Consider the following 115,343-nt stretch of genomic DNA (forward strand, 5'->3'; position numbering starts at 1 on the left):
TCTTGGAGGTCTCCAGCACCTCGGTGGCCAGCTTCTGCCGCTCGGTGACGATCTCCTCGACCGTCATGGAGCCGATGATGGACCGCAGGTGGCCGGAGAAGATGCGGCCCGTCAGCACCGACATCTGCTCCTGTTCGGAGAGGAAGCGCTGTCCTGCGTTGACGATGGACTCGTTGTCGTTGCCGACCTTGAACGCGATGACGGCGCGGACGGTCAGCACGATGCCCTGCTTGGTCACGCACGTCTCGGCGACCTCGGACTCGCTCATCGCCAGCGTGAGGAACCGCACCTTGCGGAAGACCGGCAGGACGAACGTGCCGTGGCCGGTGACGACGCGGAACGGTGCCCCCTTGAGGCCGCGTCGGCCACCCGAGATCAGCATGGCCTCGTCCGGCGAGGGGACGCGGTATCCGAACATGTTTCATCCTCTCCTCGACCGCGCCGGGGCGCGGGGCGGTTCATGGCTCCAGTGGGTCGCGCCACGCGCTGACGTCGACCTGGCGGGTGCCGCGCGACTCGATCACCAGGACGGTCGTGCCGGTGGGCAGCGGCTCGGGCGACCAGGCCAGGAACGTCTCGGACCCGCCCCTGACGCTCACCAGCACCTCGCCGGGGCCCGCCGCGCCCCTGGTGCCGATGACGAGCACGCCGAAGCAGCCGATGACGGCCTCGTCGGACTGCACCGATTCCCCCTTCGGGCCCGCGGGGGCCACCCGTCCTTCGGGCCCGCGGGGGCCACCAGTCCCTCGGGCCCGGCGGGCCCACCAGTCCTTCGGGTCAGTCGGGCTCGGGAGCCTGCGCGGCGTCCGAGGACTGGCTGCGGCCGCGCTCCAGGATGCGCGCGTAGGCGTAGTTGGAGCCGTCGAGGGCGGCCTGCTGGGCCTCCTTGTCGCCGGCGCCCGACGCCTTCCCGTTGGTGCGTCCTGCGATGGTGAAGTAGGCGTAGCGGCCCAGGGAGTTGGCCGTGGTGCGGCAGGTGACGGTACGGCAGAAGTCGGGAACGCCGCCGCCGGGCAGCGCCACGAGGTTGGGCTGGTAGTCCTTCTTGACCTGCGCGGCCGTTTTGGTGTCCGCGAAGACCGCGATGCCGACCGTGACGGCGAGCCCGTCGTGGGTGTAGGTGGCCCGGTAGAGGGTGTCGCACTTGTTGCGGGTCAGCACGGGGCCCAGGCCCGAGTGCGCCGCGTCGGCGCAGTTCTCGCTGGTGGAGGTCTTGGCCAGCTCGTAGGGGTGGCCGTTGACGGTCACCTTCTTGTTCGGGTAGAGCGTGTCGGCGGACAGCGGCGCCTTGTCCCGCTTGGCGTCGGAGATGAAGTCCTTGGGCGGCGGTGGGGGCGGCGGCTCGTTCTTGAAGGTGGGCTCGGGCTCCTTGTCGTCGCTCGGGATGCTCGACGAGGGGGGCAGTGAGTCCGACGGCTTGTCGGAGGCGCCCTGCGAGCCGCCTTCGTTGACGACGGCCACCGCGACGATGCCCGCGACGGCGGCGGTCGCCAGCGCGCCGCCGCCCGCCAGCAGCCAGCGGCGTCGCCGGGTGCGCCGGCGTTCTGCCTCGTCGGCGAGTTCCGCCCAGTCGGGTGTCGGTGTGGAGCCGCCGGCGTTCCAGCCGGGGCCGCCGGGACCGCCGGGTCCGCCCCCCTGGGACCCCCACTGGGGTCCCCCCTGCCCAAAGCTCATGTCCGCATCTTATGGCGCCGCGCCTGTTGCCCGATATTCGCTTGGTGTGGGCGTCGTCAGACCGTGACAATCGCCGCATGGGACATGTCGAGGCCGCGCACCTTGCCTTCTATCTGCCCGACGGCAGGGCGTTGTTCGACGACGCGTCGCTGCGCGTGGGTGAGGGTGCCTCGGTGGCGCTGGTGGGGGCGAACGGGGCGGGTAAGACGACGCTGTTGCGGCTGATCGCGGGCGAGCTGAAGCCGGACGCGGGGACGGTCACCGTCAGCGGCGGGCTCGGCGTGATGCCGCAGTTCGTGGGGAGCGTGCGGGATGAGTCGAGTGTCCGGGACCTGCTCGTCTCGGTGGCGCATCCGCGGATCCGTACGGCGGCCAAGGCGGTGGACGAGGCGGAGTACGCGGTGATGACCGTCGACGACGAGGCGGCGCAGCTGCGGTACGCGCAGGCCCTCGCCGACTGGGCCGAGGTGCGCGGCTACGAGGCCGAGACGCTGTGGGACATGTGCACCGTCGCCGCGCTGGGCGTGCCGTACGAGAAGGCGCAGTGGCGCCAGGTGCGCACACTCTCGGGCGGTGAGCAGAAGAGGCTGGTGCTGGAGTCGCTGCTGCGCGGCACGGATGAGGTGCTGCTGCTGGACGAGCCGGACAACTATCTCGACGTCCCCGGCAAGCGCTGGCTGGAGGAGCGGCTGCGCGAGACGAAGAAGACGGTGCTGTTCATCTCCCATGACCGGGAGCTGCTGGCGCGCGCCGCCGACCGTGTGGTGGCGGTCGAGCCGGGTGCGGCGGGCAGCGACGTGTGGGTGCACGGCGGTGGCTTCGCGACGTTCCACGCGGCGCGCAAGGAGCGGTTCGCGCGGTTCGAGGAGCTGCGGCGGCGCTGGGACGAGGAGCACGCCAAGCTCAGGCGGCTGGTCACCATGTACAAGCAGAAGGCCGCCTTCAACTCGGACATGGCCTCCAGGTTGCAGGCGGCCCGCACGCGGTTGCAGAAGTTCGAGGAGGCGGGGCCGCCGCTGGAGCCGCCGCGCGAGCAGGACATCCGCATGCGGCTGCGCGGCGGCAGGACGGGCGTGCGGGCGATCACCTGTGCGGGCCTGGAGCTGACGGGGCTGATGCGCCCCTTCGACCTGGAGGTCTTCTACGGGGAGCGGGTCGGCGTGCTCGGCTCGAACGGCTCGGGCAAGTCGCACTTCCTGCGGCTGCTGGCGGGCGGGGAGGTCGGCCACACGGGCAACTGGAAGCTGGGCGCCCGTGTCGTCCCGGGCCACTTCGCCCAGACCCACTCCCATCCGGAACTGGCGGACCGCACCCTCCTGGACATTCTGTGGAAGGAGCACGCCCACGACCGCGGCGCGGCGATGTCCGCGCTGCGCCGCTACGAGCTGACCCGGCAGGCGGAGCTGACCTTCGGGCGCCTCTCCGGCGGCCAGCAGGCCCGCTTCCAGATCCTGCTGCTGGAGCTGGCCGGCGCCACGGCGCTGCTTTTGGACGAGCCGACGGACAACCTGGACCTGGAGTCCGCCGAGGCACTCCAGGAGGGGCTGGAAACGTTCGAGGGTACCGTCCTGGCGGTCACCCACGACCGCTGGTTCGCCCGCTCCTTCGACCGCTTCCTGATCTTCGGCGCGGACGGCCGGGTGCGGGAGACGCCGGATCCCGTGTGGGACGAGGGCAGGGTGGCGCGGGCGCGGTGAGGGGGGTGCCGGCAGGTGGTCGAACCGGGGTGGTTTTGACCCGTACAGGGGAGGGTCGGTATTCTGCTGGATCGTTGTGTGTATTGGCTTGCCTGTTCTCACGTGGGGGGTCTTTACACCCGGCCTACCGGTCGATGACCAGCGATCACCTGCGGATGCGTCACCGTGCGTGGTCTCGCCTGTCGTGATCTGCCTGGTTGGCCCGCTGTCAGGACCCAATCATTGAGAGAAGCGAAGGCTACGACCGTGCGTACGTACAGCCCCAAGCCCGGCGACATCCAGCGCCAGTGGCACGTGATCGACGCCCAGGACGTCGTCCTCGGCCGTCTGGCCTCCCAGGCCGCCACTCTCCTGCGCGGTAAGCACAAGCCCACCTACGCGCCCCACGTCGACACCGGTGACTTCGTCGTCATCGTCAACGCCGACAAGGTGCACCTGTCGGGCAACAAGCGGACCCAGAAGATGGCCTACCGGCACTCCGGTTACCCGGGTGGTCTGCGCTCCGTCCGCTACGACGAGCTGCTGGACAAGAACCCGGAGAAGGCGGTGGAGAAGGCCGTCAAGGGCATGCTCCCCAAGAACGCTCTGGGCCGTCAGATGCTCTCGAAGCTGAAGGTCTACGCGGGCGAGCAGCACCCCCACGGTGCGCAGCAGCCCGTGCCGTTCGAGATCAGCCAGGTCGCGCAGTAAGTCCGGCCACCCCCTAAGACTGAAGAAAAGCTGAGGAGAATCGTGGCCGAGACCACCGCCGAGACCCCCGTCGAGGGCGTCGAGGAGTACACGACCGAGACCCCTGAGGCCCCGCAGGAGTACACCTCCGAGTCCATGGCCTCCCGGTTCGGCGACCCGCAGCCGGCCGCCGGCACCGGCCGCCGGAAGAACGCCATCGCCCGTGTCCGCATCATCCCGGGCTCGGGCCAGTGGAAGATCAACGGTCGCACCCTGGAGGGGTACTTCCCCAACAAGGTGCACCAGCAGGAAGTCAACGAGCCCTTCAAGGTTCTGGAGCTCGACGACCGCTACGACGTCGTCGCCCGCATCTCCGGCGGCGGCATCTCGGGTCAGGCCGGCGCCCTGCGCCTGGGCGTGGCCCGCGCGCTGAACGAGGCGGACGCGGACAACAACCGCGGCCCGCTGAAGAAGGCCGGGTTCCTCACGCGTGACGCCCGTGCGGTCGAGCGCAAGAAGGCCGGTCTCAAGAAGGCCCGCAAGGGCACGCAGTACAGCAAGCGCTGAGGCAGCGCTCGCTGGAGCTGGAGCGTTTCCGGATGCCCCGTCGGCACCCCACACCGGTGCCGACGGGGCATCCGTCGTATCGGGTGCCATCAGGGCATCCGTTCTCTCGCCGGGGTCGGGACCGGCATCCCCTCATCGGGGGCGTGCGGGCGCACGGACGGGCGTGTGCGCGTTCGGGCATCCGGGCCGCCCTGCGGGCCCCCGTGGCGGTGCCCGCGCCGTCACGCTGACAACGGGGCGTATATCTGGTGTGCCGGGCTTCCCACGCCCGCCCGGTGAACGCCCGGAGAACTCGGAGGAACGACAGTGGCACGACTCTTCGGAACCGACGGTGTACGCGGTGTCGCGAACGCGGGGCTGACGGCCGAGCTGGCGCTCGGGCTGTCCGTCGCGGCGGCCCACGTGCTGACCGAGGCGAAGGCGGGGGCGAGCGCCGAGGCGGCGCGGGACACCACCCGTCCGGTGGCCGTCGTCGGACGGGATCCGCGTGCCTCGGGCGAGTTCCTGGAGGCCGCCGTCGTGGCCGGGCTGGCCAGCGCGGGGGTGGACGTGCTGCGCGTCGGCGTGCTGCCCACCCCGGCCGTCGCCTATCTGACCGGTTCCCTCGGCGCCGACCTGGGCGTGATGCTCTCGGCCAGCCACAATCCGATGCCCGACAACGGCATCAAGTTCTTCGCCCGCGGCGGCCACAAGCTGGCCGACGAGCTGGAGGACCGCATCGAGGCCCTCTACCGCGAGCACGCGGGCGGCCAGGCGTGGGAGCGTCCTCTCGGTGCGGGCGTCGGCCGGGTCAGGGACTACGACGAGGGTTTCGACAACTACGTCGCCCACCTCGTCGGTGTGCTGCCCAACCGGCTGGACGGGCTGAAGGTCGTCATCGACGGGGCGCACGGCGCCGCGGCGCGGGTGTCCCCCGAGGCGTTCGCGCGGGCCGGAGCCGACGTGGTGACCATCGGCACCGACCCCGACGGGCTCAACATCAACGACGATTGCGGCTCCACCCACCTCGACGGGCTGCGCGACGCGGTCGTGCGCAGCGGCGCCGACCTCGGGGTGGCGCACGACGGCGACGCGGACCGCTGTCTGGCCGTCGACGCCGAGGGGCACGAGGTGGACGGGGACCAGATCCTCGCGGTGCTGGCTTTGGCCATGAAGGAGGCCGGGCAGCTGCGCAAGGACACCGTCGTGGCCACGGTGATGTCCAACCTCGGCTTCAAGCTGGCCATGGAGCGCGAGGGCATCGAGCTGGCCCGCACGGCGGTGGGCGACCGCTACGTGCTGGAGGAGATGAAGCACGGCGGGTTCTCGCTGGGCGGCGAGCAGTCCGGGCACGTGATCGTCCTCGACCACGCGACCACGGGTGACGGCACGCTCACCGGGCTCATGCTGGCCGCCCGCGTGGCGGCGACGGGCCGCTCGCTCGCCGAGCTGGCCGGGGTCATGGAGCGGCTGCCGCAGGTGCTGGTGAACGTGTCCGACGTGGACAAGTCGCGGGTCGAGTCCGCCTCCGAGCTGGTGTCCTCCGTCGCCGAGGCGGAGCGGGAGCTGGGGGAGACCGGGCGGGTGCTGCTGCGCCCCTCGGGGACCGAACCGCTGGTGCGGGTGATGGTGGAGGCCGCCGACATCGAGCACGCGCGGGCGGTGGCCGGGCGGCTCGCCGACGTGGTCAAGCGCGCGCTGGGCTGAGGCCCCGGGGAAGACCGCGGGGCGCGGCCCTCACAGCTTGCGCAGGGACAGCCTCTCCACCGTGTGGTCGGGGCCCTTGTGCAGCTGGAGGGTCGCTCGGCCGCGGGTGGGGGCTATGTTCTCGCGGAGGTTGGGTTCGTTGACGGTGCGCCAGGTGGTGCGGGCGTAGTCGAGGGCCTCTTCCTCGCTGACGCCGGTGTAGGTGTGGAAGTACGAGCGCGGGTTCTGGAAGGCCGTCTGGCGCAGCTCGCGGAAGCGGTGCAGGTACCACCGCTCGATGTCCGCGGTGCGCGCGTCCACGTACACGGAGAAGTCGAAGTAGTCGGCGACGGCCACCCGGGTGCGGTGGTCCTTGCCGGGCAGCGCGGGTTGGAGGACGTTGAGGCCCTCGACGATCAGGATGTCGGGGCGGCGCACGGTCAGGTGCTCGCCGGGGACGATGTCGTAGACCAGGTGGGAGTAGACGGGGGCCGTCACCTCGGGTTTGCCGGCCTTGACGTCGGCCACGAAGCGGGTGAGGGCGCGGCGGTCGTAGGACTCGGGGAAGCCCTTGCGGGACATCAGGCCGCGTCGTTCCAGTTCGGCCTTGGGCAGCAGGAAGCCGTCCGTGGTCACGCGTTCGACGCGCGGCGCTTCCGGTCGCGGGTGCCCCTCGGCCTCGGGCTGGGGGCGGGCGAGCAGCGCTTGCAGGAGCCGCGAGACGGTGGACTTGCCGACGGCGACGCTGCCGGCGACCCCGATGACGAAGGGGGTGCCGCGCTGCGGCGGGCTGCCGGGGGAGCGGGGGTCGGTGAGGAAGGTGTTGAGCGCTTCGCGCAGCCCGTGCGTGGCCTCGACGTACAGGTGCAGCAGCCGGGCCAGCGGCAGGTAGATGTCCCGCACCTCGTCGAGGTCGATGACGTCGCCGAGTCCGCGCAGGGCCTCGACCTCGGCGGCGGTCAGCGGGAGGGGGGTGCGCTCGCGCAGGGCGCTCCAGTCCGCGCGGCTGAGGTCGACGTACGGCTTCGTGGACACGTCCGCCATTCTGCGGGGTCGCCGCCGGGTGCTCACCCGCGGGGCGGCCCGGCCGAAGACGGCGGCCGCGCGCGTGCCTGACCTGCCCGGATGGCAGCGCGATCGGATGAGAGGCCCGCAGAAGGTGTACGTGGGGTGGAATTGCCGCTATGTTCCGCTCATGTCACGCCCCCTGAGTCGCATACGTCGCCCCCGCATCCGGCGCGCCGCCCGCACCGACCAGCTGTCCGGCTTCGCCGGGCACGTCTACAGCGACCTCGCCGACGGCCTGCCCGACGAGGACCTGACGGAGGACCTGACCGACTCGCTGGAGCTGTACGTGATGGGCAGCAAACCGCGCTGCGAGGAGTCGGAGTATCTGGAGCTGATGGAGGACGCCATAGAGCGCATGGCCCGCGCCCAGTGACCGCGTCCCGCGCGGGGGCCTGAGCCGCGGGTGGGTGCCGCGGCGTCCGGGCGCGCTGCGCGTACCCTCGCCCCGACGGCGGTGTGCCGTGGCACGGGCCTCCTGAACGAGGCGACGAGGCGACGAGGCGACGAGGCGCGGGAGTGAGGCAGCGGTGATCATCGGGGTGGGAATCGACGTCGCGGAGATCGACCGCTTCGCCGCCGCGCTGGAGCGCACCCCCACCATGGCGGACCGGCTCTTCGTCGGGCGCGAGCTGTGGCTGCCCAGCGGTCAGCGGCGCGGTACGGCCTCGCTGGCCGCCAGGTTCGCCGCCAAGGAGGCGTTGGCCAAGGCGCTGGGGGCGCCCGGCGGATTGCGGTGGACGGACGCCGAAGTGTGCGCCGCCGCGACGGGGCAGCCGTATCTGCGGGTGTGCGGAACGGTCGCCGAGCGCGCCGCCGAGCTGGGCGTCAGCAGCTGGCACGTGTCCCTCTCGCACGACGCGGGGGTCGCCTCGGCCGTCGTCGTCGCCGAGGGCGACCCGGCCGCGGCCCGTCCTCGGCGCGACCAGGGCCCTGGGAACGCGGCCGGTTGAGGCAGAGGTCACACTGGGGGCATGAGGACTGGTTACGGCGTGGAGACCGTGCGCGCCGCCGAGCGGGAGCTGATGGCGGCGCTGCCCGACGGGGCGCTGATGCGGCGGGCCGCGGCCGGTCTCGCCGCGGCGTGCGCGGGGCTGCTGGGGCGGGTCTACGGCGCACGCGTGGTGCTCCTGGTGGGCAGCGGCGACAACGGCGGTGACGCCCTGTACGCGGGCGCCAGGCTGGCGCGGCGGGGCGCCGGAGTGACTGCCGTACTGCTGTCGCCCGAGCGCGCGCACGAGGGTGGGCTGGCGGCGTTGCGGGCCGCCTCGGGGCGCACGGTGGTGGCACCGGGCGCGGTGGTCGAGGGCACCGCCGCACCGCTCGTCGCCCTCCTCGCCCGGGCCGACCTGGTGGTCGACGGCATCGTCGGCATCGGCGGCAGGGGAGGACTGCGGCCCGCGGCCGTGGAGCTGGCCGACGCGGTACGGGAGGCCGGGGTGCCCCTCGTCGCGGTCGACCTGCCCAGCGGGGTGGACGCCGACACCGGCGAGGTCGCCGGCGCGGCCGTGGACGCCGCCGCCACGGTCACCTTCGGCGCGTACAAGCCGGGACTGCTCGTCGACCCGGCGCGGGAGCGCGCCGGTGCCGTCCGGCTGATCGACATCGGCCTCGGCCCCCACCTGCCTCCCGTCGCGGACGTCGAGGCGCTCCAGCACGCGGACGTGGCCGCGCTGCTGCCGCACCCCACGGCGGAGACCGACAAGTACCGGCGCGGCGTCGTGGGTGTCGTCGCCGGCTCGGCGCGCTACCCGGGCGCCGCCGTACTGGCCGTCGCGGGCGCCCTGCGCAGCGGCGCCGGAGCCGTGCGCTACGTGGGGCCCGGCCAGGACGCGGTCCTCGCGCGCTTCCCCGAGACGCTGGTCTCCGAGGGGCCGCCGCAGCACGCGGGCCGCGTCCAGGCGTGGGCGATCGGCCCGGGCCTGGGCGACGAACCGGCCTCGCGGCGCGCCGTCGAAGAGGTGCTCGCCCACGACGTGCCCGTCCTCGTGGACGCGGACGGGCTGCGGCTGATGGACGTGGAGACCGTCCGCGCCCGCACGGCGCCCACGCTGCTGACCCCGCACGCGGGCGAGGCCTCCGCGCTGCTGGGCGTCGCACGCGAGCAGGTCGAGGCCGGACGGCTGGCAGCCGCGCGGGACCTGGCGGCGCACACGGGCGCGACCGTGCTGCTCAAGGGCTCCACGACGCTGATCGCCGCGCCCCCCGACGGCTCCACGGGCCAGGCGCCCCCCGTCCGGGTGAACGCCACGGGGACGAGCCGGCTGGCCACCGCGGGCAGCGGCGACGTGCTGACCGGCCTCGCGGGGGGCCTGCTGGCCACCGGGCTGACCGCCCGCGACGCGGCGTCCGTCGCCGCCTACGTGCACGGCCTCGCCGGCCGCCTCGCCCCCGACCCGCCCTCCGCCACGGACGTCGCCGACGCGCTGCCGCCCGCGTGGCAGGACGTCCTGCGGGCGGGATAGCGCCGGCCCGCGCCCCCGGCTGCGCCGGCCTACTCGGGTGAGGCCGCCTGCTCGGGTATGTGTCCGAGCTTGCGCCGCAGCGGCTTGCCGAACCAGTGGTCGGCGTACGGGGAGTCGTTGAACGGCTCGATCTCCTCGTACCCCAGCCGCGCGTACAGCCGCCTGGCCTCCGTGAGGTCGCGCCGGGTGTCCAGCCGTACCGCCCGTGCGCCCATGCCGAGCGCCGCGTTCTCGGCGGCGGCGACCAGCAGGGCGCCCAGGCCGCCGCGGCGGGTGTGCGGGGCCACCCAGAAGCGGCGTATCTCCGCGGTGTGCTCCGAGACCAGGGCCACGGCTATGCACCCGGCGACGGTGCCGTCCTTGTCCGCGCGGGCCAGCAGGAACCGTCCGCGCGGCGGAACCAGGTCGTCGACGGGGTGCTCCGCGACGGCCGAGTCGACCTCAGGACCGGTCGCGGGGCGCCCGTAGTAGCGGCTCGCCATCTCGGTGGTGTAGGTCACGAGCGCTTCGACGGCGTCCGGACTGGTAACGGATTCGGGTCCGATCGTCCATGTCACGCCCACCATTGTCGGCGGGCGGTCAACGGCTCCGGCGTCCTGTGGCCGGGGGAGCCGGCGGGACGGGAACGGCGGGCGGACCTGCGACACTGAAGCGGTGAACGACGTCCGACAGGCCCACGAGCACGCGCGCGCCTCCGCTCCCTCCGGCGCGGGTGCCGCCGTCGCGGCCGGGACGCCGCACGTCGCCTCCGCGCGGGGCACGACCTGGCAGGAGGAGCCCGGGGACGCGCAGGAGGGGGCCCGGGTGCGGGCGCGGGCCGAGATCGACCTGGCGGCTGTCCGGGACAACGTGCGCACGCTGCGCGGGTACGCGCCGCACGCCGAGCTGATGGCGGTCGTCAAAGCGGACGGGTACGGGCACGGTGCGCAGGCCTGCGCGCGGGCCGCGCGCCAGGCGGGAGCCACCTGGATCGGCACCGCCACCCCCCAGGAGGCCTTCGCGCTGCGGGACGCCGGTGACCGTGGCCGCCTCATGTGCTGGCTGTGGACCCCCGGCGGGCCCTGGCAGGAGGCCCTCAGCCGGGACATCGACGTCTCCGCGAGCGGCACCTGGGCGCTCACCGAGATCGTCGCCGCCGCCCGCGCGAGCGGACGCACGGCCCGCGTGCACCTGAAAGCCGACACCGGCCTGGGGCGCGGCGGCTGCCAGCCCGCCGACTGGCCCCAACTGGTGGCGGCGGCCCGGGCGGCCGAGGCGGAGGGCGCCGTGAAGGTGACGGGCATCTGGTCGCACTTCGCCTGTGCCGACGAACCGGGTCACCCCGCCAACGCCGCGCAGCTCGCCGCCTTCCACACGGCGCTGTCCGTCGCGGAGCGGGCCGGGCTCGACCCTGAGGTGCGCCACCACGCGAACTCGCCGGCGACGCTCACGCTCCCCTCCTCGCACTTCGACCTGGTGCGCCCCGGTGTCTCCGTCTACGGCCTCTCGCCGTCCCCCGAGGTCGGCACCGCCGAGTCCCTCGGTCTGCGTCCGGCCATGACGCTCAGCGCCTCGCTCGCGCTCGTCAAGCGGGTGCCGGGCGGACACGGCATCAGTTACGGGCACACCTACACCACAGCGGGCGAGACGACGCTGGGCCTCGTCCCGCTCGGTTACGGCGACGGCCTTCCCCGGCACGCCTCCGGCGGCGGACCCGTACTGGTGGCGGGCGCGTGGCGCACGGTGACCGGGCGCCTCGCCATGGACCAGTTCGTCGTCGACCTGGGCGGTGACTCCGCCTCGGCGGGCGACCGCGCCGTCCTCTTCGGCCCCGGCGACCAGGGCGAGCCGACGGCGGAGGACTGGGCGCGCGCTGCGGGCACCATCTCCTACGAGATCGTCACCCGGATCAGCGCCCGCGTGCCGCGGGTATACGCCAACCAGGACGTGTGAGCAGGGCGGGTCACCACCCTGGGTGACCGGGGCGTACGCGCACGGACGAGAGACGGGGCGGTCATGGGCGAGGACGGCGGGGCGCGGTCGGCGGTGCACGCGGCCGACGCGACGGGGGCCGTGGCCGCGGCCCGGCAGGCGTGGCGCACGGCGGAAGCCGCCGCGTCGGGTGCGCGCCCGCACCCCGGCGCGCCGCCCGTACCACCGGCAACAGGGGGCACGGGCCGGCCGCGCGGGGTGGGGCTGGCCGGCGCCGCCCTCGGGATCGCGGCCGCCGGTGTCGCCCTCGAACGCCTCACCGTGCACCGCGCCGTCCGCCGCAGGGCACGGCTCGCGCTCGACGCCGCCGCCCCCTACGGCTCGCTGCGCGGCACCCCGGGCAGCGTCAGCGCCGAGGACGGCACGGAGCTGTACTACGAGACGGACGAGCCGGATGCTTCTCCGCAGGACCAGGACCAGGACCAGGACCAGGACCAGGACCAGGACCAGGACCAGGACCCGCCGCCCGGGCCCTCGCCGGATCCGCCGCCGGTGACCGTGGTCTTCTCGCACGGCTACTGCCTGGGCCAGGACGTGTGGCACTTCCAGCGGGCCGCGCTGCGCGGGAAGGTGCGGTGCGTCTACTGGGACCAGCGCAGCCACGGGCGTTCGGCGCGCGCGCCGGTGGGGGAGCGGGTCTCCATCGATCTGCTGGGGCGCGACCTGAAGGCCGTCCTCGACGCCGCCGCGCCGGAGGGGCCCCTGGTGCTGGTCGGGCACTCGATGGGCGGGATGACGTTGATGGCGCTCGCCGAGCAGTACCCGCGCTTCGTCGCCGAGCGGGTCGCGGGCGTCGCGCTCCTGGGCACCAGCGCCGGCGGCCTCGCCGAGGTGACCTACGGGCTCCCCGCGGCCGGAGCGCGCGCGGTCAGACGGGTGGTGCCCGGGGTGCTGCGGGCGCTGGCGGCGCGTTCCGAGCTGGTGGAGCGGGGGCGCCGGGCGAGCGCGGACCTGTTCGCCGGGCTGGTGAAGCGGTACTCCTTCGGCAGCCCCAGGGAGGTCGACGCGGGCGTGGCCAGGTTCGCGGAGCGGCTGATCGAGTCGGTGCCGGTGGACGTGGTCGCGGACTTCTACCCCGCCTTCGCCGAGCACGAGAAGACGGCGGCGCTGGCGGCCTTCGGCACGGCGTCGGGCCCGCAGACGCTGGTGATGGCCGGGGACCGCGATCTGATGACCCCGAGTGAGCACAGCGAACGCATCGCGGCGGCTCTGCCGCGCGCCGCTTTCGTGCTCCTGGAGGCGACGGGGCACCTGCTCATGCTGGAGCGCCCCGAGGAGGTCAACGGCCACCTGGCCCGGTTGCTGGCGCGTACCATCCGGACGCATGGAAGCACCGCACCACCAGCATCCCGCCCCGGCCCCGCAGGCCCCGCACGGCGACGACCGCGCCCCTGAGACCCCCGCGCACGGCGGTACGCGGCAGGAGGTCACCGTCACCGTGCCGACCGCGGAGGGCATGCGCGCCCTCGGCGTACGTCTCGCGGGGCTGCTGCGCGCCGGCGACCTCGTCATGCTCACGGGTGAACTCGGCGCGGGCAAGACGACGTTGACCCGGGGCTTGGGCGAGGGCCTGGGGGTGCGCGGCGCCGTGACGTCGCCCACGTTCGTCATCGCCCGCGTCCACCCGTCGCTGACGGACGGGCCGCCCCTCGTCCACGTCGACGCCTACCGGCTCGGCGGCGGGCTGGAGGAGATGGAGGACCTGGACCTCGACGTCTCGCTGCCCGAGTCGGTGGTCGTCGTCGAGTGGGGCGAGGGCAAGGTCGAGGAGCTGACCGAGGACCGGCTGCGGGTCCTCATCTCCCGCACGATCGGAGCTGAGGCAGGGGCCGCCGAGGACGCGAGGGCGGCTGCCGGGGACGAGGCAGGGGCCGCCGAGGACGTGCGGACCGTCACGCTCGTCGGGGTGGGGGAGCGCTGGGCCGGGGAGGACCTGGCGTCCTCGGTCTGAGCGGGCCGCCTATCCCGACAGGGTGTCGGCAAGATGTTGCGCGGTCGGTACAGGGCATGGTCCCATGGGAGGTGAGAGCACGGTTAGGTATGCCTAAGTGCCACCGTGCTGATGCCCCTGGAGGAGCCATGACCGCACAGAATCCCGGGCACCAGCCGGAGCGGGACGACGCGGTGCCCGCCGAAGCGACCGCGCCGGTGCCCGGCACTCCGCCCATGAGCGAGCTGCTCGCGTCCTGCGCCGCGGCGGCCGCCGTCTCCAGCCCCCCGCCGCAGGCCGCTTCCGGCGGCGAAGCCGAGGCGGCCGCCCCGCACCGGAGCTGACGCCCGGAGCTGTCACCTGGAGCTGCCACCGGGCCCGGAGGGCGTCGGCACGTCGGCTCGGGTCAGCGCACCACGACGGTCAGCGCACCGCGACGGTCAGCTCACCACGACGACGGTCAGCTCACCACGACGACGCGGGTGCCGATGGGCGCGTGCAGCCACAGCGCCTCGCCGTCCGCGCGCTTCTCGCGGATGCCGCCCGTCTTGCGCGAGGTGTCAGGGTCGGGGGTGGAACCGTCGAGCGCGGCGCTGAAGCCGATGGTGACGCCGTCGACACTGGCGAACCTGACGACGTTCTCCACGGGCACCCCGTCGGAGCCCTTCACATGCGAGGAACGCGAGGTCACCTCGTAGGTGCCCGGCCGCGGGCTGACCGAGCTGGGCGCCACCTCGAAGGTGCGGGTGGCCTTGCCGTCCTTGCCGACCAGCCACACCCGCTGCCGTTCCAGCGCGTAGACGACGCGCAGACCCTCGCCGGAACGGGGCGGCAGCGCCGTCTCCTTCTTGGAGGGGGCGTGGCCCTTCGCGTCGTCGCCGCCGTCGTCACCGGGGGACGGCTTGGCCGTCTTCGCGGCGGACGGCCTCTCGGCGCGGTCCTGGGCGGCCGAGGCCTGGTAGGCGAAGAACCCGATCACGGCCAGGGCCGCTGCGGTCAGCCCGGCCACGACCACTCCCGCGCTGCCGCCGCTGCTGCGTGCCACCGTGTGCCGCCACCTCTCCTGTCGGCTCCCCGGGGAGCCGTCCGCCGTCTCCGCTCGACGGTAGCAGCAGGCGCGGCACGCCCCGCTGGTCGCGCGGCTGGTGACCACGAGGGTGGCCACGAGGTGGCCCGGGCGGGAACTTTGAGTAACGGCCGCGCCTGTGTTCGCATGTGCCGATGACCCCCCACGGTTCATCGGCACACTCCACAACCCCCATACCGAAAATCCCCGATCCGCTCGGGGACCCCGCGGCCGCCGCACGCCCGGCCAACCCGTACGAGGAACTCGCCGCCCTCGCGGACGACCCGCCCCCCGGCGCCCCCGGCCCGTCCCACGACGGCGCCTACGGCCGCCCCCACGACGCGCCGTACGACCGCGACGTACCCTACGGTCGCGACGCGCCGTACGGCCGCGCGGACGAGGGCGGGCTGAGCGGACTCGGCTTCGGCGTGCGCTCGGATTACGACGAGCCCGCCGAGCCCGCCTACGAGGACCGGATGCCGCACCTGCGCGCGGTGCGGCGGCGCCGCCGCTCCCGGCTGACGCGGACCGTGAAGGTCGTCATCGCCTGCTGCACGCTGCTGGCCTTCCTGGCGGTCGGCGACCGCTGGGCCGCGCTCTACGCCGAGGGCAAGGCGGCGGAGAAGGTGCAGGACTCGCTGCACCTGCACGCGAGGCCCGAGGTCCACATCAACGGCTTCCCCTTCCTGACCCAGGTGGCGCGCGGCCGCCTCGACCACGTCGAAGCCGCGATCCCCGACGTTCCCGCGGGCCGGGTCTCCGTCGCCCAGGTCAGCGGCGACGTGCGGGACGTGAAGATCGTCGGCGACGCCCCGTCGTCCGTCCGCGGCGCGGTCCTGGGCCGGATGAAGGGCGACGTGCTGCTCGACTTCGACGACCTCGACCGCGAACTGGGCACCTCGCAGGTGGCGTTCACCGCGGGCGGCGCGCACACCGTGCGGGCCGCGGGCGAGCTGCCCGTCGCCGGAGCCGTGGTCAAGGTCCGCGCCCGCGCCCAGCTCCAGCGCACCGGCGACCACGGGGTGGGCACCACCGTGGACGAGATGCGGCTGGTCGTCCCCGGCCTGTTCAGCTTCACGCCGGGCACCGGAAAGGACGCGGGCCTGCGGCTGTCCCGTCCGCTGGCCGAACGCATCCAGCACGACGCCGCCAAGGCGCGCGCGCTGTTCGGCGTGCGCTCGATCGCGCAGCGGTTCGGGCTCACCCCCGAGCGGGCCGAGCGGGTCCGGCACAGCGAGCGCGAGCTGCACCGGGTGACGGGGGCGCCCAGGTTCGTGGACAAGGTGATGCGGCTCAACATGCTCGACGTCGTCGTCGCGCACCCCCAGCTGCTGAGGAAGGTCGGTATCGATCCGGCGCTGGTGGAGGCGCTCAAGAAGATCGAGGAACCGAAGCTCGCGGACAAGCTGGCGCTGCACCTCACTCTGCCCGACCTGCCGGGGGACGTGCGGCTGCGCGGCGTCTCCGTCGTCAAGGAGGGCATCCGCGCCGAGCTGACGGGCTCCGACATCCCCTTCGGCAAGACGGCCGCCGGGCGGTAGCCGGCGGCCTGGGACAGGCCCTGAGACCTGTCCCGCGCCCCCTCCGGAGCGCCCGGAACGGGTGAGAAAGGGGGGAACAGGCCGGGGGTGGGGCGCGGGCGCCGTAGGCTGGTCGGGTGTTGATGCTCGCGCTGGATACCGCCACACCCGCCGTGACCGTCGCCCTCCACGACGCCGACGGCGACCGCACGCTCGCCGCCGCCCACCGGGTCGACGCCCGCCGCCACGGCGAACTGCTGCTGCCCTGCGTCGAGCGGGTGCTCCAGGAGGCGGGGCGGAAGCTGGCCGAGGTCACCGACCTCGTCGTCGGCGTGGGCCCCGGGCCCTACACCGGGCTGCGGGTCGGTCTGGTGACGGCCGAGGCGTTCGCGGCCGCGCTCGGCCAGCGGGTGCACGGCGTGTGCACGCTGGACGGCCTCGCGTACGCCTCGGGGCTGGACGAGCCCTTCGTCGTCGCGACGGACGCGCGGCGCAAGGAGGTCTACTGGGCGCGGTACGACGACGCCCGCACCCGAGTGGACGGGCCGGCGGTGGACCGCCCCGCCGAGATCGAGGAGCAGGTCGCCGAGGTGCCGTCCGTCGGGGCGGGCGCCGTGCTCTACGACTCCGTCTTCCGCGGTGTGCGCCGCGACCTGCCCACCGAGCAGTCGGCCGCGGCGCTGGCCAGGCTCGCCGCCGAGCGGCTGGCCGGCGGCGCGGAGCTGCTGCCGCCGCGCCCGCTGTACCTGCGGCGCCCCGACGCGCAGGTGCCCGCGGGCTACAAGGTGGTCACTCCGCGGTGAGCCGCGCGCAGACGGTCAGGGGCGGTGCGGTCACCGGTATCGCCCTGCGCGAGATGCGGTGGTGGGACATCGACCCCGTGCTGGCGCTGGAGCGCGAGCTCTTTCCCGAGGACGCCTGGTCGGCGGGGATGTTCTGGTCGGAGCTGGCCTCCGCGCGCGGCCCGGGCGCCACCCGGCGGTATCTGGTCGCCGAGGCGCCGGACGGCTCCCTGGTGGGTTACGGCGGCCTGGCCGCGGTGGCGGGCACCGGCGACATCCAGACCATCGGCATCCTCGCGGCCCACCGGGGCACGGGACTCGGGTCCCGGCTGCTGCGCGCCCTGCTGCGGGCCGCCACCGACTTCGCGTGCGCGGAGGTGCTGCTGGAGGTGCGCGTCGACAACGCGCCCGCGCAGCGCCTCTACGAGCGTTTCGGCTTCGCCCCCCTCGGTATCCGGCGCGGGTACTACCAGCCGGCGAACGTCGACGCGCTGGTGATGCGGCTCGCGGACCCGGAGCCGTACGCCGCCCCGCCGGAATCCGGACCGGGGGCCGCGCCGGAAACCGCACCGGGTGCTCCGGCCGACGCGCCCTCGAACCCGTCCCCGCCCCCGCCCTCGTCTCCCCACTCGCCCCCGACCACGCACCAAGGAACGAACACCCATGGCTGACGAACCGCTCGTTCTCGGCATCGAGACCTCCTGCGACGAGACAGGCGTCGGAATCGTGCGCGGCCACACGCTGCTGGCCGACGCGGTCGCCTCCAGCGTGGACACGCACGCGCGCTTCGGCGGCGTCGTCCCTGAGATCGCCAGCCGGGCGCACCTGGAGGCGATGGTTCCGACCATCCAGCGTGCGCTCGACCAGGCCGGCATCGCGGCGAGCGACCTCGACGGCGTCGCCGTCACCGCGGGCCCGGGCCTCGCGGGCGCCCTGCTGGTCGGGGTCTCGGCGGCCAAGGCGTACGCGTACGCGCTGGGCAAGCCCCTCTACGGCGTCAACCACCTGGCCTCGCACATCTGCGTCGACCAGCTCGAACACGGGGCCCTGCCCGAGCCCACGATGGCCCTGCTGGTGAGCGGCGGTCACTCCTCGCTGCTGCTCGCGCCCGACATCACCGCCGACGTGCGGCCGCTCGGCTCCACCATCGACGACGCGGCGGGCGAGGCCTTCGACAAGGTCGCCCGCGTGCTCAACCTGGGCTTCCCCGGCGGGCCCGTCATCGACAAGTACGCCAAGGAGGGCGACCCCGAGGCCATCGCCTTCCCGCGCGGTCTGACCGGGCCGCGCGACGCGCCCTACGACTTCTCCTTCTCCGGGCTCAAGACCGCCGTGGCGCGCTGGATCGAGGCCCGGCGCAACGCGGGTGAGGAGGTGCCCGTCGCCGACGTCTCCGCCTCCTTCCAGGAAGCGGTCACCGACGTGCTGACCCGCAAGGCCCTCCGCGCCTGCCGCGACGAGGGCGTCGACCACCTGATGATTGGCGGCGGCGTCGCCGCCAACTCGCGGCTGCGCGCCATGGCCGAGGAGCGCTGTGCCGCCGCCGGTATCACGCTGCGCGTGCCCCGCCCCAAGCTGTGCACCGACAACGGCGCCATGGTCGCCGCGCTCGGGGCCGAGATGGTCGCGCGCAACCGCGCCGCCTCCGCCTGGGACCTGCCCGCCGACTCCTCCCTCCCGGTGACCGAGCCGCACGTGCCCGCCCCGTCCCCGAGCCACGCGCACGACCACGACCACGACCACGTGCACGAGACGAGCAGGAAGAACCTCTACGCCTGATGCCGACGGTAGCTCTCATGTGGGAGGCCAGGGCCGCGCACGGCCACGCCCCCGCGCTGTTGGAGTGGGCCCGCTCCGCCGAGTTGGCACCGGCGCCCTCCCGCCGTGAGCACTACACGGCGCCGGGCGACCGCGTCCTCGTCCTCACCTGGTGGGAAGGCCCCTACGACGCCGACGTCCCCGAACTCCCCGATCCGCCCGGCGATCTCCTCGCCCGCCCGGTGCACCGGTGGAGGTTCGCGCAGGTGTGAACCGGGGGCCCGAGTGCGCCGGCAGCGGTGCGGCGCGCCAGTATGGAGCCGCCGACGGGAGCCGGACGGCACCGGGAGACACCGGGAAGCACCGGAAGACAGCGGGGAAGCGGGGGCGCGCATGCGGGGGCGGTGGGGCGCGCGAGCGGGCGCGGTGGTGTGGTGCGCACTCGTGGGCCTCGGAGGGCTCGGGGGGCTCGCGGGCGCGGGCGGTGCCCACGCGGCCGAGCGGCACGAGACGCCCGCCGCCTACCTGGCCGAGCAGCTGAAGAAGTCCCCCGTCTTCCTCTCCGACCAGATGCCGCGCTCCACACCGCGCTCGGCCAAGCCCGCCTTCGTGAAGGAGGCCGGGCGGACCGGGGTGCCGACCTATGTGGCGGTGGTGCCGGCGTCGGCGAGGTTCGGGGACGAGGGTCTGCTGGAGGCGGTGCACGACCGGGTGGGCCGGCGGGGTCTGTACGTGCTGCTCAGCGGAGACGGCGGCAGCCCCCGCGCGGCCGCCTTCGGCGTGGACGTGCAGGCCCGCGAGGCGGCCATGGCCACCACGTTCGAACTGCCCTACGACGCGGGGGCGCTGGACGCCTTCCGCCACTTCGTCGACGTCATACGCTCCGGCGACGCCGCCGCGCGCGCCGACAGCGGCGCTTCGCAGAGCCGGGCGGGCGAGGAGCCGGGCTCCCGCTACACCAGCCCCTCGGACCGCGACAACCAGAGCTTCCTGACCGGCCTGCTGCTGGTCGGCGTGCCGGTGGTCTGGGTCGGCGCCGGCTGGTACGTACGCCGGTGGCGCCAGGGAAAGGGCGCGAGACCGCCGCTGGTGGGGGCGGTGCTCCCCGCGGTGGTGAGCGCCGTCGTCATCGGCGTCGGAGCGCCGCTCCTGTGGGACGACACCCGCACGGACGGGGATCCGCTGCCCACCGCCGCCGACATGGCGGCCAGGACCGACAGAGTCGCCGAAGCGCTGCGCGACGACCCCGTCTACGTCGACCCCTTCGCGAGCGGGCTGCTGACCCGCGGGCAGCGCGCCGGGCTGGAAGCGCACGCCCAGCGCCTTGAGCGCCGGGGCGTGCCCGTGCGCGTGGTGGTCGTCCCCCTTAGCCCCGAGGACGAGTCGGCGGGCGACGGCGAGGTGTTCGCGCGCCGCCTCCACCAGCGGCTGGGCACGGCGGGCGACGGCGTGTACGTTGTCGCGCCCCCGTCCGAGACGGGCGGTCTCGACCTCGTCAACTACGGCGCGAAGGTCGCGAGCAGACAGCTCCACGTCAGCACGGAGCAACTGCGCTACGGGGAGGACACCGCGGCCGGGGACGGGCTGTACGGGCGGCTGTACGCGGCACTGCGCGCCGTCGGCCGCGCCCCCTCGGGCTCGTCCGAAGGCCCCTACCTCGAGCCGCCGGCCGCCCCCGACCCCGTCGAGGAGGACGCGCTGCCCGGCCTCTACTCGGGCGACTTTTCCGGTGGTGCCGTGCTGGGCGCCGTCGCGGGCCCGCTGGCCCTCGGGCTGACCGCGGGCGGGCTGGGCCTCGCGCGCCGCACGGGGCTCGGCTGGGCGGCGCCCGTCACCGGCGGCCGGGGAGCGGGGCGCACCGGCACGGCGAACCGCTCGGGCCCCGGCGGCCCCGGCACGCGCGCGCCCGGCGGCGGGCCGCCGCCGGGCGAGGTGCCGCACGCCCCGGCCCGGCCGTCGACGGGCTGGCTGCGGCGTACCGCCCGGCGGGAACTCGACGCGCTGAGCGCCGAGTTCGAGCGGCTGTCAGAACAGCTGGACGACCGGGTCCGCACCCGCGCCTGGGGGTGTCTGGACGCGGCGACGCTCCTCCTCGACCAGCAGGGCGACAGCCGCGTCGACGCCGACGCCGACGCGCCCACCCTCGCCGCCGGGCTGGCCCTGGTGCGGGCGGGGCACGCCGCCGTGCGCGACCGCGAGCTGCCCTTCCCCGCCGAACTGCGGCTCTGCCTCCTCAACCCGCTGCACGGTCCCGCGTCCGCCACCCGGAGGCTGGAGCTGCCGGGAGAGGGTTCGGCGCGGGCCCGCCCGGTGTGCTCCGCCTGCGCTGCCGCGCTCGCCGCGCGCGACTCCGCCTCCGAGGTGCAGTCCGCCGTCCACATCGCCCAGACCGTCGGGGCGCGGCTGCTGTGCCTGCGCACCTCAGGCTCCGGGCGCCTGGCGGCACGCGAGCCGTACCACCGCGTGCCGGGGCCGCTCGGGGCCCGGGGCGGCACGGGGAGGGGCGCGAGCCTGACCGCCGACCAGATCGTCCGCCGCGTACGGGAGCAGCTGGGTGTCCACTGAAACGTTCACGGAAGCGTCCTCGGGATCGTCGGCCGGAACGGGCCGCGCCCGGGGCGGGCCCGGCCGTCTCTTCCGCCTCCCGCGCGCCGCCGTGCCCGGTGGCCTGGGCGCCGCCGTTGCCGCCGTCGCGGCGGCGCTGCTGCTGGTGTGGGGGGCCGTCGCACCGGCCCGGGCCGCCGGGAGCCCCGGCGAGCGGATAGCCGAAGCGCTGCGCACCTCACCTGTCTACGTCGACCCCGCCTACGAACAGGCGTTTCCCACCGGGGAGCAGCACAAGCTGGAGCGGCGGATCGAGGCGTCAGGACTGCCGGTGCGGGTCATCGTCGTCCCCTTCGTCACCGGCGACGCCTGGGACGCGGACCCGCGCAAGATGATCGACGTCGTCCGCGACCGGCTGGGGGAGAGCCCGCGCAAGGAAGCCGTCTACATGACCCTCAGCGGCACCGACGGGTTCCTGGAGGGGCGCGAGTACCCGCGCGACGGAACCCACCAGGCGAACTGGGGCGTGGCCGCCGTCGGACACCAGGAGGACATGGACGGCAAGAGCCTCTACGCGAAGTTCTCCCGGGCCCTGGAGATCGTCGAGGCGGGCAACGGCGACGAGGTGTACGAGAAGGCCACGGCTGACCTGTCCGAAGGGCCGGCCGCCGACGGGGCCGGGGGCGGTACCTCCTGGCTGCTGCCGACGCTTCTGGCGGCGGGCGCCCTGGCCGTGCTTGCCGCCGCGGTCCTGGCCGTGCGCGCCGTGCGCCGCGGCGGCGCCGCCCGTGGTGCCTTCACCTCCCCGCGCTCCGTCTTCGCCAGCGCGCGCAAGGCCGGCGTGGGCGACCTGCGGCGGCGGGCACAGCGCGAACTGCTCGCCTACAACGGGGAACTTCTCGCCCGCGACCTCGGCGAGGAGGGGGCCGACGGCGCACTGCTGCAACTCGCCCTCGACGCCTACGACGCGGCCGGCGCCGTCCTGGACGCCGCACGCGACATACCCGACCTCGCGGGCGTCCTCGCGCTCGTCCACGAGGGGCGCGGCGCGCTGCGCAGGTCGGCGCCCGAGCGGGGAAGGGGCCGCAAGAGCCGCAAGCCCGGCGGCGGCGCCGCACTGCCGCTGTGCTTCTTCCACCCGCTGCACGGCCCCGCCACGGGCCGCATCCGCTGGCGTCCGCTGGGGCGCAGGGAAGCGCTGCACGTCGCCGCCTGCGGCACCTGCGCGGCGGCCGTGGCCGCCCACCGCACCCCCGAGGTGCTGACCCAGACCCACGAGGGCCGCACCGTCCCCTACTTCGAGGTACCGGCCGAGGAGAGCCTGTGGGCCGGGACGGGATACGGCTCCCTCGGCGAGACCACCCTGACCGCACGGGTGCAGCGCGGCGACTTCTCCCGTACCCGGGGCTGAGGCGTCGCGGTCAGCGCGGCTCGCGCGGCAGCGGATGCCCCAGCAGCATGCTCGGGGCGCCCGCGACGCGGGTGAGGAAGACGGTGCACGACCCCCTCGCCGCCTTCGTGTCGAGCTTCAGCTTCCTGCGCAGCTCCTCGGGCTCGACGGCCGAGCCCCGCTTCTTCACGGTGACCGTGCCGACGCCGCGCTCGCGCAGCAGCGCCCGCAGCTTCTTGACGTGGAACGGCAGCACGTCGGTGATCTCGTAGCCGGTCGCGTACGGGATCGCTCGCGGCGGGGCGTCCGTCGTCACGTAGGCGATCGTCGGGTCGATCAACCGCCCCTCCAGCAGCGCCGCCACATCGGCGACCAGGTGGGCGCGGACGACGGCGCCGTCCGGCTCGTAGAGGTAGCGGCCCACAGGACCCGCGGGGGGATCGGGCAGGCCCCGGCCTGCCAGGGTCTGCCCCGAGGGCAGCAGCGTGGCCAGGGGCGCGGCGGCCGTGCCGCTGCCCGGGGTGAACCACAGGACGGCCTCCTTGACGTCGCCCGAGTGGGAGACCCACTCGGCCTGCGCCTGTGCCGGTACCGCCTCGTGCGGGATGCCGGGCGCCACCTTGAGCGCGGCCAGCGGTGCGGCGAGGGCCGCCTCCACGGCCCAGCTCAGGGGCGGGGAGTAGGCCTCGGGGTCGAAGATCCGGCCGCGGCCGCCACGGCGGGCCGGGTCGGCGAAGAGCGCGTCGTAGCCCGCCGTCGAGACGTCCGCGACGTCGGCGCAGCGCACCTCGACGCGGTCGGCCAGGCCCAGCACGTGCGCGTTGGCCCGGGCGACGGCGCAGGTCAGCGGGTCACGGTCGACGGCCAGCACCTCGATGCCCGCCCGGGCGAGGGCCAGCGCGTCCGCGCCGACGCCGCAGCACAGGTCGGCGGCGCTGCCGGCGCCGAGCGCGGCGAAACGGCGGGCCCGGTGGTCGGCCACCGAGGTGCGCGTGGCCTGTTCCAGACCGTCCGCGGTGAAGTACAGGGCCGCCGCCTCGGTGGCGCCGAACTTGGCCACGGCGCGGGTGCGCAGGCGGTTCTGCGTCAGCGCGGCCGCCACCAGCGCGGGGGCGTACCGCTGCCGCAGCCGCGTGGCGAGGGCCAATTCCTCCGCGGGCGTGACCCCGCGCACCTCCCGCAGCAGCGACTGGCCCGCGGGGGAGAGCAACTCGGCGAACACCTCGACATCCACCCCGCCATTCTCCCGTGCCTGCCGGGAGCGGACGGGAACGGGTGCGTTGTACGGTCGTACCCGTGAAGTGAGGACCCGATGAGCGCCGCCGCCGCGCGGCGCCCGCGCGCGCAGCGCCGTGCGAGCCCCGTCCGGGCTCCGGCGCCGGTTTCGCGCGCCCGCATCGCCCTCCTCCACTTCGACGATCGGAACCCCCATGCACTCCAGGCACCCCATGCCCGAGGAACCGATGAACGGCACCTCGATGTCCGAGGCCCGTATGCCCGACGCCCCGATGAACGACGCCCCGATGAACGACGCCCCGATGTCCGACGCGGCATTCCTCGACCACGTCGCCGACCGGCTGGCCGCGCTGCCCGCCGTGCACGCCGTCACCCTGGGCGGATCCCGCGCACAGGGTGCCCACCACCCGGACAGTGACTGGGACTTCGCCGTCTACTACCGGGGCGCCTTCGACCCCGCCGCCCTGCGCGCCGTCGGCTGGGAAGGCCAGGTGTCCGAGATCGGCGAGTGGGGAGGGGGTGTCTTCAACGGCGGAGCATGGCTGACCATCGACGGGCGCCACGTCGACGTCCACTACCGGGACCTGGACGTGGTCGAGCACCAGAGGGCCGAGGCGCGCGCCGGGCGGTTTCACTGGGAGCCGCTGATGTTCCACCTCGCCGGTATCCCCAGCTACCTGGTGGTCGCCGAACTCGCCACGGGCCGGGTGCTCCGCGGCGACCTGCCGCGTCCCGCCTACCCGGAAGCGCTGCGGGCCGCGGCGCCGCCGGTGTGGCGGGACAAGGCGGCGCTCACCCTCCGGTACGCGCTCGGCGCCTACGTGCCGCGCGGCCAGGCCACCGAGGTCGCGGGCGCGCTCGCCACGGCCGCCGCGCAGACCGCCCACGCGGTGCTCGCCGCCCGTGGCGAGTGGGTCACCAACGAGAAGCGGCTGCTCACGCGGGCGGGCCTGCGGGAGGTGGACACGCTCCTGGCCGGGCTCAGGACCGATGACAAGGCGCTCAAGCGCGCCGTGAACGAGGCGGCAGCCCTCTTTCGGAGCGCTTCTTGAGCGCGACGCGCCCTCGCCCGACAGGCCTCGTTCGGGGGCCCGCACGGCGAGCGCCTAGCACTCCGCTTGACCGAGTGCTAGCGGAGCAATAATCTCAACCCTGGCACTCTCCCCGTGGGAGTGCCAGTAGTACGCGACGGGCAGATCCGGCACCCGCGACGGCGGATCCACCTGGTCGCCACCCCAGACACAAGACCCCATTGAGATCTCCGAAGGGGGAGGTCGGATCGTGACGACCGCCAGCTCCAAGGTTGCCATCAAGCCGCTCGAGGACCGCATCGTGGTCCAGCCGCTCGACGCCGAGGAGACCACGGCCTCTGGCCTGGTCATCCCGGACACCGCCAAGGAGAAGCCGCAGGAGGGCACCGTCCTGGCCGTCGGCCCGGGCCGCTTCGAGGACGGCAACCGGCTCCCGCTCGACGTCAAGGTCGGCGACATCGTGCTGTACAGCAAGTACGGCGGCACCGAGGTGAAGTACAGCGGCGAGGAGTACCTCGTTCTCTCGGCCCGCGACGTGCTCGCGATCGTCGAGAAGTAAGACAGCCGCAGCTGCCGCGGCTCACGCGGCAGCTCGCAGCAAACCGCGCCCTGGTGCCCGCTCCCGAGAGGTAGCAGGGTCCAGGGCGCGGTTCGTGCGAGACGTGTCTCGAAACGTGTGAGAGGACACAACAGCTTCCATGGCGAAGATCCTGAAGTTCGACGAGGACGCCCGTCGCGCCCTTGAGCGCGGTGTCAACAACCTCGCCGACACCGTGAAGGTGACGATCGGCCCCAAGGGCCGCAACGTCGTCATCGACAAGAAGTTCGGCGCCCCGACCATCACCAACGACGGTGTCACCATCGCCCGCGAGGTCGAGGTCGAGGACCCGTACGAGAACCTGGGCGCCCAGCTCCTCAAGGAGGTGGCGACCAAGACCAACGACATCGCGGGTGACGGCACCACCACCGCCACGGTGCTGGCCCAGGCCCTGGTCCGCGAGGGCCTGCGCAACGTCGCCGCCGGCGCCTCCCCGGCCGCCCTCAAGAAGGGCATCGACGCGGCCGTCTCCGCCGTCTCCGACGAGCTGGTGAAGACCGCGCGTCCGATCGACTCCAAGGAGGACATCGCCTCCGTCGCCGCGCTGTCGGCGCAGGACAAGCAGGTCGGCGAGCTGATCGCCGAGGCGATGGACAAGGTCGGCAAGGACGGTGTCATCACCGTCGAGGAGTCCCAGACCTTCGGTCTCGAGCTGGACTTCACCGAGGGCATGGCCTTCGACAAGGGCTACCTCTCGCCCTACTTCGTCACCGACCAGGAGCGTATGGAGGCCGTCCTCGACGACCCGTACATCCTGATCCACCAGGGCAAGATCAGCTCCATCCAGGACATGCTGCCGCTGCTGGAGAAGGTCATGCAGGCCGGCGGCTCCAAGCCGCTGCTGATCATCGCCGAGGACGTGGAGGGCGAGGCCCTGTCCACCCTCGTCGTCAACAAGATCCGCGGCACCTTCAACGCCGTCGCCGTCAAGGCCCCCGGCTTCGGTGACCGCCGCAAGGCCATGCTCGGCGACATGGCGACGCTGACCGGCGCCACCGTCATCGCCGAGGAGGTCGGCCTCAAGCTCGACCAGGCAGGTCTCGACGTGCTCGGCACCGCCCGCCGCGTGACCGTCACCAAGGACGACACCACCCTCGTCGACGGTGCGGGCAAGAGCGAGGACGTGGCCGGCCGCGTCGCCCAGATCAAGGGCGAGATCGAGGCCACCGACTCCGACTGGGACCGCGAGAAGCTCCAGGAGCGCCTCGCCAAGCTGGCCGGCGGCGTCTGCGTCATCCGCGTCGGCGCGGCCACCGAGGTCGAGCTCAAGGAGAAGAAGCACCGCCTGGAGGACGCGATCTCCGCGACCCGCGCGGCCGTCGAGGAGGGCATCGTCTCCGGCGGTGGCTCCGCGCTCGTCCACGCCGTCAAGGTCCTGGAGGGCAACCTCGGCAAGAGCGACGACGAGGCCACCGGTGTCGCCACCGTGCGCCGCGCCGCCGTCGAGCCGCTGCGCTGGATCGCCGAGAACGCGGGCCTCGAGGGCTACGTCATCACCTCCAAGGTCGCCGAGATGGAGGCCGGTCAGGGCTTCAACGCCGCCACCGGTGAGTACGGCGACCTGGTGAAGGCCGGCGTCATCGACCCGGTGAAGGTGACGCGCTCCGCGCTGGAGAACGCCGCCTCCATCGCCTCGCTGCTGCTGACGACCGAGACCCTGGTCGTCGAGAAGCCGGCGGAGGAGGAAGAGGCCGCCGCGGGCCACGGCCACGGCCACGCCCACTGAGGCGACCCGCGAGCACGAGAAGGGCGCACCCCCGCGGGTGCGCCCTTTTCGCGCGCCGGGCGCCTGGTGCGGGGCCCCGTGCGCGGGTTTCTACTGCGGGCCGAACTTCCGTCCCGTCGTCGAGGAGACCCGGCCCAGCATCCCCTGAGGGACGAGGCGGGAGGCGCCCAGCAGGGCCTTGTAGCGGGGATCGGGGATGGACAGCGACCGGCCCCGCGCCAGATCGCGCAGAGCGGCCTCCACCACCTTGTCGGCGTCCAGCCACATCCAGCGGGGGATGTTTCCGGTGCCCATACCGGCCCGCTCGTGGAATTCGGTGCGGACGAATCCCGGGCACAGCGCCAGCAGCCGTACGCCCTGCCCCGCCAGGTCCTTGGCGGCCCCCTGGGTGAACTGGGTGACCCACGCCTTGGAGGCGCCGTACGTCCCACGGGGGAAGAACGCGGCGACGGAGGCGACGTTGATGACGCCGCCCCTGCCCCGCTCGCGCATCGACGCGGTGGCGGCGCTGGTCAGCCGCAGCACCGCCTCGCAGTGCACCTTGAGCATCGCCAACTCGTCGGCGAGCCCCACCTCCAGGTAGCGGCCCTTGTTGCCGAAGCCGGCGTTGTTGACCAGCAGGTCGACCGGGTGCGCGGTGTCGCGCAGCCGCTCCTCGACGGCCCCGATACCGTCGTCGGTCGCCAGGTCGGCCGTGATGACGTCCGCCTCCACGCCGTGCCGGTCGTGCAGCTCGGTCGCCTCGCGCCACAGGCGCTCGGTGTCGCGTGCGGCGAGCACGAGGTGGTAGCCGCGGGAGGCGAGGCGGCGCGCGAAGGCGGCGCCGATCCCCGCGGTGGCTCCCGTAATCAGTGCAGTCGTCATACGGCAACGCTATCGGCCCGGTCGTGCGGGGTCCGGGCCGCGGCGCCCGCGTCCTGACCGGGCGTCAGGCCCGGGTGCGCCGCAGCGCCCTGTCCCGCGCCTCGTGGTCCAGCGGCTCGCCCGCCGCCAGGATGCGGGGCAGCAGCTCCGGTTCGCCCGTCAGCGACCGGAAGAGGAAGCTGACCGTGACCTCGTGGTCGGGGCGGTGCACGACGGTGACCGCGTCCCCCACCCGCAGGCGGCCCGGGTCGAGCACCCGCAGGTAGGCGCCGGGGCGCCGGCGCGCGGTGAAGCGGTGCAGCCACCGCTCCTCGGCCATCCACCCCGCGAAGGTGCGGCAGGGGATCCGCATGGAGCACACCTCCAGCAGCGGCCCCGTACCGGGAACGCCGATCTGCCAGCGCTCGCCGATGAGCGCCGCGTCGACGTCGATGCCCTCGGTGGTGAGGTTCTCCCCGAAGGAACCGTTGGCCAGTGTGCGGCCCAACTCGCGCTCCCAGTAGTCGAGTTCCTCCCGGGAATAGGCGTAGACGGCCTGCTCGTCGCCGCCGTGGTGCCGCTTGTTGCCGATGGTGTCCCCGGCCAGCGCGCTGCCGCCGGTGCCGCGGGGCCCCGGTGCGGAGACGGCGACCGGATCGCTGGTGGGCTGCTTGTCGATGCCGGTCCGTTTGTCCGCGGCGTCGCTGTACTCGGACCGGTGCGGTTTGGCCAGGTTCACGGAGAGCAGCTGCATGGCCCGAGGCTAGCCGCGCCCGCCTCAAGCCGCGAACGCGTTTCCCGGCCGGCTCCCCAAGGTGTCCTTATGGGTGGACGTATGCTCGAAGCATGATCGAGGCACGACATCTGCGGGTGCTGCGCACGGTCGCCACCACCGGGTCCTTCTCCGCCGCCGCGCGAGAACTGGGCTGCACCCAGCCCGCCGTCAGCCAGCAGATGAAGGCGCTGGAGGCCGCCGCGGGGACCCCGCTGCTGATCAGGGCCGGACGTGAGATGCGGCTCACCGAGGCGGGCGAGGCGCTGGTGCGGCACGCGGCGGGAATCCTGGCGGGGCTGGCCGCCGCGGAGGAGGAGGTCGCGGCGCTGGCCGGGCTGCGCGCGGGACGGGTGCGGCTGGTCTCCTTTCCCAGCGGCAGCTCGACCCTGGTGCCGACGGCCGTGGCGGCCATGCGCGCCGACCACCCGGGAACCAGGGTCTCCCTGGTCGAGGCGGAGCCGCCGCGCTCGGTGGACATGCTGCGTGCCGGAGACTGCGAGATCGCGCTGGCCTTCCGCTACGACGCCGCCCCCGAGTGGGCGGACTTGGTGGCCAGGCCGCTGCTCACGGACCGGCTGGTCGGTCTGGTGCCGGAGGAACACCCGTTCGCCGACGCGGACGAGGTCGGCATCGGCACACTCGCCGAGGAACCGTGGATCGCGGGCTGCCCCCGCTGCCGCCGGCACCTCGTCGAGGTGTGCGAGGCGGCGGGTTTCACCCCGCGCATCGACTTCGCCACCGACGACTACCCGGCGGTGGTCGGCCTGGTCGGCGCCGGACTCGGCGTCGCCGTCCTCCCCGAACTGGCCGTGGAGTCTGTACGCCCCAGGGGCACCCGCGCGGTACGGGTCACCCCGGCGGTGCAGCGCGAGGTGGTGGCCCTCACCCTGCCCGACCTCGCCCAGGTACCGGCCGTCGCCGCCATGCTGGACCGACTGGAGACAGCGGCCCGCCGCTGACGGGCGCACCCCCGCGCCCGGCCGCCACCCGTCGGACTCCCGCCACCCGTCGGACTCCCGCCACCCGGCCCGCCGTCGCCGAGACCCGCCCTCTCCCGACGCCGGGTCGCGGCCGGAACCCGGGCCGCCCGTCTCCCGGGGGGACGTCCTGGCCGGGGGCCGCCCGTCTCCCGGGGGGTGGGCGTCCCGGACGCGGGCCGCCGTCCCTGACGGGTGGGGCTTTTCGGCCCGGGGGCTGCCGTCTCCCGGCGGGTGCCTGGCCGGGGGTCGCTGTCCTCTGACGGGAGGGGTGTCCCGGACGCGGGTCGCCCGTCTCCTGACGGGTGGGGTGTCCTGGCGGGAACGCCCGTCTCCCGGGGGTGGAACGTCCTGGCCGGCGGCGCTGTCTTCTGGTGGGTGGGCGTCTCGCCCCGGGGGCTGCCGTCTCCCGGCGGGTGCCTGGCCGGGGGTCGCTGTCCTCTGACGGGGCGGGGCGTCCCGGACACGGGCCGCCGTCTCCGGACGGGAGGGGTGTCCCGGACGCGGGCCGCCGTCCCTGACCGGAGGGGGCCCGGACACGGCCCGCCCTGTCTTCCGACGGTCGGCTCGCGTCGACTGCGGGCTGTACCGCGGTCCCGCTGACCGGCTCGCGTAGACCGCGGGCCGCTGTGTCCCGCCGCGCGGGCACCCATGGCTGCCAGCCGTGCAGGCTGCCGACCGACCGGCCCATCCCCGCCGCAGGCCGCTTGTCCCCGGCCGGGCCTCGGCTGGTCGGCCCGCCCCGACAGAGGCCCGCTGACCCGCCCGGCGAGGGACCCGCCGACCCATCCGAGGGATTCGCCAGCCTGCCCGGCGAGGGGGCCCGTTCCGGCGGGCCCGACCGCAGGCCGCGCTGTGCATCGATGCCCGGCCCGGCCCGGCCCTGCCGGGCCGGGGCCGCAGGCCGCTATCTCTCGCCGACCGGTTCGGTCCGCCCGTACCGGTCGGCGGCGTCGAACCGTTCGCTGTGCTCGAAGCGCTCCAGCTCGTCGAACGGCTGGTCCCCGTCGGGGGACTCGGCGTCGTCGAACCGTTCGGCGGCGCTCATGGCCTCGACGTCGTCGAAGCGCTCGTCCGCGTCGGGCGCCGGGGCGGGCTCGTCGCGTGGTGCGCTTCCGCCGGTCCGTCCGTGGGCGCCGAACGGGTTGGTCGGCTTGGGGCGGGGGCGGGGGCCGCGCCGTCCGGCCCGGGGGCGGTCTCGGCGCGCCGGTCGTGGGACGTCGTCACCAGGCGGCTGCGCGCCCGGCCCAGCAGTTCCTCGCGCTCGTCCTCGGTGAGTCCGCCCCACACGCCGTAGGGCTCGCGTACCTGGAGGGCGTGCGCCGCGCACTCCGCGCGCACGGGGCAGCGCATGCACACCTCCTTGGCGGACGCCTCCCGCGCACTGCGGGCCGCGCCGCGCTCCCCCTCGGGGTGGAAGAACAGCGAGCTGTCCACCCCCCGGCAGGCGGCGAGTAGCTGCCAGTCCCACAGATCCGCGTTGGGTCCAGGAAGGCGGGAGAAGTCTGCCATCGCGTCTCTCCTGAGTGCTGCTGGAGGTGATCTGTCACTCGTGCGTAAATATGACTCTTTCGCGAATCTAGCGACCGATCCCGCAAAACGGAAGAAATGCAGCTAAATAGGGCATCGCAGGAAAGAAGGAGCGAGCGCCGTTTCAATGAGGGGATGTTGCTGCTCTGTGTACGGTTGCTCACGTAGAGTGCTGAGAGCGGTACCGGGAAGCCGTAACTCTTTCGGGTGACCGTCGTTGAGAGAGCGAAAGCGATTGACTCGGAACCGGCCGGGGGCACACGTGTCCGAGGCCGTCAATCGCGAGGTGACGATTCTTCCCAAGCAGCCTGGAGGCTCAAGGTGATGCGCATCAGCAGCGGAGGGCGGTCATGACATCCGTCCTCGTATGCGACGACTCCCCGCTCGCCCGAGAGGCCCTGCGCCGCGCGGTCGCGACCGTGCCCGGCGTCGAGCGTGTGACGACGGCGGCCAACGGCGAGGAAGTCCTCCGCCGCTGGGGCGCCGACCGGTCCGACCTGATCCTGATGGACGTCCGGATGCCCGGCCTGGGCGGAGTGGAGACCGTGCGCCGGCTGCTCTCCGCGGACCCCGGCGCCCGCATCATCATGCTGACGGTCGCCGAGGACCTCGACGGCGTGGCGCTGGCCGTCGCCGCGGGCGCGCGCGGCTACCTGCACAAGGACGCCTCCCGCGCGGAGCTGCGCGCGACCGTCACCCAGGCGCTGGCCGACCCCACCTGGCGGCTCGCCCCCCGGCGGCTGCGCTCGGCCGAGATGGGCGCCGCTCCCACCCTCACCGCGCGGGAGATCCAGGTGCTGGAGGGCATGAGCCACGGCCGTTCGAACGCGGAGATCGGGCGGGAGCTGTTCCTGTCGGAGGACACCGTCAAGACCCACGCCAGGCGGCTCTTCAAGAAGCTCGGCGCCTCCGACCGCGCGCACGCGGTGGCCCTCGGCTTCCGCTGGGGCCTCGTCCGCTAGCGCACCGCTTCCCCTCGGCGTGCGGCCGGGAGGTGCCCAGGCGGCGGGCAGGTGTTCCCGCCCCCGTGGACGCCCCTGGCCGACTGCCGGTCAGCCGTCGGCGGGCGGCTCCGGGCCCGGCGCCCCGGACGTACACGCCGACCGGCCCGGCGGCTTGGTCCCAGCTCCGTGCCGGCTCTGTCCCGGCTCCGTGCCGGGGCGGCGATCCCACGGGCGCTGCCGCGGCATCCTGAAAATCTCGCGCGTGTCGCATGCTTGTTGTATGGAGTTCCTCGGGGACCGTTCGGTCAGGCGTGAGGGGAGGGCATGGACATGAGGGCCAGTGCGCCTGCTCATAACGCTTCGGCTCACATCCACGGACGCGGTGCGGCGAACGGCGCGGCGTCGGTGCACCATGGACCGATGCGCGACGACGAGAACGGGCCGCCGCCCGGGCCCGTAAACGGCCAGGGGCCGGTCGTCGCGAGCGCGGAAACCGCCACCGGTGCCGGCGCGGCCGCGGGTGCCGAGAGCGGTGCGGACGCCGCGGGCGCCGCGGAGGCGGCCAGGGTCGCGAAGGTCAGCCGGCTCGTCCAGCGCGCCGTCGAGGGGGACCGCCAGGCCACCCACGACCTGCTCGCCCACGTGCATCCGCTCGCCGTGCGGTACTGCCGCACCCGGCTGACGCGGCTGCCCGGTGACGCGCGTCACTTCGTCGACGACCTCGCGCAGGAGGTCTGCATCGCGGTGCTCTGCGCGCTGCCGCGCTACCGGGACACCGGAAAACCCTTCGAGGCGTTCGTCGTCGCCATCGCCCAGCACAAGGTCGCCGACCTCCAGCGCGCGGCCATGCGCGGCCCCGGCTCCACGGCGGTGCCGTCGGACGAGATGCCCGAGCGCCCCGACGACTCCCTCGGCCCCGAGGAGCGGGCGCTGCTGAGCAGCGACGCGGAGTGGGCCAAGAAGCTCCTCGCCAATCTGCCCGAACACCAGCGCGAGCTGGTGCTGCTGCGGGTCGCCGTCGGGCTGACGGCCGAGGAGACCGGACAGATGCTGGGCATGTCACCCGGAGCCGTACGCGTCGCCCAGCACAGGGCGCTCAGCAGGCTGCGGGCGCTGGCCGAGCAGTAGGGACCTGCGGCCCGCGGGACGACGACTTGCGGTCCGCGGGACCACGGCAGGCGGCCCGCGGGACCACGACAGGTGGTCCGGCGGGGACGCCGACCGTGCCGTCGCGCCGGGGTTTTCCACAGGCGGTCCGGTCACCCTCACCGGGCCGATAGCATGGAGATCCGGCCGGGGCAAGCAGTGGTTCCCCGCGCAAGCGGGGGTGGACCGCATGGGAAAGGTGTCATGACTGAAAACGTCGACGGAGTGCCCGCCAAATTCGCCACTCTGGGCCTGACATACGACGACGTCCTGCTGCTGCCGGGCGAGTCGGACATGGCCCCCCAGGACATCGACACCGCGTCGTACGTCTCGCGGAACGTGCGGGTCAACGTGCCGCTGCTGTCCGCCGCCATGGACAAGGTCACCGAGGCCCGGATGGCCATCGCGATGGCCCGCCAGGGCGGCGTGGGCGTCCTGCACCGCAACCTGTCGATCGAGGGCCAGGCCAACCAGGTCGACCAGGTCAAGAGGTCCGAGTCCGGCATGGTGGCCGACCCCATCACCATCCGGCCCGACGCGACGCTGGAAGAGGCGGACGCGCTGTGCGGCCGGTTCCGGATCAGCGGCGTCCCGGTCACCGACGGCGCGGGCAAGCTGCTGGGCATCGTCACCAACCGCGACATGGCCTTCGAGCTGGACCGCAGCCGCCAGGTGCGCGATGTGATGACGCCGATGCCGCTGGTCACCGGGCAGGTCGGCATCTCCCGCGAGGACGCGATGGAGCTGCTGCGCCGCCACAAGATCGAGAAGCTGCCGCTGGTGGACGGCGCGGGCACCCTCAAGGGCCTCATCACCGTCAAGGACTTCGTCAAGGCCGAGCAGTACCCCAACGCGGCCAAGGACGGCGAGGGCCGCCTCGTCGTCGGTGCCGCCGTCGGCGTGGCCGGTGACGCGTACGACCGCGCGCAGGCCCTCATCGAGGCGGGCGTCGACTTCGTCGTCGTCGACACCGCGCACGGCCACTCCCGGCTGGTCGGCGACATGGTCGCCAAGATCAAGTCCAATCATCCGGGCGTCGACGTCGTCGGCGGCAACATCGCCACCCGCGACGGCGCCAAGTCGCTCATCGACGCGGGCGTGGACGGCGTCAAGGTCGGCGTGGGCCCCGGCTCCATCTGCACCACCCGCGTCGTCGCCGGGATCGGCGTCCCGCAGGTCACCGCCATCCACGAGGCGTCGCTCGCCGCCCACGAGGCCGGCGTCCCCGTCATCGGCGACGGCGGCCTGCAGTACAGCGGCGACATCGCCAAGGCCATCGTCGCCGGCGCCGACACCGTCATGCTGGGCAGCCTCCTGGCGGGCTGCGAGGAGTCCCCCGGCGAGCTGCTGTTCATCAACGGCAAGCAGTTCAAGTCCTACCGCGGCATGGGCTCCCTCGGCGCGATGCAGACCCGCGGCGACAGCAAGTCCTACTCCAAGGACCGCTACTTCCAAGAGGGCGTCAGCGGGGACGACAAGCTGATCCCCGAGGGCGTCGAGGGCCAGGTCGCCTACCGCGGTCCGCTCTCCGCCGTCGTCCACCAGCTCACCGGCGGCCTCAAGCAGTCGATGTTCTACGTCGGCGGCCGCACCGTGCCCGAGATGAAGGCCCGCGGCCGCTTCGTCCGCATCACCGCCGCGGGCCTCAAGGAGAGCCACCCCCACGACATCCAGATGACGACCGAGGCCCCGAACTACTCGCGGCGCTGACGCGTGGGACCGAGGGGGGTGCCGGGCCGTACCCCGCCGCGGGCGGCGGGGATACTGGGGCGCGGCACACCAGAGTGAGAGGCAGTAGTAGACGTGACTGAGATCGAGATCGGGCGCGGCAAGCGCGGGCGCCGGGCGTACGCCTTCGACGACATCGCCGTGGTGCCCAGCAGGCGCACCCGCGACCCGAAGGAGGTCTCGATCGCCTGGCAGATCGACGCCTACCGCTTCGAGCTGCCGTTCCTCGCCGCGCCCATGGACTCCGTCGTCTCGCCGCACACCGCCATCCGCATCGGCGAACTCGGCGGCCTCGGCGTCCTCAACCTCGAGGGCCTGTGGACGCGGTACGAGGACCCCGAGCCGCTGCTGGCCGAGATCGCCGAACTCGACGAGGCCACGGCCAACCGCCGCATGCGGGAGCTGTACGCCGCGCCCATCAAGGAAGAGCTGATCGGGCAGCGCATCAAGGAGGTGCGCGACTCCGGCGTCGTCACGGCCGCCGCCCTCTCCCCGGGGCGCACCGCCCAGTTCTCCAAGGCGGTCGTCGACGCGGGCGTGGACCTGTTCGTGATCCGCGGCACGACTGTCTCCGCCGAGCACGTCTCCAGCGCGGCCGAGCCGCTGAACCTCAAGCAGTTCATCTACGAGCTGGACGTGCCGGTCATCGTGGGCGGTTGCGCCACCTACACCGCCGCCCTCCACCTCATGCGCACCGGCGCCGCGGGTGTTCTCGTCGGCTTCGGCGGGGGCGCCGCGCACACCACGCGGAACGTGCTGGGCATCCAGGTGCCGATGGCGACCGCCGTCGCCGACGTCGCCGCGGCCCGCCGGGACTACATGGACGAGTCCGGCGGCCGCTACGTCCACGTCATCGCCGACGGCGGCGTCGGCTGGTCCGGCGACCTGCCCAAGGCGATCGCCTGCGGCGCCGACGCGGTGATGATGGGCTCGCCGCTCGCCCGTGCGACGGATGCGCCCGGCAAGGGGCACCACTGGGGTATGGAGGCGGTGCACGCGGATGTGCCGCGTGGCCGTCGTGTGGACCTCGGTGCGGTCGGCACGGTGGAAGAGGTTCTTCTCGGTCCCTCCCACACGCCTGATGGGTCCATGAACTTCTTCGGTGCGTTGCGCCGGGCGATGGCCACCACGGGGTACTCCGACCTGAAGGAGTTCCAACGAGTAGAGATCACCGTCGCCCGCTAACCCCCTGCGGGGCGCACCTCCCCCACGCCCCTCACCTATGTGGAGCGGGCCCCCCATACCTCCCCCTTTACCAGTGGGGCCAGCCCACCCCCGAAGGGCTGCTCTCTCCCTGAGGGGCTCCGCCCCCCAGACCCCCGGCCCCTCGCCGGGGAGGCTTTGGGGCGGCGCTGCCCCCCAAAGGCCCCCCGCTACGGGGGCTCCGCCCCCCTAGGAACCCCCGCCAAGGGGCTCCGCCCCCTGGACCCCCACACAAGAGAGCACCGCAGAACGCATGCGCTGAGTCGTCTCACTCATGAGGGGAACTGGCTCTCCTCCAGGGGGCTCCTAGGGGGGACGGAGTCCCCCGTAGCGGGGGGCCGTTGGGGGGCGGAGCCGCCCCAACGCCCGGCCGGCGAGGCCCCGGGGGTTTGGGGGCGGAGCCCCCGACCACGGCCGAGGGCACCTCAGCGAAAGAAGGGGAAGACCACAGGGGGCAGGGGGCGCAGCCCCGAAAAGAGGAAAGGTCACAGCCGGTGCGCAGCACCAGTGGGGCTCACGCCCCGAGTGTCCAGCAGCAACTGCGCCTTCGCCGCAATCCCCTGCAAATCGTAAACCCGATGATTCTGCAACAGCAGAGTGAGATCCGCCGCGGCAGCGGCCTCGTAGAGGGAGTCGGCGCGGGGCACGGGCTGCCCCGCGACCCGCCACTGCGGTACGTACGGATCGTGGTAGCTCAGCTGGGCGCCGAGCTCTTTGAGGCGTGAGGCGACCTCCCGCGCGGGGCCGCCTTCCTGGCTGGCGAGGTCGGGTTTGTAGGTGACTCCGAGCAGGAGGACGCGCGCTCCGCGCGCGGATTTGCCGTGCTCGTTGAGCAGGGCGGCGGCCCGCTGGGAGACGTAGCGGGGCATCCGTTCGTTGACTTCCTGGGCGAGTTCGACCATCCGCAGGGGGTAGCCCAGAGAACGGCTGTGGTAGGCGAGGTAGTTGGGGTCGACGGGGACTCCGGGGCCGCCTACCCCGGGTCCTGGCCGGAAGGACTGGAAGCCGAACGGCTTGGTCTCGGCGCACCGCACGACGTCCCACAGGTCGATGCCCAGGTCGTGGCAGAAGACGGCCATCTCGTTCATGAGGGCGATGTTGATGTGCCGGTAGTTGGTCTCCAGGAGTTTGCTGGTTTCCGCCTCGCGGGGCCCGCGGGCGCGCACGACCTTGTCGGTGAGCCGCCCGTAGAACGCGGCGGCCGCCTCGGTGCAGGCGGGGGTGAGCCCGCCGATGACCTTGGGGATGGTGGCGTAGCCGTACCCGCGGTTGCCGGGGTCGACGCGGCTGGGTGAGCAGGCGAGGTGGAAGTCGCGCCCCGCGCGCAGCCCGGAGCCGTCCTCCAGCAGGGGCCGGACGACGTCTTCCGTGCAGCCGGGGTAGACGCTCGATTCGACGATGACGGTGGTGCGGGGCCGCAGCCGTGCGGCGAGGGTGCGGGCGGCTGTGCCTACGGCGCTCATGTCGGGTGCGCGGTTGGCGCCCAGCCCCGTGGGCGCGCAGATGACCGCGGTGCGTACCCGGCCGAGTACGGCCGGGTCGGTGGAGGCGCGGAACCCTCCGGCGAGCATGCGCCGTACCTCCGCGGCGCTGAGCGGGGCGTCCTGCGGGGGGCGGCCCGCGCCGAGGTCGGCGACGGTGGCGTCGTCGGGGTCGTAGCCGAGGGTGCCGATTCCGTTCGCCGTGGCGGCCTGGGCGAGCGGCAGCCCCGAATGGGTGAGTCCCAGCACGGCGAGATCTGCGGGCATGGCAGCGGTCTTCCCTTCCCCTTGTCGGCCCGGTCCCGTCCCCGGGCAGCACCGGGAGTGGCGAGCGGCGCTCATTAAGGTTAAGAGCCCATATGACAGACAAGTCGGATTGCGCGCTCAGCAGGGCCGACGCTCAGTCAAACTCGCGGGAATGGGGGACCATCGTCAGGGGGACCACAGGGTCCAAGGGGTCCGCTGGGCCCACGGGGGCGGTATACGGCGGTATACGAGGTCAGCACCCGCAGGGAAAAGGCACACCAGACGCAGGGAACGGACACAGCGGTAACCCACAGCGAAAGCGCGCAGCGAGACGCGCACAGCGGACGCGTACCAGGGAGGCAGCAGTGAGGACAGCGGCACTGGGACCGGAGCAGCGCGCCGGGGCACTGGCGAGGATGGCGGAGGCCGAGCTCGACGTGCTGGTGGTCGGCGGCGGCATCGTCGGCGCGGGCACGGCGTTGGACGCGGTCACCCGCGGCCTGTCCACGGGGATCGTCGAGGCGCGTGACTGGGCCTCGGGGACGTCGAGCCGTTCGAGCAAGCTGATCCATGGCGGGCTGCGGTATCTGGAGATGCTGGATTTCGCACTGGTGCGCGAAGCGCTCAAGGAGCGCGGGTTGCTGCTGGAGCGCCTCGCGCCGCATCTGGTCAAGCCGGTGCCCTTCCTCTATCCCCTCCAGCACCGGGCCTGGGAACGCCTGTACGCGGGATCGGGTGTGGCGATGTACGACGTCATGTCCGTCTCGTCGGGCCACGGGCGCGGTCTGCCCACGCACCGTCACCTCTCGCGCCGTCACGCCCTGCGGGTGGCTCCCGCGTTGCGCAAGGACGCGCTGGTGGGCGCTTTGCAGTACTACGACGCGCAGGTGGACGACGCCCGCTTCGTCGCCACGCTGGTGCGGACCGCCGCCGAGTACGGGGCGCACGCGGCCAACCGCGCGCGGGTGGTCGGCTTCCTGCGCGAGGGCGAGAGGGTTGTCGGCGCGCGCATCGAGGACCTGGAGCAGGGGGGCGTGTTCGAGGTGCGGGCCCGTCAGGTCGTCAACGCGACGGGCGTGTGGACGGACGACACGCAGGGGCTGATCGCCGAGCGCGGCCAGTTCCACGTCCGCGCCTCCAAGGGCATCCACCTGGTGGTGCCCAAGGACCGCATCAACTCCTCGACGGGGCTGATCCTGCGCACCGAGAAGAGCGTGCTGTTCGTCATCCCGTGGGGCCGGCACTGGATCGTCGGCACCACCGACACCGGCTGGGATCTGGACAAGGCGCATCCGGCGGCGTCGAGTGCCGACATCGACTACCTGCTCGACCACGTCAACGCGGTGCTGGCGGTGCCGCTCACGCGGGACGACGTGGAGGGGGTCTACGCGGGGCTGCGGCCGCTGCTGGCCGGTGAGTCGGAGGCGACGAGCAAGCTGTCGCGCGAACACACCGTCGCCCACCCGGTGCCGGGGCTCGTGGTCATCGCGGGCGGCAAGTACACGACCTACCGGGTGATGGCCAAGGACGCGGTCGACGAGGCCGTGCACGGGCTCGACCACCGGGTCGCCGACTGCGTCACGGAGGAGGTGCGGCTGGCGGGTGCCGAGGGCTACCACGCGCTGTGGAACGGCCGGGCGCGGCTGGCCCAGCGTGCCGGGCTGCACGTGGCCAGGGTGGAGCATCTGCTGGGCCGCTACGGCTCGATGACCGAGGAGGTGCTCGACCTGGTCGCCGGGGATCCGAAGCTCGGTGAACCGCTGCCCGCGGCCGACGACTACCTCAAGGCGGAGGTCGTCTACGCGTGCACGCACGAGGGCGCCCGCCACCTGGACGACGTTCTGACGCGCCGTACGCGCATCTCCATCGAGACGTTCGACCGCGGGACGCGCAGCGCGCGCGAGTGTGCCGAGTTGATGGCGCCGGTGCTCGGCTGGGACACCGACCAGGTCGACCGTGAGGTCGAACACTACGAGAAGCGGGTGGAGGCGGAGCGCGAGTCCCAGTTGCAGCCTGACGATCAGACGGCTGACGCGGCGCGGCTGGGGGCGCCGGACATCGCCCCGGTGTAGAGGTCCGCGTGAGGTCCGTGTGCGTTTCCGGCGCGGGTCTGTGCGAGCCTGTCCCGGCGGGGGGCCCGGCCGTGGGTCCCCCGTTGGACTGGTCGTCCCCGCAAGGGCTGTTGGACGTGTGAACCCCGGTAAGAAGTGGTGGGGCTGTGGTGTAACCGTGCCGCCCCCGTACACGTCTTGTCAGGACGATGGTTCACAATGAAGGCTCTGCCGGGGGCGGGCTCTCACGCAGAGGGGACACAAGGGGATTCATGAGCGAGGACACGGGACGGCTGGTAGGCGGGCGCTATCGGCTCGGGGGTGTCCTCGGGCGCGGCGGTATGGGCACCGTCTGGCGTGGCGAGGACGAAGTCCTGGGCCGCCGTGTCGCGGTGAAGGAGCTTCGGTTCCCCTCCAGTGTCGACGAGGAGGAGAAGCAGCGGCTCATCACCCGCACCCTGCGTGAGGCGAAGGCCATCGCCAGGATCCGCAGCGGCAGCGCCATCACCGTCTTCGACGTCGTCAACGAGGACAGCAGGCCCTGGATCGTCATGGAGCTGGTCGAGGGCCGCTCGCTGGCCGACCAGATCAAGAAGGACGGGCCGCTCGAACCGCAGCGCGCCGCGCAGGTCGGGCTCGCCATCCTCGACGTGCTGCGCGCCGCCCACCGCGAGGGCATCCTCCACCGCGACGTGAAGCCTTCCAACGTGCTGCTGGAGGACGGCACGGGGCGCGTCGTCCTGACCGACTTCGGCATCGCCAAGGTCGAGGGCGACCCGTCCGTCACCTCCACGGGCATGCTGGTGGGTGCCCCTTCCTACATCTCGCCCGAGCGTGCCCGCGGCAAGCCTCCGGGCCCGCCGGCGGACCTGTGGTCGCTGGGCGGTCTGCTGTACGCCGCCGTCGAGGGCCGCCCGCCCTATGACAAGGGCTCCGCCATCTCGACGCTGACGGCCGTGATGACCGAGCCCGTCCCCTTCCCCGAACACGCGGGCGAGTTGCACGAGGTCATCGCGGGGCTGCTGGTGAAGGACCCGGAGAAGCGGCTCGACGTCAGCGGGGCCCGCCTGCTGCTGGAGCCGGTCGCCTCCGGGCTCAAGAGCCCCCTCGGCCCGTCGGGACGCGATGGCGGCGATCCGGGCCGCACGTCCGTGCTGCCCCGGGTGGAGGCGCCCTCCGCCTCGTCACCGTCGTCGTCACCGGCCTCGTCGTCCGGCAAGGGCGGTGCCCGGTCGGGTCCCGCCTACAGCGCCGGTACGACGGGCGGCAGGCGCAAGCGGCGGTCCGAGGGCACCAGTTCGGGTGAACGGCTGCGTGGCGCTTTCAAGTCCGTGCGCAACGCGGCGGGCGCCGTCGGGGCCGGCGCAGCCGGCGCGGGTGCGGCGGGCACCGGTCGCGGCACCGACTCCGGCCCTCGCGGCACCGACTCCGGCCCGGGCTCCCGGCCGGGCGCCGGTTCCCCGCCGGGAAGCGGTTCGCCGTCCTCCGGTTCGGGGCACGAAGCCGGTTCAGGGCACGGAGCCGGTTCGGGTGGTCCGCAGCAGGGAGCCGGCTCCGGCAGCGCGTACGCCGATGGACAGCGCGGTGCGGCTGCGTCCTCGGGGGCTCCGGCGGCCTCGTCGCCCTCCGTGCCGCCCGTTCCGTCGAGCCCGCCGTCGGCCCCGCGCACACCGCCGCGTCCGTCGTCGCCGCCCACCACGTCCTCGACGACCCCGCGGACGGGCCCGCGGACCGAGAAGCCCGCGAGCGGCACGAGCACGGGTGGCGAGACCACCGGCGGCAAGGGCGCGGGTGGCGCGACCGATTCCCGCGACGGCGGTGCGGCGAGCCGCCCGTCGAGTGGGCGCACGACGGGGAACGGCACGGGCGCGTCCGGCGCGTCAGGTGCCTCCTCCCGGGGGTCCGGGCGGGAGAAGACCGGGCAGCCGTCCGGCGCGTCGTCCGGCTCCGGGGCCGCCTCGGGGCCCGGCTCGGCCACCAAGGGCAAGGACGCCAAGGGCAAGGACCAAGACAAGGGAGCGAAAGACGGCGACGGCAAGGCCGGGGGTGGAGCGGGTGCCGCGTCCGCTCCCGGCTCCAGCGCCGCCTCCACTTCCACAGCCGCCTCCGGCTCTGCGACGGGTTCGACCTCCGGCGCGGGGGAGGGTGCCGGCGCGGGGGAGAGCGCCGGATCCCGGCTCCCGGGTGCCGCCACCGGTGCGGGGCCGCTGCCGGCCGCCGGCAGCGGCGGCCGGGCACTGCCCCCGGAGAGCGGGGGCAGTGGCGCGATCACGTCGCTGCGCGATCTGAGGGATCTGCCCGAGCTCCGCAAGGGTCTGCCCCCGCGGACGCTGGCGCTCGTGGCGGGGGCCGTGGTCGTCGTCATCGTGGTCATCGTCGTGCTGGTGGTGAGCCTGAGCAGCGGCGGCGACGGCAAGGGCGACGACGCGTCCGGCAAGGGCTCGGCCACCGCGGGCGCGGAGAAGGCCGGCAGCAGCGGTTCCAGGGAAGGACAGGACGCCGGCGCGGCGAAGGACGGCGGGAGGTCCGACGGCGCGCAGGACGGCAAGGGCGACGAGGGTGACGAGGGCGACAAGGACGGTGGCGAGGACGAGGCGTCCGGCTCCGGTCTGCCGGACGGCTACGGGCAGGTGAAGGACGGCAGGTTCCACTTCTCCGTCGCGATGCCCGACGGCTGGAAGCGCTACGGCATAGCGGGCAGCAACTCGGGCGGCAAGTACGCGGCCGACTCGGGCGGTTATCCCCGGATCCAGATCGACCGCACGAGCAGCCCTGGCGCGGACGCCGCCAAGGCCTGGCGTCAGCAGGAGTCGGCGGCCACGAGCAAGAGCCCCGGCTACAAGTCGCTGGGCATCGAGGCGGTCGAGTGGCGGGACTATCCGACCGTCGCCGACTGGCAGTTCCTGCGCGAGGAGGACGGCAAGAAGGTCCACGTCCTCAACCGGGGCTTCAAGGTCGATGACGAGAACGGCTACGCGATCCTCATCACGTGCGAGGCCGACGCCTGGCAGGACGAGGAGTGCGAGACGCTCAGGGACACGGCGTTCGAGACGTTCAAGCCACTGTGACCGCCCGCGCCGCACGGCAACGGCGGCGGTAGCGGGCCCGGTCGCGGTGACGCGCGCGGTTCCCGGACGTATCGTGGCAGACGCAGGCCGTCACCCTCCGCAAGCGTGCGGAGAGGAAACGGAGTTGGCGGCCTCGCGCACGGTTGGGGAGGCGTCGTGGAGGGACACGCGGAGTACGCGGGACGGCTGTTGGCCGGCCGCTACCGCCTGCCCCTGCCGCCCGCCGACGCGTACGAGCTCGCCGAGTCGCCGGCCTGGGACACCGCCGGCGGCCAGGAGGTCCTGGTGCGCCAGGTGCCGCTGCCCGAGGTGGTCGAGGCGGAGGTCGTCGAGGCCGATCCGCTCGACGACGGCCGGGGCGGGTACGGGCACCGGGGCGGTCTCGCGGCACACGGTGCGGCGGAGCCGGGCAGGCCCTGGTATCCCGGCGGGCCGGGTGGCGGCCGGGCGACCCGGCGTCCCGACGACCCGGCGGTGCGCAGGGCGATGGAGGCCGCCGTCGCCGCCGCGCAGTTGCCCGACCATCCGGGGCTCGACCAGGTCTTCGACGTCTTCGTGGAGGACGACGGGCTGTGGATAGTGAGCGAACAGGTGCCCGCCCGCTCCCTCGCCGCACTGCTGTCCGAGCGCCCACTGAGCGCCCACCGCGCCGCCGAGATCGCCGCCGACCTGCTGGCGGCGCTGGGGGTCGTGCACGTCCACGGCTGGGTGCACCGGAACGTCACCGCGCGCACCGTGCTCATCTGCGAGGACGGCCGGGCGATGCTCACGGGGCTGGCTGTGGGGGCCGCCGAGGAGGCGCTGTGCGGGTACGACCCGCTGCCCGAGGCGGACGAGCCGGGGGCCGCGCCCGCGCCGCCTGAGAGCAGTCCCGGAGGCGACGGCGCCCCCGGGGCCAGATCCCAGCCCCCGGCACAGCCCCAGCTCCCGGCACAGCTCCGGACTCAGGCACAGCCCCGGACTCAGGCACAGCCCCAGTCACAGCCCCAGCCCCGGACCCCCACGCCTGACGCGGTGCCGGCGACCTGGACGGGGCGCAGGCTTCCCGAAGGCTTCACGGCGCGCGGGGAGGACCCGTACGACCCCCGCGGTCAGGGACGGGGCATCTTCGGGTTCGAGGGCATCGACCCCGACGAGGAGGTGCGCGGGCCGCGCGGCCGAGGCGTGCGCCGCCCCGGTTCCGGCGACGGCGGTGAGCCGGGTGGTGACGGAACAGCGGACCCGGCAGCGAAGCCGGCGGCGGACCCGACAGTGGACCCCGCAACGGACCCGCTGGCGGCGCGCGCGGCCCGGCGCGGTGCGATCGCGGCGTACCGGGAGGGCGCCCAGCGCGCCGTCGCCGACACCCGGAGCGCGGAACGCCGCGCCGGTGGCCCGGGCATCGAGCACGGAGGCACCCCGCAGGGTGCCGGCGCGGGGGATCACCGTCACCAGGTCACCGACTGGTGGTCCACCGCGCAGGGTGGCCGAAACGGCGGCGGCGACGGGCACCATCCGCCCGGCGCGCTGGACGACGAGGTCCGCTGGTTGTCGTCCGACGAGGACGAGGTGCGGCCCGACGCGCTGGAGGAGGGCGGCGGGGGGCGCCGGGTCGAGCGGGACGAGATCTACGGACCGCGCGCGGCGGGCCCCTACGGTGCGGGGGTCTCGCCCCACGGGGGGAGCGGTCCGACCGCGCTCCCGGGCGCGCGGCGTCAGGACAGCCGCAGTGTTCCCGCGCAGTGGACCACCGGGCCCGAACGCCCGGACGAGACGCGCCGCCACCTTTGGGGGCTCCCCGCCTCCTCCCCGAACGGGGAAGCCGACGGGGACGCCGGCCAGGACGCGCAGCACGGAGAGGACGGCCTTCACGGCGAAGGTGCCCTCCAGGACGAGCACGTGTTTCCCGGGGAGGACGGTTCCTACGCCCCGGAGCCTGGCGGCGTTCCCCCTGACCGCTCCTGGGGGGAGGCAGCGGAGGCGGAGGCCGTCGGGGGGCGGTTCCGCGGTCCTGCGACGGCGCTGGCGGCCGAGCGGGCGCGGCACGCCCGGATGACGGTCGTCGGCCCGGTGACGGAGCGCTGGGCACCCGAGCAGGCCGGTCCCGTGTACGAGAACTGGCGGCTGGCGCCGCCCGTCGGTCCTGCCGCCGATCTGTGGGCGCTGGGTGCGCTGCTCTTCCGCGCGGTGCAGGGCCACGCGCCCTACCCCGAGGACAGCGCCGCCGAACTGGTGCAGATGGTGTGCGCGGAGCCGCCCGCCTTCGCGGAGGACTGCGGTCCGCTGCGCCCCGTCGTCGAGTCGCTGATGCGCCAGGACCCCACGGAGCGCCCGGACTTCGAGGAGCTGCGCGGCTGGCTGCGTTCGCTCGTCCGTTCGGCGCCGGAGCCGGATGTGGGGCTGCGGACGGTGACGGCGCCGTCGCTCGAACCCGGCGGCCCCTCCGACCCGCGCAGGCTGCCGATCGTGCGGCGGCGCGGCGAACTGGTGCGCAGACGTCGCCGCTCCAGGCGCCCTGACGACCGGCGCCGCCCGCGCCGCGAGCGCGCGCAGCCGAGCGCCCCCGCCCCCGTCACGGCGCCCGATCGCACGCAGGTCATGGCGCCGGAGCGGCTGCCTGAGTACGAGCCCGCCGGGGCGCCGACGCAGGCCGTGCCGCGTGGGAAGAGGGAGCGCGAGCAGCGGTCGGGCGGAGCCGGACCGCGGCGGCTGGGTCTGGTGATCCTGGGCCTTGTGCTGCTCGGTATGGCGGCGGCGGTGGCGTTCGTCATGTGGTTCCTGCCGGACGGCGAGAAGGGCGGGGGCAACCAGAAGGGCTCCGTCGTCGTACCGGAGGAGCAGGACCGTGCGCCGGCGGACGGGGACGAGAGCGGCAAGGACGGAAGCGGCAAGGACGAGAGCGGCAAGGACGGCGGCGAGAGCGGCAAGAAGGGGGAGGGCGGCAAGGGGTCCGCGTCGTCCGCCGGGCCCGGGGCGAAGTCCCCGCGGGCGCCCGAGGGGTACAAGACCAGCCAGGACCCCGCGGGGTTCCGGATCGCCGTGCCCGAGGAGTGGGACAGGCGCTCGGCCAACGGGCGCGGGCAGGTGCGCTACAACGGCGGTCAGGTGGAGATGGTCGTCGTGGGCGGGCGGGACAGCACGGAGAAGTATGGCAAGGACCCGATGGCCTACCAGAGCGAGGACGAGCCGGAGCTGTCCGCCTACCGCGCCGCGGACTGGGCGAGTACAGGCGGACTCCGGCGCATCGACGTGGGCGACACCGCCATGGCGGAGGGCACGTTCTCCTGGCGTGAGGGCGGCGGGCGGCAGGTGTACGCCCGCAACCGGGCGATGATCCTGGACGGTCGCTACCACGTGCTGCTCGTGATCGGTTCCAAGAGCCACCGTGCCGAGATCGACCGCCATTTCGAGGCGGTCGCCGACACCTACCGTGTCACTCGCGTCCGTTGACGGTCACAGGTCTGTGAACTCGGTGGCGCTCGCGTTTCCGGTTGGTTCAGGGTGGAGGCCATGACGCATTCGGGGGAGCAGGGGCGCCGGTTGGACGAGTCGACCAGTTACGGGCTGCGGCCGCCCGCGCAGGCGAGCCACCAGAACCAGCAGCCCTCCCCGCCTTCGCAGGCCCAACAGGCCCCGCAGGCCCAACAGGCGCCGGGAGAGGCTCACCACGAGCCGCAGGCGTCGCGAGGCGCCCCGAGCCCTGTGCCCGCGCGGGATCCGCGCCCGCGCACCTACGAGCCGACCAGGGCCTCGGTGCCGGCACCGCCCGCCGCCGGCGCCGATCCGGGCGCGGGGCGGCTGGTCGGCGGCCGTTACCGCCTCACCTCCCGGCTGGGGCACGGTGGCATGGGCACGGTGTGGCGAGCCCACGACGAGGTCGTCGACCGGGACGTGGCGGTCAAGGAGCCGCGGCTGCCCGACCACCTGCCGGCGCGCGAGCGCGAGACCATGCACGCGCGGATGCGCCGCGAGGCCCGTACGGCGGCACGTATCGAGCACCCTTCCGTCGTCACCATCCACGACGTGGTGGTCGAGGACGACCAGCCGTGGATCGTCATGGAGCTGGTCCAGGGCCGTTCGCTGGCCGATGTGCTGGGCGAGGGCACGCTGGACGCGCGCGAGGCGGCCCGGGTCGGCCTCGCGGTGGCGGGAGCGCTGGACGCCGCGCACGAGAAGGGCGTGCTGCACCGCGACGTGAAGCCGGACAACGTGCTGCTGGGCCGGTACGACCGGGTGGTGCTGACCGACTTCGGTATCGCGCAGGTGCAGGGGGAGCAGGGGCTGACGGAGACGGGCACGTTCGTGGGCTCGCCCGAGTTCACCGCGCCGGAGCGGGTGCTGGGCCAGCGTCCCGGCCCCGAGTCGGACCTGTGGTCGCTGGGTGTGGTGCTGTACGCGGCGACCGAGGGCGTCTCCCCGTTCCGCCGCTCCAACAGCCCGGCCACGTTGCAGGCGGTGCTCTCGTCCGAGCCGCAGCGGCCCGCGCGGGCGCTGAGCGCGTCGGGCGCGTTCGGGATGCTGCTCACCCGGCTGCTGGCCAAGGAGCCGGCGCTGCGTCCGGATGCGACGGAGGTCCGCCAGACGCTTGAGGACGTGGCGCGTCCGCCGGTGCGCTCGCCGCGTCCCGTGCCGGGAGGGCAGGGCGGCGGCAGCGCGGTCGCGCGCGGGCTGGGCGGGTTCTTCGGCAAGCTGCGCACCGAGCGCCGCTGGCAGTTCGGCACGGGCGGTGTGGTGGTCGCGCTGGCGGCCGCGCTCACGCTGTTCTTCGTCCTGACGGCCGACCAGGCGCCGGACGGCTGGCACACGCGCAACGAGGACAAGCGGGTGCGGGCCTCCCTGGCCGTGCCGGAGGAGTACAAGCGCAGCGCCGACGAGCAGTCGGTGGCCTTCACCGACCCGGGGAGCGTCATCGCGATGGAGCTGAGCCGCTCCAGCAAGGACATCAAGGACAGCTCGCTGGCGGAGGCCAACCGCTGGAAGAAGTTCTACGAGGACGGCGCCGAGGAGGACGGCTACAGCGACACGATGGGCAACGTCGTCTCCCGGGTGACGGAGGCCGACCAGCAGGGCAAGGAGGCGGCCGAGGTCGTCACCACCTTCCAGGGGCTCAGCGACGTGGACGAGCCCGAGGGCCCCAAGAAGCTCCGGCACGAGCTGATCTACGTCAACGGTGACGGCGTGCGCTGGCGGCTCAAGGTGGAGATGCCCGCCAAGGGCAAGTCGCACCAGGACGGCGAGCAGGTCTTCGACGAGGCGAAGAAGTCCCTGAAGATCCACGATCTGTGACCGTGCGGGCGCCGTGGGCGTGAGGGTCCTGCGCCCTGCGCGGTGTTGCCAGCAATCACTGGCGGATTCCGTGAAAAGGGGTTACCGCCGGGTATACGAGCCGGTGCCCCGAGTCGTACGCTCGGGCGCATGACGGACTCGCTGGAGAGCACCAACCCCTCAGCCGCCGCCGCTCCCGCCGACGGCAATCCGGTGGCCCCCGCGCCCGCGGGCGCGCGGTCCGCGGCCGACGTGGTCACCAGGGACCTCGTCGCGGCGCTGACCCGCGGCGTGGTGGGCAGCGGCAAGACGACCAGCCGCTCCCCCTTCACCGGGGACGTGCTGGCCGAGCTGCCCGAGTCCACCCCCGAAGACGTCGCCACCGCCTTCGAGACGGCCCGTGCGGCGCAGCGGCGGTGGGCGGCGCTGCCGGTGCGGCAGCGCGCGGCCGTGCTGCTGCGCTTCCACGATCTCGTGCTGGCCCGCCAGTCCGAGGTGCTCGACCTCATCCAGCTGGAGACCGGCAAGGCGCGGTTGCACGCGCACGAGGAGGTGCAGGCGGTCACCGTCGCCGCCCGCCACTACGGCCGCAAGGCCGCCTCCTACCTGCGGCCCAAGCGGCACACGGGGGCGATACCCGCGCTGACGAAGGTCACCGAGCTGCGTCACCCCCGGGGCGTCGTCGGCCAGATCGCGCCCTGGAACTACCCCTTCGAGCTGTCCGTCGGAGACGCGCTGCCGGCGTTCGCCGCGGGCAACGCGGTGGTGATGAAGCCCGACACCCAGACCGCGCTGACGGCGCTGTGGGCCCGCGACCTGATGATCCAGGCGGGGCTGCCCGAGGACGTGTGGCAGGTTGTCCTCGGGGAGGGCCCCGTGATCGGCCCCGAGGTCGCCGACCGCGGCGACTACGTCTCCTTCACCGGCTCGACCCGCACGGGGCGCGAGGTCGCCCAGCGCGCCGCGGCCCGCCTGGTGGGCTGTTCGCTGGAGCTGGGCGGCAAGAACGCGATGCTCGTCCTGGACGACGCCGACCTCGACAAGGCGGCGGCCGGCGCGGTGCGCGGGGCCTTTTCCTCCGCCGGGCAGCTGTGCATCTCCATCGAGCGCCTGTACGTCCACGAGTCGGTTGCCGACGCTTTCCTGGAACGCTTCCTGGCCCGGGTGCGGGCCATGCGGCTCGGCACCTCCCTCGCCTACGGCGCCGACATGGGCTCCCTGGTGTCCGAACGGCAGCTGGAGACGGTACAGCGGCACATCCAGGACGCCGTGGCCAAGGGGGCGAAGGTGCTGGCGGGCGGCAGGCACCGCCCGGACGTCGGCCCGCTGTTCCACGAGCCGACCGTGCTGGAAGGCGTCGGACAGGACATGACCGTCTGCGCCGAGGAGACCTTCGGGCCCGTCGTCTCCGTCTACCGCTTCGCGGACGTGGACGAGGCGATCGATCTGGCCAACCGCAGCGCCTACGGCCTCAACTCCTCCGTCTGGAGCGGCAACGCCCGCCGGGCCCGTGAGACCGCCGCCCGGCTGCGCACCGGGACCGTCAACGTCAACGAGGGCTACGCCTCCGCGTACGGCAGCGCCCAGGCCCCGATGGGCGGCATGGGCGACTCGGGACTGGGCCGCCGGCACGGCTCGGAGGGCATCTTGAAGTACACCGAGCCGCAGACGGTGGCACACCAGCGGGTGCTGCCGATGGCGCCGTCGCTCGGCATGAGCGACGAGGCGTACGCGGCGTTCATGTCGCGTTCCCTCAAGGCACTCAAGACGCTCCGCTTCCGCTGAGCAGCCGCTCCGCCCCCGCGTTCCGCTGAGCGTCCGCCGCCGCGCCCGGCGGCCCCGTCCCGGCGGCCCCACCCGTGAAACCGCCGCCCCCACCGGCGGCCGGCCCGCACCGTCACCGCAGAACCGGAGGTACTCGTGTCCCTACCCCACGCTGCCCACAAGCGGGCGGACGCAGACCCGTTCGACTACGACGTGCTGGTCGTCGGCTCCGGTTTCGGCGGCTCCGTCTCGGCGCTGCGGCTGACCGAGAAGGGCTACCGGGTCTGCGTGCTGGAGGCCGGCCGGCGCTTCTCCCGCGACGAGTTGCCCAAGAACTCCTGGGACGTGAAGAACTTTCTGTGGGCGCCCTCGCTCGGCCTCTACGGCATCCAGCGCATCCACCTGCTCGCCAATGTCATGATCCTGGCAGGAGCGGGGGTCGGCGGCGGCTCCCTCAACTACGCCAACACCCTCTACGTGCCCCCCAAGCAGTTCTTCGAGGACCGCCAGTGGGGCCACATCACCGACTGGCAGGCCGAACTCGCGCCCTACTACGACCAGGCCAAGCGCATGCTCGGCGTCCGCCTCAACCCCACCACCACCCCCTCGGACGTCCACCTGAAGGCCGCCGCCGACCGCATGGGCTACGGCGACACCTTCCACCTCGCCCCCGTCGGCGTCTTCTTCGGCGACGGTGACGACGGCGACGGCACCGCGCGCACCACCCCCGGCGAACAGGTCCCCGACCCCTACTTCGGCGGCGCGGGCCCCGCACGCACCGCCTGCGTCGAGTGCGGCGAGTGCATGACGGGCTGCCGCAGGGGCGCCAAGAACACCCTGAACGAGAACTACCTCCACCTCGCCGAGCAGGCCGGGGCCGAGATCCGAGCCCTCACCACCGTCGTGGGCATCCGCGAGCGCACTCCGGGCACCGACGAGGACGGCTACGAGGTGGCGACGCTGCGCACCGACCGGCGCCGCGCGAAACCCCGCGTCCTGCGCGCCCGCCGCGTCGTCCTCGCGGCCGGCACCTACGGCACGCAGAAGCTGCTGCACCGCGTGAGGGACGCCGGCACGCTGCCGCACCTCTCCCCGCGCCTCGGCGAGCTGACCCGCACCAACTCCGAGGCCCTCGTCGGCGCGCAGACCGTGGCGCGCCGCTACCGCAAGAAGTGGGGCAAGGACGCGGAGCTCGACTTCACCAAGGGCGTCGCCATCACCTCGTCCGTCCACCCCGACGCCAACACCCACATCGAGCCCGTCCGTTACGGCAAGGGCTCCAACGCGATGAGCGCCCTGACCACCCTCCAGGTGCGGCAGCACACCACCCTGCCCGGCACCCTGGCGCACGTGGTGACCTGCCTGCGGCACCCCGCGCTGTTCGCCCGCTCGCTGTCCGCGCGCAAGTGGTCGGAGCGCATCATCATCGGGCTCGTCATGCAGACGCTCGACAACTCGCTGACCACTTACCGCAAGAAGGGCGGCCTCGGCAAGGGCATGCTCACCGCGCGGCAGGGGCACGGCGCGCCCAACCCGGTGCACATCCCCGAGGGCGCCCAGGCGGCGACCGCGCTCGCCGAGGAGATCAACGGCTTCGCCGGCACCAACGTCGGCGAACTGATGGGCACCCCGCTCACGGCCCACTTCCTGGGGGGCTGCCCCATCGGGCAGGACGCCGAGCACGGCGTCATCGACCCCTACCACCGGCTGCACGGCCACCCCGGCATCTCCGTCGTCGACGGCTCGGCCGTCTCCGCGAACCTCGGCGTCAACCCGTCGCTGACCATCACCGCACAGGCGGAGCGCGCCATGTCCTTTTGGCCCAACAAGGGTGAGAGCGACCCGCGTCCCGCGCAGGACGCCGCCTACCAGCGGCTGGCACCCGTCACGCCGGTCAAGCCCGCGGTACCCGAGAGCGCCTTCGGGGCCCTGCGGCTGCCTCTGCTGCCGGTGCCGGACGTGCCGGCGCGGGACGCGCGGACGGCGGACTGAGACCCCGCGCGTGGGAACGCCCGGCCGGGCGTTCCCACGGTCCGGTCGCCGCCACGACGAAGGGCCCCGTGGCGCCGGCCGGGTGGGTGGCGGCAGCCGCGGGGCCCTCGGACCAGCACCGGCGTCAGGGCAGCGCCCGTGCTGTGAGGCGGCGCCGGGGGGAAGCGCCGCCGGATTGGTCGAACCAATGGCGGAAGTCCGCCACGGCCGACCCGTGGTCGTCGAGTGGTGCGCTCACTGGGCTCGCTCTCGCATCGTCCTGGATGCGGCTCACCTTCCGCAACCGTTTCGACGGAGCGGGATTTCCGGAGCGCGGCGCGGAGTCCGCAAGGCGCTCGTGACGCCGTCGAAAGACCGCGGAGCGGCCGGCCCAGAGCGTCCCCGGGACCGGCCGCTGTCGTGACCGGGCTGCTGTCCCCTGCCGTCCGGTCACAGCACCAAAGCGAGGTCCCACGACGCCCGGCGTCTCCCCTCCCGGGAAGGACGGACGTCTCATCGCTCCGGTGACGCCGCCCCGCTCGCCGCCGGGCGCCCGGCGGAGATCAGGGACACCGGGATCAACGAAGCCCCTCCGAGCCGGTCACGCGCCGTACGGGTGAGGCCCCTTCGGGCCCCCGCGCCCCGCAGGGGCGCGGGGAACGGCGCCCCGCAGGGGCGCGGGGAACGGCGCGACAAGCCACAACCCCGCCGCGGACCGCACACTGCGGGCAGTGGCACCCCGTTGCCGGAAGAGGCCCGCAGGGCAAGCCCTAATGTCCGCGGCACAGCCGCAGCAGCGTCATCGCCAGGTCGCGGCCCGCAGAGCCGAGCTCACCGCTGTAGTGGTCGAGGATCTCCATCTCGCGAGCGAGATGGACCCGGCGGCCGCCCGACTTGATCCGTACGCGCTGGATCGTCTCCGAGACCTCCATCCGCTCGCGGACCAGCGCCACGATGCGGGCGTCCAGGGCGTCGATACGGGCGCGCTCCGCGGCGATCACCGTCTCGGGGTCGTCAGGGGCGGCCTGCGGGGTCGGTTCGGTGACGGTGCTCGGGTGCATCAGCTGCCAGCTCCTCAGCTCGGTGGAGCCCTCGGACTACGGCGGCCAGGGAGCCGGCACACAGGCGCCCCGGGCCTTGGCCGGCCCGGGGCGCCTGGGGAAGTCGTGTGTTCTCTTGCTCACACAGAACGTCGACCATGGCGACCGGCCGGACCGGTGCCATAGGTAAACCAGAAAGCGCTCTGCGTAAACACGCGCCCAGTATGTCACGGCCGCCCGCGCCCGAGCCGCCCTCCCCTGCGGGGTGCCGGGGGCGCTGTCCGTGCGGTGGGGGAGCGCGCGCGGGCGTGGGGCCCGGAAGGGGATCGGTATCATCGGGGGTGAACCCCTTCACCGCCGAAAGGCATCAGCTTCGTGGCTTCCAACCCGTCCGAGAGCAGCGCCCCGGACACCGTGCTCGTCGTCGACTTCGGCGCGCAGTATGCCCAGCTCATCGCGCGTCGGGTGCGTGAGGCGCGGGTGTACAGCGAGATCGTCCCCTCGACCATGCCGGCCGCCGAGATGCTCGCCAAGAACCCGAAGGCGATCATCCTTTCCGGCGGCCCCTCCTCCGTGTACGCGGAGGGTGCCCCCTCCCTCGACCGCGGCGTCTTCGAGGCGGGTGTCCCGGTTCTCGGCATCTGCTACGGCTTCCAGCTGATGGCGACGACGCTGGGCGGCACCGTCGACAACACGGGCAGCCGCGAGTACGGCGCGACGTCGCTGGCGGTCACCAGGTCGGGCTCGACGCTGTTCGAGGGGACCCCGGACGAGCAGCAGGTGTGGATGTCGCACGGCGACGCCTGTTCCGCGGCGCCGGAGGGCTTCACCGTCACGGCGTCCACGGATCTGGTGCCCGTGGCGGCGTTCGAGAACGACGAGCGGAAGCTGTACGGCATCCAGCACCACTGCGAGGTGATGCACTCCACGCACGGCCAGCAGGTGCTGGAGCACTTCCTGTACCGGGGCGCGGGGCTGACCCCGTCGTGGACGACGGAGAGCATCGTCGACGAGCAGGTCGAGGCGATCCGGGCGCAGGTCGGCAGCAAGCGCGCGATCTGCGGGCTGTCCGGCGGCGTGGACTCGGCGGTGGCCGCCGCGCTGGTGCAGAAGGCGATCGGCGAGCAGCTCACCTGCGTGTACGTCGACCACGGGCTGATGCGCAAGGGCGAGACCGAGCAGGTCGAGAAGGACTTCGTGGCGGCGACCGGCGTGCAGCTGAAGGTCGTGGACGCGGCCGACCGCTTCCTGGACGCGCTGGCGGGGGTCTCGGACCCGGAGCAGAAGCGCAAGATCATCGGCCGGGAGTTCATCCGCGTGTTCGAGGCCGCGCAGGCCGAGATCGTCGCGGAGGCGCCGAGCGACGAGCCGGTCGCCTTCCTCGTGCAGGGCACCCTCTACCCGGACGTGGTGGAGTCCGGCGGCGGCACGGGCACGGCCAACATCAAGTCGCACCACAACGTGGGCGGTCTCCCCGAGGATCTCGAGTTCGAGCTGGTGGAGCCGCTGCGCAAGCTGTTCAAGGACGAGGTGCGGCAGGTCGGCCAGGAGCTGGGGCTGCCGGAGGAGATCGTCCAGCGCCAGCCGTTCCCGGGCCCCGGGCTGGGCATCCGGATCGTGGGCGAGGTGACGCGCGAGCGGCTGGACGTGCTGCGGGAGGCCGACGCGATCGCCCGCGAGGAGCTGACGGCAGCCGGTCTCGACCGCCAGATCTGGCAGTGCCCGGTCGTGCTGCTCGCCGAGGTGCGCAGCGTCGGCGTCCAGGGCGACGCGCGTACGTACGGGCACCCGGTGGTGCTGCGTCCGGTCTCGTCCGAGGACGCGATGACGGCCGACTGGTCGCGGCTGCCGTACGACGTGCTGGCCCGTATCTCGACGCGGATCACCAACGAGGTCTCCGAGATCAACCGGGTCACGCTGGATGTGACGAGCAAGCCTCCGGGGACGATCGAGTGGGAGTGATCTCCCCCTGACGGTCCGCCTGCACGCGCCGTGTGCCCCCGTGTTCCGCTCCGGAGCACGGGGGCACACGTGTGTGCGAGCTGGGATACGGTTCCCGGGTGGCGGAGGCGGACGATGAGGCCAGGGGGCCGGAAGAGACGGAGAGGACCCGCCGGGCGGGGCTCCTCCACTACTCGGACGAGCAGCGCGAGAGGTGGCGCGTCCTCCGGGAACAGGGAGAGCGGCGCCGCCGCCGCAGGCGCGTCGTCGGCTGGTGCGTGACAGGAGTGCTGGTGCTCGGCGTCGCCGGATGGGCGGCCAAGCCGACGCTCAAGGACATGAGGATCGCCTCCAGCGCCTGCGACGGGGCGATACCCGACGGCGGCATGGACGCGCTGCGCGCCGCGGCGGGCAGCCCGGACGCGCACCTGACCGAGTCCACCAGCGAGACCCGCGCCGAGTTGGGGCGCTACTCGTGCGAGGTGGTCAGCGAAGAAGAGCGCGTCCTCGAGGTCGAGGTCTACGGCCGCCGCGACGACATCGACCGGGAGCTGTCCAGGGAGTTCGAGGACCAGGGCGGGCGCCCCCGGGTGGCGCTTCCCGGCGGGCTGCCGGGGTTCGAAGGCCAGATGTCCACGGTGCGGCTGATGCCTTCGTGCCCAGGGCGCGGCAAGGACGCGGCAGGACACCGGGGGCAGTTGCTGGTGAGCGTGTCGGGCGGGCATCCGGCGCGGCCGCACCACCTGCTGCGCGCCGGTGTCGCCGTCGCCAACAAGGCGGCCGCGAAGCTGGGCTGCGACGCGAAGCCGCTGCCCCTGCCGGAGCAGGGGGCGCAGCCGAAGGGCGTCAGGCTCGCGGCCGCGGCCCACACCTCCTGCGCGGCGCTCGCCGAGGGCCTGCTGAAGGGCTCGGCCTGGACCGCCGATCTGCGCATCCCCCAAGGACCCGCACCGATGACCAGTTGCGAGGTGCGGCCTTCGGGCACCGACGAGGACGGCGACCCGCACGCGGCGGTGGTGAGGCTGTACGGCTGGTACGGCGACTTCTCGCGGCGCCTGCGGCTCTCCGACGCCAGGATGAACAAGGCGAGCACGGACCGGGAGCAGGCCGGTCCGTGGCTCAGGGAGGCCAACGGCTGGGCACTGGCGCGGTGCGAGGGGCAGGCGGCGGGCTTCCAGATCACCGTCAGGAGACCGGGCAGGTACACGGGTCCGGAGAGCACCACGGTGGACCGCGACCAGTTGGGCAAGGACGAGATGCTGGCGATGCTCTCCTCCTTCGCGAAGAAGGAGAGCGCCGCGCGCGGCTGTGAGGACCTGCGGCTGCCCACCCGCTCCTGAGGGGCCGTGCAGGCCCCACGGCGCTCGGGTTCAGATCAGGCGGAGCCCCAGCACGTACCGCCAGTCGATGGCCACCCGGAGCCGTTCGGCCCGGCCCGGGGGTATGCCGCGCTCCTTCGCCCAGGCGTCGAAGACCGCGAAGAGCTGGATCCGTCCGTCCATCAGCTGCTCCGCGGCCCTGCCGCCGGTGCCCGGCGAGGCGTCGGGGCGGCGCTGGGCGAGGGTGGCCGCCGAGGGGCGTGAGCGCACCCGGTGGTCGGCGGCGTGGTAGAGGCCGCGGGTGTGGCGCAGTACCGCACGGTCGAACGCGTCGGGTGAGGAGGCGAGTCCGTTCGCGAGGGCGCTCGTGCGGGAGGCCATGAGCCTGGCCACGAAGGCGGCGCTCTGTTCGAGTTCCGACTCGGTTCCCGACAGCCCGTACTCGGTCTTCGCGCCCGGTTCCAGCGCGTCGTCGGTGAGCCGTTCCAGGTAGGCGGCGAAGCGGGCGCGTTCGGCGTCGTACAGGGTGGCGAACGCGCGCGGTGAGGCGGCCAGGCGGCCTATCAGGTTCTGCGCCTGCTCGATGTCCGGGAAGACGACGTGGATGTCTTCTCCGCTGGGGAAGGGGGTGACGGCGTTGCCGCTCCCGTCCGGGTACTCCGCTTCCCGGTCGCTGATGGTGGGCCGGCGCTGGTCGTCCCGTGGCGGTCCGTGGGTCATCGCGCGGCTGGTGTCCTGGATGTAGGAGGCGAACATCCGCGCGAGGTGGGGTGCCAGGCCGAGGGGGAAGTCGGGCCCGTGCCCGTCGTGCCCCTCGCCGAGCAGCAGGACGACGGCGTGTGTCACCCGGACCGCGCGCTCGGAGTGGGGGCGGGCGGGCCTGCCCTGGTCCTCGGCGGTGCGGCCCGTGGTCGCGGCGACGAGTGTGCGGCCCGCCAGCGCGGTGCCGTCGGGGCCCTCGCACAGCGGGTGGCCGCCGGGCCGCAGGAGGCGCTTCAGCGGGCGCGTGCGGGCCACGTCCTCGCCCGGGTCCAGCGCTTTGGCCGCGCGTTCCGGGTCGTCGGCCAGGGCGCGCGCCCGGACGGGGGCGCGCCGGCAGACGGTCTCCTCCCGGCCGTCGAGCAGCACGGGAACCAGGACGGCGACCAGGGCGAGTGCCGCCGCGCCGGCCAGGGCGGTGAGGAGGGTGCGCCGTGAGGCGCCGCGCAGCGGGCCCAGGGCGCGGACACGGTCGAGGGAAGGCACCGGGTGAGAGTACCCGGCGCACTCGTTCAGGTGTGCGGGACCAGTCGCCCGGCCGCCGAGAGCGCACTCCGGCGTGCCCGCCCGGGGTTCGCGTCGGCGTCGGTCGGGGTCAGGGGCCCCAGGCGCGGGTGAGGGCCGCCGCTTCACCGCGCGTGGTGACGCCGAGTTTGGCCAGGATGTTGGAGACGTGGAACTTCACCGTCGACTCGCTGATGCCCAGCGCTCGCGCGATCTCGCGGTTGCGGCGCCCCAGTGACACCTGCTCCAGCACGTGGGCCTCGCGGGGGTGGAGGTCGCGCAGGCCGTGGGGGCCGCCGTGGGCCACTGCCGCCCGGTCCGTCCTCGCGGCCCGTCCCGCCGCCGCTGCCACCGTGGGCGGTGCCGCCGTGCGGGCGCCGGCCGGTGCGCCCAGAGGGAGGACGAGCGTCACCGTCGTGCCCCAGCCGGGCACCGGGTCGGCGGTCACCGTGCCCTCCAGCGCGGCGACGCGTTCCGCGACGTTCGCGGGGACGACGGCCTCGTCCGCCGCCGGCCGTCCGGGGCCGTCGTCCCGCACGGCGATCCGCAACGTGTCGCCCTCCAGCCACCAGCCCACGTGCATCCGCCCGACCCCTTCCTGCTCCAGCAGGGCGAGTGCGACGGTGCGCATCGCGGCGCGCGCCGTGTGAGCGGTGTCGGACGGCAGGGAGCGCCCGCTTCCGGGCGGACGCAGCGCGAGCCGGACCGCGCGGTGGCGGGCCGGCGGCCGCAGTTCGCGGGCGCCGCGGTGGAAGGCGGTGTCGGCGTCCTCCTCGCTCAACTCACGGTTCCAGTACGTCATGCGGCCGAGCGCGGCGAGCGCGTCGACGGCCAGGTCGGTGGCGGCCGCGCGGGCCGCCGCGTCGTCCAGCGCGGGCGCGCGCAGGGCGGTGAGGACGCCCGTGAGGGCGGCGCCGTGCGCGTCGGCCAGCTCCGCCAGTACGGCGGCGCGGGCCGCCGCGGCGACGCGGGAGACCGACGTGTGCGAGGGGAGAGCCTCGGCGGTGAGGCGGTAGGTGGAGACGGTCACCAGGTCCCAGACGCGCTGCACGGTGCGCAGCACGGCGGGCGGGGGCGGTGCCGCCGTCCGCAGCCCGGTCAGCGCCAGCAAGGCGCCTCCTTTCCCGGCGTGTGCCGCCGCGACACCGAGCACAGCGCGGCGCTCGCCGCCCAGCACCGCCTCGCCCCACCAGGGCGCACCGACCCGCACCCGGAAGGCCAACTGGCCCAGCTCGTCGTGGGTGATGCGCGCGGCCAGGTCGCGGTCCGTGCCCACGGCCTGCTTGGGCGCGTACGCGGACACCTCGCTCAACTGCGCGGCTGCGGTGTGCCGCACCAGTCCGTTCAGTGCGCGCGAGGTGCGCTCCAGCAGTTCGGGCAGCGGCGCCGCGACGAGGTCGAACGCCCGGGCCAGTGCGTCGTCGGGACTGCTCCAGCGTGGTTCCACCCGGCCCACCGTACGACTGCGCGGCCTGCGGCCACCTGGCCGTAAGGAGAGCCGAGGTCCGGTCTTTCGAGGGGCCCGCCACCGGCCGCCCGCCGGTGACAGTGGTGCGGTGCGGGACCGGCCCGGCCGTACCGCCGCACCCCGCCGGCACTTCCGTACGACCCGAGGAGAACACCCGATGACACTCACCACGCACGCCATGGCCTTCGACCGGTTCGGGGCGGCCGACGTCCTCGCGCCGCACCGGGTCGAGCTGCCCGAGCCGGGGCCGGGACAGGTCCGCGTCCGGGTGCGGACGGCGGCGGTCAACCCGCTGGACTGGAAGATCCGCCGGGGCGGGATGACCGAACTGTTCCCGGTGCCGCTGCCGCACGTCCCCGGGCTGGAGGCGGCAGGCGTCGTCGAGGCCGTCGGCCCTGACGTGGGCGGACTCGGCGTCGGCGACGAGGTGTTCGGACGCACCTCCACGGGAAGCTACGCCGCCCACGCACTGGCCGAGGCCCGCAACCTGGTACGCAGGCCGCACGCGCTGGGGTGGGCGGAGGCCGCGGTGATCCCCACAGCCGCCGAGACAGCGCTGCGGTGCTTCGCGTACCTGGGCCTGGAGCGGGGCGAGACGCTGCTCTTCCACGCGGCGGCCGGCGGGGTCGGCACGCTGGCGCTCCAGCTCGCGGCGGCGCGCGGAATCCGGGTCATCGGCACCGCGAGCGAGCACAACCACGCGTATGTACGGCAGTTGGGCGGCGAGCCGGTCAGTTACGGGGAGGGGCTGACCGAGCGGGTGCGGCGGCTGTCCCCGCGGGGTGTGGACGCGGCGATCGACGGGGCGGGCCGGGGCGGCTCCGTGGAGGCGTCCCTCGCGTTGACGGGCGGCAGCGCGCGGGTTGTCACCATCGTCCACCCGGACGAGGCCGCACGGTCGGGTGTGCACTTTTCCGGCGGAGGCGGGGACTGGGACTTCGCGGGGGCGCTCGCCGAGGCGTCGGCCCTGCACGCGGCGGGCTTCGGGCTGCGGTTGCCCGTGCACCGGATGTACCCGCTGGCGGACGCGGCAGCCGCGATGGCGGAGAGCGAGAGCGGTCACGTGCGGGGCAAGGTGGTGCTGGTGGTGGGCTGACGGGGGCGCACGCGTACGAGGCGCAGGCGAGGCGCAGGCGAGGCGATGGCGAGGCGATGGCGAGGCGATGGCGAGGCGCACAGTGTTGCGGGCCTGCGGCGCGATGTAGTACTCCTTATACATGAGCGAGCAGGTGCACAACAGGCTGGCGGTCGTGCGGGCGGAGCGGAAGGTGTCCCGCCAGGCGCTGGCCACGGCGGTGGGTGCGCACTACCAGACGATCGGCTACATCGAGCGCGGGCAGTACAACCCCAGCCTCGATCTGGCGCTCCGGATCGCCGCCCACTTCCGGCTCCCGGTGGAGGCGCTGTTCTCCCTGGAGCCCTTCCGCCCGCTCACGGACGAGCTGTACGGCGGCCCGGCCGACGGGACGGGCAGTGCCAACGACACGGGGAGGACGCCGCGATGACCACGACGCGCTCGAACGCCACGCGCTACGACACATGGATGCTCAAGACCATGAACGACGCGCGCACCAAGCGCTACCACGCCACCCGGCGCGCGCGGCGCCGCATCGTGGCCGCGCACCTCGCGGCCACGGCCGTGGCCGCGGCGGGCATGGTGACGCCGCTCGCCGTCTCGTCCCCCTGGCCGCTGGTCGCCCTGCTGGTGGCGGGGCTGGTCTGGATCCCCCTCATGGGGCTCCTCAACTCCATGACGCGGGGCCTGCTGGAGCTGCGCCCCCGGGTTTTGGACGAGCGGCAGCTCGCCGAGCGCGGCACGGTGCACGCGCTGGCCTACCGGATCAGCTCCTCGGTGATGGCCGCGGCACTGCTCGGCTTCTACGCCGCCTGGCTCGCCGGCGCCGGCCTCGACGCCCTCGCCGCCCCCCTGGCCACGGCGGGGTTCGGCCTCCTGGTGCTGCACTGGCTGCTGCCGCACTGGATCGCCGCCCTGCGCGTGCAGGACGAACCGGAAGACGACGAGCCGTGGGCCGCCCCGGACCCCACCTGACCTGCCCGTCCGCCGCGCACCTGCCGGTCGGGGCGGCCGTCCGGTGCACGGCCGCCTCCGGCGGTGCAGGGCCGCCTCCGGCGGTGCAGGGCCGCCTCCGGCGGTGTACGGCCGCCTCCGGCGGTGTGCGCCGTTCGGGCGGACTCGCGGATCCCGCGCGCCGCGTCACCCGTGACGCGGCGCGCCGGTGCTACGCAAGGGGCATGCGATCTGATTGTCATATCTTCACGCGACGGGGTCTGCTGTTCACCGGCCTCGGCGTCGGCACGGCGGCGCTGTCGGGTGTCGCCGCCGGAGCGTTCGCATACCACGACGCCGGGCGGAGGGGACACGCCGTCGCCGCCGCGAAGCATCCGGGCGACCCGACGCGCCCGGCGGGCGGCGGTGCCGGAGCGGGCAGGCGGCCGGTGCGTGGCCTCCCGCACACGGAGCACGCGGAGCACGCGGAGCACGCCGCCACCGACAGCTACCGGCTGCGCCCGCTCGCCGGGGAGACGTCGATGGGCGCGCCGAGCGCCCACCCGCCCGTGCGTACCCAGGCGGAGATGACGCTGCCCGGAACGCACGGGCGCCGCGTCCTCGCGCTCACGTTCGACGACGGGCCGCACCCCGTGCACACCCCGGCGCTGCTGGAGGTGTTGCGGCGGCACGGCGTGCAGGCCACGTTCTTCGTCGTCGGCGAGAACGCCGCCGTCTTCCCCGAACTGCTGCACGACATCGCCGCCGAAGGACACGTCGTCGCCAACCACTCCTACAGCCACCGCCAGCTGACCCGGCTGCGCACCAAGGACATCGAGAGCGAACTCTCCCGCACCAGCGAACTCATCGACCGTGTGCTCGGCGTCCCGCCCACCTGGTGCCGCGCCCCCTACGGCGACTGGCACGCGCCCTCGCTGAAGATCTGCGCCCGCCTCGGCATGGAGCCGATGGGCTGGTCCCTGGACACCCGCGACTGGTCGCGCCCCGGTACGACCACCATCGTGCGCGCCGTCCTCGACAAGGCCACCCCCGGCGCCATCGTCCTCCAGCACGACGGCGGCGGCCCCCGCGACCAGACCGTCCAGGCCGTCGACCGCTACCTGCCCGTACTGCTGGAGCAGGGCTACACCTGCGTACGCCCCGAGGCGTGAGCACCGCGCCCCGGCGGGAGACGCACCGAGGCCCCGCGGAAGGGTGCCGCGGGGCCTCGTGCGTGCAGGGTGCGCTCGCCTACCGGATGGCCTTGATCAGCTCTCCGTCCGGAGTGTCACCGCTCAGCTCCCAGACGAAGGTGCCGCCCAGTTTCTGCTGCTTGGCCCAGTCGACCTTGCCGTGCAGGGTCTCCGGGGTGTCGTAGCTCCACCACTGGTCGCCGCAGTGCGCGTAGGCGGTGCCCCCGACCTTGCCGGTGGCCGGACAGCGGGTCTTGAGCACCTCGTAGTCCTCGATGCCCTGCTCGTAGGTGCCCGGAGCCGGACCCGTCGCCGTGCCGCCGGGCTCCGACTGCGTCACCCCGCTCCAGCCGCGGCCGTAGAAGCCGAGCCCCATCAGCACCTTCTCGGGAGGCACCCCGCGGAAGATGAGCGACGCGATGGAGGACTTGGTGTCGAAGAGCTTCTTGGGGATGCCGTCGTAGGTCTCCAGCGCCGAGTGCGGCGCCGTCGGGCCTTCCTGGTCGAAGGCGCCGAAGTAGTCGTAGGTCATCGGCAGGTACCAGTCGACGTACTGCGCGGCCGTCTTGTAGTCGGTCGCCTCCATCTTGCCGCCCTTGGAACCGTCGGCGGTGACGGCCGCCGTCACCAGCTTGTCGCCGAATTTGCCGCGCAGCGACTTCATCAGGTTGGCGAAGGCGTCCGGGCCGCTGGTGTCGCACCCGAGGCCGCAGGCGTTGGGGTACTCCCAGTCGATGTCGATGCCGTCGAAGAGGCCCTCCCAGCGCGGGTCGTTGACCAGGTTGAAGCAGGACTCGGCGAAGGCGTCCGGGTTCTTGGCCGCCTCGGTGAAGCCCTTGGACCAGCTCCAGCCGCCGAAGGACCACAGCACCTTCAGGTCCGGGTGCTTCTTCTTGAGCTTGAGCAGCTGGTTGAAGTTGCCGCGCAGCGGCTGGTCCCAGGTGTCGGCCTGGCCGTCGACGCTCTGCTCGGCGGTGTACGTCTTCTCGTAGTCGGCGTAGCTGTCACCCACGGTGCACTTGCCGCCCTGGACGTTGCCGAAGGCGTAGTTGATGTGGGTCAGCTTGTCCGCCGAGCCGGAGGTCTCGATGTCCTTGACATGGTAATCGCGCTGGTAGACACCCCAGTTGGTGAAGTATCCGACGTTTTTCCCTGCTGCCGACGAGTCCGCGGCGGCGGCCAGTTCCGGCCGCTTGCCGTCCTCGCCGGACGATGTGTTGACGGTGATCAGGGTCACGGCCACGGCCGCCGCGCACAGTGCGGCGATCACGGCGAAGAGGCCGCGGCGGGATCCCCGGTCGTCTGAGTAGTCCTGTCTGCTGTCAGATCCGAACATGGTCACCTCGCGTAGGGGGTGCGGAAAGGTGCCCGTCGTCCGCTCGGACGGACGAAGAAGGACCGGAGCAGTCCAGCAACGTTCGGAACACTCTCAGCACCGCAGGCACCGCCCCCAGACACGGGCGGACCCACGCTTCGGTTCACTCCGCGGCCGCGGGCAGGCCGTCTGCGGTGAGTGTGGCGCGGGCGGCGCGTGCTGCGCGTGCCGGGCGTGCTGTACGTGCCGCGCGTGCCGCGCGTGCTGCGTGGAAGGTGCGGAGGCCGGTCCCGGGCGGGGGTGCGGGCGTCGCCGTGGCTGCTGCCGTGGTGCGGCAGGTGGGGCACCGGTCCTCGTTGCCGACGGGGGTGAACAGCAGCGGCTGGGTGTGTGGGCCCGCGCATTCCCGCATGCGGGACACGCGCGGCGGCGCCGCTTGCGTGGTGGGCGACGTGGCGACGGGCTCGGGCAGGGCGTGTTCCAGCCGCCACCGGAGCGCCCCGAGTGGGGAGCGGGCCTGTTCCAGCCCCGCCGTGAGCGCCGTGCGTACGTCGTCGGTGCCCAGGCCGCACTCCAGCCAGCGCGCTGCGAGGGGCGCCCAGCGCCTGGCCTTGCGGGCGGGCATCGCCAGGTACGGCGCGGTGCGGGGGAGGGAGAGCAGGAGCGCTTCGGCGCGGGCGCGGATCTCGGTGCCGAGTCGGGGCGCCGCGGCTTCGGGGGCTTCGGTGGCTTCGGTTGTGGCGGGAGGGTGGGAGGTGTTCCCTACGGGTGTTTTACGGGGTTGAGGGGCGGCGGGCCGACGGGTCGGCGCACCGGTGGCCGGTAGGGCGGCTGTCGGTCGGGCGGCGGGCTGGACGGCGACGCGGGCTTCGTCGGGTGACAGGGGGGTGTTGGCGACGAGCTGGACGGTCTGCCAGCGCCCGTGCTCGTTCTGGTGCCGCCACTCGAACAGGTAGCGTTCGGCGCGGAGTTGCCGTTTCGCGTGCTGGAAGGCGACCTTGCCGATTCCGGCGCGCTCTGCCGTCTTCCACAGCGGTTCGTCGGCGCCCTCGGGGAGGGAAAGCTGCCAGGCCAGGAGCCGTACCGCGGTCGCGGACAGGCGGGGGTGGCGGATGATGTCGTTCGGCAATTGGGAGAAGAAGCGCGAGGGCGCGCTAACATGCCTGTGCATCCCAGGGTCCCTTCGGATGACCTTGGTGGTGAAGGCCCTCGACCGGTGCGCTAACACCGTCGGGGGCCGCCTCATGTGTGGCACATGGGGCGAGCTGATACGCGGCAGAGTACACCGACTGTGGGTAGTTGGCGACGGACGGTTACGGCGTGTGATCCTCTACGGAGAGCTCCCTCGGTGGCCGCTCACGGGAGCCTGCTCTGCCGGTTCAGGTCGGTGACCCGTGCGCGCAGCTCCTCGATGACCCGCGCGGCACGGATCGCGTCCGGCGGCACGTCCCACTCGCGACCGCCACCGGGCGGCCGCATCTGTACGTACGGCCCCTCGCGGCCCATCACTTGACCGATCCGGCCCGTCCGCGTATCGACCGCGAAGGCGCCCGCAGGGGGAATCTCGCTGTTCATGGCGCACAGCGTGCTGGTCACGTCGTACGGTTCGAAGTAACGGAGCAGGTACGGACGGTGAGTGTGCCCGGGGTGTCCCCACCCGGGCGTACTGGCTCAGGAGGCGAGCCGGTTGGCCAACGGCAACAGCAGGAACGGCAACGGCGACGACCGCCCCATGGCATGGCGTTACGCCGGAGACCAGATGAAACGCTGGCGCGAGGCGGCCGGTATCTCGCGCCAGGCCCTGGCACAGGAGGCCGGCTACGGCTACGACGCCATCAAGGGCATGGAACGCGGAGTGCGCAAGGCGCAGGCCCATGTGCTGCGCATCGCCGACGATATGTGCGGTGCGCAGGGGAAGCTGGCGGCTGCGGTGGAGTTCCTCCGCCCGGAACCGTTCCCGTCGTACTCGCAGGACTTCATGCAGGCGGAGAGCGAGGCGGTGGCCGTCAGTTGGTACGAGACTGAGTTCATCCCTGGCCTGTTACAAGTCGAGGAGATCGTCCTTGCGATGCTTCACGCTCATTGTCCGCCGCTGGATGACGAAACCATCGAGGAGCGCACGAAGGGTCGGCTGGCACGGCAGACGCTGCTGGACAAGCAGACCAAGGCATTCAGTTTCGTCATCTCCGAGACCGCCCTACGTGACCAAGTAGGCGACACGGCTGCCTACAAACGTCAGTTGCAACATCTGCTGCATGTGGGGCGTCGGCGGAACGTCACCATCCAGGTCATGCCTTATGGGCGAGGACCGCACCCCGGGCGGTTGGGCCCCTTCGTGCTGCTGGAGACCCCTGATCACGAGTATCTCGGGTATGAGGAGGGGCAAACCACGGGCGTTCTGTACTCAGATGGAGAGAAGATCAGCACGCTCCGGCAGCGCCATGAAATGATCCTGCGGCTGGCTCTCAACCCCGAGGAGTCGTCAGCCTTCATCAGCGAGTTGGCGGAGGAGCTATGAGTACCGAGCTGGCGTGGTTCAAGTCGAGCTACAGCAACACAGAAGGGGGCGCCTGCGTCGAGGTCGCTGTCTCGTGGCGCAAGTCCAGCTACAGCAACACGGATGGCGGCAACTGCGTCGAGGTAGCCGCCTGCCCCCACAGCATCCTCGTCCGGGACTCCAAGCAGCACTCCATGGGCCCCCAGGTCGCCTTCACCGCCGGCGCCTGGTCGGCGTTCGTCGCCAGCGTGCGCTCTGCCGCTTAGCAGGGCTCAGCACGCGGATTCCACACGGTGGCCGCTGAGCTCGAAGCCGCGTGCCGGAGGCGCCGGCGCCGAAAAGAGCCTCATACCAGCCGTCGCGCCGTCGCCCACCGGGTCAGCTCGTGGCGGTTGGACAGCTGGAGTTTCCGCAGCACCGCCGAGACGTGGGACTCGACCGTCTTGACGGAGATGAACAGCTGCTTGGCCACCTCCTTGTAGGCGTAGCCGCGCGCGATCAGCCGCAGGACCTCGCGTTCGCGCTGGGTGAGGCGGTCCATGTCCTCGTCGACCGGCGGGGCGTCGGTGGAGGCGAAGGCGTCCAGGACGAAGCCGGCCAGCCGCGGGGAGAAGACCGCGTCGCCGTCCGCGACGCGGAAGATGGCGCCCACCAGGTCACCGCCCGTGATGGTCTTGGTGACGTAGCCGCGCGCACCGCCGCGGATGACGCCGATGACGTCCTCGGCGGCGTCGGAGACCGACAGCGCGAGGAAACGCACGGGCCGTTCCGCATCGCCCATCAGCGGCGCGCAGCGGCGCAGCACCTCGACGCCGCCGCCACCGGGCAGGTGCACGTCGAGCAGGACCACGTCGGGGCGGGTGGCCTCGATGACCGTCATCGCCTGGTCGACGTCGCCCGCCTCGCCCACGACGTCGACGCCCGTCTCGTCGGTGCGGCCGATCTCCGCCTGCACGCCCGCGCGGAACATGCGGTGGTCGTCCACGAGGACGACCCGGACCCGGCGGCCCCCTCCGGCGTCCGTGCCCTGCTGCTCGCCCGCCGCGCTCGTCTCGTTCGGTCCGTCCGTCACGACTCCGCCGCCCTCTCCATCTCCAGCTCGACCTCGGTCCCCTCGCCCGGTGCGGTGCGCAGCCGCGCCGTGCCGCCGTTGCGGCGCATCCGGCCGATGATGGACTCGCGTACGCCCATCCTGTCCGATGGCACGGTGTCCGGGTCGAAGCCCGGACCGCGGTCCCTCACGGAGATGAAAACGGTACGCCCCTCCACCTCGGCGAAGACCTGCACGGCGCCGCCCTCGCCACCGTACTTGGCGGCGTTGACCATCGCCTCGCGCGCGGCCTGGAGCTGCGCGCCCAGCGCCTCGTCGAGAGGGCAGTCGCCGACGCAGACGACCTCGACGGGGACCCCGTGGTGGTCCTCGACCTCGGCCGCCGCGGCCTTCACCCCCTCGGCCAGCGTCGTGGGCTCGTCCTCCTCCTCGACGGGCCGCGTCCGGCCGGCCGCGTCCGTGGGCTTGTACAGCCAGGCGCGCAGCTCGCGTTCCTGGGCGCGGGCCAGGCGGGCGACCTCGCGGGGCTTGTCGGAGTTGCGCTGGATGAGGGTGAGCGTGTGCAGCACCGAGTCGTGGACGTGCGCGGCGACCTCGGCCCGCTCCTGGGCGCGAATGCGCATCAGCCGTTCCTCGGAGAGGTCCTGCACCATCCGCACCAGATACGGGCCCGCCATCAGGGCGATGCCGACCAGCACCGCCAGCGCCGCCTGCAACACGGAACCCAGATGGCTGACCGAGCCCTGCACGACGACGATGCCGGTCACCCCGACGGCGACCAGCGCGACCCCCGCCGCGCTGCGGGCCAGCGGCAGCAGCCTGGCGCGCCGCCCGACCTCGACCCAGTGGGCGCGGCGGGAGTTGTCGGCCTGCCGCCACACCAGGGCGACGCCGATCCCGATGAGCACGACCGGCCACAGGTAGGTGTTGGCCGCGCCGAACTGGAGGTTGTCCGCGGTGACGAAAATGGCGACGACCAGCGCCAGTACGGCGATCAGCTGGCCCTTGTCCGGCTTGTGGAACAGTCTGAGCCGCAGCCCGCGCCGGTCGGTGACCGCCTCGGTCAGGCCCGCGGCACCGGTGCGGTGCCCCACGCCGACACCGCCGGTGCCGAGCGGGACGACGAACCAGAACGCCGCGTACAGCAGCACCCCGAGCCCGTTGGCGAGGGCGAGCGCGATGAAGACGATCCGCACCCAGGAGACCGGCAGCGCCAGATGGCCCGCCAGACCGCGCGCCACGCCACCCAGCATGCGCCCCTCCGCACTGCGGTAGAGCTTGCGCTGCGGCGGCTCTTCGGCGGACGGGTCCGCGGACGCGGGCCCCTGGGGCGCGTCCACGGTGGGGGAGGCGGGCGCTGTCATGCTCCGATCGTCACACGCCCGGCGCGCCGGGACATCAGGGTCGACCCCTGAGGCTCCCCCGAGGCGGCCTCGCGAGACGGCGCGCGGGGGCGCGCGCCGATCTCAGGGATCGCTCCGGGTAGGGCCCCGATGCCCGGCCGCGCCCGGGGCGCCACCATAGGCGTATGAGCGAGGACGAGCAGCGCGGGGAACGCGTCCCGGAGGACCCGGAAGACGCGGACCGCACGCGGCGCGGAGCGGGGGAGGAGGGGACGTCCTCCGGTGCGGGGCCGCGGCGGCGCGGGGCGGGGGCGCGCTCCGGTGCGGGAGCGCGCTCTGGTGCACGGGCAGGCTCCAGGGCGGGGGCGCGCGAGGGTGCGGGGGCGCGCGAAGGTACGGAAGCGCGTGAGGGTGCGGGGGCCCCGTCGTGGGGGGCGCACAATCCGCCGCCGCAGGGGCCGAAGGGCAGGCAGCTGCGGCGCAGCCGTGCGCACAAGGTCGCCGGGGGCGTCTGCGGCGGCCTGGGGCGGTATTTCGACCTCGATCCGGTGATCTTCCGGGTCCCGCTGGCCGTGCTGTCCGTCGTCGGCGGGTTCGGCCTCATCTTCTACGGGTTCGCCTGGCTGCTCATCCCCGCCGAGGGCGAGTCGCAGAACGAGGGGCGGCGGCTGCTGTCGGGACGGGTGGAGAGTTCCTCGCTCTCCGCGGTCCTGGTCGCTCTCGTCGGCTGCGGCCTCTTCCTCGCCTCCCTCGGCGGTCGCAGCGTGCCCTTCTCCGTGCTGCTGATCGGCACCGTGGCCGGGGCGGCGTACTGGTCGCGGCACCGGCGGCAGGCCGAGGCCGCGCGCGGGGAGGGCGCGCGGGTCGATCCGGCGACGGCGCACGCCGTCGCCGACGCGCCGCCCGAGACCCAGGCCCCTCCCGTCGCCGTACCCGCCTCCTGGTGGCGGGAGCCGCTCACCAAGGACGGAAGCGAGGCGGGCACCGCGTCGACCAGCCCGTGGAGCCGCGCGGGCGCGGCCACCGGCTACCTGTGGGGCCCCGAGGCCGCCCGTCCGCACGCGGCACCGCCCAGCGCCCACGCGCGCGGCGGCGCGTCGTTCGGGGTGCCGGTACCCGCGGGAGCCAAGGGCGGCGGTCCGCCCGCGCGGCAGGGCGCGGGCGGCGGCTCGCTCGGCGGACTCACCTTCCTGCTGGCGCTGGTCGCGGGCGGCGTGTCCGCCGCCGCCACCTGGGAAGGGAACCCGCTGGCCACGATCCTCGTCATCGGCTTGAGCAGCGCCCTGGCGGTCTTCGGTCTCGGCCTGGGCGTCAGCGCCTTCGTCGGCCGTACGGGGCCTGGAACCCTCTTCTGCCTCGTGCTGACGGCGGGCCTGCTGGCGGGCGCGGCCGCGCTGCCGAAGGACATCTCGACGCACGTACGGGACACCCGCTGGGTGCCGGCCGCGGCGCAGGAGATCAAGCCGCGCTACAAGCTGGGAAGCGGAGCGGGCGAACTCGACCTGACCGAGGCCGGGCTGAAGGCGGGCCAGACGGTGCGCAGCGGCGTACGGATCGGCGCCGGGGAGGCGAAGGTGGTGGTGCCGGACAACGTGGTGGTCAAGCTGCACACGGACGTCGGGATGGGGGAGACGGTCTTCCCGCGGTCCCTGGACGGGGACGGGAACGTCGTTCCCGACAGCTCGGGTGGCCTGGGCACGACCCGCAGGATCACACTGCGCCCCTTCGACGGCGCCCGGCCCGAGGGGACGATCGAGCTCGACATGAGCGTCGGCCTCGGCCGCGTCGAGCTCGTCAGGGAACTGCCCTCCGGTGAGCGCTCCGACCACCGGCAGCCGCCCGGCGAGACCGCCCCGGACGAGCCGGCGCCCGGAGACGCCCCGGACGAGCCGGCGCCCGGAGACGCCCCGGACGAGCCGGCACCCGGGGACCCGTCCGGCGACACGGGTCCCGGCGCCGTCGGCCCGGACGAGCACTCGGGGGCGGGCGCACACGCAAAGTCGCCCGCCGCGGAATCCCGTCACTCCGCACAGGAGGCGACCCGATGAGGCACCGCTTCGAACCCTCCCGGCTGCTGCTCGGCCTCGTCATGATCGTCATGGCGGTGCTGTACCTGCTGGACGTGGCGGGGAAGTTGCAGCTGCCCTTCTGGGCGCTGCTGATCGCGCTCCCCGTCGCCCTTTTCCTGGCCGGCTGCGTCTCCCTGCTGACGTTTCTGCTGCGCCGCGCACGGGGAAGGCGGCGGGAGCCCGGAACCTGAGCGGACCGTCGGTCTGAGGCCCGGCCTCGTCCTCAGCCGAAAATCTGCTGTCCCTTGCGCCGTCGCCGTACCGCCAGCAGCGCGTCCAGCGACAGCAGGGGAGTCCCGGCCAGCAGCAGCGGCAGCCACGCCATCAGGTACGGCAGGTCGTTGCCGTAGTAGTACGGCTCGCTCGACCAGCTGACCGTCAGCCACAGGCACAGGGACAGCAGCGCCCCACCGGCCGCCGCAACCCGTGCCCACAGTCCGCACAGCGTGCCGAAACCCACCGCGATCTCCGCGACGGAGATTGCCGTACCGAAGCCCTGCGGACTCTGCTGCGCCAGGTCGACCAGCCAGGGCGCCGCGGCCGTCTCGTGGACGGCCCGCAGCGTGCCGGCGAACGAGCCCGGTCCGCTTCCGGTCAGGAAAGTGCCGTCGGTCAGTTTGTGGATGCCCGCGTACAGAAAGGTGAGGCCGAGAAAGAGCCGCAGCGGCAGCAGCGCGTACCGCGCCGCGAGCCCCCGTACCCCGACGGGCGCGCCCGCCACCGGTCCCGGAAAAGCATGGACGGTCTTGGCCCCCTCGTCGGTCCCGCCTCCGCCCGGACCTGTCACAGACATCCCACGGCTCCCGCCCTTCCGCAAACGCGTTCGGTGTGGCCGCGATTCTTCCCACACGCCCTGGCCACCTGGCAAGTGCGCGAGCGGAGGGGTGCTGCGTGCGGGTGTACGGCGCCGGAGGCGAGGGGTGTTACTCCACCACGTCGATCGGGTAGCGGTTCGTCTCGGCCCCGGCCGCCGTCACCACCTGCACCTCCACGCGCCCCGGTTCGACCTCCACGGGGACGGGCACCGTCAGCGCCGTGTCGGCGGGACTGGCGAAGCCCCCACGCACGGGGATGAGCGGGGCGTGCACATGGACGGTGCCGATGCGCACCACCATGCGGGAGAGCCGGTCGGGCTCTGTGGCACCCACCGGGACGAAACCCGTGCCGCGGATCTCGATGTCGTCACCCGTCCTGATCGGCGCGTGCAGATCGCCTACCTCGCGCGCACGGACGACCGACAGCACCACAGGACGGCTGCTCTCGGCGTACTTGCCCGCCAGATACGTCACGGTCGAGACGACGACCAGGAGCGCCAGCCCCCACGGCAGATCGGGCAACCGGTCAGGCTGCCCGGCCAACCGGACGGCGGCGAAGACCACGGCGGCCGCGCTGATCAGCATGTACTGCACATCGGAGAACGCGCCACGGCCCGCGTCGTCCGTGAGCAGGTCAGCGGCGCGCGGACGGTCGGCCCGCACCTTCTGCAACCGCCTGCCCTGCACCCGTACGGTCACCGTCCGGCGCACCACGACGGCGACCGCGCACGTCAGGGCCACGACCGTGACCATTCCGGCCCCCCGCGCCAGACCGAGCCCCGCCAGCAGGTCACCGCGCGCCCCCGCGTCCGGGGCCGCCGCCAGTTCGACGGCCATGACCAGCACGGCGAAGACGGACAGCAGCACCCAGGCGGCGGCCACCGTACGCGAGGTGGACAGCCGGTTGTCCTCCCCGATGACAGGCGCCAGCACACCGCCGCGTGCCCGGTGCAGCCACGCGGCCGCCGACAGCAGGACGGCCGAGACCAGCGCCGCCACCAGACCGGCCGTCCTGCCGACCGACCAGCCGCCGGCCAGAGCGGTCAGCAACTGCACCAGCAGGAGCACACCGACCGCCGCCCACACGGCGAGGACGGTGCGCCGCCACAGCCTCGCCACCCATGCCTCACCCTCCGCGCGCCTCCGGTCGGCCACCTCACGTGCCGCCCGGGTCAACTCGTCGGAGACCCACTGCCGCGAAGCCCCCGCCGAGTGCGCGAGACCGACCGGCACGCCTTCGCCCTCAGCCAACTCGTCCCGCCGCCGCACGAACGCCTCCACCGCCCTGCGGTGCTCATGGCGCGCACTGTTCGGACAGTTCTCGCACTGGCAGGGCGAGGGGGAGGCAGCCGAGTCATCGGCGGAACGGGACGCACGACGCGCCTCGGGCCGTGCCCCTGCCTCGGACGGCGTCGCCTCGGGCCGCGCCCGGTGCGGCGTGCCGGAGCCGCCCAGCGGCAGCTCCACCCGAGGGGGCCGCCGCCGGCCGGCACCTGAGCCTGCACCGGACCCCGCGCCCGCGCCCGTTGCGTCCGTGCCCGTGCCCGTCTCGGTCGCGCTTGCGTCCGTGCCCGTGCCTGCGCCTGGACCCTGACCCTGCGGCCGGGCGGTCGGTTCCTGACGCGGGGTGCGGTCAGTGGGGTGCGCTGCTGCGGGGCGTGCGTCGGGGTGTGCCTCCGGGGAACGTGTCTTCGGGGGGCGCGTGCCGGTGGGACTCGCGCCGGTAGACGGCGGGCGTCCGGCGGAGGGCGTCTTGCGCGTGCCCGATGCCGGCGGGCGTGCGTCGGGAGGCGTGCCGCGCGTGCCGGAAGCCGCCGGGCGGGCTTCGGGACGCGCCGAGCGGGCCCCGGGTGCCTCCGAGCGGGCGCCGGAATCCGACGGGTGTGTGCGGGGTGCCGACGGGCGCGTGCGGGGAGTCGCCGGGTCGGGCGTCGCCGAACGCCCGGACGCTCGTGCGGGGTTCTCGCCGGCCCTGGCCCCGGGAACCCGGGCCCCTTCCGGCCTCCCGCCGCCACCGTCGTCCCCCTCGCGGGTACGGGGGACGCCACCGTCGTCCACTTCACGGGTACTGCGGACGCCACCGTCGTTCACCTCACGTGAGGCGCCCGCCTGGCGTGTAACACCCGCCGGACCTGTGGCATCCGGGGCGCTGCGCGGCGCCTGCGCCGCGCAGCCGGGCTGCGGGCCGGCGCCCCGGCCCGCCTCCGGGCGCCGCGGCGTCGCCGTGGCGCTCCCCGCGTCGCGGGTGTCTGCGGCGGTCGGGCTCGTTCTGGAGTCGGCGGGTGTGCGCCGGGCGTCGTCGTCGGTGCGCTGGGCGGCGCCGTCGGGGCCGTCCTCGTCGTCGTCCGGGCCCTTCGAGCCGTCCCGAGCCGTGTCCACGGCCACTGTGCAACCCCGCCTCTCAACTTCCATGTGATGCAAGGGGATTGTGCCTCACCTCAGCCGTGGGCGGCCTCGGAGGCCGTCCACGGCCCGGGTGATCCTGCTGGAGAGAGGTTGATAGGCACGCCAAGCGGTGCTCGTGTGGGTGAGTGGCGGTCATCCTCCGGTTGACGTCGCACCGCCGGGCCGGACCGCTCCGGCGAAGGGCATCTGATCGATCGGGGCCACGCGCACCGACGTACCGGGGCGCGGCGCGTGGATCATGCGGCCGCCGCCGATGTAGAGGCCAACGTGGCTGACGTTGTCGTAGAAGAAGACCAGATCGCCCGGCGCGAGCCGGGAGCGGGGCACGCGGGTGCCCGCGTGGATCTGGCTGTAGGTCGTACGCGGCAGCGAGACGCCCGCCGCCTTCCACGCCGCCTGGGTCAGCCCGGAGCAGTCGTACCCCGAAGGGCCCGTGCCGCCCCACACGTACGGCTTGCCGAGGGCCCGGTGGGCGAAGGCGACCGCGCGGGCGGAGCGCCCGGCCGTCGCGGCACCGGCGGGGCCGTGCGCCGGGGAGGCGTCGCTCTGCTGGGCGACCCCGGCACCGTTCCCCGTCCCGCCCCCGCCCCCGTCCGCACGGTCGCCCCGTCGGGACCCCGTCGTGGACGGGCTGGTGTTCGGGCCTCCCTTCCGGCCGCCGTCCGTGGGGGACGCGTCCGTGGAGGACGGGCCGGCGGGTTCACGGAGGATGTCGGCGCGCTGCTGCGCCGTGAGGGTGCCGAGGAGCCGCTGCGCCGCGTGCAGCTTGCGCTGGACGGCGGACTTGTGGCCGCGTGCCGCGTCGGCCGAGCGGTCCAGCTCGGCCGACGCGCCTGCCGCCTCCTCGCGCAGCTGCGCCAGCTGCCGGGTGCGTGCCGCGGTGCGGCGCAGGGCCGTCGACCTGCGATCCGCGACCCGTTCGGCCAGCGCGGCGTGCTCCAGGTAGTCGGACGGGCTGGCGGAGAGAGCGAGCCGGAGGGTGGGGGCGACGCCGCTGCCCTCCCGGTACTGCTGGGTGGCGTATGCGCCGAGGGCGGAGCGGGCGGTGTTGAGCCCGGCCTGCGTGCGGGCGGCCTCGTCGCGCAGCGACTCCAGCTCGTCGCGTGCGGCCTCCGCCTGACCGCGGGCGCCGTTGTACGCCTCGGTGGCGCTCTCGGCCTCCCGGTGGAGCCGGTCGACCTTCGCCTTGACGTCGGCCTTGTCCGTGGGAGCTGCCTCCGTGGGGGCTTCGCCGGCGGGAGCTTCGCCTGCGGGAGCCTCGCCTGCGGGGGCGCGGTCCGCTGGAGCCTTGTCGGCGTGGGCGGTGCCGCCCAGTGCGGTGGCGCCCGTGATGCCCGTGAGGGCGAGAGTGAGGGCCGCGCGGGCGGCGGTGAGCGGTCGGGGGCGGGGAGGGGGTTTGCGGTGCGAGGCCATGGGGGCCGTCACTTCCTCATCGGGTGTCACTGGTGTGTCACTGAGGTCACATCTGGCCCGGCTGCCGGGGGGTGGCCGCGCCGACCGGCGGGGCGCGGCCACCTGACGAGGACGCTATGCGCGGACCCCGCCGCCGGGCACGGGAATGACCGCAAATGATCTCTATCGGTGCAAGCTGCCCTTCTCTGTCCGGTAAGGGCCGCCGTCCGCACGGTGCCGGGCGCATATGCGCGGAGCCGACCGATGCCGTGTCGGTCTCGACGGCGAAGGCGGGGGTGTGCTAAGAGCGCCGGAAACGCCCGGATACGCTCACCGGCATGGACGTACTCATCAATGTCTTCGTCGGCCTGCACGTCATCGGTATCGCCGCGCTCCTGGGCGGTTTCTTCACGCAGATGAAGGCGATGGGCAAGGGTGAGGCCCGCATAGCCCCCGGCATGCTCCACGGCGCGCTGACCATGCTGGTCACCGGCGTCGCCATGATCGGCCTGCACCAGGCCGACGACAGCCCGGTGAACAACCTCAAGATGGGCGTCAAGCTCGCCCTGCTCGTCGTGATCCTCGGCATCACCTACGTCAAGCGCGACGACGAGCGCGTGAGCACCCCGCTGTTCGGCGCGGTCGGCCTGCTGACGATGGTCAACATCTTCATCGCCGTCCTGTGGGTGTGACCCCTGGGTGGGGCGACTCCGCGGGGACGCTCCGCCCGTGGGAGCGACTCCGCGGGGGCGACCCGTCCGTGCGGCCCGCGGGCGCGGGGTGTGCTCTCGGAGCCGCTCGGGGCCGGGTTTTCCACAGGGCGTGAGGTGTGTCGGTGTGTCGGCCTAGACTCGTACGACGATGAGCAGCCTCTTCGACGACAGCTTCCTGGCGGACCTCGACGGCACGAGCCCCGAGGCGGACGCGCCGCCACCGCCCGAGGACCCCGAGGCCCCCGGCTCGCACGGGCACCAGGGCCCGGAGGAGGAGATCCCCGAGGATCTCTTCCGGGGCACCTTCGCCGGCCCGCGCGCGGGTGCGGGCGCCGCCGCGGGGCGTGACGCCTACCACCGTGACGGCGCGCCCCGCTCCGTCGTCGACCCCGCCGCGCTCCTGGAGGGGATGAACGAGCAACAGCGCGAGGCCGTGCTGCACGCCGGCTCCCCGCTGCTCATCGTCGCGGGCGCGGGCTCGGGCAAGACGCGGGTGCTCACCCACCGCATCGCCTACCTGCTGGGCGCCCGGAACGTGCACCCGGGCCAGATCCTCGCCATCACCTTCACCAACAAGGCCGCGGGCGAGATGAAGGAGCGCGTCGCCGATCTGGTGGGGCCGCGCGCCCAGTCGATGTGGGTGTCCACCTTCCACAGCGCGTGCGTGCGCATCCTGCGCCGGGAGAGCAAGAAGCTGGGCTTCACCTCGTCGTTCTCGATCTACGACGCGGCCGACTCCAAGCGCCTGATGGCCCTGGTCTGCCGCGATCTGGACCTGGATCCGAAGCGGTTCCCGCCCAAGGCGTTCAGCGCGAAGGTCTCCAACCTCAAGAACGAGCTGATCGACGAGGAGGACTTCGCCGGGCAGGCGGGTGGGGGCACCTCCCGGACGGAGTCTGGGGGAGGGTTCGAGAAGACCCTCGCCGAGGCCTACACGATGTATCAGGCGCGGCTGCGCGAGGCCAACGCGCTGGACTTCGACGACCTGATCATGACGACGGTCCACCTGCTCCAGGCGTTCCCCGACGTCGCCGACTACTACCGCCGCCGCTTCCGCCACGTCCTCGTCGACGAGTACCAGGACACCAACCACGCGCAGTACCAGCTGGTGCGCGAGCTCGTCGGCCCGGCGGAGGAGCAGGCCGAGCTGTGCGTCGTCGGCGACGCCGACCAGTCGATCTACGCCTTCCGCGGCGCCACCATCCGCAACATCCTCCAGTTCGAGGAGGACTACCCGGACGCGACGACGATCCTGCTGGAGCAGAACTACCGCTCCACGCAGACGATCCTGTCCGCCGCGAACGCCGTCATCGAGCGCAACGCCGACCGCCGCCCCAAGAACCTGTGGACCAGGGCGGGTACGGGCCCCCGTATCACCGGATACGTCGCCGACACCGAGCACGACGAGGCCCAGTTCGTCGCCGAGGAGATCGACCGCCTCGCGGACGGAGAGGCGGCGGAGGGGGAGCCGGCGCAGGAGAAGGTCCGCGCCGGTGACATCGCCGTCTTCTACCGCACCAACGCCCAGTCCCGGGTCTTCGAAGAGATCTTCATCCGCGTCGGCCTGCCCTACAAGGTCGTCGGCGGCGTGCGCTTCTACGAGCGCCGGGAGGTCCGCGACATCCTGGCCTATCTGCGCGTGCTGGCCAACCCGGAGGACGCGGTGCCGCTGCGCCGCATCCTCAACGTCCCCAAGCGCGGCATCGGTGAGCGCGCCGAGGCCATGATCGAGGCGCTGGCCCTCCGCGAGAAGATCACCTTCCCGCAGGCGCTCGTCCGCGTCGACGAGGCGTACGGCATGGCGGCGCGTTCGGCCAACGCCGTCAAGCGCTTCAACGTCCTCATGGAGGAGCTGCGCACCGTCGTGGAGTCCGGGGCCGGACCCGCCACGGTGCTGGAGGCGGTGCTGGAACAGACGGGATATCTCGCGGAGCTCCAGTCCTCCACCGACCCCCAGGACGAGACCCGCATCGAGAACCTCCAGGAGCTTGCCGCCGTCGCCCTGGAGTTCGAACAGGAGCGGGGCGAGGAGGAGTCCGCCGGCACCCTCGCCGACTTCCTCGAACAGGTCGCCCTCGTCGCCGACTCCGACCAGATCCCGGAGGAGGGCGACGAGGAGGGCGTCGTCACCCTCATGACCCTGCACACCGCGAAGGGCCTGGAGTTCCCCGTCGTCTTCCTGACCGGCATGGAGGACGGCGTGTTCCCGCACATGCGCGCCCTGGGCCAGGCCAAGGAGCTCGAAGAGGAGCGCAGGCTCGCCTACGTCGGCATCACCCGCGCCCAGGAACGGCTGTATCTCACCCGTGCCGCCATGCGCAGCGCCTGGGGCCAGCCCTCCTACAACCCGCCCTCCCGCTTCCTGGAGGAGATCCCGGCGGAGTACCTCGACTGGAAGCGGACGGGTGCGGGCAGCGGGCCCGCCGGAGCCCCCTCCGGCATCGCCGCCTCCCTCTCCTCGTCCGCCGGCGCCTCGTCCCGGCGCGGGGGCCCCTCCGGGTTCGCCACGCGGCGGACGACGGACCGGCCGGTGGTCTCCCTCCAGGTCGGGGACCGTGTCACCCACGACAGCTTCGGCCTGGGCACCGTCCAGGCCGTCAAGGGCAGTGGCGACAACGCCGAGGCCACCATCGACTTCGGCGGCGAGAAGCCCAAGCGGCTGCTGCTGCGGTACGCACCGGTGGAGAAGCTGTAGCCGCGGGGCGCACCTTCGACGGCGGGGCTCAGCGGGCTGCGGTGGCCTTCAGGCGAAGGCGCCCGCGCGTGCCGCGTGGTAGGCCGCGTCGGCCGTCCGCCGCGCCACCCCGGGCTCCAGCGGCTGGCGGCTGACCAGCAGCCGGTAGTAGATCGGTGCGCTGACCGCCTCGATGACGGCGAGGACGTCGGTGCCCGGAGGGATCTCCCCGCGGGCGGCGGCGTGCCGGACCATGCCGGACACCTGGCGGGTACGCGCGGCGAAGAAGTCCCGCACCGTCCGCTCGCCCTCGGGGTGCGCGGTGGCCGCCGCGACCATACGGAACAGGGTGTTGCGGTGCTGCGCGGACGTGTACAGGGTCAGGATGCCCTCGGCCAGGAGGCGGAGGTCCTCGTGCAGGCTGCCGGTGTCGGGAATGCTGATCTCTCCGGCGACGTGGTCGAACAGGTCGAGGACCACCCCGTGCACCGAGCCCCAGCGCCGGCGGATCGTGGAGGGGTGCACCCCGGCCCGGGCAGCCAGCCCTTCGACCGTCAGTTCCGCGTACTGCCCGGCCCCCAGCCTCTCCCGCGCCGCCTCCAGTACCGCGGCCCGGGTGCGGGCCGTCCTGCCGCCCGGCCGTACCGATCCGTGCGCCTGCTGCTGTGTCATGCCGTCCCCCGCCCTCGCCCGGCACCGGATGCCGAAGCCGTTCCCCGCGCCCCTGTCACTGTCCTCCCAAGCCCGCGCCGCTGCCCTCCCGTGCCCGTCCTCCCGTACCGGGCCGCATGCTAGTCTCCCTCGCGGCTAATGCGTCAAGTCATGCATTAGTGGGGCCGGGTGGATCCGGACGAGTGCACCCAAGGACCCGGCGGTCGCACCCGGTCCCGGCGGCGCGAAAGGAGACAAGTCATGCGTAGGAAGTGGGGCCCCGCCGCCCTGGTGCTGGCCGCCGGACTGCTGGCCGGATGCGGCGGATCCTCCGGGGACGAGGGCTCCGGCAAGGCGGAATCCGGCAAGGCGGAGACCGGCAAGGCGGAATCCGGTGCGTCGGAGTCGGGAAAGTCGGGGCCGGGGGAGTCAGGTAACGAGGAGTCCGCCGGCTCTCAGGCGCCCGCAGGGCTGGACGGCATCTGGCGGGTGGGCAACCGGGACAGCCCCCTCAGTACGGTGAAGATCAACGGTACGAAGGTCGAGACGACCGGCAAGCAGAGCTGCCCCGGCGAGATCGACGATCCGAAGAGCGAGAAGCCGCGCATCACACTGCACTGCGCCAAGCCCCTCGACGGCCGCGAGAAGGGCACCGTCGAGGTCAAGCCGGACGGGTCGAAGCTGAACATCAGCTGGGACGGGCCCGAGTGGGGCGGCTACATCGACGTCTTCAGCCGTAGCTGAACCGAGGTGTGCGGGCGCCCCGGGGCCGCCCTGGCCAAGCGCGGCTCCGTCAGCTGATGTTGAGGCCCTTGCTCTGGAGCCACGGGATCGGGTCCACGGCCGAGCCGCCGCCCGGCCGCACCTCGAAGTGGAGGTGCGGACCCGTGGAGTTGCCCGAGCTGCCCGAGTAGGCGATGACGTCGCCCGCCTTCACCTGTCCGGAGCGGATCTTGTTGCTGCTCAGGTGGCAGTACCAGGTCTGCGTGCCGTCCTTGGCCGTCACGATGGCCATGTTCCCGTACGACGCGTCGTACTTCGTCGAGACGGTGCCGTCGGTGGCCGCCATGACGGAGGTGCCGTAACTGACGGGGAAGTCGATGCCGGTGTGCACCGACATCCAGTTCACCCCGGCCTGCCCGTAGCGGGCGCTGAGCGTGTGGTTCTTGACCGGAAGGACGAACTTGGGGCGCATCGCTTCCTTGCGCGCCGCCTCCTTCGCCTTGCGCTCCTTCTCGGCCTCCTGACGCTGCTTGAGGTCGATGCGCTCCTGCGTGCGACTCGCCCGGTCGGCGAAGTCGTCGGCGTCGGCGGAGAGCCCCGCGAGCTGGGTGTCGAGCTTGTTGTTGGCGCTCGACGGCTTCACCGGTGCGGCGTCCGGTGCCGCGACGGTGGTGGTGCCGCTGTCTTTGCTGCCGTCGCCGTCGTCACCGCCCATCACGCTGGCCGCGGCCGCGCCCGCCACACCCATGACGGCCACCGACGGCACCGCGACGGTCATCAGCGCACGACGGCGCGGTCGGGGCTTGGGCGAGCGCCGGCGCCCCCGCGCGGAGGGGCCGCTGCCGACCGTACCGAGAGCCACGGGAGCGGAGGAGTCCGCAACGTCGTGCTCGTCGGGGAACTCGCCCTCCGCGGCGTCCTCGTCCACCACGCGGGACGTGGCGGACGACGCCATGTCCGACGCCGGGGCGGCCTCGTCGTACGCCTGCTGGTGCTCCGCCAGTTCGGAGAAGTCCCACTGAGCGGTGGAGCCCTGCTGAGCGGCGAAGTCCTGCTGCTGATGCTGATGCTGCGGCGGCGAGTCCTGCGCGAACTGCTGTTCCTGGCCGGGGGTGTGGCTCAGGCCGTCGAAACCGTAGCCGTCGTATGCCTGGAGCCCGGCGTGCCCCTCGTGGCCATCGGGGGACTCGTAGCCGTACGCCGCACCCTGACCGTCCGTCTCCCAGGCGCCCGCGTGCCAACCGCCGTTGTCCCAGCCGGCCGTGTTCCACTCGGCCACGTACCAGTCGGCCGTCCCCGCGCCGGCTGCTGTCGTGCCGGCTGCCGTCGCTGCGTCCACCGCACCGACGCCGACCGCGCCCTCACCGGGGGCGTCCCAACCGCCGTTCCAGGACGACGTGTCCCAGGCCGCGGTCTGCTGCCCGGCGTCCTGCACGCCGAACGTCCACTGGCCGGTCCCGTCGTCGGGCGCGGGGTAGCCGTAATGCGCTTGCTCAGGTCCTGCCTGGGCCGGGACGCTGTAGTCCCCGGTGCTGTAGTCCCCAGTGCTGTAGTCCCCAGTGGGCTGCGTGCCGTAACCGGCGTCCCAGGATCCGGAGCCGTCGTAGGCGGCGTAGCCGGCCGCGGTGTTCTCCCAGCCCGCGCTCGGATAGCCGCCGGTCCCGGCCTGCGGGACGGCGCCCGCGTGCGCCCCGGCTCCCGGAAGGGTTCCGAAGAGCGGGTCGTCGTCGCCGTAGGAGGCGTAAGCGCCGGTGGGGGAGCCGTACGCATCGACGGCATGGCCGACGGTGGAGTCGTAGGCGCCGACGGAGTACCCACCGTGCGGGTCCGTCGAGTAGGCGGCTTCACCGTACGCGCCGTACGCCGACTGTCCGTAGTCCCCGCTAGAGGGCTCGTACGAGAAGCCGGCACCGGAGTCGTCGTCGGGACTCGGGACTCCCGACGGATGACGGTCGTTCACCACCAACTTCTCTTTCGCCTCGGCGACAGGGGCGGAGCAGTGCGGCGACTGTACCCGGCGGTACGCGACGGCGACAATCTTCGGGGGGTTTTAGCCGCTCGAGAAAAGGGCAATCAGCCGTCTTTCGGCGGACTACGGACGGGTAGTAGACGCTGAGTTCGAAATACGTTCGAAAAACTGGGGCTGTTCCGAGGAGCGGTCGGCCGCGCCTCCCCGGTCCCGTCGTGCGTCCGCCCCCACGGCCAACTCCGCACGGAATCGGGCAGAAACACCGTACCCGAACGGAATCCCCGCCTGCCGGTGGAATCAACGAAACGACGGACACATCCGCGCGCCGCCTCGCCAGTGCGCCGGGGCGCACGAGGTGTACGGCCGGGAGCGCGCGGCGCGGCGGACGCGGACGTCGACGCGGAAGCCGACGCGGACGCCGATGCGGACCGGCGCCGACGCGGAAGCCGACGCGGACGCCGATGCGGACCCGCGCCGACGCGGATGTGCGTCCGCAGGCCGTGGAGGGTGGCCCGGCGTGTGATTTCTCCCTCCCTTCCGGGCGCGGGACGGACGGCTGCGGGATGCTGGGGATAACGTGCGTTCACGCCCCCATGGCCTACCCGGCCGGGAGGTCGTGGAGGTCGTCCAACAGGGAGGCAATGATGGTTGTGTCCGGTCCGATCCGCGTGGTCGTCGCCAAACCCGGCCTCGACGGCCATGACCGGGGCGCCAAGGTCATCGCCCGCGCCCTGCGTGACGCGGGCATGGAGGTCATCTACACCGGCCTGCACCAGACCCCGGAGCAGATCGTCGGCACCGCCATTCAGGAGGACGCCGACGCCATCGGCCTCTCCATCCTCTCCGGCGCGCACAACACCCTCTTCGCCCGCGTCCTGGAACTGCTGCACGAGCGGGACGCCGGCGACATCAAGGTGTTCGGCGGCGGGATCATCCCCGAGGAGGACATCCCCCCGCTCAAGGAACAAGGCGTCGCGGAGATCTTCACCCCCGGCGCCACGACCAACGAGGTCGTCGACTGGATCCGCACGCACGTGGGACCGGTGGCCGCCTGAGCCCTGCCAGTGGCCCAGGACTGCGCGCCACAGAGCCGGATCACCCGCCGGATCACCCCCTCCCGCTCAGTTCCGCCAGCATCGTGCCCCGAAGCCGCAACGTGCTGACGAGCCGCTGGAACGACTCCGCCCAGTAGGCGCCGGCCCCCGGAGACTCCTCCTCCCGTGCGTCGGGAACAGCGGCGAGCGGCGCGAGCCGCTCGGCGTCGGACGGGTCCAGGCAGCGCTCCGCCAGCCCCATCACCCCGCTGAAGCTCCACGGGTAACTCCCCGCGTCCCTGGCGATCTCCAGCGCGTCCACGACCGCCCGCCCCAACGGCAGCGACCACGGCACCGCGCACACCCCCAGAATGCGAAACGCCTCCGACAGGCCGTGAGCCGCGATGAAGCGTGCGGCCCACGCCCCCCGCTCCTCCTCGGGCAGCACCGACAACAACTTGGCCGGATCGCCCGGCCCCTCCGCGAACGGCTCGATGGGCTCACCGATCAGCGCACGTGCCCACGCGGCGTTCCGCTGCCGGACAGCCGCACCGCACCACGCGGCGTGCAGGTCGTCCCGCCAACCGTCGGCGACCGGCAGGGCGACGATCTGCTCGGGCGTCCGCCCCTCCAGCCGTGCGCACCACACGTCCAACGGGGACGCCTCCACCAACTGGACGAGCCACCACGCCCGCTCACCCCGCCCGGTGGGCGGTTTGGGTATGACGCCGTCGCGCTGCATACCGGCGTCACACTCGTGCGGCGCCTCCACGACGATGCCGCCGCCGCGCACCCGGTCCGGAGCCACGCAGGCTCTGGCCCGCTCCGCCATGCGCGCCGCCAGCGCGGAGCCTGGCAGCGCAGCCAGCAACTCGGCCGCCGTCGCCCGCACCGTACGGCTGCGGTCCGCCAGAGCACGCTCAAGGAACGACTCGTCGGCCTCGCCGAGCCCCTGGCGCAGTGAGTCCAGGAACATCAGCCGGTCTTCGGCGCGCTCGGTCTGCCAGGTCGAGGCCAGCAACGCCAGCCCCGCCTCCGGCCGGTGCCGCCGCAACGACGACAGCACCGCCACCCGCTCGGCGAACAGCCCCTCCTGCCAGACCCGCTCGCCCACGCCCGGGTCCTCACCCGCACCCGGTGCGCGGCGCCGCACGCCGTCCCGCAGCGCGAACCTCCAGTCCGGGTTGTGCCGCGCCAGCCACAGCGCCCGGGGGCCTGCGAAGGCCAACGTCTCGGCCCGCAGGTCCGTACGGGCCCGCGCCGCGTCCAGCAGCGCCGGCAGCAGGTCCGCCGGGGCGCGGTAGCCCTGGCGGTTGGCCTCGGCGAGCCACTGCGGCAGCAACTCGCCCAGGTCGGGGCCCGCACCGCGCCGCCCCGCCACCGCGCCCGGGTGCCCCGTCCCGCCGCCCGCCCGCTCCGCGAGCAGCGTGGCCAGCCGCTGCTCGGCAGCGGTGGGCAGCGGCGTCCGCGCGTCGTGCGGCGCGGGCCCCGGCCGACTGCGGGGCGCGTCGGGCCGCGCCCCGGCCCGACGGCGTACGGTCTCGGCCGCTGCCGCGTCCAGCAACGCCGTCGCGCTCCCGCCCGGCGGGTGCCGCCGCTCGCTCCCCAGCAGAGCGGCAGCCACCAACTCCCCCCACTCCGGGCCGTCCGCCCCGCCGCCCTCGCCCCGCCCCGCACGGTGCGGACCGTCCGTGTCCGCTTGCCCCCGGCCCGGGCCCGGGCCGGGACCCGCCCCCGGGCCCGGGTACGGGGGCGAGATGGCTCCCGTCGACCTGGTCGCCGCTTCCGGCTGCCCGCCGAGTTCCTGCTTGTCCGGCCCCGCCGACCCGGCCGCTGCCAGCGGTTCGCCGTCGTGCTCCGGTTCGTCGGGCCGCGCCGACCCGGCCGTCGCGTCCGGTTCGACGGCTTCCGCCGCCTCCGCCTCCGCCTCCGTCTCCGTTCTCGGCTCGGCGGCTTCCGCCGCCTCCGGCGGTCCGCTCACCTGATGATTGCGTTCGACTTCCGTCTCAGCCGACACGTCGTTCAGCTCCCGTCCCGCCGCTGTCTCCTCTTTCCCTTGGCCCGGCTGCCCCGCCTTCCGTCGTCAGAGGGTGACGGGTCTGCTTCCGAGCCAGGCCGTGTGCGGGGTGAAGCCGTGGTGCCCGCACTCGCCGAAGACCGTGAGGGGGCCGTCGGCGGACATGGCCAGCAGCTTCCACAGGGCTCTCGGGCTGGTTTCCGGGGCGAGGGGGAGGGCGACATCGGCTCCGGCGGAGGCCACTTGCCAGCCGGTGGCCGTCCGGGGCCGGGACCGGGCCGGTCCCGTGGCGGACGCGCCGCCCTCCGGCGGGGGTATCGGCACCACATCCCGCAGCACGTACGGCCAGCCCTCCAGCCACGGGTCGCCGTGGAGAGCGTGCGCGTACGTCTCCAGGGCTTCCGCGATGCTGCCGCCCGTCGGCCGGAAACCGGGCACCGGCGCCCCGTGCCGCTCGCCGAGCGCCACCCGCAGCGGACTGCCACCGGGGTAGTAGGCGACTTCGGCGTCCAGCGCCGCCCCCACCGGCAGCGCCGGCTCCGGCGCACGCCCACCGGCGGCGAACGAGAGCAGCATCGCCGATCGCCCCGTCGCTCGGCCGTGCAGCCAGATGCGCCGGGCCGTGAGACGCCCCTCCTCCGTGTCGCGCTGGGCGAGCACCAGCCACTCGTCCCGTATCAACGCGGCACCGTCCGCGAGAAGTTCCGACGTCTCGACCGTCAGACCCATCCGGGTGCGCACCGTCTCGGCCAGTGGCGTCGGCAACGCGTCCCTCCCCTCCCAGGCGCGGGCGAGCAGATGCAGCAGCGCGCACTCGGCCAGCAGCCGTTCCGGCCATCCCTCGCCGGAACCGGCGACCGAACCCAGTTCCCGTACCCGAGCGGCCAGGCCAGGGGCCTGGGAGTCGACCATGCGGGCCGCGATCTCCTCCCACGGCGTGTATCCCGCTTGCTCGGCGCCCGCGAGACCGCCGCGCAGCAGGTCGGCCAGCCGCTGCTCCAACTCCTCCGTGCCCGCGCTGATCCGCGCCGCGCGCTGGGCGGCACGACGGTGCGCTGCCTCGGTGCGGGACCGGCTCCGGGCCGGGGTAGGTGTCCCTGCGCCGGAGCTCCCTGCGCCGGAGCTCCTTTCTCCGGACGTGCTGGTCTCCGCTCCGGCGCCCTCTCCTTCGGCGCGGAGCGCCGCGTCGTCGGCCGGCATCGGCGTGCCTGCTCGCTCCGCCGGCCGGCGGACCGTGTGTCCACCCATGCCGAAAACGGTAGGCGCCGCCACTGACAACGCGCCCCAACTGCTCGTTGCCGCAGGTCAGAAGCGATGGCGGAGGCATTGTCAGTGGCGGGGTGCACAGTGGTTCACGGATCGGCCGAGGCGCTGTGGCGCGGGGGTTCCTTCCTTGGCCGCTCCTCTGCCTTTTTCCGTCATCGAGCCTCCGAACCGAGCCCCGAACCGAGCCTTCGAACCGAGCTGTCGAACCGAGCTTTTGAACCGAGCCCTGCGTTGAGGGGGAGTTGTGACCCAGAGCAATGTCGCGGAGCAGCCGGCGCTGCGGCCCCACGCCGAGGACGCGTTCGCGGACGAGTTGGCCGCGCTGGCGGACGTCGACGACCGGCCGCGGCCCGCTCGCTGGCGGCTGTCGCCGTGGGCCGTGGCGACGTACCTCCTCGGCGGCGAGCTGCCGCAGGGCCGGGTGATCTCGCCCAAGTACGTGGGTCCGCGGCGCATCGTGGAGGTCGCCGTCAGTACGTTGGCCACGGACCGGGCGCTGCTGCTGCTCGGTGTGCCGGGCACGGCCAAGACGTGGCTGTCGGAACACCTGGCGGCGGCCGTCAGCGGGGACTCGACGCTGCTGGTGCAGGGCACGGCCGGCACGGCGGAGGAGTCGATCCGCTACGGCTGGAACTACGCGCAGCTGCTCGCGCAGGGGCCCAGCCGGGAGGCGCTGGTCCGCAGTCCCGTGATGCGCGCCATGGCCGAGGGCATGACGGCACGGGTCGAGGAGCTGACCCGCATGCCCGCCGACGTGCAGGACTCGCTGATCACCGTCCTGTCCGAGAAGACGCTGCCGGTCCCCGAGCTGGGCGAGGAGGTCCAGGCGGTCCGCGGCTTCAATCTGATCGCCACGGCCAACGACCGTGACAGAGGGGTCAACGAGCTCTCCAGCGCCCTGCGCCGCCGCTTCAACACGGTGGTGTTGCCGCTGCCGGAGAGCGCGGAGGCGGAGGTGGAGATCGTGGCACGCCGCGTCGGCCAGCTGGGCAGCTCTCTCGACCTGCCGCCGGCCCCTGAGGGGTTCGACGAGATCCGCCGGGTGGTCACCGTCTTCCGCGAGCTGCGCGAAGGTGTCACCGAGGACGGGCGCACCAAGCTCAAGTCGCCGTCGGGCACGCTGTCCACGGCCGAGGCCATCTCCGTGGTGACGGGCGGCCTGGCGTTGGCCGCGCACTTCGGTGACGGGGTGTTGCGCGCGGGCGACGTGGCGGCGGGCATCCTGGGCGCCGTAGTCCGTGACCCGGCGTCAGACCAGGTCGTGTGGCAGGAGTATCTCGAAGCAGTCGTGCGTGAGCGGGAGGGCTGGAAGGACTTCTACCGCGCCTGCCGAGAGGTGTCGGTATGAGGGCTTCCGCACACGAAGGCGCCGTCGCGCCGGTGACCTGCGGTCCTGCTCGGGATGCGGTACCGCGAGGGGGCCCGGCGGCCGGGCCGCTGCTGCTCGGCGTGCGGCACCACGGGCCGGGCTCGGCGCGTGCGGTGCGGGCAGCGCTGGAGGCGTACGGGCCGCGCGTCCTCCTGATCGAAGGCCCGCCGGAGGGTGACGCGGTGGTGGACCTGGCAGCCAAGGAGGCCATGGTTCCGCCCGTGGCGTTGCTGGCCCACGCGGTCAACGAGCCGGGCAGGGCCGCTTTCTGGCCACTCGCGGAGTTCTCGCCGGAATGGGTGGCCATCCGCTGGGCGGCGCGGCGCGGCGTGCCGGTCCGTTTCATCGACCTGCCCGCAGCGCACACTCTCGCGATGAGCGAAGGCCTCACGGCGAGCGAAGGCCAGGAGGAACCACCCGGGGAAGGCGAGGCGGAACCACCCGGGGACGGCGAGGAGAAGCCGCGCAGGGAGGGGGAGGAGACGGTCCCCGGCGGCCCCCACGGGGGTGGAGCCGCCGGGGACACGCCACCCGAGGGGACGCGGCGGACCGCAGGCCACCAGGAGATACGGCTCGATCCGCTGGCGGCGCTCGCGGAGGTCGCCGGGTACGACGATCCGGAGCGCTGGTGGGAGGACGCCGTCGAACACCGGAGAGGCGGCCACCACGACCCCTTCGCGCCGTTCACCGCTCTCGGTGAGGCCATGACCGAGCTGCGCGCTGTGCACGGGGACGGCGGCCACTCTCAGGACCTGCTCCGCGAGGCCCATATGCGGCTGCGGCTGCGGGAGGCCGCCAAGGAGTTCGGAAGCGCGGGGACGGCCGTCGTCTGCGGCGCCTGGCACGTGCCCGCGCTGGCCGAGCTGGAGCGGACGGCGGTGACGGCCGACCGCCGGCTGCTCAAGGGGCTGCCGAAGGTGCGGGCCGAGGTCACGTGGGTGCCGTGGACGTACCGACGGCTGGCGCGCCGGTCGGGGTACGGAGCGGGGATCGCCGCGCCCGGTTGGTACGGCCACCTGTTCGCCGCGCCGGACCGGCCCGTGGAGCGGTGGATGACGAAGGCCGCGGGGCTGCTGCGGGAGCAGGACCATCCGGTCTCGCCCGCTCATGTGATCGAGGCGGTGCGGCTCGCCGAGGCCTTGGCCGTCATGCGCGGACGCCCGCTGGCCGGGCTGACGGAGTCCACCGACGCGATACGTGCCGTGCTGTGCGAGGGCTCGGACGTGCCGTTGGCCCTGATACGGGAGCGGCTGGTGGTCGGTGAGGCGCTGGGCGAGGTGCCCGAGGGCGCTCCTGCCGTACCGCTGCAGCGGGACGTGGAGCGCCGGCAGCGTGCCGTGCGGCTCAAACCGGCGGCCACCGAGCGGGAGCTGGACTTGGACCTGCGCAAGGACACCGACGCGGCACGCAGTCGCCTGTTGCACAGGTTGCGGCTGCTGGGCGTCGACTGGGGCGTGCCCGCGCACTCGCGCGCGGGCAGCACCGGCACGTTCCGCGAGACGTGGCGCCTGCGCTGGGAGCCGGAGCTGTCCGTGCGGGTGGCCGAGGCCGCGCTCTGGGGCACGACGGTGTACGAGGCGGCCACCGCCAAGGCCTGCTCCCGTGCGGTGGAGGCGCCGGCCGGCACGCTCGCGGACGTCACCGCGCTGGCCGAGGACTGCCTGCTGGCGCACCTGCCTGACGCGTTGCCCGTCGTGATGCGGGTCCTGGCCGACCGGGCGGCGTTGGAGGCCGATGTCGGGCACCTCGCGCAGGCACTTCCCGCGCTGGTGCGCAGCCTGCGTTACGGCGACGTTCGGGGCACCGACGCGGGGGCGCTCGCCGAGGTGGCGGGCGGTATGGCCGCGCGGGTGCGCGTCGGGCTCCCGCCCGCCTGCGCGGGGCTCGGTGAAGAGGGCGCCCGCGAGATGCGCGGACATCTGGACGCCGCACACCAGGCCGTGCGCCTGCTGACCAGCGACGCGTCGTGCGCGGAGAGCGGGGAGGGCCCGCTGGGGAAGGGCCTGGCGGAGGAGAGCCAGGCTGAGGAGGGCCAGGCGGGGGAGGGCAGGTCAGGGGCCGGTCTGCTGGGCAGGTGGCGCGGGATGTTGCGGACGCTCGCCGGGCGTGACCGGATACCCGGCCTGCTGCGCGGCCGTTGCGTGCGGCTGCTGCTGGACGAGGGCTGCCTGGCGGAGAAGGAGGCGGAGCGGTTGATGAGCTTCGCCCTCTCGCCGGGGGCGCCGCCGGGTGAGGCTGCCGCGTGGGTCGAGGGCTTCCTCTCGGGTGCGGGGATGCTGCTCGTCCATGACGAGCGGCTGCTCGCGCTGGTCGACCGGTGGCTGACCGGTGTGCCGGCGGAGGCGTTCACGGACGTGTTGCCGCTGCTGAGACGGACGTTCGGGCAGTTTGAGCCGGGGGTGCGGCGCACGCTGGGTGAGCTGGTGCGGCGAGGGCCCGCGGATGACGGTGGCAGGGCGGCGCCGGGGGCGGGGGAGGGGCTGCCCGGTTTCGGTTCGGGGCTGGACGCGGCGCGTGCCGAGCCCGCGCTCGAGACGGTACGGCTGCTGCTGGGCGGGGCCCGGGCCGGGACGGGAGCGTGGGGGGAAGACGAGGGCGAGCCGGTGGACGAGCGGCAGGAGGTGTGCATATGACCGCAGGTCAGGACAGTGTGCCGGGGGCCGCGGAGGCGGAGCGGTTGCGGCGCTGGCGCATGGTGCTCGGCGGCGGCGAGGCGGACGGCACCGGCTGCGCGCTGGGCAGCGCGGACAGCGGCATGGACCGGGCGCTGGAGACCGTCTACGGCGCGGACGGCTCCGGTGGCGGCGACCGGAGCGGCGGTGGCAGCCGCGGCGGCGGGCTCGGCGCCTCCGTCCCGCAGATGTCCCGCTGGCTGGGCGACATCCGCACGTACTTCCCCAGCCCGGTGGTGCAGGTGATGCAGCGGGACGCCGTCGACCGGCTGGGGCTCACGTCGCTGCTGCTGGAGCCCGAGATGCTGGAGGCCGTCGAGCCGGACGTGCACCTGGTGGGCACGCTCCTGTCGCTCAGGGCCGCACTGCCTCAGACCAGCAGGGAGTCGGCCCGCGCCGTGGTGCGCAAGGTGGTGGCGGAGCTGGAGCGGCGGCTGGCGGCCCGGACCCGGTCGGCGCTGACCGGAGCGCTGGACCGTTCCGCGAAGGTCGACCGCCCCCGCCACCGGGACATCGACTGGAACCGGACCATCCGGGCGAACCTGAAGAACTACCTGCCCGAGCAGGGCACGGTGGTGCCCGAGCGGCTGGTCGGCTACGGGCGGGCCGCGCGGTCGGTCAGGAAGGAGGTCGTCCTCTGTGTCGACCAGTCGGGGTCGATGGCGTCGTCCGTGGTCCACGCCGCGGTGTTCGGCGCGGTGCTGGCGTCGATGCGGACGGTGGACACGCGGCTCGTCGTCTTCGACACCGGCGTCGTGGATCTGACCGACGAGCTGGACGACCCCGTCGACGTTCTGTTCGGCACCCAGCTGGGCGGGGGCACCGACATCAACCGCGCGCTCGCCTACTGCCAGTCGCGGATCAGCCGCCCGTCGGAGACGGTCGTCGTGCTGATCAGCGATCTGTACGAGGGAGGGATACGTGGGGAGATGCTGGGGCGGGTCGCCGCGATGAAGGACGCCGGTGTTCAGTTCGTCACGCTGCTCGCGCTCTCCGACGAGGGAGCGCCCTCCTACGACAGGGACCACGCCGCCGCTCTCGCCGCCCTCGGCGCTCCCGCTTTCGCCTGCACTCCCGACCACTTTCCCGAGGTGATGGCCGCCGCGATCGAGAAGCGTCCGATACCGGTGCCGGGAGACCGGGGGCCCGGGGGGCTGTGACCGTTGTCACCGCGTATGTGTGAGGTGCGATTTAGGCAGCGCACGCGCGCAGGGCTAACCTGCAAGGCGGACATGCCGCGCGACCCGTGGACGCCGCGGCCCTGCGGCACGCCCACGCTGACAACGACCGCGAGACCATTGATTAAGGGGACGGACGCGCGTGGACCTGTTCGAGTACCAGGCGAGGGACATCTTCGCCAAGCATGACGTACCGGTGCTGGCCGGTGAAGTCATCGAGACGCCTGAGGCGGCGCGCGAGGTGACCGAGCGGCTCGGCGGCCGGGCGGTCGTCAAGGCCCAGGTCAAGACCGGTGGCCGCGGCAAGGCCGGTGGCGTGAAGCTGGCCTCCGACCCGGCGGACGCGGTGGAGAAGGCCGGCCAGATCCTGGGCATGGACATCAAGGGCCACACGGTCCACAAGGTGATGCTGGCCCAGACCGCGGACATCGCGGAGGAGTACTACGTCTCCTTCCTCCTGGACCGCACCAACCGCACCTTCCTGGCCATGGCCTCGGTCGAGGGCGGCGTGGAGATCGAGGAGGTCGCCGCCACCAAGCCGGAGGCGCTGGCCAAGATCCCGGTGGACGCCATCGAGGGCGTCACCGAGGCGAAGGCCCGCGAGATCGCCGAGGCCGCGAAGTTCCCGGCCGAGCTGGTCGACCAGGTCGCGCAGGTCCTGATCAAGCTGTGGGACGTGTTCGTCAAGGAGGACGCCCTCCTCGTCGAGGTCAACCCGCTGGTCAAGACGGGTGACGGCAAGGTCATCGCGCTCGACGGCAAGGTGTCGCTGGACGCCAATGCCGACTTCCGCCAGCCCGAGCACGAGGCGCTGGAGGACAAGGCCGCCGCCAACCCGCTGGAGGCCGCGGCCAAGGCCAAGGGCCTCAACTACGTGAAGCTCGACGGCCAGGTCGGCATCATCGGCAACGGCGCGGGTCTGGTCATGTCCACCCTCGACGTGGTCGCCTACGCGGGCGAGGCGCACAGCAACGTCAAGCCGGCCAACTTCCTCGACATCGGCGGTGGCGCTTCCGCCGAGGTCATGGCGAACGGCCTGGAGATCATCCTCGGCGACCCCGACGTCAAGTCGGTCTTCGTCAACGTCTTCGGCGGCATCACCGCCTGCGACGCGGTCGCCAACGGCATCGTGCAGGCGCTGGAGCTGCTCAAGTCCAAGGGCGAGGACGTCAGCAAGCCGCTGGTCGTGCGCCTCGACGGCAACAACGCCGAGCTGGGCCGCAAGATCCTGACCGACGCGGCGCACCCGCTGGTGCAGCAGGTCGACACGATGGACGGCGCGGCCGACAAGGCCGCCGAGCTGGCCGCCAAGTAAGCCCGGACGAGACCGAACGAGGACACCGACAACACCATGGCTATCTTCCTCACCAAGGAGAGCAAGGTCATCGTCCAGGGGATGACCGGCTCCGAGGGCCAGAAGCACACCAAGCGGATGCTTGCTTCCGGCACCACCATCGTCGGCGGCGTGAACCCGCGCAAGGCGGGCACGAACGTCGACTTCGACGGCACTGAGGTGCCCGTCTTCGGCGGCGTCAAGGAGGCGATGGAGAAGACCGGTGCGGACGTCACCGTCATCTTCGTCCCGCCGAAGTTCGCCAAGGACGCCGTCGTCGAGGCGATCGACGCGGGCATCGGCCTGGCGGTCGTGATCACCGAGGGCATCGCCGTCCACGACACCGCCTACTTCTGGGACTACGCCTCCCAGAAGGGCAACAAGACGCGGATCGTCGGCCCGAACTGCCCGGGTCTGATCACCCCCGGCCAGTCGAACGCGGGCATCATCCCGTCCGACATCACCAACAGCGGCCGCATCGGCCTGGTCTCCAAGTCGGGCACGCTGACGTACCAGATGATGTACGAGCTGCGCGACATCGGCTTCTCCACCTGCGTCGGCATCGGTGGTGACCCGGTCATCGGCACCACCCACATCGACGCCCTCAAGGCGTTCGAGGCCGACCCCGACACCGACCTGATCGTCATGATCGGTGAGATCGGCGGCGACGCCGAGGAGCGCGCGGCGGACTTCATCAAGGAGAACGTGACCAAGCCGGTCGTCGGCTACGTCGCGGGCTTCACCGCGCCCGAGGGCAAGACGATGGGCCACGCCGGCGCGATCGTCTCCGGCTCCTCCGGCACCGCGCAGGCCAAGAAGGAGGCCCTGGAGGCCGCGGGCGTGAAGGTCGGCAAGACCCCGTCCGAGACCGCCCGCCTGGCACGCGAGCGCCTGAGCGCCTGAGGCGCCCGAGCCGCCTGAGTCGCTCGAAGGTCTGAGCGACGCCTGGAGGCCGCGCGTCCGAGACGGCGCCGCCGGGCCGTGGCACGGCTGCTTGACGGGCCCGCACCCCGCGAGGGTGCGGGCCCGTCAGCTGTTCCGTCCCGGTTCCGGCTCGTTCCGCTGGAAGTCGTGCAGGTCCACGCGCCCGTTGGTGGAGCGGAGCTGGGGCAGATAGGCACGGTCCGCGGACCGCGAGTGCCTGGCCTCGGCGTGCCGGCGATCCCGGCCCTCTTCACTCGTCCGAGTGGTTCTCACCGCCGACGCGCCGGGGAACGCCGCCGGAGCGAACGTCCGGGGCACCACCTGGGCGGGCTTCTTCGGAGGCTGCTCGCTCTCCGCCGTCACGAGAGTGAGCACCGTCGCCGCCGTCACGGCCGCCGTCAGCCCCAGCGAGGCCCGCGTCCACAGCCGCGTCGTACGGAAGCTGCGGCGGCGTACGAGAAGGGGCGGCACGGGCCGTACCGGCTGGGCCACGGCGAGTTCGCGCAGCGTGAGGGCCAGCACGGCGCCGCGCCGTCTGCGCGGGTGCTCCCGCAGCGGCGGCCAGCTCTCCTCCAGCGCCACCCGCCCGTGCGTGACCCGGCCCGCGGCCGCCTCCGTGCTGCACTCCACCTCGGCGGCGGTCTCCGGCAGTGTCAGCCCCAGCCCGTAGTGCAGCAGCAGAGCGGCACGGTAGCTGCGCGGCAGCCCCAGAAAAGCCTCCAGCACGGCGCGGTCCTCCGGCGGGCCCGAGTACGCCTGCGGCACGCGGCGCAGCGGGTGGAACTGGTGCCACGGGGACAGCGCGTACTCGTACACCGTCGCGCGCACCGTGCGCGTCGGGTCGCTGCCCGCCAGCACCTTGGGCCAGTGCTGCCAGGCCTGGTGGAACGCCCACCGCACGGCGCGCTCCGCCACCCGCCGGTGTCCTGACAGCAGGAACGCCTGCCGCGTGAGGGCCCGCGCCTGTCGCACGTACAGCTCGTCGAACGCCTCGATGGGGTCGGACGGTAGCTCCCGCGGCTGCGTGGCCGTGCGTACGAAGTCGTCCACAGGGCCCGCCACACTCGCGACCACCTCGACGCGGGGCGGCTCCGCTTCGCTCCGCCGCGGTGCGGGTGCCGACACCCGCGGCGTCGGCGCCACCTCGCCCGTGAGGGGTTCGCTCCGGGGGGTGGGCGCCGGTGCCGTACGGGTCCCCCCGCCGTCCCCACCACACCCGCCCTCCACTTCTGGAAGCCCCTCGTCTTCGGGAAGCCCCTCCGCCCCGGGAGGACCCTCCGCCCCGGGAGGACCGTCCACTTCGGGAGGACTCTCCGCCTCGGGAGGACCGTCGACCTCGGGAGAACCCTCCTCTGCCAAGGCCTCCACGGCTCCGGGCGGCTCATCCGGTGCGGGACTCGGAGTGGCGTCCGGTCCGGGACTCGGCGCTGTGGCGTGTGGTGTGGCGCTCGACGTGGCGGCGTCCGGTGCGGGAGTTGACGTGCCGTCCGATGTGGCGCTCGACGTGGCGGGTGGTGCGGCCTGCGCGGGGGACTTCTGCCGCTGCGCTGTCGAACGTTTGGCCTGACCCCTGCTCTTGCCCCTGTTCTTACTCTTGCCCTTGCCCTTTCCCTGGCCACCTTGCCGCCCGCTCCTCGCGGCCTCTCCCCTGGCCTCCCCGCCGGCCTCGCCCTCCGTCTTCGCCGTCGTCGTAGACAGCCCCGCTGCTGCGGTGGTGGGAGCGGAGGGGGACGAGGGGGCGTCAGGTGCCCCGGGTGCGGGACGCGTTGCCGGGTCGGCGGCCGCGCCGGCTGCCGCGTCCGCAGGCGCGGCAGCAGAGCTGGAAGAAAGACGCATAGCCCTTAGCTTGTGCGACACAGCGACAAAATGCCTGCTACTGGGGCAAAACGGGTGTTCTTGGCAGCATGGTGATGTGAGCCAATTGACGCACCGCGGTCCCTCGTTGTCCTCGGGCCGTGGCCACCCCCGCTCCCTGCCCCTGACCAGCGGCTGGCTACTGGGCGGCGCCGTGGCCGCCGGGCTCGGCCTCGGCGTGTGCGCCGTGGTCGTCCTGCTGCTGTGGACCGTCTCGCCGTACCCGGACAGCGACGCGGACGGCGCCCTGCACCTGGCCGCGGACCTGTGGTTGCTGGCGCACGGCGTGCAGCTCGTGCGGCACGAAACACTCTCCGGCATCCCGGCACCCGTCGGGGTGACGCCGTTGATGCTGACGGTCGTACCGGTGTGGCTGCTGTGGCGCGCCACGCGCGAAGGGCTCGAATCGCGGCCGGTCGCGGGCGCCGGGTACGGGGCGGTGGCCGTCGCGGGGTGGGTCTCGGGCGGCTACCTTCTCGTCACCGCCGCAGCTGTCGCCTACGCCTCGGGCGGGCCCCTCGAGGCGGAGCCCGCCGGCACGAGCTGGCGGTTGCCGCTGTTCGTCGTCGTCGTGACGGGCCTGTGCGCGGCGTTCTACGCGCAGCGCCGCTCGGTGGCGCACGCGTGGGCCCAGCTGTCCTCCCGGTTGCCGGAGGCACCCAGGGAGCGGGTGTCGGGCGTCACGCGGCAGATGACGCGAGAGCGGGTCATCGTCGCCGTGCAGGCGGGCGGTGCGGCAACCGTCGTGCTGTGCGGCGGGGGCGCGTTTCTGCTCTCGGCGGCCCTCGTGTGGGACGTGCGGACAGTCTGCCGCACCTTTCCCCAGCTGACGGAGTCTCTCTCCGGGCAGCTCGCGGTTCTGCTGCTGGTGGTGGCGCTGCTGCCCAACGCGGTGCTGTGGGCGACGTCGTACGGGCTCGGCCCCGGCTTCACGCTGGGCGGCGACAGCGTCGTCTCCCCGGTTCTGAGTACCGGCTCGCCGCACCTGCCGCCGTTCCCGCTGCTCTCCGTCGTCCCGGACGAGGGCTCCGGCGGGGTGGTCGCCTGCTGCCTGGTGGCGGTGGTTCCGGCGCTGGGCGGCCTGATGTGCGGATGGTGGGTGGGGCGCTCCCGGATGGCTGTAGGACGGGCCGAGGCCGCCGTCAGGCAGCGGGGCGGGCATCCGGCGGGCCGGCGGGCCGTGCTGGTGACGGTGCCGCTCGCCGCCGTCCTGTGCGGTGCGCTCCTCGCGCTGCTCGCCGCTGTCGCAGGCGGCCCGCTCGGGAGTGCCGCTCTCGCGCACGTGGGACCCTCCTGGTGGCAGACGGGTGGGGCCGCGTGCGCCTGGATGACCGCCGTCGGGCTGCCGACCGCACTGGGCGTGCGCTGGTGGGTGCGGTTCAGCGCCCGCAGGGCCGCGGCAGCGGCGGCCCGCGCCGCGGAGGCCGCGGCCAAGGCGGCGGCCGGGCTCGGCCCGGACGCCGCGTGGCACACGGACGCGGCCCGCCGTGTGCGCTGGGCCGCGATGAGGGATGCCTCAGGCGGCCTGATGGCCTCGTTCCCCCCGGCCGACCCGACGGAGCGCGGGTTCGTCCAGCGGATCAACAGGGCCGATCTCGTTCTCGACGTGGACGTGGACGTGGACGTGGGCGTGGACGTGAACGTCGACGTGGGCGTCGACGTGGACCCGGACGCCGACGCCGACGTCGACGTGGACGTGAACGTGGGAGCGGATGTGACCGCGGACGGGAAGGTACCCGCGGGAACGGACGTGAACGCGGACGGGGGCGCGAGCGTGGAGGGGGACGCGGACCCGGACACCGAGGACGCTCTCGGCGCCGGTGCCCAGCCCGCCAGAGGCGGTCCGGCCGAGGCGCCGGCCGCAGGCGGTCCGGCCGAGGCGTCGGTCGCCGACGACGTCGCACGTGGTGACCCGCAGAGGAGTCTCACCGCGAAGCCGACCCCCGGCAGGCCCCCCAGCAGACCGGGGAAGGCCTGAAGGCGCCGCACCGGTTCGTCCGCCTCAGCGGCGCTGCCCGCCTCAGCGGGCTCTTAGCGGGCCCTCGGTGGGCCCGCCTCGGTGGGCCCCGCTCAGCGGTTCTCCAGGAACGGCTGGAGTTCCTCCGGCAGGTGCCGCTCGCAGTCGTCGCGCGACGACTGGGTCAGCGCGTCGTTCTGGCAGGTGTAGTACTCGCTGTAGGCGAACTGGAACGTGTACGTCGCCGCGACGATCGCGAGTGTCAGCCCCGCGGTGACCAGGCCGCTGATGGCGGCCGTGCGCTTGGCCTTGGCCGCCTGGGCCGGGGTCACGGCGAGCGGGACCGGCGACCGGCCGTCCGGGCCACCGGTGCCGCCCTGGCCCCCGGGGTCGGCGGTCCCGCCGGGGCCCGTGGAGCGTCCCGGCTCCTCCTCGCCCTCCGCGCCGCGGTCGGTACCGGCGACGTCCTCCGCCGTGGCGGCCACGGAGCGGCGCCGCTTGTCGCTCTTGGACCTGCGGCCTTCGGTCGTGGATTTCGGTGGTTTGCCGCGCAGCGCGCTGATGCCCCAGTAGAGCGAGAGCGCCCCGAGCAGGAGTGCGACCTCGGGGACGCCGAGCAGGGCGAAGAAGAGGCCCCAGATGCCTGCGTGGAGGGCGTACCGGGCGTGCCGCTGGAGCGGGTCGGTCGGGTCCCAGCGCATGCCGCGCCCGCCGGATCCGCCGGGCCCGCCTCCGGGTCCGCCAGGCCCCTGATCGCCGTTGCCCTGCCGTTCGCGGTCGCGGTCACCGCCGCGGTCGCCGCCGCCGAAGCTGCCGCCGTGGCGTCCCGGCTGGCGGCTGCTCCACTGGCTGCCCCACGCGGAGGGCCGCCGCTCGCCGTCCGACGAGCCCGAATCCCCTCCCGAGCCGTCGCCTCCGCCACCGGATCCGTTCCCGGCATCCGGCCCCGAGTCCCCTGGGCCACGGGGGCCCCTGGGGCCGTCGGGGCCCGACCCGTCGTCCTTCTCCTGGGCGAGCCGCCGCGGCTGCCGAGGCTGCCATGGCTGGTCCGGCTGCCCCTCCGGCGGTGGCGCGAAGGGGTTGTCCTCGCGGGAGGTGCTGTCGGATGCGGCCGTACGGCGGCGTCGGTCGGTCATCTGGTGTGTGTCTTCCTCGTCGCTTCCGCGTCGGTTACACGGCCGTGTGGCCCTCCGAGCCCCGCGGGAGCCCGAGAAGGCCGTGTCCCTGACGCTACCTTCCGGTTGCGCCCCCGTCCCGTGGGGGCCGTTCCGAGGGCCGGTATGGTTGCCGACGGTCGGACGCTTCGTAGAGTTCCCCGGAATTCGCGGGTCCACGTACTTGTGCGACCACACAATGCCGCCCGGCCGCCCCATCCGCCCCACCCACCTCACCGCGCCCCTCCAGCACCCTCTCAGCACCGCCTTCGTCCTGCCCGTCTCCCGCGAGAGAGAGCACCGTCGTGGACGCGCCGTCCTTCCGTCCCGCCGCCCCCGTGCGCCTCGTCGTCCTGGTGTCCGGCTCAGGTACCAACCTCCAGGCGCTGATCGACGCCGCGGCCGACCCCGCCACGGACACCCCGTACGAGATCGTCGCCGTGGGCGCCGACCGGGGCGGTATCGAGGGGCTGGCGCGCGCGGAACGGGCCGGGATCCCCACCTACACGTGCCGGGTGAAGGACTTCGCCACCCGCGGGGAGTGGGATGCGGCGCTGGCGGAGGCGACGGCCGCCCACGCCCCCGACCTGGTGGTCTCGGCGGGCTTCATGAAGGTGGTGGGCCCCGCTTTCCTGGCGCGCTTCGGCGGGCGGTTCCTCAACACGCACCCCGCGCTGCTCCCCAGTTTTCCCGGCGCTCACGGCGTACGCGACGCGCTCGCGTACGGCGCGAAGGTGACCGGGTGCACCGTCCACTTCGTCGACGACGGCGTCGACACCGGGCCCGTGATCGCGCAGCGCGCCGTCGAGGTCCGGGAAGAGGACCACACCGACGAGGGTGCCGCTCTGCACGAGCGGATCAAGGAAGTCGAGCGACGGCTGCTCGTCGAGGTCGTGGGGCGCATCGCCCGCGACGGCTACACCTTCGAGGGGCCGAACAGAAGAAGGGTACGACTGGGTCATGAGTGAGACTGCTGCGACCACGGGCGCCAAGCGGCCGATCCGCCGGGCGCTGGTCAGCGTGTACGACAAGACGGGTCTTGAGGAGCTGGCCCGGGGGCTGCACGCCGCGGGGGTGCAGCTGGTCTCGACGGGATCGACGGCGAAGCGCATCGCGGACGCCGGCGTTCCGGTCACCCCCGTCGAGGAGCTGACCGGCTTCCCCGAGTGCCTGGACGGGCGGGTCAAGACCCTGCACCCGCGTGTGCACGCCGGCATCCTCGCCGACCAGCGCCTCACGGCACACCGCGAGCAGCTGGGCGAGCTGGGCGTCGAGCCGTTCGAGCTGGTCGTCGTCAACCTCTATCCGTTCGCCGAGACCGTGGCCTCGGGCGCGTCGGACGACGAGTGCGTGGAACAGATCGACATCGGCGGCCCCTCGATGGTGCGGGCCGCCGCCAAGAATCACCCGTCCGTGGCCGTCGTCGTCAACCCGGACCGCTACGGCGACGTCCTGGACGCTGTCCGGGAGGGCGGCTTCGACCTGGCCGCGCGCAAGCGCCTGGCGGGGGAGGCCTTCCGGCACACGGCGGCGTACGACGTGGCGGTGGCGGGCTGGTTCGCCGAGTACACCGGCAAGGACGAGGCGGAGCCCTCTCCGTTCGCCGAGTTCATCGGCGTCACCTACGCGCGCAAGAACGTGCTGCGTTACGGCGAGAACCCGCACCAGCCGGCCGCGCTCTACACGGGCGGCTGCGGCGGGCTGGCCGAGGCCGAGCAGCTGCACGGCAAGGAGATGTCGTACAACAACTACGTCGACACCGAGGCCGCGCGGCGTGCCGCCCACGACCACGACGAGGCGTGCGTGGCGGTCATCAAGCACACCAACCCCTGCGGTATCGCGGTCGCCGCCGACGTGGCCGAGGCGCACCGCAAGGCGCACGCCTGCGACCCGCTGTCCGCCTACGGCGGCGTGATCGCCGTCAACCGTCCGGTGTCCAAGGAGATGGCCGAGCAGGTCGCGGGCATCTTCACCGAGGTCATCGTCGCCCCTGACTACGAGGAGGGCGCTGTGGAAGCGCTCACCCGTAAGAAGAACATCCGGGTCCTGCGCTGCCCCGAGGCCCCGGCGGCGCCCGCCGAGTTCCGCCCCATCGACGGCGGTGGCCTCGCCCAGGTCAAGGACGCCTTCCAGGCGGAGGGCGACGACCCGGCGAACTGGACTCTGGCCGCCGGGGAGGCGCTGGATGACGGTGAGCTGGCCGAGCTGGCCTTCGCCTGGCGGGCGTGCCGCGCGGTCAAGTCCAACGCCATCCTGCTCGGCAAGGACCGGGCGACGGTCGGCGTCGGCATGGGGCAGGTCAACCGGGTCGACTCGGCACGGCTCGCCGTCCAGCGCGCGGGCGAGGAGCGGGCGCGGGGGGCGTACGCGGCGTCGGACGCGTTCTTCCCGTTCCCGGACGGCCTCGAGGTGCTGGCCGAGGCGGGCGTGCGCGCCGTCGTCCAGCCGGGCGGGTCCGTGCGCGACGAGCAGGTCGTCGAGGCCGCCGAGAAGGCGGGCATCACGATGTACGTGACGGGGACGCGGCACTTCTTCCACTGAGTGCCTGCCGAGTGACCGGCGAGTGTCCGGCGCCTGACCGGGTGCGTGCTCCACGAGCCCGGTCAGGCACTCCGCGACTGTCCACGGCACTGTGCGGCCCTCTACGGCACGTGTGCGACTCCACGGCACGTGTGCGACTCCACGGCACTGTGGGGCACACCTCCGGGGCCCGGCGGACGCTTCCGCCGGGCCCCGGAGTGGTTCTCATCGCCCCGTGCGCCCGCTCAGCAGCTCTTGACCCAGCGGATGGCGTCCACCGTGTAGTCGGAGCCGCTCCACTTCTCGCCCGGCGACAGGCAGCCCCAGTGGGTCGTGCCGCTCCCGGTGTAGTTCCACTTGACCTTCACGTGGTCCAGGGCCTCGTCGGTCCGCCCGTTGTTCCAGGCGGAGCTGATGTGGTTGTAGTTGTTGTTCGTGTTGACGAACCGCTGGTACTTCTTCCCGGTGCCCTGCGTGCCCGTGTAGAAGCAGACCGCCCCCCGGGTGCACGAGTACGCGGTGACGCTGACGTCCGCGCTGTGGGCGCCCTTCGGGTCGACGGTCTTCGCGGCCGTTGCCGCCGACGTGCTCTGGGCTGTGGTCGCCGGCGTGGTGGCGCCGGCGGTCATGGTCCCCCCGGCGGCGATGAGTGCCGCGGTCCCGGCGCCGATCGCGGCGAGCTTCAGCTTGCGCATGATGGTTCCCCTCCGGTTCTCATGGACACCGGGCCCGCCCCCGTGTCGAACCGGGCCCGGTGTTTCCCCCTGCGTGCCGCCCTGGGCGGCACGAGACCACAGTGCCGTCAGGGCACGAGGGCCGGTACCTCGCAACTCCCAGGGTGCGCACGACCGCCCCCGCGCGGAGCGTCCGTCCGCGCTGCCGCGCACACCCCTCAGCAGCGCTTGACCCAGCTGTGGGAGCGGATCTCGGGAAGGCCGGCGGGCAGGTCCGTTCTGGCCAGCCGGCTGATGCACCCCTTGCGTCCGTGGTGGTCGTCGGAGTGGAAGTAGGCGACGGCGGTGTACTTGCCCTGTGTTCCGTTGTTGAACACCGAACGGGGTGCCTGGCGGGCACTCCACGGGCAGCGGATGGTGCCGGTGCGCCAGTCCTCGTCGAAGCCGAACCAGCTGCACATGTCGCCCTGGCCCGCGGGCTCGGTGAAGAAGCAGACGTAGCCCCGTTCGCACCGGTCGTACCCGGTGGGTTCCGCCGCGCTGTGTGTGCCGGAACCGTCGTCGACGAGCGTCGCCGTCACCGCCGCGGTGCCCGCCACCAGGCCGAGTCCGGTGAGCCCCGCCGCCAGGTACAGCCCGAAGCGACGCCGCCGGGAGCCCCGTCTCGTGGCCCGCGCCGTGCCCGCGGCCTCCTCCGTCCTGGGCAGCAGGGACCGGGCGTCGTGCCGGGCACGCTCCTCGTGCGTGGGGGCCAGGCAGTCGGTGACGATGCCGCGCCAGGCGTCCGGGAGTTCGTCCGACAGGCGCAGCCCCTCGCCGCCGCGCGCGTAGCGCAGCACGGCGTCCCTGCGGGCCGAAGAGGTGCTCCCGGGGAACGGGAAGTCACCGGTCAGCACGAGGTGGGCGAGGACGCCGAACGCCCACACGTCGGTGCTGGGCCTGATGCGCTGCCCCCGCTCGCCGATGTCCGACCACAGCAGTTCGGGCGGCGTGTAGTCGGGCGTGGAGAACGCGGGCGAGTAGGCGTGTGTGCCCTCCAGCTCCGCCGCGAGGTTGAAGTCGCACAGACGCACCGTGCTGTCCCGCATGAGCAGGACGTTGGCCGGCTTGAGGTCACCGTGCACCCAGCCGGCCGAGTGCAACTGGACCAACCCTTCACACACCTGTGCGAGCAGCGCGGCCTGGATGAGGCCCCCGTGGGCGAGCATCCGCTCCACAGAGGTGTGCGCACGCTCCAGAACGAGCACACAGGCGCCGTCGATGTCGGGCCGCTCCGGATCGTCGACGGTGAGCACCTCGTGCATCCGGATCAGCCGTGGCCGCTGGACTGCCCGCAGGAGCGCCACCTCGCGCTCCGTGAGATCGCGCAGGTGGTCCAGCTGGCGCGGCGTCCGTGTCCCCGTCGGCAGGAACTTCAGGGCAGCGCGGGACGGCTCGCCACCCCGCGCCCCCTCGACCTGGCCCCGCGCTTCCCCGCGGGCACGCGTGTACGGCTTCTTGAGGGCTCTGTCGTGCCGCTTCTCACGGGTGTTGCTCTGCGTCTCCTCGTGGACGTCGCGCTGCGGCTCGCCGTCGCCGCCGTGCCGCCTCTCGCGGACATCGTCCCTCGGCTCCTTCTGGCCGCTGACCCGCCGTCCCTCGTAGACGCTGCCGAACGCGCCGCTCGCGATGGACTCCCGCACCTCCCAGGCCCCCACCCGGTAGCCGATCGGGAGCCGCAGCGTCATGCCGGCACCGTTCCGCCCGGGCGCGCGCCCAGCCGCCCGCGGCCTCGCGCACTGCCGAGCAGAGCCAGATCGTCCTCGCGCACCAGATCGAAACGGAGCGCCAGAGCGACCAGCATCTCCTTCTTCCCGTTGAGCCGCGCTCTGCCCTCCGGACTGTCCTCGGGAGCGGGCCGCAGGCGCAGTTTGACGGCGAGATAGTCGATGTTCCACTGCACCGAAGCGCGCCCCGCCTCCGGCCACGCCGCCCGCAGCCGTTCGGTCAGCTGCTCGGTAGTGGGCAGCGGCGCGTACGGTTCCCCGCGCAGCCGCGGCTCACACAGTGCGACCAGCACCCGGAAGTACCGGGAGTTCCGGTCGAGCGGGAAGGCCGGAACGGTCAGCGCCCCCTCGTCGTCACCCGGTTCCGTCCGCAGGTGGTCGTGGCGTGGCGCCCACACCTCGAAGGTGACCAGCTCGTCCCCCGCGGGCAGCACCACCCGGGAGAACTCGAAGGGCACCGGAGCCTCCACGCGGCCCGGCACCACCTTGATGTGCTCTCCCGCGCCCTCCGGGTTCTCCACGACGTACGTACGGTCGCGACTGTGGTTGGTCAGCGTCCAGAACGAGCCGCTGGCCGCGAGCACTCCGGCGCTCCTGGACACCCCCGGGTGCGCGAGGACGAGTCCGCACGCCTCCTCCCGGCCGAACCGGAGGCTCTCGCCGGGCGCCAACCGCACCTGCCCGGCCCGTCGTCTTGCCGTCTGTGCCGCCGACTCCTCGGACGGCACAACGATGATGCTGTGCATACGCAACCCCCCGGCGCATACATGCCCGGCGCGACACGGAGCCATTCGCCGCACGACGGCGGGCGGCGGGGCGGTCACGCACAACAGTGACGGCGCGGCCGGAGGCCCGGCCGCGCCGTCACCGCGCGGTTGCCGCGGCCCCTGCTCGGACGGCAGGGGGGGATAGCCTGAACGACAGGCCGAAGGCCTAGTACTGCGGCCTGTTGAACCACTGGCCCGCGGCGCTCATCGAGCAGAACGCGATCGTGAGCACGGCGGTCGCCAGCCACAGCACGGCGAGGATCAGCGAGCCGGCCGCCGAGTCACTGCTGGCCAGGCTGCCGATGAAGCTCAGCAGGGGGATCAGCGTGTTGACCGAGCCGGCGATGATCGCCGTCACACGCGTGCCGGTGCGGCCCCTGCCGAACATCGAGGCGGGCACGATGTGCAGCGCCGCCAGACCACCGCCGATCAGCAGCCCGAACAGCGCGACACCCAGGGCGGCACCGCCTGCCGCCCCCACACCGGGGATGTCGTCCAGCGCGTCGTTGGCGGCCACGCCGCCGATGAGCAGAATGACGCCGAACAGCGCCCACAGCGAGCCCGCGATGAACAGCAGCACGCGCGCGGTGACGACCACCCCGGGCATGCTGACGGTGGGCTGCATGCCGCCGCCCGGGTAGGCGGGCATACCGGCCTGCGGGTAGCCGTAAGGGGCCGGGGCGCCCTGCTGCGGGTAGCCGTAGGGGGCACCCTGCTGCGGCTGCTGCGGCGCCGAGTACGGATTGTGGGGACCCTGTCCTGGGGGCGGGGGGTAGCTCACGAGCTGTTTCCTCCGACGGTGTTGAGGGAGCGGATCGGGCCGAGTGACTCCGGAGAACCACGGCCTGCCCTCAGCAATGTCGCCTCCCCCGGGTACGGCGCCGCACCGCCGGCCCACCCTGTAGCGCCCGACGCCGTCCCACAATGGTGGTGGTCGGACTGTCGGACTGTCCAGCCGGGTTTCCGTACTGTGGCGAATCCGCAACGCGCGGTCAGACGCGCTGTGACGACCGTGCCACTCCGGTGCTCGGACCAGCCGTCCGGGGTCAGACCCACTGCCCGTCCAGCAGTGCCAAGTGTCCCTCGTGCACGCGGTCGAAAGGGAGCGCGAAGCGCACCAGCCCGGCGAGGACGTCCTCCGAGTCTCCCTGCGGGGCGGCATCCGAGCCGGCGCGAGCGCGGCCCCCGTGCCGGCCCCGCACGGGGCCCGAGTGGAGCCTGAGTGGAGAGACGGGTGCCGCATCCGCGAGGATGGGCGCATGACCGCCCAGATTCTCGATGGCAAGGCCACCGCCGCCGCGATCAAATCCGATCTCACCGTGCGCGTCGAGGCGCTCAAGGCCAAGGGCGTCACGCCCGGCCTCGGCACGCTGCTCGTCGGCGACGACGTCGGCTCGCAGAAGTACGTCGCGGGTAAACACCGCGACAGCCGGCAGATCGGCGTCAACTCCATCCAGCGCGCTCTCCCCGCCACCGCGACGCAGGAGGAGATCGAAGCGGTGGTCCGCGAGCTGAACGAGGATCCGGCCTGCACCGGCTACATCGTCCAGCTCCCGCTCCCCAAGGGCATCGACGTCAACCGGGTGCTGGAGCTGATGGACCCGGCCAAGGACGCCGACGGGCTGCACCCCACGAATCTGGGCCGGCTCGTGCTCAACAAGCCGGCGCCGCTGCCCTGCACGCCCCAGGGCATGATCGTGCTGCTGCGCCGCTACGGCGTCGAACTGGACGGCGCCCACGTGGTGGTGGTCGGGCGCGGCGTGACGGCGGGCCGCCCGCTGCCGCTGCTGCTGACCCGGCGCAGCGAGAACGCGACCGTCACCCAGTGCCACACCGGCACCCGCGACCTGCCCGGAGCGCTGCGCCAGGCCGACATCGTGGTCGCCGCCGCAGGCGTGCCGCACCTGATCAAGCCGGAGTACGTGCGGGAGGGCGCGGCCGTGCTCGACGTGGGCGTCAGCAGGGACGAGAACGGCAAGATCGTCGGCGATGTGCACCCGGGGGTCGCCGAGGTCGCCGGCTGGCTCTCGCCCAACCCGGGCGGTGTCGGCCCGATGACGCGGGCCCAGCTGCTCGTCAACGTCGTGGAAGCGGCCGAGGCGGCGGCGCGCTGAGGGCGGCCATGAGCAAGGAGAACGAGGCGGGAACGAAGCCCGCGACGCGTACGGAGAAGACGGCGGACGCCGAGCAGCCGGCAGCCGGCGGAGAGCAGTCGCCAGCCGGAGAGCAGTCGGCAGCCGGCGGAGAGCAGTCGCCAGCCGGAGAGCAGTCGGCAGCCGACGGACAGCGGGCGGCCGCCGCCGGGGAGCCGCCGTCCGACGGGCGACAGCAGTCCGCTGCCGCGCCGCGCAGGCGCTCGCGGCGCTTCCCCGTGCTCACCCGGGACACCGCGCGGCCCGAGGGCGGCGGACGTGCGGTCGGAGGGCACCACCCGGCCCCCTACCGGCAGTGGCCGCTGCTGGCCGTGTGCGCGGGTGTGCTGGTCGGGCTGCTGGTGACGGTGATCGAGTTCCGCTCCGGTACCTTGATCATCGGCCTGGCGCTGCTGGGCGGTGCCGTACTGCGCTGGGCGAAGCCGTCGGTCGGCATGCTGGCCGTCCGCTCCCGCTTCACCGACATGGTGCTCTACGGCGTACTGGGCCTGGTCATCGTGCTCCTGGCCCTGATGGCCCAGCCCAAGCCCCTGTTGACGGTGCCGTTCCTCGACACGATCGTGCACTTCACGGTCCGCTGACCGCACACCCTGCCGATCGCGCGGTCGGCGAAGTGGGCGGCCCACCGGCCGGTCCGCCGGCCGCACGCTCCGCTGACGGGCCGGACGCCAACGGCGAGGCCACGTACCACTCGTGTGAGTGGTACGCGACGGAGGCGACGGTTGGCGTCCGGACGGGCTGGCAGACTAGGGGTCGTACGCGTGGACGAGGGGGGTTGTGCGCGGGCGTGGGTCGCGGCCCGTGACGCCCCCGTGCGCCCCCGCTTCCGGAGCTGTCATCCTGGCCGCCTGCATCCCCCTGGGTAGCCAGTACGCAACCCGGGGCCGGCGCACACACGGGGGAAGGGAAGGCACACAGCGCAGTCGGGGACGAGGGGGAGGCCATGCCTCGTTGGAGGTCGCTACCGGAGGATCTGGACCCGCAGATCCGGGAGTTCGCGAACCAGTTGCGGCGGCTCGTCGACCGCAGCGGACTGAGCATCGCGGGCCTCGCCGACCGCACCGGCTACAGCAAGTCGTCGTGGGAGCGCTACCTCAGCGGCCGGTTGCTGCCGCCCCGCGGCGCCACCCAGGCCCTTGCCGAGGTGACCGGCACGGACGTACGCCACCTCGGCACCATGTGGGAGCTGGCCGAACGGGCATGGAGCCGCAGCGAGATGCGGCACGACACCACCCTGGAGGCCATCAGCATCGCCCAGGCCCGAGCCGCGCTGAACGGAGCCGAGGCGACCGGGCAGGAGCCGTCCGAAGGCGAGGCAGGAGCCGGACAGGACAAGGGCCGCAGACGGCGCAAGGGCGAGCGGTCCGGTAACGCGCGGTCCGGTGGGCCGTCCGGTGGCGAACGGTCCGAAGAGGGAGTCCTGTGGAGCGACCAGCCGGCGAGCGATCCGTTCGCCGGTGAACCGCTGGGGGGCGGACCGCCCCCGGACAGAGAGACGGCCGTCCTGCGCAAGGACGCCATCCGTGCGGCGGGTGCCCCGGGACCCAGCACACGTGACCACCAGGTGCCGGGACAACGGCGCGGCGGCGCAGGCGCACAGGCGGCCGGCTCCGGCGCCACCAGCTTTCCCGGTGCCACCAGCTTTCCCGGTGCCACCGGCCTTTCCGGCACCACCGGCCCCTCCGGAACCGGCCCCTCCGGAACCGGTCCCGACGTAACGGGGCCCCGCGCGCCGGACACGGGGGGTGCGAGCGGCGGGCGTCAGGGGCGTGGCGGCCGAGGCCGACGCAAGGTCACCGTCCTGCTCGCGGCGCTCGTGGGCGTACTCGTCCTCGTCGCGGGGGCGGTCCTCTTCCTCGACCTGGGCGGCGACGAGGAGGAGGCGGCCAAGCCGAAGCCGTCCCCCACGGAGAAGACCCGGAAGCTGCCCGCAGGGGTGAAGTGCGCGGGCGAGGACTGCTCGGGACAGGACCCGGAGGCCATGGGCTGCGGTGGTACACACGCCACGACCGTCAGCTCGGCACGGGTCGGCTCAGGCCTCGTCGAGGTGCGCTACAGCGACGTCTGCAAGGCGGCGTGGGGGAGGATCAGCGGCGCGGCGGCCGACGACGTGCTGCGCATCACCGGCCCGGGCGGGCAGCGCGACACGGTGACGGCGACCGACGCGTACACCGCGATGGTCTCCGCGCCGGCCGAGGAGGACGCGCGTGCCTGCGCGACGACGGCCGCGGGCGGCGAGGGCTGCACCACCCCGGGCCGGACGGTGCCGTGAACGCAGGGCGAGCCGCCGCGCCGGATACCACCCTGACCGAGCGGCGTCGGCTCTCCCCCCGGCACGGCCGCTCGGACAACCAGGCGAAACCCGGGTGCGGCGCCCCTTGGACCGACCCGGGGGTGCGGCGGGGACGGGGTCGGATAGCCTGGCCGATGGGTCTCTTGACGTAGAGAGACTTTCGGCCACCCGCCAGCCACGTCAGGTACTACGGAGAACGCCATGACCCGCACTCCCGTCAGCCCCGTCAACGTCACCGTCACCGGCGCCGCAGGCCAGATCGGCTACGCGCTGCTCTTCCGCATCGCCTCAGGCCAGCTGCTGGGCGCCGACGTGCCGGTCAGGCTGCGCCTGCTGGAGATCACCCCGGCGTTGAAGGCCGCCGAGGGCACCGCGATGGAGCTGGACGACTGCGCCTTCCCGCTGCTCCAGGGCATCGACATCACCGACGACCCGAACGTGGCCTTCGACGGCACCAACGTCGGCCTGCTCGTCGGCGCCCGCCCCCGTACCAAGGGCATGGAGCGCGGCGACCTGCTCGAGGCGAACGGCGGCATCTTCAAGCCGCAGGGCAAGGCCATCAACGACCACGCCGCCGACGACGTCAAGGTCCTCGTCGTCGGCAACCCGGCCAACACCAACGCGCTGATCGCCCAGGCGGCCGCGCCGGACGTGCCGGCCGAGCGGTTCACCGCCATGACCCGCCTCGACCACAACCGCGCGCTCACCCAGCTCGCCAAGAAGACCGGCTCCACCGTCGCCGACATCAGGAAGCTGACGATCTGGGGCAACCACTCCGCGACCCAGTACCCGGACATCTTCCACGCCGAGATCTCCGGCAAGAACGCCGCCCAGGTCGTGAACGACGAGAAGTGGCTGGCCGACGAGTTCATCCCGACCGTCGCCAAGCGCGGCGCCGCCATCATCGAGGCCCGCGGCGCCTCCTCGGCCGCCTCCGCCGCCAACGCCGCCATCGACCACGTCCACACCTGGGTCAACGGCACCGCCGAGGGCGACTGGGCCTCCATGGGCATCCCCTCGGACGGCTCCTACGGCGTGCCCGAGGGCATCATCTCCTCCTTCCCGGTCACCACGAAGGACGGCGCGTACGAGATCGTCCAGGGCCTGGAGATCAACGAGTTCTCCCGTACCCGCATCGACGCGTCCGTCAAGGAGCTGACCGACGAGCGCGACGCGGTGCGCGGTCTCGGCCTGATCTGACGAGCAGCGCAACCCGGCGCGACGCGACCCGGCGAGACGCGTCCCGGCGAGACGCGTCCCGGCGCGACGGGAAACGGCGCTGACCGGCCCGGCACCCGTGGGCTTCGCGACGTGAAACGGCACTGCGCCGCCCGGCGCCCGCGCGCGCCGAGCCACTCCGCGCCGGTCCGCCGCCGCTGAGCGGCGGACGCCACCGCCACACGAGGGCCCGCGTGGATCACTCACGATCCACGCGGGCCCTCGCGCGTTCCGGCCGGACGGCGCCTCCGGCGCGGTGGTCAGCTCTTTCGGGTGACGCCGGCCGACGCGTCCTCGCCCCCTGCCTCAGCGTCCCCGTCAGCAGCGGTGTCCTCTTCCGCCTCAGCGCCCCGGCCCGAGGCGGTGTCCTGTTCCCCCTCAGTGCCAGCGCCCTCGTCTGAAGCCGTGTCCTCGTCAGAGGCGGCGTCCTCGTACGCCCGCAGAGTCGTCACCACCAGGGCCCGCTCGAGCGGGGAGAGGGCCTTGAGCGCGTGGCGCCAGGCGTCGGCGCCGCGCGCGAGCCAGCCGGAGATCGTGGCGCGCTTGCCCTCGGCGATGCTCACGATGCGGCGGCGCCGGTCGTTCTCGTCCTCCCGCCGCTCCAGCACCCCTTTCCGACTCAGCTCGCCCACCATGAGGCTGACCGTGGTGGGGGCCACCTCCAGCCGTGCCGCCAGGTCGTTGACGGTGCTCGGGCCGTCGAAGAGGAGGAGTGAGAGCAGGGACAGGTGGCGGGGCGCCAGCGCGAGGGACTGCAGCTCTTCGGGGACGGGGAGGCGCTTGACCCGGCCGACGATGCGGGGCATCAACTGCAGGAGCGCCCGCACGGCTTCGTCCTCGGCGAGGCCCCCGTCCCGCAGGGGGTCCTGCTCGGTTTCCCTTCTGTGGCCGTCCGTTGACATCGCGCTGGCCTCCCATTAGCTTTGCAACCAAAGATGTTTTGACATCAAAGAGGAATCGGGCTTCCGCATGGTAGCCGCCCGTTTCCTCACCTTGCCGATAGGGGGACAGGCCATGCCGCACTTCGAAGTGCAGATTCACGAGGCGGTTCTGGGAGGGGAGGACTCGCCGGTGAGCGCCCGGCTCGTGGAGGAGCTGACGGAGGCGGCGCTGACGGTCTATCCGGAGTCGTTCCGCGAGATCGTCGCCGTCGAGTTGACCGGCGTGGAGCGGGGGCGCTGGGGAGTGGGCGGGAAGCTGACGGAAGAGCCCTCCCCCTTCGTCACCCTGCGCTCGAAGGAGGCCATGTTCCACCATCCGAACTTCGCCCAGGCTCCGGAGAAGCTGATATCCGCGATCACGGACGCCGTCGTCGCGGTGCTCGGAGAGCGCGTGCGGGAGCGGGTGACGGTGCGGTTGGTGGGTGTTCCCGCGGGGCGCTCGGGTGTGGGTGGCCGTCTGGAGTGAGGCCCCGCGCCAGCGAGAGCGTCACGGTCAGGGAGAGCGCGGCGATGAGGGTCATGGCGGTGGCGGGGGAGGTCCGTTCGGCGACGGCGCCGGCGAGCGTGGCTCCCACCCCCTGCATGGCCAGCATGCCGGAAGCGTGCAGTCCCAGCGCGTGCCCGCTCAGGTTCTCGGGCGTCAACTCCAACAGCCGCTCCTGGAGCAGCAGGCTGGCGGCGAAGCCGACCGTCGCCAGCGTCACCAGCCCGGCCGCGAGGGGCAGGGGTGGACGCAGGACGAAGAGGAGGAAGGGGGTGGCCAGCAGCGCGAGCATCGGCGTGGGCAGGCGCCTGCGCCACCGCTGGGGAACGAAGCGGCCCATGGTGGTGTCCCCGGCCAGCATGCCCACCGCGCCACAGGCGAACAGCAGCCCGGCCTCGTGCGGAGCGTAGGGAACGTAGAGGGATTCGCAGCCGACCACCAGCCCGTTGGGCACCCACAGCCCCAGGTAGACGGAGCGGCGCGCGGGGGAGGACCACAGCAGGGAGTTGGTCCGCCAGGTCGCGGCCACGGACGGGCGGCCGGTGGCGCGCGGCGGGCGCCGGCGGAGCCCCAGCCACGCGGTGCCCGCGCTCGCCAGGTAGAGCGCGGCACCGGCCAGCAGGGTGCCGCGCGGAGAGAGGAAGGTGACGAGCACTCCGCCGAGTGCGTAGCCGCAGATCTGGGTGATGCCGGTCGACATGTTGAGCACCGAACGCCCCAGGAGATAACCGTCCTTGGCGAGGATCTCGCTGAGGAGTCCATACCGCACACCGCCTCCGAGCGAGGCCAGCACACCCAGGGCGAGCAGTACGGAGAAGGAGGCGACGACGGGCAGTCCCGGCACGGCCTGTGCGGCGGTCCCGAGGGCGAACGCGAGCGGCAGCCCGGCCAGTGCGGCGCGGGGTGGGACCCGGTCGGCCGCAGACAGCAGCGTCGTCGCCCCGATGAGCTGGGCCAGGGAGGGCCCGAACATGGCGAGGGAGGAGAGCAGAGGGGAGCCGGTGGCCGCGTAGATGAGCGTGCCCAGGGCCAGGCCGCTCACCGTGTGGCCCGCAACGTGCAGTGCGCTGGTGAGGAAGAGAGGGGCGAACTCGGGCGCCCGGAAAAGTTCGCGGTAAGTGCGCATGGAGGGAGTGTGGGGCGGCCCTGCGCAGGCGGTTACTGTTTCGCACCAGGGCGAAACGATGGCCGAACAGCGGCCCGAGGCAGCGGTACGAAGCAGCGGACGAAGCAACGGCCGAAGTAACGAGGGCACCAACGAGCGCCCCAAGGGACGAGCCAGCGGAGGAGCCAACGGACGAGCCGGGGGCACGAGCCGGGGGCACGGCCCGGGGGCACGGGCCGGGGACACGAGCCGGCGGGACACGGTCCACTCGGTCCGCGTCACGGCCCGGTGGCCACGGGCGGCTGACGGAGGTGGGCTGTGGGGTGGTGGCAGATCAACGCCGACGTGCTCGCGGGCAGCCGCTTCGTGATCTCGCCGCTCGCGGAGGCGATCGCCGCTCTCAAGGTGCTGGAGCGCGGCAGCCCCACCCACCCCGGCGAGCGCGCCTGGCTCGACGCACACCTGTCCGCCTACCGTGCCCGCCAGGCCGCCGACCCGGTCACAGCGCTGCTGATCCGCGCCGCCCTCGGGCCCACATGGAACGCCGACTTCCTCACGCCCACCCCCGAACCGTGCGAACGGCCGCGCACGGAGCCCTCCTTCGAGGAGGAGGTCGAGCGCATCCGCCGGACGCCGCCCGCCGCGGCACGCGCCGATCTGCTGGTCTCGCTGGGGACGAGCGGCCCGCTGCCACCGCCGCTGCGCCGGGACGATCTGCCGCGTCGCACGGCGGACACCCTCACCTGGGTGTGGCGCGAGACGGTGCTGCCGTACTGGCCACGGCGCCGGCGGGCGCTGGAGGCCGACGTGGTGGCGCGCACCGCGCAGCTCAGCCGCGGCGGTTGGGCGGCGGCGCTGGACGCCTTGCGGCCCGGTATGCGCTGGCTCGGTGACAGCCGGCTCCAGATCAACGCGTGGGACAACCCGCCCCGTGATCTGGCAGGAGGCCGCCTGATGTTCGTCCCGGTGACCCCGCGCACCGGGTGGGTCTCCTGGGAGGCCGCCCCCTGGCGTGACCGCACCCCGGCAGACGGCCACGGGGCCGAACCCGGTGCCGGCCTTGACGACGCCCCGGGGCCCGGCGAGCCCGACAGCTCGCAGACCGGGGGCGGCCCCCGAGGTGCGGGAGTCCCGCCCGGAGGCGGGGAGGTTCACCCCCGAGGCACGGGGGCCCGGCCCCGGTACGCGGTGGTCTATCCCTGCGCCGGTGCGCTCGCCGAGGGGGAGGAACCGCCCGCTCCGCACGCTCTGGGGGTGCTGCTCGGGCGGGCGCGGGCCGCAGTGCTGGTGCTCCTGGAGTCCCCCATGAGCACCACCCAGCTCGTGGGCCTCACCGGTCAGAGCCTCGGGTCGACGGGCCGCCATCTGAAGGTCCTCCGCGATGCCGGGCTGGTGCACCGGCGGCGGGCGGGCCGCTCCGTCCTCTACTACCGCACGGCCGCGGGCGACACCCTCGTACGGGCCCAGCCCCGGCCGTGACCGGGGCCCAAGGCCCAAGCCCGAGCCAGGGCCCCGGTAAGGCGAGGGCCGGCCCAGACGGGGGCCGGCCCAGACGGGGGCCGGCCCAGACGGGGGCCGGCCCAGACGGGGGCCGGCCCAGACGGGGGCCGGCCCAGACGGGGGCCGGCCCAGGCTCGGGCGGGGCCGGCCCACGGGTTCAGGCGCTCGCGAAAGGTGCGCTCAGACGCTCTCGGAGGGGGGTTCCTCCTGCTGGGACTGGGAGTCCTGCAGGTGGCGGCGGAGCTGCTTGACGGAGACGGTGCGGTCCTCGGGCGGGGTGTCGCGGGGGACGGGGCGGTCGAAGTGGCCGAGGTCGATCTCGTCGTGGTTGGCGCCCGCTCTGCGTTCCAGGCGCAGCGGGTAGGGCTTGCCGTCGGCGGAGACGTGCATGGTGACGCGTGCCTTGTCCTGGGTGCGGGTGACGGGGACGGCGCGGTGGCCGCCGACCTTGCCCTCGTCGCCGCGCTTCCAGCGGGGTCCGGGTGTGGACATCGCGCCGGACGCGGCCCGGAAGGCGTCCAGGTCGCAGGCGGTGGTCAGGCCCTTGCCGCCGAGCTCGGGGTCGCGTGCGGTGCCCTTGATGTAGCGGCCCTCGAACTTCTCGGCGACCTTGTCGCCGGCCTCGGGGCCGAGCTGGGCCTTCCAGTACGCGGCGTCGGGCTTGAGCCAGATCGTGTTGCCGTGCTTGATCAGCCGCATGCTCCCGCCGTGCGGAACCGACATTTTCCCGGAGCAATTCGCCTTCTCGTCGAGGGTGAGATTGAGCCGGAGGTCGGGGGCCTCCATTCTCAGTCGCAGAGAGCGTGCGGAATTCAGCTCCTTCGAGGCTTTTTCCGCTATTTCCTCTCCTGACAACTCTGCGATGTCCGGCCCGTCACGGTCCGTCGCCGAGGGGGCGGCGTTCGCCGGGGCCAGAAGCCCGCCCGAGGCCGTCGTCGCAGCGCAGACGGCCACGACAAGTGCTGTGCGGTGCTGCTGTCGCATGGGGG

The 115,343-nt window shown here is 73.4% G+C and carries 94 protein-coding genes and 2 pseudogenes (1 of these 96 cut by a window edge); 60 read left to right on the forward strand and 36 right to left on the reverse strand.

Features of this window, described 5'->3' with window-relative positions; genetic code table 11:
• The 3 genes from MMF93_RS19900 to MMF93_RS19910 form a co-directional block, all read right to left on the reverse strand.
• Positions 1-418, reverse strand: partial view of a flotillin family protein gene (locus MMF93_RS19900; RefSeq protein ID WP_242753420.1) — the 5' portion only. Its footprint begins 749 nt before the window's first position; only the first 418 of its 1,167 coding nucleotides appear in the window; it begins with the start codon at positions 416-418; its stop codon lies beyond the left edge, outside the window.
• A gap of 40 nt (positions 419-458) precedes the next feature.
• Positions 459-683, reverse strand: coding sequence for a hypothetical protein (locus tag MMF93_RS19905; protein ID WP_114023682.1), 225 nt, complete (start codon positions 681-683; stop codon positions 459-461).
• 94 nt (positions 684-777) lie between these two features.
• A complete protein-coding gene (locus MMF93_RS19910) occupies positions 778-1,674 on the reverse strand; it encodes a hypothetical protein (RefSeq protein ID WP_242753422.1) in 897 nt (298 codons plus the stop codon).
• 77 nt (positions 1,675-1,751) lie between these two features.
• On the opposite strand from MMF93_RS19910, the gene MMF93_RS19915 reads away from it, so the two are divergent.
• The 4 genes from MMF93_RS19915 (at position 1,752) to glmM (ending at position 6,293) form a co-directional block, all read left to right on the forward strand.
• A complete protein-coding gene (locus tag MMF93_RS19915; protein WP_242753424.1) occupies positions 1,752-3,371 on the forward strand; it encodes an ABC-F family ATP-binding cassette domain-containing protein in 1,620 nt (539 codons plus the stop codon).
• 246 nt (positions 3,372-3,617) lie between these two features.
• Positions 3,618-4,061, forward strand: coding sequence for a 50S ribosomal protein L13 (gene rplM, locus MMF93_RS19920; RefSeq protein ID WP_242753426.1), 444 nt, complete (start codon positions 3,618-3,620; stop codon positions 4,059-4,061).
• Positions 4,062-4,103: 42 nt separating this feature from the next.
• Complete coding sequence (gene rpsI / locus MMF93_RS19925; RefSeq protein WP_114015389.1) at positions 4,104-4,607, forward strand: 30S ribosomal protein S9; 504 nt, start codon at positions 4,104-4,106, stop codon at positions 4,605-4,607.
• Positions 4,608-4,913: 306 nt separating this feature from the next.
• Positions 4,914-6,293, forward strand: coding sequence for a phosphoglucosamine mutase (glmM, locus tag MMF93_RS19930; RefSeq protein ID WP_242753428.1), 1,380 nt, complete (start codon positions 4,914-4,916; stop codon positions 6,291-6,293).
• 30 nt (positions 6,294-6,323) lie between these two features.
• Here the strand turns inward: glmM and coaA are convergent, their stop codons facing one another.
• Positions 6,324-7,316, reverse strand: a complete 993-nt coding sequence (coaA, locus tag MMF93_RS19935; RefSeq protein WP_242753430.1) for a type I pantothenate kinase — start codon at positions 7,314-7,316, stop codon at positions 6,324-6,326.
• A gap of 151 nt (positions 7,317-7,467) precedes the next feature.
• Between coaA and MMF93_RS19940 the strand changes: the two genes are divergently transcribed.
• From MMF93_RS19940 to MMF93_RS19950, 3 genes are all read left to right on the forward strand, one after another.
• Entirely contained in the window at positions 7,468-7,713 is a 246-nt protein-coding gene (locus MMF93_RS19940; RefSeq protein WP_242753432.1) for a hypothetical protein, read from the forward strand.
• Between the two features lie 154 nt (positions 7,714-7,867).
• Entirely contained in the window at positions 7,868-8,290 is a 423-nt protein-coding gene (locus MMF93_RS19945; protein ID WP_242753434.1) for a holo-ACP synthase, read from the forward strand.
• Between the two features lie 21 nt (positions 8,291-8,311).
• On the forward strand, positions 8,312-9,802 hold the full coding sequence (locus MMF93_RS19950; protein WP_242753436.1) for an NAD(P)H-hydrate dehydratase: 1,491 nt from the start codon (positions 8,312-8,314) through the stop codon (positions 9,800-9,802).
• Positions 9,803-9,831: 29 nt separating this feature from the next.
• Here the strand turns inward: MMF93_RS19950 and MMF93_RS19955 are convergent, their stop codons facing one another.
• Positions 9,832-10,368, reverse strand: coding sequence for a GNAT family N-acetyltransferase (locus MMF93_RS19955; protein ID WP_242753438.1), 537 nt, complete (start codon positions 10,366-10,368; stop codon positions 9,832-9,834).
• A 238-nt stretch (positions 10,369-10,606) separates the two neighbouring features.
• Here MMF93_RS19955 and alr point away from each other — a divergent pair, with 238 nt between their 5' ends.
• From alr to MMF93_RS19975, 4 genes are all read left to right on the forward strand, one after another.
• The gene (gene alr / locus MMF93_RS19960) at positions 10,607-11,734 is read left to right on the forward strand and encodes an alanine racemase (RefSeq protein ID WP_242757667.1); all 1,128 of its coding nucleotides are present in this window, start codon (positions 10,607-10,609) and stop codon (positions 11,732-11,734) included.
• 63 nt (positions 11,735-11,797) lie between these two features.
• Positions 11,798-13,168 (forward strand): alpha/beta fold hydrolase, encoded by a 1,371-nt coding sequence (locus MMF93_RS19965; RefSeq protein WP_242753440.1) that lies wholly within the window; start codon positions 11,798-11,800, stop codon positions 13,166-13,168.
• The gene (gene tsaE / locus MMF93_RS19970; RefSeq protein WP_242753444.1) at positions 13,098-13,724 is read left to right on the forward strand and encodes a tRNA (adenosine(37)-N6)-threonylcarbamoyltransferase complex ATPase subunit type 1 TsaE; all 627 of its coding nucleotides are present in this window, start codon (positions 13,098-13,100) and stop codon (positions 13,722-13,724) included. The genes MMF93_RS19965 and tsaE overlap by 71 nt, the downstream gene beginning before the upstream one ends.
• Positions 13,725-13,852: 128 nt before the next feature.
• Positions 13,853-14,047: a hypothetical protein gene (locus tag MMF93_RS19975; RefSeq protein ID WP_242753445.1), complete on the forward strand. Its 195-nt coding sequence runs from the start codon at positions 13,853-13,855 to the stop codon at positions 14,045-14,047.
• Between the two features lie 116 nt (positions 14,048-14,163).
• On the opposite strand, the gene MMF93_RS19980 is transcribed toward MMF93_RS19975, so the two are convergent.
• On the reverse strand, positions 14,164-14,748 hold the full coding sequence (locus tag MMF93_RS19980) for a L,D-transpeptidase (RefSeq protein WP_242753449.1): 585 nt from the start codon (positions 14,746-14,748) through the stop codon (positions 14,164-14,166).
• Between the two features lie 176 nt (positions 14,749-14,924).
• Between MMF93_RS19980 and MMF93_RS19985 the strand changes: the two genes are divergently transcribed.
• The 7 genes from MMF93_RS19985 to MMF93_RS20015 all read left to right on the forward strand — a co-directional run bounded on the left by MMF93_RS19985 (position 14,925) and on the right by MMF93_RS20015 (position 22,784).
• Positions 14,925-16,310, forward strand: coding sequence for an LmeA family phospholipid-binding protein (locus MMF93_RS19985; protein WP_242753450.1), 1,386 nt, complete (start codon positions 14,925-14,927; stop codon positions 16,308-16,310).
• A 116-nt stretch (positions 16,311-16,426) separates the two neighbouring features.
• Positions 16,427-17,092 (forward strand): tRNA (adenosine(37)-N6)-threonylcarbamoyltransferase complex dimerization subunit type 1 TsaB, encoded by a 666-nt coding sequence (gene tsaB / locus MMF93_RS19990; RefSeq protein WP_242753451.1) that lies wholly within the window; start codon positions 16,427-16,429, stop codon positions 17,090-17,092.
• A 53-nt stretch (positions 17,093-17,145) separates the two neighbouring features.
• Complete coding sequence (gene rimI, locus MMF93_RS19995) at positions 17,146-17,742, forward strand: ribosomal protein S18-alanine N-acetyltransferase (RefSeq protein ID WP_242757668.1); 597 nt, start codon at positions 17,146-17,148, stop codon at positions 17,740-17,742.
• The gene (gene tsaD, locus MMF93_RS20000) at positions 17,735-18,850 is read left to right on the forward strand and encodes a tRNA (adenosine(37)-N6)-threonylcarbamoyltransferase complex transferase subunit TsaD (protein ID WP_242753452.1); all 1,116 of its coding nucleotides are present in this window, start codon (positions 17,735-17,737) and stop codon (positions 18,848-18,850) included. The genes rimI and tsaD overlap by 8 nt, the downstream gene beginning before the upstream one ends.
• On the forward strand, positions 18,850-19,101 hold the full coding sequence (locus tag MMF93_RS20005) for a hypothetical protein (RefSeq protein WP_242753454.1): 252 nt from the start codon (positions 18,850-18,852) through the stop codon (positions 19,099-19,101). Before tsaD ends, MMF93_RS20005 begins: the two co-directional genes overlap by 1 nt.
• A gap of 172 nt (positions 19,102-19,273) precedes the next feature.
• Positions 19,274-21,394, forward strand: coding sequence for a hypothetical protein (locus MMF93_RS20010; protein ID WP_242753455.1), 2,121 nt, complete (start codon positions 19,274-19,276; stop codon positions 21,392-21,394).
• Entirely contained in the window at positions 21,384-22,784 is a 1,401-nt protein-coding gene (locus MMF93_RS20015) for a hypothetical protein (RefSeq protein WP_423835479.1), read from the forward strand. Before MMF93_RS20010 ends, MMF93_RS20015 begins: the two co-directional genes overlap by 11 nt.
• A 10-nt stretch (positions 22,785-22,794) precedes the next feature.
• On the opposite strand, the gene MMF93_RS20020 is transcribed toward MMF93_RS20015, so the two are convergent.
• Complete coding sequence (locus MMF93_RS20020) at positions 22,795-23,997, reverse strand: THUMP-like domain-containing protein (RefSeq protein ID WP_242753456.1); 1,203 nt, start codon at positions 23,995-23,997, stop codon at positions 22,795-22,797.
• Positions 23,998-24,301: 304 nt separating this feature from the next.
• On the opposite strand from MMF93_RS20020, the gene MMF93_RS20025 reads away from it, so the two are divergent.
• The 3 genes from MMF93_RS20025 (at position 24,302) to groL (ending at position 27,354) form a co-directional block, all read left to right on the forward strand.
• Positions 24,302-25,051 (forward strand): nucleotidyltransferase domain-containing protein, encoded by a 750-nt coding sequence (locus MMF93_RS20025; RefSeq protein ID WP_423835624.1) that lies wholly within the window; start codon positions 24,302-24,304, stop codon positions 25,049-25,051.
• Positions 25,052-25,280: 229 nt separating this feature from the next.
• The gene (gene groES / locus MMF93_RS20030; RefSeq protein WP_016473371.1) at positions 25,281-25,589 is read left to right on the forward strand and encodes a co-chaperone GroES; all 309 of its coding nucleotides are present in this window, start codon (positions 25,281-25,283) and stop codon (positions 25,587-25,589) included.
• A gap of 139 nt (positions 25,590-25,728) precedes the next feature.
• Positions 25,729-27,354, forward strand: coding sequence for a chaperonin GroEL (groL, locus tag MMF93_RS20035; RefSeq protein ID WP_242753457.1), 1,626 nt, complete (start codon positions 25,729-25,731; stop codon positions 27,352-27,354).
• 90 nt (positions 27,355-27,444) lie between these two features.
• Here the strand turns inward: groL and MMF93_RS20040 are convergent, their stop codons facing one another.
• Together MMF93_RS20040 and MMF93_RS20045 are read right to left on the reverse strand one after the other, a co-directional pair.
• Positions 27,445-28,218: an SDR family NAD(P)-dependent oxidoreductase gene (locus MMF93_RS20040; protein WP_242753458.1), complete on the reverse strand. Its 774-nt coding sequence runs from the start codon at positions 28,216-28,218 to the stop codon at positions 27,445-27,447.
• A gap of 64 nt (positions 28,219-28,282) precedes the next feature.
• Positions 28,283-28,951 carry an MOSC domain-containing protein gene (locus MMF93_RS20045; protein WP_242753459.1) on the reverse strand — a complete coding sequence of 223 codons (669 nt, stop codon included), beginning with the start codon at positions 28,949-28,951 and terminating at the stop codon, positions 28,283-28,285.
• A 92-nt stretch (positions 28,952-29,043) separates the two neighbouring features.
• On the opposite strand from MMF93_RS20045, the gene MMF93_RS20050 reads away from it, so the two are divergent.
• Positions 29,044-29,931: a LysR family transcriptional regulator gene (locus MMF93_RS20050; RefSeq protein WP_242753460.1), complete on the forward strand. Its 888-nt coding sequence runs from the start codon at positions 29,044-29,046 to the stop codon at positions 29,929-29,931.
• Positions 29,932-30,856: 925 nt separating this feature from the next.
• Here MMF93_RS20050 and MMF93_RS20055 read toward each other — a convergent pair.
• Both MMF93_RS20055 and MMF93_RS33385 read right to left on the reverse strand, forming a co-directional pair.
• On the reverse strand, positions 30,857-30,997 hold the full coding sequence (locus MMF93_RS20055) for a hypothetical protein (protein ID WP_242753462.1): 141 nt from the start codon (positions 30,995-30,997) through the stop codon (positions 30,857-30,859).
• Positions 30,994-31,461 carry a WhiB family transcriptional regulator gene (locus MMF93_RS33385; RefSeq protein ID WP_274709484.1) on the reverse strand — a complete coding sequence of 156 codons (468 nt, stop codon included), beginning with the start codon at positions 31,459-31,461 and terminating at the stop codon, positions 30,994-30,996. Before MMF93_RS33385 ends, MMF93_RS20055 begins: the two co-directional genes overlap by 4 nt.
• Before the next feature lie 368 nt (positions 31,462-31,829).
• On the opposite strand from MMF93_RS33385, the gene MMF93_RS20065 reads away from it, so the two are divergent.
• From MMF93_RS20065 to MMF93_RS20080, 4 genes are all read left to right on the forward strand, one after another.
• Positions 31,830-32,441 (forward strand): response regulator transcription factor, encoded by a 612-nt coding sequence (locus MMF93_RS20065; RefSeq protein ID WP_003948568.1) that lies wholly within the window; start codon positions 31,830-31,832, stop codon positions 32,439-32,441.
• A 402-nt stretch (positions 32,442-32,843) separates the two neighbouring features.
• Positions 32,844-33,551 carry a sigma-70 family RNA polymerase sigma factor gene (locus MMF93_RS20070; RefSeq protein WP_114023444.1) on the forward strand — a complete coding sequence of 236 codons (708 nt, stop codon included), beginning with the start codon at positions 32,844-32,846 and terminating at the stop codon, positions 33,549-33,551.
• Positions 33,552-33,773: 222 nt separating this feature from the next.
• Positions 33,774-35,279, forward strand: a complete 1,506-nt coding sequence (guaB, locus tag MMF93_RS20075) for an IMP dehydrogenase (RefSeq protein ID WP_242753463.1) — start codon at positions 33,774-33,776, stop codon at positions 35,277-35,279.
• A 93-nt stretch (positions 35,280-35,372) separates the two neighbouring features.
• Positions 35,373-36,482: a GuaB3 family IMP dehydrogenase-related protein gene (locus tag MMF93_RS20080; RefSeq protein WP_242753465.1), complete on the forward strand. Its 1,110-nt coding sequence runs from the start codon at positions 35,373-35,375 to the stop codon at positions 36,480-36,482.
• A gap of 503 nt (positions 36,483-36,985) precedes the next feature.
• On the opposite strand, the gene MMF93_RS20085 is transcribed toward MMF93_RS20080, so the two are convergent.
• Entirely contained in the window at positions 36,986-38,248 is a 1,263-nt protein-coding gene (locus MMF93_RS20085; RefSeq protein WP_242753468.1) for a nucleotide sugar dehydrogenase, read from the reverse strand.
• 344 nt (positions 38,249-38,592) lie between these two features.
• Here MMF93_RS20085 and MMF93_RS20090 point away from each other — a divergent pair, with 344 nt between their 5' ends.
• The 6 genes and pseudogenes from MMF93_RS20090 (at position 38,593) to MMF93_RS20115 (ending at position 52,346) form a co-directional block, all read left to right on the forward strand.
• Entirely contained in the window at positions 38,593-40,299 is a 1,707-nt protein-coding gene (locus tag MMF93_RS20090) for a glycerol-3-phosphate dehydrogenase/oxidase (RefSeq protein WP_242753470.1), read from the forward strand.
• Positions 40,300-40,550: 251 nt separating this feature from the next.
• Positions 40,551-41,363: pseudogene (locus MMF93_RS33805) on the forward strand (serine/threonine-protein kinase); the annotation flags it as partial.
• A gap of 2,139 nt (positions 41,364-43,502) precedes the next feature.
• Positions 43,503-46,775 (forward strand): protein kinase, encoded by a 3,273-nt coding sequence (locus MMF93_RS20100; RefSeq protein ID WP_242753474.1) that lies wholly within the window; start codon positions 43,503-43,505, stop codon positions 46,773-46,775.
• Between the two features lie 60 nt (positions 46,776-46,835).
• Positions 46,836-48,611, forward strand: coding sequence for a serine/threonine-protein kinase (locus tag MMF93_RS20105; RefSeq protein WP_242753476.1), 1,776 nt, complete (start codon positions 46,836-46,838; stop codon positions 48,609-48,611).
• A gap of 129 nt (positions 48,612-48,740) precedes the next feature.
• Entirely contained in the window at positions 48,741-50,375 is a 1,635-nt protein-coding gene (locus MMF93_RS20110) for a succinic semialdehyde dehydrogenase (protein ID WP_242753477.1), read from the forward strand.
• A gap of 135 nt (positions 50,376-50,510) precedes the next feature.
• Positions 50,511-52,346, forward strand: a complete 1,836-nt coding sequence (locus tag MMF93_RS20115; RefSeq protein ID WP_242753478.1) for a GMC oxidoreductase — start codon at positions 50,511-50,513, stop codon at positions 52,344-52,346.
• Between the two features lie 749 nt (positions 52,347-53,095).
• On the opposite strand, the gene MMF93_RS20120 is transcribed toward MMF93_RS20115, so the two are convergent.
• Positions 53,096-53,386 carry a chorismate mutase gene (locus MMF93_RS20120; protein ID WP_242753485.1) on the reverse strand — a complete coding sequence of 97 codons (291 nt, stop codon included), beginning with the start codon at positions 53,384-53,386 and terminating at the stop codon, positions 53,096-53,098.
• A gap of 354 nt (positions 53,387-53,740) precedes the next feature.
• Between MMF93_RS20120 and guaA the strand changes: the two genes are divergently transcribed.
• The gene (gene guaA / locus MMF93_RS20125) at positions 53,741-55,327 is read left to right on the forward strand and encodes a glutamine-hydrolyzing GMP synthase (protein ID WP_242753486.1); all 1,587 of its coding nucleotides are present in this window, start codon (positions 53,741-53,743) and stop codon (positions 55,325-55,327) included.
• A 98-nt stretch (positions 55,328-55,425) separates the two neighbouring features.
• Positions 55,426-56,646: a hypothetical protein gene (locus MMF93_RS20130; RefSeq protein ID WP_242753487.1), complete on the forward strand. Its 1,221-nt coding sequence runs from the start codon at positions 55,426-55,428 to the stop codon at positions 56,644-56,646.
• 30 nt (positions 56,647-56,676) lie between these two features.
• On the opposite strand, the gene MMF93_RS20135 is transcribed toward MMF93_RS20130, so the two are convergent.
• Together MMF93_RS20135 and MMF93_RS20140 are read right to left on the reverse strand one after the other, a co-directional pair.
• Positions 56,677-57,870 carry a hypothetical protein gene (locus MMF93_RS20135; protein ID WP_242753488.1) on the reverse strand — a complete coding sequence of 398 codons (1,194 nt, stop codon included), beginning with the start codon at positions 57,868-57,870 and terminating at the stop codon, positions 56,677-56,679.
• A 109-nt stretch (positions 57,871-57,979) separates the two neighbouring features.
• Positions 57,980-59,335: a helix-turn-helix transcriptional regulator gene (locus tag MMF93_RS20140; protein WP_242753490.1), complete on the reverse strand. Its 1,356-nt coding sequence runs from the start codon at positions 59,333-59,335 to the stop codon at positions 57,980-57,982.
• 178 nt (positions 59,336-59,513) lie between these two features.
• On the opposite strand from MMF93_RS20140, the gene MMF93_RS20145 reads away from it, so the two are divergent.
• The 4 genes from MMF93_RS20145 to MMF93_RS20160 all read left to right on the forward strand — a co-directional run bounded on the left by MMF93_RS20145 (position 59,514) and on the right by MMF93_RS20160 (position 62,536).
• Positions 59,514-60,452: an NADP-dependent oxidoreductase gene (locus MMF93_RS20145; protein ID WP_242753492.1), complete on the forward strand. Its 939-nt coding sequence runs from the start codon at positions 59,514-59,516 to the stop codon at positions 60,450-60,452.
• Between the two features lie 121 nt (positions 60,453-60,573).
• The gene (locus MMF93_RS20150) at positions 60,574-60,861 is read left to right on the forward strand and encodes a helix-turn-helix transcriptional regulator (protein ID WP_242753494.1); all 288 of its coding nucleotides are present in this window, start codon (positions 60,574-60,576) and stop codon (positions 60,859-60,861) included.
• Positions 60,858-61,406 carry a hypothetical protein gene (locus MMF93_RS20155; RefSeq protein WP_242753496.1) on the forward strand — a complete coding sequence of 183 codons (549 nt, stop codon included), beginning with the start codon at positions 60,858-60,860 and terminating at the stop codon, positions 61,404-61,406. Before MMF93_RS20150 ends, MMF93_RS20155 begins: the two co-directional genes overlap by 4 nt.
• Before the next feature lie 203 nt (positions 61,407-61,609).
• A complete protein-coding gene (locus tag MMF93_RS20160; RefSeq protein ID WP_242753498.1) occupies positions 61,610-62,536 on the forward strand; it encodes a polysaccharide deacetylase family protein in 927 nt (308 codons plus the stop codon).
• A 79-nt stretch (positions 62,537-62,615) separates the two neighbouring features.
• On the opposite strand, the gene MMF93_RS20165 is transcribed toward MMF93_RS20160, so the two are convergent.
• The 3 genes from MMF93_RS20165 to MMF93_RS20175 all read right to left on the reverse strand — a co-directional run bounded on the left by MMF93_RS20165 (position 62,616) and on the right by MMF93_RS20175 (position 65,447).
• Positions 62,616-63,893, reverse strand: coding sequence for a glycoside hydrolase family 18 protein (locus MMF93_RS20165; protein ID WP_242753500.1), 1,278 nt, complete (start codon positions 63,891-63,893; stop codon positions 62,616-62,618).
• Positions 63,894-64,035: 142 nt separating this feature from the next.
• On the reverse strand, positions 64,036-65,043 hold the full coding sequence (locus MMF93_RS20170; RefSeq protein ID WP_242753502.1) for a hypothetical protein: 1,008 nt from the start codon (positions 65,041-65,043) through the stop codon (positions 64,036-64,038).
• 185 nt (positions 65,044-65,228) lie between these two features.
• Positions 65,229-65,447, reverse strand: coding sequence for a hypothetical protein (locus tag MMF93_RS20175; RefSeq protein WP_114023673.1), 219 nt, complete (start codon positions 65,445-65,447; stop codon positions 65,229-65,231).
• A gap of 157 nt (positions 65,448-65,604) precedes the next feature.
• On the opposite strand from MMF93_RS20175, the gene MMF93_RS20180 reads away from it, so the two are divergent.
• Together MMF93_RS20180 and MMF93_RS20185 are read left to right on the forward strand one after the other, a co-directional pair.
• Positions 65,605-66,390 carry a helix-turn-helix domain-containing protein gene (locus MMF93_RS20180; RefSeq protein WP_242757671.1) on the forward strand — a complete coding sequence of 262 codons (786 nt, stop codon included), beginning with the start codon at positions 65,605-65,607 and terminating at the stop codon, positions 66,388-66,390.
• Positions 66,387-66,635 carry a DUF397 domain-containing protein gene (locus MMF93_RS20185; RefSeq protein ID WP_242753503.1) on the forward strand — a complete coding sequence of 83 codons (249 nt, stop codon included), beginning with the start codon at positions 66,387-66,389 and terminating at the stop codon, positions 66,633-66,635. Before MMF93_RS20180 ends, MMF93_RS20185 begins: the two co-directional genes overlap by 4 nt.
• A gap of 80 nt (positions 66,636-66,715) precedes the next feature.
• On the opposite strand, the gene MMF93_RS20190 is transcribed toward MMF93_RS20185, so the two are convergent.
• Both MMF93_RS20190 and MMF93_RS20195 read right to left on the reverse strand, forming a co-directional pair.
• On the reverse strand, positions 66,716-67,441 hold the full coding sequence (locus MMF93_RS20190; RefSeq protein WP_114023423.1) for a LuxR C-terminal-related transcriptional regulator: 726 nt from the start codon (positions 67,439-67,441) through the stop codon (positions 66,716-66,718).
• Entirely contained in the window at positions 67,438-68,784 is a 1,347-nt protein-coding gene (locus tag MMF93_RS20195; RefSeq protein WP_242753504.1) for an ATP-binding protein, read from the reverse strand. Before MMF93_RS20195 ends, MMF93_RS20190 begins: the two co-directional genes overlap by 4 nt.
• Positions 68,785-68,948: 164 nt before the next feature.
• Here MMF93_RS20195 and MMF93_RS20200 point away from each other — a divergent pair, with 164 nt between their 5' ends.
• Positions 68,949-70,811, forward strand: a complete 1,863-nt coding sequence (locus MMF93_RS20200) for a PspC domain-containing protein (protein ID WP_242753505.1) — start codon at positions 68,949-68,951, stop codon at positions 70,809-70,811.
• A complete protein-coding gene (locus MMF93_RS20205) occupies positions 70,808-71,023 on the forward strand; it encodes a hypothetical protein (protein WP_242753506.1) in 216 nt (71 codons plus the stop codon). Before MMF93_RS20200 ends, MMF93_RS20205 begins: the two co-directional genes overlap by 4 nt.
• A gap of 32 nt (positions 71,024-71,055) precedes the next feature.
• Here the strand turns inward: MMF93_RS20205 and MMF93_RS20210 are convergent, their stop codons facing one another.
• The 3 genes from MMF93_RS20210 to MMF93_RS20220 form a co-directional block, all read right to left on the reverse strand.
• Positions 71,056-71,625: a DoxX family membrane protein gene (locus MMF93_RS20210; RefSeq protein WP_242753507.1), complete on the reverse strand. Its 570-nt coding sequence runs from the start codon at positions 71,623-71,625 to the stop codon at positions 71,056-71,058.
• A gap of 130 nt (positions 71,626-71,755) precedes the next feature.
• Positions 71,756-72,928 carry a hypothetical protein gene (locus tag MMF93_RS20215; protein WP_242753508.1) on the reverse strand — a complete coding sequence of 391 codons (1,173 nt, stop codon included), beginning with the start codon at positions 72,926-72,928 and terminating at the stop codon, positions 71,756-71,758.
• Positions 72,929-74,185: 1,257 nt separating this feature from the next.
• On the reverse strand, positions 74,186-75,496 hold the full coding sequence (locus MMF93_RS20220) for a C40 family peptidase (RefSeq protein ID WP_341483295.1): 1,311 nt from the start codon (positions 75,494-75,496) through the stop codon (positions 74,186-74,188).
• A gap of 287 nt (positions 75,497-75,783) precedes the next feature.
• On the opposite strand from MMF93_RS20220, the gene MMF93_RS20225 reads away from it, so the two are divergent.
• Complete coding sequence (locus tag MMF93_RS20225; protein WP_242753509.1) at positions 75,784-76,137, forward strand: hypothetical protein; 354 nt, start codon at positions 75,784-75,786, stop codon at positions 76,135-76,137.
• A 169-nt stretch (positions 76,138-76,306) separates the two neighbouring features.
• A complete protein-coding gene (gene pcrA / locus MMF93_RS20230) occupies positions 76,307-78,853 on the forward strand; it encodes a DNA helicase PcrA (protein WP_242753511.1) in 2,547 nt (848 codons plus the stop codon).
• A gap of 48 nt (positions 78,854-78,901) precedes the next feature.
• Here pcrA and MMF93_RS20235 read toward each other — a convergent pair whose 3' ends face one another.
• On the reverse strand, positions 78,902-79,504 hold the full coding sequence (locus tag MMF93_RS20235; RefSeq protein WP_242753513.1) for a TetR-like C-terminal domain-containing protein: 603 nt from the start codon (positions 79,502-79,504) through the stop codon (positions 78,902-78,904).
• Positions 79,505-79,744: 240 nt separating this feature from the next.
• On the opposite strand from MMF93_RS20235, the gene MMF93_RS20240 reads away from it, so the two are divergent.
• Positions 79,745-80,227, forward strand: a complete 483-nt coding sequence (locus MMF93_RS20240) for a DNA ligase-like domain-containing protein (protein ID WP_242753515.1) — start codon at positions 79,745-79,747, stop codon at positions 80,225-80,227.
• A gap of 49 nt (positions 80,228-80,276) precedes the next feature.
• On the opposite strand, the gene MMF93_RS20245 is transcribed toward MMF93_RS20240, so the two are convergent.
• Positions 80,277-82,169: a M23 family metallopeptidase gene (locus tag MMF93_RS20245; protein WP_341483296.1), complete on the reverse strand. Its 1,893-nt coding sequence runs from the start codon at positions 82,167-82,169 to the stop codon at positions 80,277-80,279.
• Between the two features lie 650 nt (positions 82,170-82,819).
• Between MMF93_RS20245 and MMF93_RS20250 the strand changes: the two genes are divergently transcribed.
• The gene (locus MMF93_RS20250; protein WP_114015576.1) at positions 82,820-83,230 is read left to right on the forward strand and encodes a coenzyme B12-dependent isobutyryl CoA mutase small subunit; all 411 of its coding nucleotides are present in this window, start codon (positions 82,820-82,822) and stop codon (positions 83,228-83,230) included.
• Between the two features lie 52 nt (positions 83,231-83,282).
• Here MMF93_RS20250 and MMF93_RS20255 read toward each other — a convergent pair whose 3' ends face one another.
• Together MMF93_RS20255 and MMF93_RS20260 are read right to left on the reverse strand one after the other, a co-directional pair.
• Complete coding sequence (locus MMF93_RS20255) at positions 83,283-84,836, reverse strand: DUF5691 domain-containing protein (RefSeq protein WP_423835625.1); 1,554 nt, start codon at positions 84,834-84,836, stop codon at positions 83,283-83,285.
• Positions 84,837-85,292: 456 nt separating this feature from the next.
• A complete protein-coding gene (locus tag MMF93_RS20260) occupies positions 85,293-86,474 on the reverse strand; it encodes an SWIM zinc finger family protein (protein WP_242753517.1) in 1,182 nt (393 codons plus the stop codon).
• 262 nt (positions 86,475-86,736) lie between these two features.
• Here MMF93_RS20260 and MMF93_RS20265 point away from each other — a divergent pair, with 262 nt between their 5' ends.
• The 5 genes from MMF93_RS20265 to sucD all read left to right on the forward strand — a co-directional run bounded on the left by MMF93_RS20265 (position 86,737) and on the right by sucD (position 93,947).
• Positions 86,737-87,840: an ATP-binding protein gene (locus MMF93_RS20265; RefSeq protein WP_242753519.1), complete on the forward strand. Its 1,104-nt coding sequence runs from the start codon at positions 86,737-86,739 to the stop codon at positions 87,838-87,840.
• Complete coding sequence (locus tag MMF93_RS20270; protein WP_242753521.1) at positions 87,837-90,494, forward strand: DUF5682 family protein; 2,658 nt, start codon at positions 87,837-87,839, stop codon at positions 90,492-90,494. The genes MMF93_RS20265 and MMF93_RS20270 overlap by 4 nt, the downstream gene beginning before the upstream one ends.
• Positions 90,491-91,693 carry a VWA domain-containing protein gene (locus tag MMF93_RS20275; RefSeq protein WP_242753523.1) on the forward strand — a complete coding sequence of 401 codons (1,203 nt, stop codon included), beginning with the start codon at positions 90,491-90,493 and terminating at the stop codon, positions 91,691-91,693. The genes MMF93_RS20270 and MMF93_RS20275 overlap by 4 nt, the downstream gene beginning before the upstream one ends.
• A gap of 160 nt (positions 91,694-91,853) precedes the next feature.
• Positions 91,854-93,026: an ADP-forming succinate--CoA ligase subunit beta gene (gene sucC, locus MMF93_RS20280; RefSeq protein ID WP_242753525.1), complete on the forward strand. Its 1,173-nt coding sequence runs from the start codon at positions 91,854-91,856 to the stop codon at positions 93,024-93,026.
• Positions 93,027-93,062: 36 nt separating this feature from the next.
• Positions 93,063-93,947 carry a succinate--CoA ligase subunit alpha gene (sucD, locus tag MMF93_RS20285; protein ID WP_242753528.1) on the forward strand — a complete coding sequence of 295 codons (885 nt, stop codon included), beginning with the start codon at positions 93,063-93,065 and terminating at the stop codon, positions 93,945-93,947.
• Positions 93,948-94,073: 126 nt separating this feature from the next.
• Here the strand turns inward: sucD and MMF93_RS20290 are convergent, their stop codons facing one another.
• Positions 94,074-95,030, reverse strand: a complete 957-nt coding sequence (locus MMF93_RS20290) for an RNA polymerase sigma factor (RefSeq protein ID WP_242753530.1) — start codon at positions 95,028-95,030, stop codon at positions 94,074-94,076.
• Between the two features lie 850 nt (positions 95,031-95,880).
• Here MMF93_RS20290 and MMF93_RS20295 point away from each other — a divergent pair.
• Entirely contained in the window at positions 95,881-97,800 is a 1,920-nt protein-coding gene (locus tag MMF93_RS20295) for a cell division protein PerM (RefSeq protein WP_242753532.1), read from the forward strand.
• Positions 97,801-97,892: 92 nt separating this feature from the next.
• Here the strand turns inward: MMF93_RS20295 and MMF93_RS20300 are convergent, their stop codons facing one another.
• A complete protein-coding gene (locus MMF93_RS20300) occupies positions 97,893-98,915 on the reverse strand; it encodes a hypothetical protein (RefSeq protein WP_242753534.1) in 1,023 nt (340 codons plus the stop codon).
• A gap of 323 nt (positions 98,916-99,238) precedes the next feature.
• On the opposite strand from MMF93_RS20300, the gene purN reads away from it, so the two are divergent.
• Together purN and purH are read left to right on the forward strand one after the other, a co-directional pair.
• Positions 99,239-99,901, forward strand: a complete 663-nt coding sequence (gene purN / locus MMF93_RS20305) for a phosphoribosylglycinamide formyltransferase (protein WP_242753536.1) — start codon at positions 99,239-99,241, stop codon at positions 99,899-99,901.
• On the forward strand, positions 99,894-101,474 hold the full coding sequence (gene purH / locus MMF93_RS20310; RefSeq protein ID WP_242753537.1) for a bifunctional phosphoribosylaminoimidazolecarboxamide formyltransferase/IMP cyclohydrolase: 1,581 nt from the start codon (positions 99,894-99,896) through the stop codon (positions 101,472-101,474). The genes purN and purH overlap by 8 nt, the downstream gene beginning before the upstream one ends.
• A 224-nt stretch (positions 101,475-101,698) precedes the next feature.
• Here the strand turns inward: purH and MMF93_RS20315 are convergent, their stop codons facing one another.
• The 4 genes from MMF93_RS20315 to MMF93_RS20330 all read right to left on the reverse strand — a co-directional run bounded on the left by MMF93_RS20315 (position 101,699) and on the right by MMF93_RS20330 (position 105,441).
• Positions 101,699-102,148 carry a peptidase inhibitor family I36 protein gene (locus tag MMF93_RS20315; RefSeq protein WP_242753538.1) on the reverse strand — a complete coding sequence of 150 codons (450 nt, stop codon included), beginning with the start codon at positions 102,146-102,148 and terminating at the stop codon, positions 101,699-101,701.
• Between the two features lie 197 nt (positions 102,149-102,345).
• Positions 102,346-103,854 (reverse strand): protein kinase domain-containing protein, encoded by a 1,509-nt coding sequence (locus MMF93_RS20320; RefSeq protein WP_242753539.1) that lies wholly within the window; start codon positions 103,852-103,854, stop codon positions 102,346-102,348.
• Positions 103,851-104,639, reverse strand: a complete 789-nt coding sequence (locus MMF93_RS20325) for an FHA domain-containing protein (protein WP_242753540.1) — start codon at positions 104,637-104,639, stop codon at positions 103,851-103,853. Before MMF93_RS20325 ends, MMF93_RS20320 begins: the two co-directional genes overlap by 4 nt.
• Before the next feature lie 187 nt (positions 104,640-104,826).
• On the reverse strand, positions 104,827-105,441 hold the full coding sequence (locus MMF93_RS20330) for a proline-rich domain-containing protein (protein WP_242753541.1): 615 nt from the start codon (positions 105,439-105,441) through the stop codon (positions 104,827-104,829).
• Positions 105,442-105,919: 478 nt separating this feature from the next.
• Between MMF93_RS20330 and MMF93_RS20335 the strand changes: the two genes are divergently transcribed.
• The 4 genes from MMF93_RS20335 (at position 105,920) to MMF93_RS20350 (ending at position 110,306) form a co-directional block, all read left to right on the forward strand.
• Positions 105,920-106,774 (forward strand): bifunctional methylenetetrahydrofolate dehydrogenase/methenyltetrahydrofolate cyclohydrolase, encoded by an 855-nt coding sequence (locus MMF93_RS20335; protein ID WP_114023400.1) that lies wholly within the window; start codon positions 105,920-105,922, stop codon positions 106,772-106,774.
• An 8-nt stretch (positions 106,775-106,782) separates the two neighbouring features.
• Entirely contained in the window at positions 106,783-107,394 is a 612-nt protein-coding gene (locus MMF93_RS20340) for a DUF3017 domain-containing protein (protein ID WP_242753542.1), read from the forward strand.
• A 362-nt stretch (positions 107,395-107,756) separates the two neighbouring features.
• A complete protein-coding gene (locus MMF93_RS20345; RefSeq protein WP_242753544.1) occupies positions 107,757-109,085 on the forward strand; it encodes a helix-turn-helix domain-containing protein in 1,329 nt (442 codons plus the stop codon).
• A 222-nt stretch (positions 109,086-109,307) separates the two neighbouring features.
• Positions 109,308-110,306, forward strand: coding sequence for a malate dehydrogenase (locus MMF93_RS20350; protein ID WP_242753546.1), 999 nt, complete (start codon positions 109,308-109,310; stop codon positions 110,304-110,306).
• Positions 110,307-110,731: 425 nt separating this feature from the next.
• On the opposite strand, the pseudogene MMF93_RS20355 reads toward MMF93_RS20350, so the two are convergent.
• Positions 110,732-111,130, reverse strand: a pseudogene (locus tag MMF93_RS20355) (MarR family transcriptional regulator); the annotation flags it as partial.
• 208 nt (positions 111,131-111,338) lie between these two features.
• Here MMF93_RS20355 and MMF93_RS20360 point away from each other — a divergent pair.
• Positions 111,339-111,731 (forward strand): tautomerase family protein, encoded by a 393-nt coding sequence (locus MMF93_RS20360; RefSeq protein WP_242753548.1) that lies wholly within the window; start codon positions 111,339-111,341, stop codon positions 111,729-111,731.
• On the opposite strand, the gene MMF93_RS20365 is transcribed toward MMF93_RS20360, so the two are convergent.
• Positions 111,622-112,875 (reverse strand): MFS transporter, encoded by a 1,254-nt coding sequence (locus MMF93_RS20365; protein WP_242753550.1) that lies wholly within the window; start codon positions 112,873-112,875, stop codon positions 111,622-111,624. The two genes, MMF93_RS20360 and MMF93_RS20365, sit on opposite strands and share 110 nt — an antisense overlap.
• A 297-nt stretch (positions 112,876-113,172) precedes the next feature.
• Here MMF93_RS20365 and MMF93_RS20370 point away from each other — a divergent pair, with 297 nt between their 5' ends.
• The gene (locus MMF93_RS20370) at positions 113,173-114,333 is read left to right on the forward strand and encodes a winged helix-turn-helix domain-containing protein (RefSeq protein ID WP_242753552.1); all 1,161 of its coding nucleotides are present in this window, start codon (positions 113,173-113,175) and stop codon (positions 114,331-114,333) included.
• A 201-nt stretch (positions 114,334-114,534) separates the two neighbouring features.
• Here MMF93_RS20370 and MMF93_RS20375 read toward each other — a convergent pair whose 3' ends face one another.
• Complete coding sequence (locus MMF93_RS20375) at positions 114,535-115,053, reverse strand: hypothetical protein (protein WP_242753553.1); 519 nt, start codon at positions 115,051-115,053, stop codon at positions 114,535-114,537.
• Between the last annotated feature and the right edge of the window lie 290 nt (positions 115,054-115,343).

This window comes from Streptomyces tubbatahanensis (assembly GCF_022699385.1).
Lineage (GTDB): Bacteria > Actinomycetota > Actinomycetes > Streptomycetales > Streptomycetaceae > Streptomyces > Streptomyces diacarni.

Coding starts and splice junctions, on each gene's coding strand:
- MMF93_RS19910 (WP_242753422.1), bottom strand. CDS start 1,674: ATGAGCTTTGGGCAGGGGGGACCCCAGTGGGGGTCCCAGGGGGGCGGA.
- MMF93_RS19915 (WP_242753424.1), top strand. CDS start 1,752: ATGGGACATGTCGAGGCCGCGCACCTTGCCTTCTATCTGCCCGACGGC.
- coaA (WP_242753430.1), bottom strand. CDS start 7,316: ATGGCGGACGTGTCCACGAAGCCGTACGTCGACCTCAGCCGCGCGGAC.
- MMF93_RS19940 (WP_242753432.1), top strand. CDS start 7,468: ATGTCACGCCCCCTGAGTCGCATACGTCGCCCCCGCATCCGGCGCGCC.
- MMF93_RS19950 (WP_242753436.1), top strand. CDS start 8,312: ATGAGGACTGGTTACGGCGTGGAGACCGTGCGCGCCGCCGAGCGGGAG.
- MMF93_RS19955 (WP_242753438.1), bottom strand. CDS start 10,368: ATGGTGGGCGTGACATGGACGATCGGACCCGAATCCGTTACCAGTCCG.
- MMF93_RS19965 (WP_242753440.1), top strand. CDS start 11,798: ATGGGCGAGGACGGCGGGGCGCGGTCGGCGGTGCACGCGGCCGACGCG.
- tsaE (WP_242753444.1), top strand. CDS start 13,098: ATGGAAGCACCGCACCACCAGCATCCCGCCCCGGCCCCGCAGGCCCCG.
- MMF93_RS19975 (WP_242753445.1), top strand. CDS start 13,853: ATGACCGCACAGAATCCCGGGCACCAGCCGGAGCGGGACGACGCGGTG.
- MMF93_RS19985 (WP_242753450.1), top strand. CDS start 14,925: ATGACCCCCCACGGTTCATCGGCACACTCCACAACCCCCATACCGAAA.
- rimI (WP_242757668.1), top strand. CDS start 17,146: ATGCGGTGGTGGGACATCGACCCCGTGCTGGCGCTGGAGCGCGAGCTC.
- tsaD (WP_242753452.1), top strand. CDS start 17,735: ATGGCTGACGAACCGCTCGTTCTCGGCATCGAGACCTCCTGCGACGAG.
- MMF93_RS20005 (WP_242753454.1), top strand. CDS start 18,850: ATGCCGACGGTAGCTCTCATGTGGGAGGCCAGGGCCGCGCACGGCCAC.
- MMF93_RS20025 (WP_423835624.1), top strand. CDS start 24,302: ATGTCCGACGCGGCATTCCTCGACCACGTCGCCGACCGGCTGGCCGCG.
- groL (WP_242753457.1), top strand. CDS start 25,729: ATGGCGAAGATCCTGAAGTTCGACGAGGACGCCCGTCGCGCCCTTGAG.
- MMF93_RS20040 (WP_242753458.1), bottom strand. CDS start 28,218: ATGACGACTGCACTGATTACGGGAGCCACCGCGGGGATCGGCGCCGCC.
- MMF93_RS20045 (WP_242753459.1), bottom strand. CDS start 28,951: ATGCAGCTGCTCTCCGTGAACCTGGCCAAACCGCACCGGTCCGAGTAC.
- MMF93_RS20050 (WP_242753460.1), top strand. CDS start 29,044: ATGATCGAGGCACGACATCTGCGGGTGCTGCGCACGGTCGCCACCACC.
- MMF93_RS20055 (WP_242753462.1), bottom strand. CDS start 30,997: ATGAGCGCCGCCGAACGGTTCGACGACGCCGAGTCCCCCGACGGGGAC.
- MMF93_RS33385 (WP_274709484.1), bottom strand. CDS start 31,461: ATGGCAGACTTCTCCCGCCTTCCTGGACCCAACGCGGATCTGTGGGAC.
- MMF93_RS20065 (WP_003948568.1), top strand. CDS start 31,830: ATGACATCCGTCCTCGTATGCGACGACTCCCCGCTCGCCCGAGAGGCC.
- MMF93_RS20070 (WP_114023444.1), top strand. CDS start 32,844: ATGCGCGACGACGAGAACGGGCCGCCGCCCGGGCCCGTAAACGGCCAG.
- guaB (WP_242753463.1), top strand. CDS start 33,774: ATGACTGAAAACGTCGACGGAGTGCCCGCCAAATTCGCCACTCTGGGC.
- MMF93_RS20085 (WP_242753468.1), bottom strand. CDS start 38,248: ATGCCCGCAGATCTCGCCGTGCTGGGACTCACCCATTCGGGGCTGCCG.
- MMF93_RS20105 (WP_242753476.1), top strand. CDS start 46,836: ATGACGCATTCGGGGGAGCAGGGGCGCCGGTTGGACGAGTCGACCAGT.
- MMF93_RS20110 (WP_242753477.1), top strand. CDS start 48,741: ATGACGGACTCGCTGGAGAGCACCAACCCCTCAGCCGCCGCCGCTCCC.
- MMF93_RS20120 (WP_242753485.1), bottom strand. CDS start 53,386: ATGCACCCGAGCACCGTCACCGAACCGACCCCGCAGGCCGCCCCTGAC.
- MMF93_RS20145 (WP_242753492.1), top strand. CDS start 59,514: ATGACACTCACCACGCACGCCATGGCCTTCGACCGGTTCGGGGCGGCC.
- MMF93_RS20150 (WP_242753494.1), top strand. CDS start 60,574: ATGAGCGAGCAGGTGCACAACAGGCTGGCGGTCGTGCGGGCGGAGCGG.
- MMF93_RS20155 (WP_242753496.1), top strand. CDS start 60,858: ATGACCACGACGCGCTCGAACGCCACGCGCTACGACACATGGATGCTC.
- MMF93_RS20160 (WP_242753498.1), top strand. CDS start 61,610: ATGCGATCTGATTGTCATATCTTCACGCGACGGGGTCTGCTGTTCACC.
- MMF93_RS20165 (WP_242753500.1), bottom strand. CDS start 63,893: ATGTTCGGATCTGACAGCAGACAGGACTACTCAGACGACCGGGGATCC.
- MMF93_RS20170 (WP_242753502.1), bottom strand. CDS start 65,043: ATGCACAGGCATGTTAGCGCGCCCTCGCGCTTCTTCTCCCAATTGCCG.
- MMF93_RS20175 (WP_114023673.1), bottom strand. CDS start 65,447: ATGAACAGCGAGATTCCCCCTGCGGGCGCCTTCGCGGTCGATACGCGG.
- MMF93_RS20180 (WP_242757671.1), top strand. CDS start 65,605: ATGGCATGGCGTTACGCCGGAGACCAGATGAAACGCTGGCGCGAGGCG.
- MMF93_RS20185 (WP_242753503.1), top strand. CDS start 66,387: ATGAGTACCGAGCTGGCGTGGTTCAAGTCGAGCTACAGCAACACAGAA.
- MMF93_RS20195 (WP_242753504.1), bottom strand. CDS start 68,784: ATGACAGCGCCCGCCTCCCCCACCGTGGACGCGCCCCAGGGGCCCGCG.
- MMF93_RS20200 (WP_242753505.1), top strand. CDS start 68,949: ATGAGCGAGGACGAGCAGCGCGGGGAACGCGTCCCGGAGGACCCGGAA.
- MMF93_RS20205 (WP_242753506.1), top strand. CDS start 70,808: ATGAGGCACCGCTTCGAACCCTCCCGGCTGCTGCTCGGCCTCGTCATG.
- MMF93_RS20210 (WP_242753507.1), bottom strand. CDS start 71,625: ATGTCTGTGACAGGTCCGGGCGGAGGCGGGACCGACGAGGGGGCCAAG.
- MMF93_RS20225 (WP_242753509.1), top strand. CDS start 75,784: ATGGACGTACTCATCAATGTCTTCGTCGGCCTGCACGTCATCGGTATC.
- pcrA (WP_242753511.1), top strand. CDS start 76,307: ATGAGCAGCCTCTTCGACGACAGCTTCCTGGCGGACCTCGACGGCACG.
- MMF93_RS20235 (WP_242753513.1), bottom strand. CDS start 79,504: ATGACACAGCAGCAGGCGCACGGATCGGTACGGCCGGGCGGCAGGACG.
- MMF93_RS20240 (WP_242753515.1), top strand. CDS start 79,745: ATGCGTAGGAAGTGGGGCCCCGCCGCCCTGGTGCTGGCCGCCGGACTG.
- MMF93_RS20250 (WP_114015576.1), top strand. CDS start 82,820: ATGGTTGTGTCCGGTCCGATCCGCGTGGTCGTCGCCAAACCCGGCCTC.
- MMF93_RS20260 (WP_242753517.1), bottom strand. CDS start 86,474: ATGGGTGGACACACGGTCCGCCGGCCGGCGGAGCGAGCAGGCACGCCG.
- MMF93_RS20270 (WP_242753521.1), top strand. CDS start 87,837: ATGAGGGCTTCCGCACACGAAGGCGCCGTCGCGCCGGTGACCTGCGGT.
- MMF93_RS20275 (WP_242753523.1), top strand. CDS start 90,491: ATGACCGCAGGTCAGGACAGTGTGCCGGGGGCCGCGGAGGCGGAGCGG.
- sucD (WP_242753528.1), top strand. CDS start 93,063: ATGGCTATCTTCCTCACCAAGGAGAGCAAGGTCATCGTCCAGGGGATG.
- MMF93_RS20300 (WP_242753534.1), bottom strand. CDS start 98,915: ATGACCGACCGACGCCGCCGTACGGCCGCATCCGACAGCACCTCCCGC.
- purH (WP_242753537.1), top strand. CDS start 99,894: ATGAGTGAGACTGCTGCGACCACGGGCGCCAAGCGGCCGATCCGCCGG.
- MMF93_RS20315 (WP_242753538.1), bottom strand. CDS start 102,148: ATGCGCAAGCTGAAGCTCGCCGCGATCGGCGCCGGGACCGCGGCACTC.
- MMF93_RS20320 (WP_242753539.1), bottom strand. CDS start 103,854: ATGACGCTGCGGCTCCCGATCGGCTACCGGGTGGGGGCCTGGGAGGTG.
- MMF93_RS20325 (WP_242753540.1), bottom strand. CDS start 104,639: ATGCACAGCATCATCGTTGTGCCGTCCGAGGAGTCGGCGGCACAGACG.
- MMF93_RS20335 (WP_114023400.1), top strand. CDS start 105,920: ATGACCGCCCAGATTCTCGATGGCAAGGCCACCGCCGCCGCGATCAAA.
- MMF93_RS20340 (WP_242753542.1), top strand. CDS start 106,783: ATGAGCAAGGAGAACGAGGCGGGAACGAAGCCCGCGACGCGTACGGAG.
- MMF93_RS20345 (WP_242753544.1), top strand. CDS start 107,757: ATGCCTCGTTGGAGGTCGCTACCGGAGGATCTGGACCCGCAGATCCGG.
- MMF93_RS20350 (WP_242753546.1), top strand. CDS start 109,308: ATGACCCGCACTCCCGTCAGCCCCGTCAACGTCACCGTCACCGGCGCC.
- MMF93_RS20360 (WP_242753548.1), top strand. CDS start 111,339: ATGCCGCACTTCGAAGTGCAGATTCACGAGGCGGTTCTGGGAGGGGAG.
- MMF93_RS20365 (WP_242753550.1), bottom strand. CDS start 112,875: ATGCGCACTTACCGCGAACTTTTCCGGGCGCCCGAGTTCGCCCCTCTC.
- MMF93_RS20375 (WP_242753553.1), bottom strand. CDS start 115,053: ATGCGGCTGATCAAGCACGGCAACACGATCTGGCTCAAGCCCGACGCC.